Origin of the sequence: Candidatus Manganitrophus noduliformans (assembly GCF_012184425.1) — a bacterium.
Classification (GTDB): Bacteria; Nitrospirota; Nitrospiria; order SBBL01; family Manganitrophaceae; genus Manganitrophus; species Manganitrophus noduliformans.
This window is the reverse complement of record NZ_VTOW01000009.1, coordinates 1-81,724: the sequence shown is the minus strand read 5'-3', so window position 1 is coordinate 81,724 and position 81,724 is coordinate 1. Positions and strand designations below refer to the sequence as shown.

Here is an 81,724-nt window from a genome sequence, read left to right as displayed (position 1 = left end):
CTTACAGGCCTGTGAGACATTCCCTAACTGCTTGGCCAGCTCCAGTAATCCCACCTTCGTCTTGATGATCTTTTGATCCTTACTCATGTCCTTGACTCCTTTCTCCCACTCTCGGGATGAGATCCAAAGACCTTACCATATTGTCAGATTAAATCGTAGTACTTGCAAATTAGGCTTACGATAAAAAGTTTTACCTTAGATTTTGGCGTGTTTCTCTCCAGAATTCATAACTCCTTTCATTGCAGAAGCGGACCGGAGTTCTCCACAGTCATACCAATAGCATTTCCAAGTCCAACCATATGCCGGCGCTTCCCAATGCATTCAGAGCTAATTGTGCGCCGACGTTGGCGGTCAAATTTGATACCGTCGTTGCTAAACCGACCCCGCGGCTCCGGAAAAGTGCGCTGGCCCCAACCGAATTGGGCCACCTTCAATCAGTCTTAAATTGGAGAAGAGTTTCTACTCCTCCTCGAAGTGCGCTCCCACATCCATCGCGGCATGCAGAACACGCACCACGACAATCCCTTTTGGTATTACTTCGTAAAAAATCACATACCGGCCGACCGGGAAGCTTCGCAGCTTTGGGGCCAACTCATCCCGCAGGCGGCCCATCATTGGCTGCTCGGCAAGCATGTTGAATTTGGCCTCGATGAGCTGCAAGAGATCATCGGCCTTGGCTGCATTGTCCTCTGCAATGTAGCTCCAAATTTCGCTCAGGTCAGCGAGGGCGAGGGGAAGCTTGTCGATGACCGGCATCTAGGCCCCAGGTTTCTTGGTTCGCGCGGCGAGTCTCTTCCGCCCCTCCCGCTTCACTTCCTCGATGTCAAAAGGGGTAGCAGGGCCGCTGTTCAACCCCTCTTGGATGGCCTCGCGCAGTTGCTCAAGCTTTGCCGCCCTCAGCCGGTCTTTCTCTTCCATCAGTCGCAGCGCTTCCCGGACAACTTCACTTGCTGAAGTGTAAAGGCCTGAGGCGACCTTTTCCCGGACCATCTGTTCTAATTGCGGCGTGAGATTAATATTCATGCTCATGGCAGACCCCTCTCGATATATTGCTTTTTTCAATTCACTGACTTAATCCTACTATATAGAAAATGGCAGTAATTGTCAAAATCTGACAATCGTCCCTGCTCGCCCCGCGCCGTCGCGCCGGGGTGTGGCGTTCCTCCCGCTGACCAAAGGCCGCCCGAAGGAGCCCGCATACCCCTATCGGCGACGTAATCGACTGGACATACAACGGCAGAAAGCTGCATCCGACGCAGAAGCCCTCCCCGTCCTGCTTCCACCCATAGAAACCTTCTCTGCCCTGCGCGGCCTCGTGATTTCTTCCCATGCGTAGGGGCCATATAGTACGTTCCCGCCAGACAAGCGTCCCGTTTTAGCTCGCTCCCTCCTGCCCTTCCAAAGTCGATCGATAGGCTCCGCCTCCTCGGTGTTCCTACCTTGCACTCTTTTATTGCCTTGCCATTTGCTGAAACAAAGAGGGCTGGCCATTAGCCAGCCCTCCTCTGCTCCCGCCTTTCCCGTGACTACCATCCCCCTCCCCTCGTTTTCGGAATTCTCCCCAGCTCGTGTATGAAGAAGGATGGCTCACGGACCTCATTTTGGACATATCGGGCATGACTGATATAGACCCGCTCTTTCGCCCGCGTGTCGGGTAAGGAGGCAATGTTGCCACCGCCTCCTCCCCTAAGAACCGGACATGAGAGTTTCCCCTCATCCGGCTCAAGCCTTTCAAAGCCCCTTTTGAGGAGCCGGCTTCACCACTTTCAATCCTTGGCTGTGTGCTTGTCTATGGCAATTAGGATGCAACAGGATCATATTGTTGAGTTTATTTAATCCCCCCTTTGCGCGTTCAACCAGATGATGGCAGTTCCATTGAGTTAAGCTTGTAATCTTCTCGTGGCAGATGGGACAGATTCCATCCTGTTCTTTCCAGAGATAAAGCAGCTTCCTTCTCCCTCCTAGGTCTCCCACCATTTTGATATCTAAACGTTTTTCAAAGTAGGTTTCCCATTTTGGATCAAAGGGGTTTGCTTCAGCTCTGACTTTGATATGCCGCGAGATTTTTACACTGGTTGCCTTAAAGAGAAGTCTTACCGGCAGCGTTTCTCCTGTATCCTGTTGAATTCTTTTGAGAGAAAACATCCATTCTCGGTTGCCAACTTTGGTGAAATACTTTTCCTTAATCCAGCGGGCTCCCTTGTTTGGATGTCGGCGCTTTACCCATCGCCATAGAAGTTTGTGAATTTGATGATCCACCGACTGGAAGGTTTTCTTGGCGACGATATGCTTGTGATAGTTCGCCCATCCCCTAATGACCGGGTTTAGGAAATCTATCAAGCCTTCTTGTTTTATCGTCATGTTTCCCTTCACGATTCCTCGGACTTTATCCAAGAATGCCTTGATATTTTTCCTGGATGGCATGATAAGGAGTTTATCCTTGTACTTGCGTACGTTTTGCCCGAGGAAATCAAACCCTTCCTCGATATGTGTAATCCTGGTCTTTTCTTTTGAGAGTTCCAGGCCCCTGGTCATGAGAAATTTTTCCACCAGCGGTTTGACCTCATCCTCTAACAGTTCTTTTGATTTAGCGGTGATGATGAAGTCATCTGCATATCGGACCATGTTCACTTGATGGACGCGTTGCATTCGCTCCGTTCTCTTGAACCGTTTTGCCAGTTCTCTTTCCAGTCCATCCAGTGTCATGTTGGCCAAGACGGGAGAGATAACACCTCCCTGTGGTGTTCCAGCCTCGGTCGGATAAAGGGTTTGCTTGTCGATGAATCCCGCCTTGAGCCATTTCCGGAGGATCACCTTATCCATTGGGATATGGGTAACCAGCCAGTCATGGTTGATATTGTCAAAGCAACCTCGGATATCGCCTTCGAGTATCCACTGTGGGCTTTTCGTTTTACCCAATGCAATGAAACATTGGGCGATGGCGTCCGCCGTGGACCTTTCAGGTCTGAATCCATAGGAGTTCAGATCCGCTGTGGTTTCCGAGACCGGTTCTAGGGCCAGGAGATAAAGCGCTTGCATGGCCCGATCCTTCATCGTCGGAATCCCCAGCGGTCGCATCTTGTTGTTGCTCTTCGGGATGTAAACCCGCCTTAAAGGGAGTGGCTTGTAACCACGCCGACTAAGAGACAATATCGCGGCAGACTTGCTTTCTGGGGTAGACCATGTTTTGCCATCGACCCCAGGGGTATGTTTGCCAGGATTTTCAGTCACTCGTCTGACAGCGATTGCTTTACCGGCGAACGAGCGGGTGAGCAGGCGCTCCAAAGTTTTCGCATCGTGGCGCCTGTTCTCCTGTGTTGCCTTTACAATACGCGCTTGCAGCCTCCTGACCGTTCGGTGACACTTGGCCCAATTGATCTGATGCCAAGTCACCTCCTGGTAAGGAGGCGCAGACACAATTTGAATTGTGCTCATCTTGCTTTCCTCCTTAAAGAAGGTTCGTCAAACTCTCTTGTAAAGAAAGACCATACGGAAGTCTGCCCGCTTTCGCGTGAGATGATGTCGCTTTCGCTCAATCCCTATCTACTCCATTACAGAGTAGCCTTCGCTTCCTCCGCTTTCCTCTACCCGCATCCCCATCGGCTTACCTTGCGGTTTGCTTTCCCTTTCGGGAGGAATACGGGTTTACCGTGTTCCGCTTAAATACCAGAGTGGGTTAGACCCTTCCTATTCACCGGTAGCTTGTCTGTCCACGATATAGGAGGTATGAACCTATATTCCAGCTACATACCATTTTGGTTAGAGCCTATCAGCACCTTTGGCTCCTCGTACGTTACGGCGTTTATCGGAAGTTCACATCTGTTGGTCGTACCACTCAAGCCTAGTTCCCTTCCGCCTTGGCGCTGGCAGAAATGTTCTCCCCTCACGGGTTCAACACCAACCTCGCGGCTGAGGCTACATTGTCTCGGGAGCTTTACACAGCGGCATTGCTACTGCTGCATATCCCGATAGGCTACTGCTGGTGAAACAGCAGGTCTCATCCGATGCTCTGTTGAGACAGATATTTAAGCGACTTCACGTCGCACGATACCGACATACATCAACCGGCGCTCCTCCTCCACCGTTCCTCTGACGTGAGGAAGGGTCCCCTGCAGTACACCGACGACGAAGACGACCCGGAATTCCAACCCTTTTGCCCCATGCAGGGTGATGAGGCGAGCGCCTTCTTTCTCTTTGGGAGATCCTCCCAGAATCGCGGCGATCGCCATCTCGTTGATGAAATTGACCACATTGGGTCCCGCGTTTAACTCAAATTGGTCGGCCATCTGTGCCAGCTCCCTGAGATGACCGATCCGTTTATCGATATCCTCCTTGCTTCGACAGATTTTCTGTAGATATTGTGTATACCGAAATTCGACCGACGCCGCTCGCATCAAATCGGAAATACAAAGATCGGAGATCCTGCTACGGAGCCGGTCCAGGCGCGCCAATAGCCGAAGCAGGGCGTCCCGCGCTTCTCCATCGACATAACCATTGTCGACGGCCATCTCGGCCGCATGATAGAGGCTCACCTCCTCCCGCTCGGCAAGATCCTCCAACACATCGACAAGGCGGGACGTGATCCCTGGCTCCAGTTTCAGAACCCGCTCTAATGCCGGGGTGTTCTCCGGAAGGGCGACCGCCGTCATAAGGGCCAGCATGTCTCGGACCTCCCTGATTTCGTAGAAGGAGCGATCACCCGTCTTTCTGCAGGGTATCTTCAACCGCTTGAGCGCGGTTTCCACCGTCGCAAGCTGGACATGACGGCGGGCGAGAATGGCGATCTGTTCTAACGGGGTATCCGATCGCACAAGCGCCTGAATCTCCCGCGCCACGAAATCGGCCTCTTCCACTTCCGATCCGAATCCCAGCACGGCGAGGGCCCCCTCTACCTTGCGGACGGAATAGATCTCCTTCTGAAAACGGCTCCGATTGTTTTTGATTAAGTTGTTTGCCGCGGCGATGACCGCTTTGGGTAGACGAAAACTCTCCCGCAAGGTGATGACCTCCGGGGAGAAATCATCGACGAAGCGACGCAGCACTTCAGGGGTCGCTGATCGGAAAGAGTAGATCGATTGGTCGTCATCGCCGACCACCGCGATGCCGCGCTCCTTTCCGAGCAGCGAGATCAGCGTATATTGCGCGAAGTCACAATCCTGGATCTCATCCACGATAAGATGACGCCAGAGGCTGCGGACCTCGCTTAATGTTCCTGCATCCTCATTGAAAAGGCGAAGCGTCAGATAGACCAAATCGTTGAAGTCGATGCACCCCAGAGTCCGCATTCGCTCCTGATAGGCGTTAAAGATCCGAACGAAGTCCCCTCCTTCACGAACGAGCGCCTCGCCGGGATTCTCTTGCGCCTTAACGCGAGCGGCCTTGCGGGAGAGATCGGCCAAATCGACGGCTGTTTCGTTGATATTGAGTCCATGGATCGCTTCTTTGAGGATTTTGTTTGCCTGCTCCGTCGAGGCAATTGTAAACCCCTCCGAATACCCTGGCAGTTTATGGATATGGAGGCGCAAGATCTGCGCACAGGTTCCGTGAATCGTGCGAATCCAAGTGAGCCGCTTACCGGTCAATGCGAGAATCCGATCCCGCATCTCCTGGGCGCCTTTATTCGTAAAAGTGATCGCGAGGATCTTTTCCGGGTCCTCGCCTTCATGAATCAGCGCCGCGATACGATTGGCGATCGTGTGTGTCTTTCCTGTTCCGGGTCCCGCAAGAATAAGAAGCGGTCCTCCCCGGAAGAGGACCGCCTCCTTCTGTTCAGGATTGAGTTGCTCCGGATTGAGTGATTCCAAGGTATCCCCCCTTTCGCACATGTTCGTTGATATCGGATCCCACGGGCAGATAGAGTTTCAGAGAGAGGACGTTCCGGCTCCGGAATTCCTCCGAAAGCCATGCGGCCGCTTTCTCTCCCGCCGGATCGGCATCCAGACAGAGAACCACCGTTTTCCCGATGAAGAGATTAAGCCACGCCTCGTTAAAGCCCCAGCTTCCAGGGCTGCCGATCGCCGAGAAGCCGAGCTGAAGCAGGGTCAGTGTGTCTATTTCACCTTCGCAGAGAAAGAGAATGGAAGCCTTCCCGATTTCGTCGTGGTTGTAAAAGAAGGTGGCCCATCCGGTGGCAGCAAAGCGCTTAATCTGACGGGCTTCCGCTTGCGCTTTGGTGAGCAGGCAGCGCGCCTGAATCAGTTGAACCGCTCCTCCGACCCGGTAAGGAAAAAGAAGAATCGGGAGCTTCTGTTTTTCGAAAAGATAGAAATTGGTGAGTCCCGCGGACTTAAGCGAATGAAAGCCATATCGCCGGCTTAACGCCCAGGAGGCGCTCGCGTACTGACCGGGACGAAGATAGCCGATCTTCATCTGTTCGATGATTTCCGTCTTCAAACCCCGGGAACGAAGATAATCCATTCCTTCCTCCTGCATTGGGGCGAACTTCATAAACGCCTCCAGAAGTTCCCCCTTTCTCTCGGCAGAGAGGACCGGTCTCTCCGCTTCCGATCGGCGCGGCCGAGCCGGGGGAAGCGGCTGGCGCTCCCCGCGAAGATAGCTGACGGCTTCTTTGAAATCGCACCCGAGCACCTGCATGACCAGGTCGATCACGGACCCGTAGATGCCGCGGCAGACATAGCAGTGATAACGATTGGTGTTGAGGTTCAACCGAAGGGAGGGATTCCGATCGGGCTTATGCGAGAAGCAGCGCGCGCTCTGGCCGATCACTTCCAATCCCAGGCGGCGCGCCACCTGCTGGATCGGAATCGATTTAACGCTCTCCAATGACTCCTGCATCGATGCCTCCAAAAAAAAGAGGCCCCGGGAAACGCCCCGGAGCCTCTCAAGATGATCTTCCTTTTGCCTAGAAGCCGGCCCCTTGGATCTGTCCGGCCGGCTTTCTCTCCACCGTGAGCATCGGCGGAAGTGTGGAGCGTGAAGATTCGCTTTTCCGGCACTCCCGGCAGAGCGTATTTGGATCATGGCCGATCGCCTCGCTCGCCTCGCTTTTGGCCTCGGGATAAAGCAGCGAAGAACAGCGGCGACAATGTGCCCAGGGGGAGCGTTTATAATCCTCGATCGAGCGGTCGAGCTGCTGCAGCTCTCCGAGGGTCAGTTCGCTGAGGCGGTGTTTCCGAAACCGTTCTGAACAGAGCATGATGACCTCCATCGGAACCGATCCTTTCGGCTCCACCTCCTTCTGGATCTTCTCTCGCAATCCGGTGATGGTGGCCTCCTCTGAAATGGCCGGCGTCGCTCCGTCCGAAACAAGAGAAGGAAGACTCTCTGGCTTTACCGGCTTGGATTCCTGGCTGCGGATTTCCTGCGGCTGCGGATCGAAGCGAGGACGCTCCGCGGCGGATGTCTCAGGCGATGTTTCTGTCTTCGTTTCCTCCTTTGTTTCATTCTGGCTTCCTGTAGGCGCCGCCGCTTTTGGATCGCCGCGATCGGCCGCGGCCGCGCTTGGCAGCATCGGCAGAGCCATACTCTCCGGGACGGTGAAACCAGCGTGTTTTACCAACAGATCGGCCAACGGAAATTCAGGCGCCTCAATTCCGAAAAGCCATTGATCGACGCGGCGACGTCTCCCCTTTTTCGGATCCCAGATCGAAACCGAGGCTTTGTATTTAGAGAGCCAGAAGGGAATACCGGCCAGCTCGCGCCCCCTGCGGGAGAGGGCTTTGTTGAATCGCGTGATCTTCTTCAAAATTCCCCGGACCGAATGCCAGGAATTTGTGGGAACCCGCCAGACGTCTGTTCCGGGGACCCCCACAATGAGAAAATGCAGCAGTCCGGAGAGCTTGCAATAATTCTTCTGATACACTGGACATTCATCCGGAACGCAGGGAAATTGCTTTAACCTTCTGCGGAACGGTCGGCTCGGTCCGCCTTCTGGCGGCCCGTCCATACCGATGTCTCTGGTTGCGATCAGTCGGCCCTCCTTCGGCTCGGAGGAGCAGTACAATCCGCTTTCCCGAAAGGCCATCAATTTGTGGGGGATAATGTCCCACCAATCATTCTCCGGAAAGGTGATCCGAACCCGCCGGATCTCGCCGGTCTCGTCGCCGTAGAGCTTTCGGATACGCGCGGCATGCTCCGGATCGGTCCTGCACTCAGATGAATAGACTGAAAAATAGCCGACGTTTTCAGGCCGAAGCTCCTTTCCGATCGCTTTCTCGATCTCTCTCGGAGAGAGATGCTCTTTCATCATCCGCCGATAAGTCTGCATCTCCGCTGCCGACAGCCGATGCGGGCCGTCATTTTGCGGAACCTTGATCCCCGGCCGCAAGACACCGGCATACGTCGGCGAGGCGCGATCATCTAGGATTGATTCCGGCTCATGCCAGAGATGATCCATTTTCCCATCCGCAATCGCATCGCTGAAGGGGATGAACTTATTCGGATGCTTCGAAGTTGTTTTCACGGCACCTCCTTGTCGTGCTGTAGGGTTAATGCACGGGATTTTTAAAGATCTTTTTGTCCCTCCTTATCTGTATCCGAGGGCCGTATTTTTCGACGAGATTCTTCGGATACGGCCCCTCCGGATCAAGCCCAACACGCTTCAGCAGTCGCGCAAAGGCGATTCGCTCCCGGCGGCGTACCGGACCGGAGAACTCCCTTCTGGCAGCCTGAGTATGTCCTCGGATCCTGTTCTGGATCTTAGGATCGCCCTGCCTTAGAAATCGATTCTGTTCTTTGAGGCGATGCCTATCGCAAAGAATAAAATCTTGCATGCTCTCTCTTTCACCGTTCGGAAGTTGTTTAGGATCGTCTTTGAGTTTCATCGCTTACATCCTCATAGAGGCCGGATGTTGTCTATCAGCCAGCCGGTAAGTGCCAGAGAATACCGGGTGCCCTCTTTCCTCTGAACCAACTCCTTCGGACAAAATAAGAAGGCCCTGGTGGCGTGGACCCCAGGGCCTCTGCGATTTCCGGCTCTTTTCTTTCTACCTGCTAGATTGTATTTTACTTCTAACGGAGATAAACCACGGAAGGACGGTCTTTCAGATCGGCGTCAATCGTAATGAATTGACCGCCCTGCTCTTTGGGAGATGGCATCGCCCGAGATGGATAGGGTATCTCCATCCGGATCTTACTGATGTCGGACATCATCAAATGGTTGCCCGAATTATAGTCTCAATCCTTGTTTTGGTGGAACCTTCTCTTCAACTCGTTTAGCCGGGCGTTGACAAGATCGGAGAGGGAAGTGTTTCAATCCTTGTTTTGGTGGAACCTTCTCTTCAACAATCTGTTCGTTGTATCAGCACTAAATCACCGTTGCGGTTTCAATCCTTGTTTTGGTGGAACCTTCTCTTCAACTTGCTGACAGTTCCCGCTTTGTGCGCTCTAACTCCTGCTGTTTCAATCCTTGTTTTGGTGGAACCTTCTCTTCAACTCAACGGGGTTGATTCGGGCGACATACCGGCAGAGTGTTTCAATCCTTGTTTTGGTGGAACCTTCTCTTCAACGAAAACCCCGTGGCGGTCTATCTCTTGGCCGTCCTTATGTTTCAATCCTTGTTTTGGTGGAACCTTCTCTTCAACAAAAAGCGGAGGAAGCGAGGAAAGAGCAGGAGAGAAAGTTTCAATCCTTGTTTTGGTGGAACCTTCTCTTCAACCCGCCGCCGAGCGGCGCGTCAAAAGGAAAGTCCACCTGTTTCAATCCTTGTTTTGGTGGAACCTTCTCTTCAACTTGTGACTGGCTACCGGATCCACCCGGGCCACCCTGTTTCAATCCTTGTTTTGGTGGAACCTTCTCTTCAACGCAAGGGCCTTGCCGCGCTTCCCTGGTATTATCGCTGTTTCAATCCTTGTTTTGGTGGAACCTTCTCTTCAACTTGTTCTCTCGGCTTTTTTCGATCCCCCCCTCCGCAATGTTTCAATCCTTGTTTTGGTGGAACCTTCTCTTCAACCCCCCTCCGATGGGTCGCCGTGCCTCTTGATCCCGCGGTTTCAATCCTTGTTTTGGTGGAACCTTCTCTTCAACAGTCCGTCAAACACTCGAAATCCGATCATGTCGTAGGTTTCAATCCTTGTTTTGGTGGAACCTTCTCTTCAACTGGTATTGGCCGAATTCGTGTGGAAAGGATTTGATCTGTTTCAATCCTTGTTTTGGTGGAACCTTCTCTTCAACTTCAGCCCGCAGATCTGACAGGCCGGTCCGGATGCCCGTTTCAATCCTTGTTTTGGTGGAACCTTCTCTTCAACCGGAAGAACTCCACAGCACCGGCCCCCAGCTCGTCGAGTTTCAATCCTTGTTTTGGTGGAACCTTCTCTTCAACAGTCTTTCCCCGCCTGCCGGCACCACAGCTCATAAAGTTTCAATCCTTGTTTTGGTGGAACCTTCTCTTCAACCCGTCCCGCTCTTTGAGGGGCGGCCGGCATTTATGCTGTTTCAATCCTTGTTTTGGTGGAACCTTCTCTTCAACCTGAAGAAGTTCCTCTCCGACGACGAGGGCTGGATGGTTTCAATCCTTGTTTTGGTGGAACCTTCTCTTCAACCCGAAGAATCGCCTCTTTTCCATCTTCCCCAATCGGTTTCAATCCTTGTTTTGGTGGAACCTTCTCTTCAACTGGTCGATATCCTGACCATTTTCGAAGGGAGGGTTCGTTTCAATCCTTGTTTTGGTGGAACCTTCTCTTCAACCTCGGATCTTCTTTCGCTTTCTTCCCGCGATACCGGAGTTTCAATCCTTGTTTTGGTGGAACCTTCTCTTCAACTGTGCAAGAGTCATTAGATAGTATTGAGAAGAAGTTAGAGTTTCAATCCTTGTTTTGGTGGAACCTTCTCTTCAACCAGAAATCTCTTGAAGAGATGGCTTTTGACAATTATCGTTTCAATCCTTGTTTTGGTGGAACCTTCTCTTCAACTGGGTCTTCGACGGCTGGAGCGTACACATCGGATCTTGTTTCAATCCTTGTTTTGGTGGAACCTTCTCTTCAACCGGATGCAGCGGGGAGTATGTCCCGCCGTCCACGATGTTTCAATCCTTGTTTTGGTGGAACCTTCTCTTCAACATGAAGGTCGAACACGGTGCAAGGTTTGTCCAGATCGGTTTCAATCCTTGTTTTGGTGGAACCTTCTCTTCAACCTCGACGAGATCGAACGGCGGAACGTCGTCGTTTCGTTTCAATCCTTGTTTTGGTGGAACCTTCTCTTCAACTCTGTTTTCGCTGCACGGGGCAGGTGGATCAGATTCGTTTCAATCCTTGTTTTGGTGGAACCTTCTCTTCAACATTTCATTCGGAGTTGTTACCGTAGGGGTATTAGGTTGTTTCAATCCTTGTTTTGGTGGAACCTTCTCTTCAACACGTTGAACTGATCGTTTGCCCCCACACCGCCGCTGTTTCAATCCTTGTTTTGGTGGAACCTTCTCTTCAACCCGCGCATTCTGATTCACCGGGTGGTGAGCTGCATTGTTTCAATCCTTGTTTTGGTGGAACCTTCTCTTCAACCAATCAGCCTAGAGCATAACGGCGGAAACGCATTCAAGTTTCAATCCTTGTTTTGGTGGAACCTTCTCTTCAACTGGTGGTGGGAGATGGGACGTAAAGGCATTGATCTTGTTTCAATCCTTGTTTTGGTGGAACCTTCTCTTCAACCGGGACCCTCTTCCTCCTCTTCTAGATTTAGCTCGCAGTTTCAATCCTTGTTTTGGTGGAACCTTCTCTTCAACTTCCGGCAGTCCGTCTGACTCTACTAACTCGGAAAGTTTCAATCCTTGTTTTGGTGGAACCTTCTCTTCAACATGTCTACTGCCAAGAGGTAGTCGAAAGCGAGGAAGTTTCAATCCTTGTTTTGGTGGAACCTTCTCTTCAACCGTTAGCGTGCCTTGCTTCCCCTGCCCCTGCTAATAGTTTCAATCCTTGTTTTGGTGGAACCTTCTCTTCAACAAGATAAAGCGTACTGGGAATTGACAGACGAGGAAAAGTTTCAATCCTTGTTTTGGTGGAACCTTCTCTTCAACTTCGGGAGGGGGGCGAGGATGTGGAGCTGGTGGTGACGTTTCAATCCTTGTTTTGGTGGAACCTTCTCTTCAACAGGACGGCACCTGAGATTGAGCGCACCACCAGTTTGGTTTCAATCCTTGTTTTGGTGGAACCTTCTCTTCAACACGCCGCCTCCTTAGATCGTCTGCTTGCCGCCGAGTTTCAATCCTTGTTTTGGTGGAACCTTCTCTTCAACTTGTTCCTCCCAGGTCTCCCCAAGGGAGGTGTTGAGTTTCAATCCTTGTTTTGGTGGAACCTTCTCTTCAACAGGCAGATTGGCCAACGCATCAGATCGCATTTCGCTGTTTCAATCCTTGTTTTGGTGGAACCTTCTCTTCAACTTTTTACCTCCTATTGGTTTTAGGCTTGGGTTGAGTTTCAATCCTTGTTTTGGTGGAACCTTCTCTTCAACCGCACTTTGTCTGAAATCTCTTTTGAAACAATGTTTTTGATTCTTTTGAAAAAGGCCTTTTTATGAAGTTTTCTTTCCCGTTTCATCGTTTTTTCTATTTTGTTTTTTACCTATTACATGGTTCTCAAGACATTTTTCTTAAATTAATCAATAAGTCTGATAAAAAAGCTTATTGAACGCAAATATTTCTGTAGCAACAATCGACGCACCGCACGCGGTGGGGGGTTCTTTTGGGGAAATATCCTCTTTGAGTAATCCGCAAAATTTCCTCGATCGCGGCTTGGGCCGATTGAAAATCTTTTTCCGTATATGGGATTTCCTTGATCAGACTGTTGCTTCGGATATAGCAAACATATCCGCGTTTTACTTCCCGCTGGTAAGTATCTTGAATCAGAAGGGCGTACAGAATCGATTGATACCGGTGGGTCCGGTAGACCCCTTCTTTATATTCCGTATATTTGTAGTCGAGCGGGGCTAAAGTCCCGTCGGATAAATAAAGAACCTCGTCGACTTTTCCTTTGAGGTGATATCGATCGGAGGCCAGGTAAACGTCCATCTCTCTCGATGCGCAGCCGAGCTTCTTCCGAACGTAGTCGGGGTTGTTCCGCTTTCTCTCCTCATGAACCTCGCGTCCCTTTAAGACTTTGTAGCGCTGATCTTCGTGCTGCGAGATCTCAAGGCAGTTCATGAAATAAATGAAGCGGGGACAGTAGAGGTATTCGATCACCTCCGATGGGGTAATATAGACTCCCTGTGTTTCGGCAACGTTCATAAGAAATTGAGTAAAAGGTTTGCGCGTTCCGCAACGCTCCGCTGGTGAACCTCACTAAAAGAACTTCGATAAAATCTCGTCCGTGACCAGCTCTTTGTCGAACGCTTGCCCGACCAGTTTAATTTTCTTGAAGTCGGCATCGCAGAAGGGAAAGAGATAGACTGAGTCGTGCTCCGCGTCGATCAGGTCGTTGCAGCGCATCGCCAGCTCATCCATCTGATTCGGATTGAGTGTCCCCAGGAAGACGCTCTTCTGCACCCGGTAAAGCCCCTGCCCCTTGCACGCCTTCGCCACCCGGCTCCGGCGCGGCGTCGATTGTATGTCGTAGACGACCCAGACCAGCACCTTCTTCTCCTTTGATCAGTTCATTGGCGATATGGTGGCACTCGAACTGGATGATATCCCGATTCTTGATGTTTCTTCCCCGATAACGAACCCCCTTTTCGAAGGTCTCGTTCAACGATTCGATCAGGGCAGCCTTCCCCCCCGGATTGAGCGTGAAGCCTCCTTTGATCGCATCAAAAAACTCCTGTTTTACCTTTCTTTGCGAAAAGAGATAGATCACCGTCTGATCGGCCAGAATTCGAAACATTTCGATCAAATCGAAGACAAGCGATTTTTTATTGTAGTTGTCGGTGTGAATGAAGCCGATATACGGATCGAGCCCCGCAATGATACAGCCCTTTTCGACCATCGAATAGAGGACGCCATAACCATAGTTCAGAAGGCAGTTAAATTCATCTTTGGCCGGCTGGCGCGAGCGGCCGTCGAATTTATATCGGTCCGGCATGACGAAGTTGATTGCATCGAAGTAGACCCGTCCGGCCGAGCCTTCCAGACCCATCAATCTCCCCCGTTTCTCCTCCAGCGTTCCCGCAGTATTTTGAATCTTGATCTTTGCTTCTTCGAGACGACGGATATATTCCGAGAGGAGCGCTTCTTTTTCGGGACGACTGTTTTTAAGGCGGTTTAACAAATCGATCTGGTTTGAAAATTTCACTCCCACCCACTCCGCCGCCAGAGCAAGGCCGCGTTCGTCTTGGGCGAACTCCAATTGCTTCCGGCGGATCAAGGTCGTGCTCCCGAGCTTCGAGTGCCAGACCCGGCCGTAAGGATCTCCGAAATCGTCCAAGAAAATCAGATCGATGTTGTTGTCCATCGCCAGCTTGATCGCATCGGTGGAGAGGGTGGCGCTAGTGGTGATGAGGATCGAATCGACCTTCTTCACCGAGACTTCGAAGCTCTTCTCTTCATTTTTCACGAGAAAATTGCTGTCTTTTCTGCGAAGGTACGATCCGAAAGAGTTGATCACCAGCTGCATTGGCCTCTCACGTTCATGAATGCTCCATCAGGTATGTCAATTCTTCATGAACACCCAAGGAGCGCGCCCAACGATTCAGATACTTCATATTCAACCGCTTTCCCTGCCGAACGATCACAGAGAGGGAATCCTCCAAGTCTCTGGGCCGCCCGGCCTTCAGCTTCTGGAGGATTAAATCTTCCGGACCGGCAACCCAGAGCGGCACAGGTCCTAATGGCACCCGGCGACGCCGCACCAACACGTTTTTGTCATGGTCGTCTCTCGTCGACATCAGATCGACCGGAATTCCACTCCAGAGAAGCCGCACATGTTTGTCGCGGATCATTGGATTGTGATCCGCCCATTCGGTGTCGAGTGAAAAACCGCGGTTCTGAAGAGCCTGCAACAAATGGTCACGCTTTTTTCCCTCCAGAACCATCAACACATCCAGATCTTGCGTCGCGCGGGGCTGCCCCCACGCCCCCAATGCAAGCGCGCCGACGATGCAATAGCGAACACGCTCTTTTTTAAGGCCGACGATGAGTTCGCGCAACGCCTGCTCAATTCGCTCACTCCATTCCGTTGTCACGTCGAGTCTTCCGGTTTTTGAGATTCGCTCTCATCGTTGTCCGCGCTTCATCCCAACGCCACAACAGTTGATGGGCCGCGTCCTCGATCTGGTGCGCCGAGGCCTTGGGGTTTTCTGTTTTGAGACTCGACATCAATTGCCTCCATCCCTGTCCGGATAAGGCCAATACCTGGCAGAGTCCTTCTTCCGCCGTCGCCGGCCAGACCGTTGACCTGAATTCCTCCTTCACAAGATTCAAATGCTTCAACCAAAAGGGAGGAAAAGGCAAACCGTTCTGTTTCTCTAAATCTTTCCGGATCTCTCGTCTCATTCGAAAGCTCTCTCTGAGGCCTGCGCTCGCTTGATTGTCCCAAACCCCCGCGACACCGATTTGCCGAGGCCGATGTAGTCGGGGAGATCGAAGTTCACCGAGAAGGTCCCTTTGAACCCGGTCATCTCCACGCCATGGACCTAATTTAAAAAATAATCTGTGAGGGTGAAGATTGGCTTTGGTTATAGCGAAAGCCTATTCCAGCAGACTCAGCAATATCAAAATCATAAATGTGTCTATTATCGGTAACATCCACATAGGGAAATAATTCTCTTGATGAGTCAACGTAATTGATATCTAATATCCTGAACTGCCATCTGTAAAGCCCCAGTGTATTCTCGGCGAGGCCCCCACGGGCATCCAAGAGTTCCAATTCCCATTGATTGATCTTGAATCTTTCACCCTGAACTGATTCCCATGCTGCCTTTACCCGTTCTAGAAGTTCCATACTGACCTGATTATGGATTAGAAAGATCCTCGTTTTCTCATCTTCGCCACGGAGCATTTGTTTTATCGTTTTTGTTTGCAGATCAAACCTCAGTTTTCTTAACGCTTGCCCAAGAGCCATCGCATCAGTATCCTTCTGCGCTCGTGTATGGAGCCAGTTAAAATAACGTTGCACTAGATTGAGAAACTTCGTTTCTTCAAGCTCATCTGATTTGCACTGACCAAGCATATCGACTGTGACGTCCACTTCCAGAGAATGTCCATCTGAATCTCTTCCATAAATAGCATGAGCATGCAATTTCTCGTTGGATTTAACACAAACCAGATAGACCACCCCTCTTTGAGGATTACCCCAGTTTCTATTGGTACGCCCTGCCGCCTGAATAATAGAATCCAGGGGCGCTATATCACGCACGGTTGCATCAAAATCCAAATCTACGCCAGCTTCTACTGTCTGAGTAGCGATAAGAATGGGTGCTCCTTTATTTTTTATATCCTCCTTAACCTGCGCGATAATTGCAGCCCGGTGAATTGGCAGGAGAGCAGCGGTTAAACTGTAGACACGCCTTCCTAAATAACGCTCGGTTAACTCCTCGTATATTTTTTGAGCGCAGCGGACGGTATTTAGAATCACCAAAAGCGATTGGCCCGTATGACCTACAAGTAAACTGTCCAGGAATTTTAGCAGTTCATCCTCGTCCATAGGCTCCTTAATCTTTTTGATAGAAAGGTTCGTTCGTTTTAGTTTCTTATAGTAACGATTCGGGTTTTCTACCAAATGACCGGTTCCTGGTACTTCAAAGTCAGGACATGTTGCACTGCTGATAATAAAATGGCTTTTACCGATTTTACAGAGAAGGTTCACAAACTCAGCAAAAGTAGTCCACGCTTTATATGGTACTCCTTGAATTTCGTCCAAAAGCACAACCGCATTGAACAGGTTGTGAAATCTGGAAGCAAAGGCCTTCTTCTCACTTAGGAACGCATAGAGCAACTGATCGAATGTAGTCACGATAAAGGGTTTGTTCCAGATGTCGGCATGGAATTTTATCGTATCCCTGTCCGTTCCATCGGCCATGCTCCCTGCACCCAGATCTGAAAGAGAGTGATATTTTAGGATGTTGTCGCTCCCAAGAATTTTTGCATACTCCTCGTACGACTGCTCAATGACCGACAAAAAGGGGAGCGCCACAATAACCTTAGGCCGCATCCCAGCTTTCACCATCAGATTAGCGACTTTTAGTCCAGCATCGGCGAGAATGAGTGTCTTGCCCATACCCGTAGGAAGAGATAAATTCCAGAAGCCTCCTGTTTGAACCTTCTGAGGTGTGATGGCGGAGAGCGTATTGCCTACTTCTTGGTAAGCCATGTTCCTCATATCGTTCAAAACCGTTTTAGGGACGTTTGAAAATTTTTGTGTGCGATATACATCGACCGATCGTTCATCTAGGGTGTAGGGGAGGATGGAACTGTCCTTCTCTCCAGTCACAAGCCAAAACTTGTCCGATTCCAGCAGAATGGAGTAGAGAAACATCGTAAGTATATTGAGTTCAAAAGTTGTACGAGTACTGGCAATCTTTGTAAACGTCTTACGCACTTCTATGGCGACTTTTCTAAAGTCAAGATGCTCACAGACTTGGGCGTTAAATCCCCGACCAGAGCCGGAAACAGAAGGAAAGTTTAGGACGAACATTTGCGGATCTAAAGTTTCATACATTCGTGCGAGATCTTCCAGAGTTGTATTTTCAAAGCCATCAGTCAAGGTCTCACTTACCCATCCCTGACTCTTTAGTGATCCGTGATGACTTGCGCATGTAAGAAAAATAGATGCCGCTAGTTGTTCTCTAATTCCTTTAGATTTATTGGAGAATGACTCACATGCTACCTTGAAAGCACATAAGCCGGATAGTAATGAATGGTCTTTTAGCCTTTCGTTTGCTATTAAACCCGCTTTCACAAAAGCTTTAGATAAATCGTGCCTATGGGCAGTTTTAAGATAAATCTGAAAATACTGGGTGCCTTTTCCGAAATCGTGGAATAGAGCGCATAGGTAAATAGCATCTTCAACGTCTTCTCGTTGAAAACTCGGGAACTCAAATTGTTTTGAGCGAACAATTGCCAAAGCGCGATCTGCTACCCGCTGAGCATGGGCTATCCAAGGGAGAAATTTTCCTGATTCCAGTTTATGAGAATAGATTGGTTTCATATCAACGGAATTGTTAGCCCATCATCAATGACATGATTAAAATCCATAGCTAATCGACCTGGGATCCCGATAGCCCCCATATCCATCAGAAATTCCCCATGGTGGAATGCAAAGCTTTCCGTTACGGCGCTTTGTGCTACCACTTCTGTCAGACGCACGTTATTTCTCCGTAGCTCCTGCACATCCAGTTGCGCTGTTTCTTTTGGAACCAATCCTGCCAATTTGCCTGTTCCTGGGCCAGTCGTTTTGATATCGAAATTTAAGACTTTCTCACGAAAATACGCGATCATGTTTGCTGTTCCAAGATAGGGCCGGAAATGGGGGCGGCTCCCTTGAATTCTTTCGGAGAGTTTATTCAAATCAGAATCTTGAGGAAAATGAACATAAGCACGATACTCCGGTTGGTCAATTACCTCCAGCGGGATGCGAGGAGGGGAGTTGTCTTTGAGCCAGTTAACCTCAACTCGTTTACCCCCTTTCTTTCCAGTCAGGCTAAGGACTGCCGGCCCTCTAAGCCCCTTTACCACCAATATCCTCATTTTGATAGGTTTCAAGGAGCGAACACCAAATCGTATACCGTTACCAACAGCGCACCAAGTTGGCAGGTCCTCCCTCTCTATCCCCATAATAGCGCCTATAATTCCTGCCAATGCGGTTCTTGGAGGCAGCGGATATGTTGTCCGAGAAGTTGTCATATACCATGCCTTGAAATGAGCATAGGTTCCGTAGATATCAAATGCAATCGCTCTCATTGTGCCGGAGTTCCAGGGGGTGGAGTTGAGTCACTATCATTGACAAACTTTCCAGTCAATGAGTCACCTTCTTTTACGATAAGCTTTTTTTCTTTCAACTTGGAAGCGATATTCAGTTTTAATCGATCTGTATCTTCAATAATTCTTACCTCTTTGATCGCTTTTTTGTGCTTAACCAGGACGTCGATAAGTTCTTGCATGTCTATACTGATATCACGATAGTTTTGAGGTTCCTTTTCGGGTTTGTAGCTGGGAAAATCGGATAGCCTTCCGATGCGCCCCTTAATGCCGTCCTCGTATACAACTTCTAAATAGAGAAGTGGCAATTGATTCGTCTTTGATCCGCTAACCCGTGCTTTAATGCCACACCAAAGCGCCTCAACAAAGAGATCTTTATCCTTTCCAGTCATTTTTGTTTTTCCTGCCAGTGTAGCGTCAATTACCGGAGTGAACTGGTAAAGACCATAGTTTACAATCCATTTTTCACCGCGCGTGCCCTGTTCCTGTTCATCTTCACCCTTTACACCTTCTTTTGATCTGAACGTAGATGTGATAGGTATTTTCTGAATTACAATAGGGTGCACCGTCTGGCCCAAAGCACCAAGCTGAATGGGGCCGGTAAGCTGTATACTGTTTTGAGGTAGCTTTACATTTAGCTCATCTAATTTCTTCTTTGTTTCACCTTTATCTTTTACGGTAACAAGCGCCCCAAACAGTCGAACATCAATGTACTTTGCCAAGAACTGCTTCAAAATAAAGTCCGTTCGTTCTCCATTAGGCTTGTTCTTTAAATCTTCCTCCTTCTGAGTAAATCTTTCAAAAACCTCGCCTGAAGTGCCTATTGCGGATTCTCGATCAACAAAAACTCCATAGCTCTTTGATCCATTTTCTTTCAAATTCTTCAAATAACCACGTATCGTTTGCCCCAGGCAGACTCCTGTGATCTCACCCAGGTCTCCTTTTTCAGTGCGGCATCGCCTTGGAATATTCTCATATGGATCCCCATTAGGATTGGTCAATGTGGCGTCCATCAGAAAAAGAACGTCCGAAGAATTCACAAGGATCGGCGATTCGGTAGATTTAGGTTGTTCTATCGGTTTGGAAACTTTAGTGGTCATGATTTTACCCCCTTCTTTTGCTTGGTTTTATCTCCTGGCATGTAATAATAATGATTGGCTCTAAGAACTCCACTGAGAAGCGCAAAGCCGATGATTTGCGGTGTAAAATTCTCGAAACCTCCAATGGTTCTCTCTGTTGAGGCGCTCAAAATGCCCAGTATAATGTCTCCCTTATTTACTTTGAAATCTTTCACATAAAGATAGTCTTTTAGCTTTTCGCCAAAACGCAACATGAATTCTTTGTATTCTGTTTCTCCCAGGCGATAATCACCAGGATAATCGAGAACCCGCATCGTTTTATCATCCTCATCTTGGTAGATAGCAAGGATGCCAAGAGCAATACCAGCAAGAAAAACTCCTTTTTCTGTTCTTGTTTTGTATACCTTTGCCTCGTCTGCTTCTCGAACAGCAGCACTAATTACTTTACGAGGATATTTTTCTTCGAGGGGAAGGTTATTTGTCTCAGAGGAGACCTCGTCAATACTTCCTCCGCTTTCATTTTTCATGATCACATGCTCCATAATTTCGGTCTCCTTTCGCAAGAGATGAACATAGAAAGAAAACTTATGCCAAAGAGACATCCATTCAAAGATCTTAGTCTTTTCTGCTCCCTTTTTGACAAACACTCTTTTTCGTTCTTTCTCTTCTGCGCTACACCAGTAAGCATCAACCCCAATAAAAAAATCAGGAAGATATTCATGAAAAGGTCGTACGCGCTTCTCCAATACTTCGGCCGCTACGAGCCACGGAAGAGTTATCACTTTCAAAGGTTTAGTTTTGGTCTTCTTTGCCTCTTTTCCCTTATTATGTGGTGGAAATAGTGACCAAAAATGTTTTCCTTCCAAAACAAACTTCCTTTCACACAAACCGGCAAAGGCAGACCATTGAGGATTTCTATTTTTGTTGTTTACCAAGTCCGTTATTTCAGCTAAACGAAGAAGCCACGTTGGAACAACATCGTATCCCCTCGCAAGAATAGTTTCAGATGATTTTTCTGCCCTTAACCATATTACGTCAAATGTCAAACATTCTCCTTCAAGCATATCTGCAAGGTCATCTATATTGGTGGAAGCTCCGCGAAGGCTTAATACCTTTTCTCCTCTGCGAGAAAGCTGACTAGCTCCAATCTGTACAAATTTCAAGATATCTTCTCTCAATAGTTTCCAAAACTCTTGAAGATCATCGCGTAAGTTTCGTTGGATACTTCCATGGAGAACACGGGGCGCATGAATTACTCGAACATTTCCCCCAAGAGGGCGGCTCGTGAATTTATCCAGAATCGCCTTCCCCGCCCTGAGACGATCGTGACACCCAGGGCAGATTGGGATCACTTTGTAAGTATCCTCTTTCCGGCCGTAAGGGGCGCTGAAAAGATTGTCCACATTTCCCGGTTTCCAATAATTCATTCGAGAGGATAGGCTACTATTCTTACCACACCACGCACAGCGACCTTGTCCCGCCACCTTTCTCCCGGCGTGTTCCCTGCTCTCTTTCTGATCTGCATTTTGGAGATACGCATCCACTTCCGGAACGTTTTCGGCATGTTTCCCGTCCACGGAGACGCAGAGCAAAAGGCCATTTATACCCTCTGAATTATGGGTGGCTATTCCCTCCGCATATTTGGTAATCGCCTCTGCTATCTTTTTCTTCTCAGTCTCAGCTTTAAAAATTTCCGAGACAGCATTACCAAATTCAATAATACCGTTGGTCTGGCTGTTTCTCATCCTTTCAGCACTTCTATTAAGTTTCTCAAGCTTTCTTAATATGCCTTGGCGAAATTTTTGGATATTCTCCTTCTTTTTTTCATCAGTGTCTTTCTTGTTAAGCCTTAACTTCTCCTTAGCAACCAGACTTGGAAGATAGGGATCAGCTTGTCCTTCAATTCGGGTTGGAAGAACGTCAACTGTCCCAGGGCTCTTCTGCTCTATTCCTATAAATTTAAAAGTATTGTCTATTTTCAGGATAATTATCGGATACTTGTCCCATCCCTTTTGACGGAGGGTTTCTCTTATATCTCCTGTTTTCTCGCCAAGTAAATAAGCGCTTTCAAGCGACATTGTTTTCTCCCTGCGATGCCGGAATAGTGGTTCCCCACCCTGAAGATGAAGACTTTCCGATTCCCCATAAAAAGGGAATTTGAAAATGAGTTTGAAATCGACATCGAATACCCCGCATCAGAACACCTTTGAAGAGAGAGGGAGACTCGGACCAGCGACCTTGAACGGTTGCTCTAACATGTGGAACAAGGAAGAACCCCAAGCCTTTCGCCATTGACAGAAAGTTCCCGGCCAATACCTTGTTCAGCAATTTATGTTTTTCCACTTCATTTGCCGTGGAGTAGATTTTTTCGTTTTCTTGGTTCAACGCAAACCAAGGAGAGGTGAATACATATTCATATTCTTTATCTGTGGGGCCAAATAACACATCCTGAACTTCTATTTTTTTCTCCACAATCCGAATTCTACGCCCACCAAGGACAATTTCAGGAAGGGTGGCAAATACCTCGACCAAAATTCCGGCTTCCTCCCCAAGGGCAGTGATCACTCCCATTCCATCCATCGTCTTAAATTGGATATGAGGGTGGCGATAAATCAATTCTCCCGATAGAGTGCGCTGAGCCAACTGCGGATAATGGGGACAGAGGCGGGCTATTGCAGCACGTAAGCCCTGCCCTGTTACCGGCTTGTTTCCTTCGAGACGAAACGTTAATATGCCGTGCCGTATTTTTATGGTTTCTTTGAGATTTACTAATCGAGCCATTTCAATCTATCGGGGCCTCAACCCGTCCTCATCTTGTTTCACATACCGCGGGCCGATTTTGATGAATCGCTCCATTCAGTCCTACCTTCCAAAAACTTCACGCGCCCGTCGAACGGCTTAAAAGATTTAAACGGCTTCAACGGTTTAAACTCTTTCCCTCTCCAACCCCAACTCCCTCCAAAGCCACCCAAAATCATACGGCGTCTTTCCACGCTCGGCAGCATGGGCCTCCATGTTTTCCATTTGTTTGAGAAGTTCAATCACTTTGGGTCGAAAGGTCTTCAGCGTCACGGCATGGCGCGGGGTCTTATGCGAGAGGGCGGGGAGCGCTTCGTCGAGCCACTTCCGGTAATGGTCGTCCAGGAACTTTTTGATCAGAGGCGCTTGAATCTCTTCGGGGATAGGACCTTGAATCCCGACTTCCCAGCCTTCCCGCGCTTTGATCGCCTGCGCCGGGTCTTGATATTCCGTGAGACGATAGCGGGCCGCCGTTCCGGCGGTCTCTTCCAGCAACCTTCGTCCTCGCTCGCCCCTCTCTTTCGAAACCGTCTCCAGAATCAACCGGGTTTCTTTGACGGCAAAGGTCCCCAGGCTGCGATGGAATTCAGGAGTCTCCTCTCCCCACGCGTAGGTTCCCGGTTCGATCTTCTCCAAATCGGGATGCCGTTCCAAAGACGCGATCAATCGGGGGGCGTCTTCGATGTCGAAGAGCGCTTTGGTGAAGACCGTCTCGTCCCCCTCCGGCGTGACCATTTTCGGAAAGGGGGGAAAGACGACCCAATCGAGCCACCAATGATTGAATAGAATGCCGATCCGCTTGAAGAAGACGGTGTCGGCCCGGCCGGGGAGGTTTTTTCGAAACCGCTTGTGCTCGGCTCGAAGCGCTTTCAAAAGCGGCTCTTTGGCGCGGGAAGGATAATTATAAATGCCGCCGTCGCTCACCCAGCCGTCCGCGCCGAGGTTCATCAGGCGGGTCGCCATCAGGTCCCACTGAACGAAAGAGTGCGTGGCGGCGCGCTCCGAAACTTGAAAGGATTCCCCCGACCAGAGGTCCTTCAGCCGAAATCCCCGGTCGATCTCGACCTGCTCGACTTCATAAAGACGAAAGTGGGTTTTCGCCGCCGCTTTGAGATAGGCCGCCTCGCCGGGGGTGAGGCGGTTTCCTTTTTGGGCCAAGAAGAAGTCGGCGACGGTCCGCTCATCTTCCAGATCCATGTCATAAAGAAACCAGGTATTGAAATTAATTTCGGTTTGCGGCAGTTCCTCAACCATCCGGATCTCTTCATCGGTTCGATCTTCGAGGTGACCGCCCCAGAAGAGGCTCGCGGCGATGTCGCGGTCCGTGTCAAATTCCGGACCGGAGGCGAACTTCAGGAGCTTTTGGATGGCCGAGGCCCGCGCTTCGGGCGTGAAAGCGCCGGCCCCATGGATCTCCGCCGCTGGGAGCGCTCCTGTTCTTTCAAGGCAGCATCTCTTGTATTTCTTTCCGCTCCCGCAAGGGCAGGGATCGTTTCGTCCGATCTGGCCCATTGCTACTCCTGCTTAGGATATTGCGGGTAAGATAGATGAACACGGAAAAAAAGGCAAGTCCCAAACGACCTCAGGTCATTTTAAGATTACATTTAAAAAATCCCCCGCCCCCCAAAACCGCCGTCGCCTCCGGCGTTTGCCTTCAGCGACCGCGAAGAGCCCCATCCGCCCCCAGGGGCTCCCCCCGCACGACATCCAGCAGAGCCAAGGGCGCTCTGCAGCATGTCCAATACGCGCCTCCTCCCAAACCAGATCGGCCCGATTACAAAGGCAAATCCATTACCCATTGACTCCATACCTATGTGGCGACCAACTCAAAGTGAATTCCGGGGTGGTCGACTATGAGTCGTCTTTTGGTAACAGCGGCAATCTCGGCTAAAAGTTCCAAGCTGGGTAGACGTTTATCCCTCAAACTCTCAAGACGGCCGATCTGTGCCTGCGTTTTACCGAGCTTCTTCGCGAGTTCTGCCTGGGTCAATCCTGCTTTCTCCCGAGCGGTTTTAATAACACGGGCAATTTCAATCCGAAGGCCAGCCCGATCCATCAGAACTTTCATCTCAGGATCTTTTTCCTGTTCACGGATGAATGGACCGATGGATGGAAGGTCCTTTACATTTCGTTTTTTTATTTTCTTCATCTCCTCTCCTAATCTAAATAAATTCAGCCATACGCTGAAGAGCCGTTTCTATTTCCCGGTCCGGCGCCTTTTGTCCCTGCTTTTTATAGGCGTGAAGGAGAACCATGGTGTCGGACTCGACGATGACGTAAAAAATGCGGCTCTGTGAAATCCGAAGCTCCCAAAGTTTTCCTCTAATCTGGCGCATGGAAACAGGCGCGGAGAAGCCGTTTTTCTCGATCGCCTTAAAAGTCCCAAGAACATCTGCCCGATCCGGCTTAGATAAGCGTAAGAGATAATCCTCAACAGGGCTCCTGCCGCTTACCGTCCTGTAGACTTTGATAATGATATTATAACCATTAGGTTATTATTTCGCAAGGATAATGGGAAGAAAATAAAAATAGTGGGATCAATAAGGTTTTTTCCCATACTGATAACGCCCACCGGGATGCCTCCCAGCGCAACGTCATTTTCCTCTGAATCTCTGCATCGGGAAAGAATTAAAAGGCCCAGGCGGCGTGAATCCAGGGCCTCTGTGATTCCGGCGTCTTTTTCTCTACCGCTAAAGATTACAAGAAGATTTACTCGCGGGCAGCCTGTCGATAAAATGTAAAACAGAGGACTCGATCTTTCAGACGCCGTCGGAATTAATTTCACCTACCTATACTCAAACACAAACTGTTGAAATTTGAGGATTACCAAAAGTATTAAGCGAAAAAAATCTGTTCCCTCATTCCCATCAGTTACGCTACACGAGTCGAACCGCTGCCCATCTCTCATAAGCCGATCGGTCTTGAAAGCAAGGCATTCTAAATTATATTTTCTATAGTCGTTACCATCATAATGATGTTCGGGTTATCCGCTCAACCCTCTTTCAGATAACCCTATGCATAGAGTAACATTATACAGAGGAGCCATGACTTTGTGGACCTGCTTCTCCAGGAATTAATACCGTGTCCTCTAGCAAAGGATAAATGGGAATGGACAAACGAAAAACTTCATACTCAACACGGGAACAAGCTGCGCGTGCTGAAGTCGACATTGCACAGCAGCGCTACCGGGATCTGGCCGAAGGGATCGATCATGGCATTGTCTGGGAAGCGGATGAGAGCTTTCGGTTCTGCATGGTCAGCAGGCGGGCGGAGCAGATGCTCGGCTACTCTATTGAGCAGTGGTGTCAGGAGCCGGGTTTCTGGATAAACCATGTCTATCCGGATGACCGTGGCCGTGTTCTCGCTGTTTTCAAGAAGGCGCTGACAGGAGAGGACCAGGCCTGTGATCATCGGTTTATTACCGCTGATGGTCGTGTAGTCTGGTTTCATACCGGCGTACATGCCTCACGGATGGAAGATCAAATTGTCTACCGGGGCCTCTCGGTCGAGATTACTTATTTGAAAGAAGTAGAAGAAAAGCTCAAACAGAAGACGGAAGAGGCAGAGGAGGCGAACCGAACCAAATCCCACTTTCTATCAATTGCATCTCATGAAATCCGAAACGGACTCAATGCGATCATCGGATATGCCCATCTTTTAGCAGACGGGACGATGCCGCAAGAAAAACGGGCCGAGATGTATAAGCACATTTTACGCTGCGCCCACGATCTAAACGATTTGGTCAATCGCATTCTGGACGTTGAGAAGATCGAAACAGGCCGAATGCAGCTTCAAGCGAATATCAGTGAGGTCTTCCTTCCAGAAATATTAAGACAGATCTTGGAGGACTTACGCTTTATCTGGATCGAAAAGGGGCTCACTGTAGAATTTCACGATGATCTCACCGCGCCCAGCATTCGGTCCGATCCGGGAAAACTGCGTCAGATCTTTACCAATCTGATTGTCAATGCCATTAAGTTTACCGAGAAAGGGGCGATCTCAGTTCAAATCCTCCATCACAGTCAGGCAAAAGAGATTTCAGTCCAGATCCAGGACACTGGAATCGGAATCCCTGAGGAGGATCTTCCCCATCTCTTTAAGCCGTTCTACCAGTCGGGAGGGGTCGTTGCGCCGGTCGGAACGGGGTTAGGATTGTCGATCGTGAAAAAGTTGGTGGATCTTTTAAAAGGACGCATCGAAGTGAAAAGGCAGCAGGGCACTGGCTCCATCTTTACGGTGACCTTGCCGTACGATGCTTGCTAAGCTGTTTCCGCTTCCCCCTTCACTAAACCGATCCCTCAAAATTAAAAACCCCCTGAAGAAGGGATCGAAGATCCAACGCATGAAGGCGGGGGAAGCAGCCGATCGGTTTCCAGACAAGAGAATTAAGAGCAGAGGCGGAGAATGATTCAATACAACAAGGAGGAAACCCCCGGGCGGAGAGCCCGGGGGACGGGTTTAACTTTTATGTGCGTCTTTGACGCGGCCTTGCTCATCGACGATCAGCGTGATGTGAGCTCCCTGCGTAACTCCGTTTAATTTCGTCAACACAGGGACCTTTACCTCAAATGATTGGGTTTCACCGCTGCCAAGACGGATAGATACCTTTCTGTCGAGCGGATCAAAGGAGTCGAGTGCTCCTTTAATCGTCTGAGGATGCCCAATCGTTCCACTCTCGGGGGATCGGGCCGCTTTCGCAGCGGCCTCTTGCTTTTGCATATCGATGATGAGGTTTCCTTCATCGATTTCTAAGAGCAAGCGATCTCCCTTTTGCAGCGAAGAGATGCCCTCTTTCTTTGCCTCCTCGATCGAGAAGTTTCGGAGGGTTCCCTCCTGCGTCTTCACGAAGACGACTCCCCGGTTCATTCTCTGAACCTCCGCCGCGATGACTCGATGATGTGGCGTCGGCGCGCTAGACGGCAGCCGGAAGCCGCTCTTTAAGCTATCCGCCCCTTTCGCCGAAGAGACCGGCATCAGGATCAACAGCAATAAAAAGAGAGAAATTGAAATCGCTTTCAGCCATTTCATAGACACCACCTCCTTAATCATATTACTCATATTGATTGATGGTATACCCTGGCGCATTGCATGGCCTACCAGGTAAAAGCGCCGGGCAGGAGAGAAACGGTGCGCCAGCCGTTCTAGAGCGGAGATAACCATTGCATTTCGTTTCGTCAAGGGGGATCAATCTGATCCAGGCGAACAAACCCTGAGCGTTCCTCTGAATTAGAGATAAAATTTAGACACCATTCTCTGATCTATTGTTTGGTTCGGGCCGGAGCTTTGTCGTTGCTTCAATCGGAGGCGTTCGATTTCAAGGAAGAAATATCAAGAAGGAGAAGAAGATATTGTTGCGCCGTAAAAACCATCTTCATTTTCGGCTTCGGATTCAAAACGTGCTTCTATCCCTTCTGTGTCTTCTCGGTCAGCAGCTGCATCAGCTCAGCGCCGTCGAGCGTCTCACGTTCTTTTAGACGATGAGCGAGCTGCTCAAGGGCCTCTTTATTCTTCGTCAACGTCTCCGTGACCTGCTGATGCACCTTCCCTAAAATCTTCAAAACTTCGTCATCAATTAATTGCGCGGTCCGCTCACTGTACTCCATACGATGGTTGATCGAAGGGGCTCCCTCTTTTAGGTAGACACTTCCTTGCGGGTCGGCAAACGCTTGCGGGCCGAGCTGGTGACTCATTCCGTAGACACAGACCATGTGGCGGGCGAGCCGAGTGGCTTTTTGCAGATCGTCCTGGGCGCCGGTGGACGCCTCTCTAAAAATAATCTCTTCGGCGACCCGGCCTCCGAGAAGGACGGCGATTTTATCCTCCAACTCGGAACGGGTCATCAGATAGCGATCCTCGGTCGGAAGCTGCATCGTGAACCCCAATGCTCCGATGCTGCGCGGAATGATGGAGACTTTGTGAACCGGATCGGCATGCTTTGACAGCATCGCCACCAGCGCATGTCCGATCTCGTGGATTGCAACGATATCCCGATCTCGTGGACTTAAAACCCGGCTTTTGCGTTCCAGCCCGGCCATCAGGCGGTCCGCAGCCCGATCGAGGGACGTCTGATCAACCCCCTCCTTCCCTTCCCGGACCGCAAGAAGGGCCGCCTCATTCATTAGGTTGACGAGGTCGGCCCCGGAGAAACCGGGTGTCCGCGCGGAGAGCGTCCGAAGATCAACATCCGGCGCGAGACGAACCCGCCGCGCATGCACCTGCAGAATCTGAAGGCGCCCCGCCACGTCCGGAAGATCAACGACCACCCGCCGGTCGAACCGGCCGGCCCGAAGCAGCGCCGGATCGAGCACCTCCGGGCGGTTGGTGGCGGCGAGGAGGATCACCCCTTTCGAGGGATCGAAGCCGTCCATTTCGACCAGCAGCTGGTTGAGGGTCTGCTCCTGCTCGTCGTGCCGTCCAAAGGGAGCGGCCGACGAGAGGCGCGACTTTCCGACCGCATCGAGCTCATCGATGAAGATGATGCAGGGGGCTTTCTGCTTTGCCTGCTCAAATAGATCGCGGACCCGAGCGGCGCCCACCCCGACGAACATCTCAATGAATTCCGATCCGCTGATCGAGAAGAAAGGGACCTTCGCTTCGCCGGCGATCGCTCGCGCCAGCAGTGTTTTCCCCGTTCCCGGAGGGCCGACCAGCAAAACCCCCTTCGGAATTCTCCCGCCCAAGGCTTGATAGCGTGCCGGCTGCTTTAAGAAATCGACGATTTCTCGCAGTTCCGCCTTCGCCTCTTCAACCCCGGCGACATCATCGAAGGTGACCTGAATGTCCTTTTCGCTGTAGATCTTCGCGCGGTTCTTTCCCAAGGTGAGCGGCGAGGTGAAACTGCTGTTCTGCGAAACGCGGCGCATCAGAAGCTGCCAGAAGAGCATCATCGCCGCAATCGGGAGGATCCAGCCGAAGAGAAGATTATTCCAGAACGTATTTTCGACATCCCCGCTGATCGTGACCCCGGCATCGAGCATCTGTTGAACCAATGCCGTCTTTTCTACTCCCGGGAGGTGAGACACTTTGAAGGTGACCGGCTCTAACCCCTCCATCCGATAGAGGGGGAAGAGCGGCTGTTGCTGTTCGGCGAGTTTTTTCAGATCCTCATCAATTTCAATCCTCGACTTTAAGGTGACGTGGATTTCGTCGGCGCCGATCACCGTACTCTCGACCTTCCCCTCCTTCACCAGTTGAATTAAGCGGCTGTAGGGGATCTCGACCGCTCCGGGCACCATGACGAGCGCTTGAAGAAAGCTTAAGAAAAATAAACCAACCATTAGATAAACTAAAAACATCTCTGTTTTATGGCGGGCCGGAAGCTGCATTGCGGACTCCTGAATTTAGGATCGATTCCTACCTGTACTTTAAATAACTGCGCGGCTTTTAAGATTCAAGTGGGATTGGGGCGGCTCCGGACAGCAGAAGGATTCGATATGGAGAGTTCGGAGGGGTTTACTATGATCGAATTGGAATTATCTTTAAATTGGTCATCTTTCAGAGGGAAGTGATGAAACGACCAATCGATCTCAAATCCATCAGCAAAATCATCTTTTGGATTCCATTCGCGCTGCCGCTGATCGCACTCCTAAAAGCGGTCCTGACGTGGGTAGAGGCCTCGGCGAAAATTCAGACGGCAGCCGACACTCTCTTTATCATTTTCGTATTTGCACTGATTGCCTTCAATATTTATGCTTGGGCTCAGAGAAAGAAAATGGAGCCCCCGAAAACCCGATCGTAAAGCGATTAAATACCGTCGACATCCCCCCAGGAACGTCCCCTCTTGACACCAAACCGGCGCGATTTATATCAGATGTGAGGGATGGAAGGGGGGCTGCCCCTTCCAGAGAGGATCGTTTCGATCCGTTCAATTCCTAACCTCGATCCCTCCTCTGCCTGATATTCGGTTTGCTTTTAAGCGGCCGACATTGGAAAGGCAGGCGTGGGGTGCGGATTGAGCGGGATCTACCCCTGCTGCTCGAAACCTTCCCCTGTATAGCCCCCTCTCCTCCCTCTGCTTGAAAATATCTTAAAAATACATTGACTTCGGCTCCCTCGCCTCATGACGGCAGGGTGCCGGCATTCTCATCAGAAGGAGGTGAATGGCTATGACTTCTCTGATCATGAAACCGTTTTCGGATTTAGCAGAAATCACCAACAGCCTCTTTCAGTCCGTACAGGATGAGCAGGCGGCTGTCACTTGGAGCCCCCCGGTCGATGTATATGAAGATGAGAACCAGCTGACGATCGTCGCCGATCTTCCGGGCGTCGACTCTAAATCGATCGAGATGAGGATCCAGGGGGACATGCTCTGGTTCCGGTGCGAGCGCAAACCGAGCTACGACGAGAAAGCCCAACTCTTCTGTGCGGAGCGGGCCAGCGGTCCGTTCCTCCGAACGATCGTGCTGCCGGCCTACGTGAACACAGAAGCGGTCAAAGCACACTGTGAGAATGGGGTGCTGACGATCACACTGCCGAAGAAAGCGGAAGCGAAGCCACGGCAGATCGCCATTGAAGGATAAATTGCATCCGTGTCCTCCGGAAGGCAGGGGGAGCACTCCTGCCTTCCTTGTTTAAAGAGGTTGGCTTGTGATTCCATTAGAAGATACCGCTCCGAGGCGAAATCGTCCGCTTATCACCGTGGGATTGATCTTCGTCAATGGGATGATCTTTCTTTATGAACTGCTGCTCCCGAGATCCCTGAAGGAGGAATTCTTTTATCTCCTCGGGATCGTCCCGGCCCGATTTGCCTATCCCGAGTGGGCGGCCTGGGTCGGATTTCCGGTCGGTGATTACTGGCCTTTTATCACCCATCAGTTTCTGCACAGCGGGTGGATCCATTTCCTCGGCAATATGTGGACGCTCTGGATCTTCGGGGATAACGTGGAAGATCGGATGGGATCGATCCGCTTCTTACTCTTTTATCTTCTGTCTGGTCTGCTCGCCGGGATTGTCCACTTGGTTTCGAATCCGGCCTCAGGGCTTCCCGCGGTCGGGGCTTCAGGCGCCATAGCCGGTGTGATGGGGGCCTACCTCTTCCTTTTTCCCAACGCTCGCGTGAGGGTCTTCTTCCCGCTCTTTCTTCTTCCGCTCTTTTTCGAAGTTCATACGGTGACTTTTTTCGGTACCTGGTTTCTCATGCAGATTCTAGGGGGTGTTTTGGCCGATGCATCGCAGGCCGGCGGGGTGGCCTGGTGGGGACATCTCGGCGGATTCGCGGCGGGTGTTTTGTTCTATCGATTTTTCTTAAAACCGATTCAAGATGAAGGAGGGAGCAGGATAAAATTTGGGATCGAGAGGCTTCCGCTGTGAGATGGCGTCAAAATAAGTTCCTTGACACGGCCTGTTTCCGAATTAATTATCCAATGAGATACCTCTTGGGAGAAATGCTTTATGTCACGCTTGTTGGAACTGCTTCAAAATATCATTATTGTTGCTGGGCTGTTCTGGGCGCTCTCGTTAACACTCTGGGCAGTCGGGGTCCTGCTCTATGATACAGTGCAGCGTCGCACCCGCCGGATGAATTGGAGATTCCCGCTTCCACCGCTCTCAAACCAGCCGAAACAAGCAGGAGAATAAGTGCGGACGCCTGCGCTCCGGATGCTGCTTCCGATCTTATGAAGAGAGGTTCCTGGAGTAAGGGGTGAAGTGGTCTAATGTGGACGGACACCGAAATAAGCGCGATAATGCGCTCAAGGAGGTGTTCCATGACGAGGAAGAAGAGAAAGCAGTATCCAGCGGAATATAAACGAGAAGCCGTTCGGTTGGTGACCGAACAGGGATATAAGATCTCGGAGGCGGCTCGCAATTTAGGGATTCACGGAGGGATGCTAGGCCGTTGGGTTCGGCGAGCGCAGCAAAACGGAAAAGGGGTGATTTTCAGTAAAGGGCCGTTGAGCTCAGAGCAAGAGGAGCTTCATCGGCTGCGAGCCGAGAATAAGCGTCTTCTGATGGAGCGGGAGATCTTAAAAAAGGCGGCAGCCTTCTTTGCCAAAGAATCGAGTTGAGGTATCGATTTGTTGCGGTGGAGAAGGCGAATTTTCCGGTCGTGGTATTGTGTCAGGTTTTGCAGGTGAGCCGAAGCGGGTATTACGATTATCAGAATCGGAAAGCCCGGCCGGATGGTCCCGATCGGCAGAGGCGGATTCTCAAAGTGCGAGCCATTCATTTTTCCAACCGGCAGACGTATGGGAGCCGTCGGATGTCAAAAGCGCTAAAAGAGGATGCAGAGGCCGTGGGCCGCTATCAGGCCCGAACGCTCATGCGGCAGGCGGCAGTTGCGGTCAGAAGGAAGAAGCACTTTAAAGTCACCACCGACAGCCGCCACGATGATCCTGTGGCATTGAATCTTCTTGACCGGAAATTCGAGGTCAGTGCGCCCAATCGGGTCTGGGCGGCCGATATCACCTATCTTTGGACAGAGCAGGGGTGGCTGTATTTGGCCGTGGTGCTGGATTTGTTCTCGCGCAAGGTGGTGGGATGGTCGATGTCGAGTCAGATGAAAGCGGGGCTCGTCGGCGATGCCTTACGCATGGCCCTCTTGATCCGAAAGCCGGACAGAGGACTGATCCACCATTCGGATCGAGGCAGTCAATACGCCAGCCAGGACTATCAGGCTTTGTTGTCTGAACACGGGATGATCTGCAGCATGAGCCGCAAAGGCAACTGCTGGGACAATGCGGTCGCCGAGCGCTTCTTTAGAAGTCTGAAGAGCGATCAAACCGAGCATCGTCGCTATGCCACATGGGAGGAAGCAAAAAAGGATGTGGTCGATTATATCGAAATGTTCTACAACAGCCGGCGGTATCATTCCTATCTCGGCTACGTCTCTCCGGCTGAGTATGAAACTTTAGCCGATGTATCTTAACCCAGTGTCCGTTTTTACTGGACCATTACAGGGGGTGATTGCGGGTAGCATCTCGGCTGAGATACGGATGATATTGGATGCTCAGCTTGCCGAAGCAAGCAGAGTTTGTGTATTCGCATCAACTTAAAACTTAAAACGAACAAAGGAGGTGTATGATGGCTTTTGGACAATTGCTGCCGCGACGGCGCTCGCGGGTTACAGATGTCGTGAATCCGCGCCGGGAGATGGAGAAGATGTTTGATCATTTCTTTAAAAATTTTCGGGATCTGACGGACTGGGAGCCGCAATCTCTCTTCAGAGGGGCCACTTTTCCTTCTATCGATATGTACGAGGAGAAGGACAAGTATGTGATGAAAGCGGAAGTCCCAGGTTTTGAGAAGGAGAACATTAAAATCTCCATGACCGATCAGACCCTACAGCTTCGGGGTGAGATTAAGCAGGAAGAGGAGAAGCAAGAGCGGAACTATCATTATAATGAGCGCTACTATGGAAGCTTCGTACGTGAGATTGCGCTCCCTTCCGCGGTGAACGCCGACCAGATCCGGGCCGCTTTTAAAAACGGCATCTTGACGGTTGAGCTTCCAAAATCAAAAGAGGCGTTGCCGAAAGAAATCAAAATCGAAGAGAAATAAAACGGCGCGGAGGAAGTGACCGTCTGGCAGCCGGAACACTCCTCCGTGACCCCTGCCCCCCGCAATCCACATTCTGTAATGTTAATCTGGGTCCATTTCCCTATCGTCTCTATTTTTATCCAACAGTCCAGGCCTGTCGGTTTGAAGTTAACATGAAATCACTCCAGGCGACTTCCTTTTAACTCCTGTGAGGGATACACTTCCCCTTGAAAATGGGGTCTCCATGGTTTATCTCTTCGATTGAGAAAGGAGGTGAGTGTCTATGATGACAGTAAGAACGGCACCTAATCTCTTGAAGCGATTTCCGACCTCTCCCTTCCGCTTCCGCGATTTTATTGGAAAGCAAGGGAGCAAGATTAATGCATTGAAAGAGGTCGTCGCTAAACGGTGGTCTGAGTCGGTAGCTGCCCCCGGATTCGATCTGCTCTATGAGGCGTTGTACCGGTATGGACTCTATTTCGCCCTCTACGGTTCTCTTGTTTACTTCGCCTGGGTGCTCTGGACCATGGACGGCAGCGGCGGCCAAGCGGTTATCCAGTAATCTACTTTCGAGGCGGGTCGGCGAAGAGCCGGCCCGCCAAAGAATACGCCCGCTTCTCGGTAATATTTTTATTAAGTTCATCCTGTGGAAGAGATCATTCCATAGGTGAGGTTATTTCGGAGGACACCATGGATATCAAGATCTTTTTCGAGTGGACCTTGATTCTGGCGGTTGTACTCTGGCCGCTTTGGGCGATACTCTATGCCTCATCGTACGAAATTTATAAATGGGTCAAACCTGTACTCGTGAACGCTCCTTTAAAATTAAAAGTTCACCTGCGGAAGCTGCGGCCTCGATTCGTTTGGGAGGCCGATTACCTCCGTCGCCTGCATACTCGTGACTCTTAAAGGAACAAGCGAACTGTTCAATTTGTGGAAAGTACAGATTATCCCGAGTATTAGCCGGCCGACCCATTCTACGACAGTGCGAGCTGCGGGAGCTTTATTAAAAAACTCAAGTAGGTATCACCCTTCAGAAGAGTTCGAGCAAACCGCATTCTCTGAAGCGCTCCGCCAGAATGCAATTCTTTTGAATCCATGAAGCGGGAGAGAATGAAGGATTTCATCCAACAACTGTGCTAAATTAATCAGGCTCATGAGACGTAATCTCATTTAGGTCATTTTTTAAAGTACTATCGATAATTTGAGCTCTGATGAAATGTACTGAGTGTAGCTGAATTTGTGCCGGGTGTACCAAAGGTGAGAAATTCGGTCAGAACAAGTATTTCAACTTGAACTATTGCACATGGGAAGATCTGGATGCTGCTTAGTTCAGGAAGTACGGGTTGGCCTTACAATGTCTGAAAAGTAAAGTTATGACTTTTACAGATAAAATATTCGATCCATCCGCGCGAGCCGATCAGAGCTCACACTGCCGCCGGCTTTTTATCTCTAGGGAGGGGCCGCAATAATACTAGCGCGGGACTTACGGTCGTTTTTTTACCTCCTCAAAGCGAACCCTTCTTGTACTCCCCACCCTCGGCCTGGTGTTCAACTGTTTTATTTCCGCAGTTGATCATTTTGTCCTCGAGAACCTCATGAATCATCTCCCCGGGCAAGACAATCTGAAAGACGCGTAAGACATCCAAAAACGGTTTCAGAGACTTCGGATGCGAATCCTCCTCGTTTAGGTTACTGTATAGATATCGCTCGTCATCATCTTTACGCTGCGGCTTCTCGATCACCATAAAAAAACCCTGAAGCGGACGATCCCATCCCATCAGAATCGTGACCGGCTCACCCTGATAAGTCGTCTTGAAGTAATGTTGCGACATCGTCAGAATCCTCCGACTCCGGTTAGCGGACAGGAGCCGGTGAGCGATGATGCGGCCTCACCGGCCCCGGCCGTTCAGAAGATCACTTTGATCCCGTCAGAATCTTTTCCCCCTCTTCCGACAGCAGAGGGATCTCGTTGACCTTATCCAGATACGCCTTTAGTTTTGGATCGTCCTCCTTCTCCTTGAGGAGCTTCTTCATCACCGAAAGATTGATCATTGCGGCGATGACGGCATAGTCCTGCCCGTCCACCTGCTCGTCCCTGAGAACCGCTCCATCGCTCGCGTTAATCACGCTCGCCGTTCCGGTCAGGCGGTCGCCGGCGAGCACCTTTGTGATCATCCCCGGTCGCTCCTTCTCACGGAAATGAAGGATCGTCATCTTCCCTTCGGCCGGACACGCTTCGGTGCAAACAACCGTTTCGGAGCGGCCGATCGCCCCCAGAACCTCCTTCGCCTCACGCACCAGCTCCGCGGTGAACGCGGCTTTAATCGCCTCCTCCCGGTCTCGCATTCTCGGAGAGAGATCGGCTCGGATCTTGATGATCTCCGCATCCGCGAACAACGGCTGGGTATCCTTTAAATCTTTAGCCGTGGCGGCGGCGTTATACGCGGTATAACCGGCACGGGCGTTCTGATAGAGGCCGGTCGCCGTGTTCATCGCCTGAAGCGCACCCAAACACCCGGAGAGGGTCATCGATAAAAAGATGATCAAAAACCCGCTTTCTCGATTCATCAGCATCTCCTCCTGATTAAGATCACCGGTTGGCTTCCACACCTTTTTTTATTGACCGATATTCAAACAGCCCTCAGCAGTCTCTCTGTTTTCCTCTCAGTAGGTCTTACCCTGAGCCACGGTCGAGCCGGCTCGGTTTTGCCGTCGCCGACATATCCGCACACGACGCAATGCCATTCGAGAAAAAGAGCGGACCAAACGAGCGAGACGATGACGCCCCCCTTCTCGCAGCGACCTCCTGTGTGGCAATGCGGACAGCCGGCGGCCATTTCTCCCATACTCCCTCCGCAAAGAAAGACGGACTCAAACGGAGAGTCCGATATCTTCCAACCGACGGATCCCGAAGAGAGGGGGGGGATTTTCACCCCTCTCTTCACCGGACCGGATGCGCCTAACAGCGGCTGAATCCGCAGTCGTGACATTTCATGCAGCCTTCAACCATCCGCATCTGGCGACGACACTCCGGACAGCTCTCCGTGATCGACACGTGTTGACCGAGATCTTCCATGACCCGCTGAAAACCCCGATTCAAGGCCAGAAGCGGGATTCTTACATCTCCATACTCCCGGTGGACCTTGTTGAGCTGATCCATGATCATCTCAACCGTTCCGCCGAGTCTTAAGACGGTCGAGCCCAATCGGCAAACCAGGGCGACGGTGCTTTGATAGGCGCCGAGAGCAGGATTTCCAAAAATCTCTCTCGGCTGACCGTCGACCAGTCCGACGTGGAGGTAGGCGTTGCCGTCGGCGGTTTTTACCCGGATCCGCTTTTCATCGACAATGTCGGCGAGTTCGACAAGTTTCCCCCACGCCAAGTCCTCGGGAGCGGGGCCGTGCGATCCGTCTCCGTTTCTCCGAAAAGAGCCCACATTCATCACCTGGTCGGGCCGCGCGCCGTCCCGGTAGACGGTGATCCCTTTGCAACCGAGCTCGTAGGCAAGCAGGTAGGCTTTCGTGACCTCCTCCACGCCGGCATCCGATGGAAGATTGATCGTCTTGCTGACGGCGGAGTCGGAATACTCCTGAAAGGCCGCCTGCATGCGAACATGCCACTCCGGCGAGATCTCATGCGCGGTGACGAAAACCCTCTGCCATTCCGGGGGGACTTGATCGATTCCATTGACCGATCCCTTGTTTTTCACGATCCGCTCGAGCAGATCCTCACTCCAGAAGCCCTCCCGCTTTGCCGCTTCGATCAGATAGTCGAGGATGTAGGGGAGTTTCTCTCCGTCCATGACGTTCTTGTACCAGATGAGACTAAACTCCGGCTCACATCCTCCGGAGGTGTCGGCGATCATCGAGACGGTCCCGGTGGGGGCGATCGTCGTGATGTAGGCGTTGCGAACCCGCTGACCCCGTTTTTCATGAAGAGAGCCTCTCCAGTTCGGGTAGACCCCCCGCAGCTCCGCGAGCTGGCCGGACTGCTCATATCCCACCCGACGCACAAAGGCCATCACCTGTTGCGCCACCCGCAGTCCATCGAGGCAGTTGTACGGAACGCCCAGCTTAAAGAGCATCCTGGCGAATCCCATCACACCCAGGCCGATCTTCCGGTTCGCTTTGGTGATCTCCTCGATCTGCCGGATCGGATAACGGTTCACGTCGATGACGTTGTCGAGAAAATGCACCGATGTACGGATCGTTCCCTCGAGCGCTTCCCAGTCGATCTCGTACCGATCGTCGATCCGCTTCAGGTGGCGCTCCAGGTTGATGCTTCCCAGATTGCAGCTCTCATAGGGAAGCAGCGGCTGCTCCCCGCAGGGGTTGGTCGCCTCGATCTCACCGACGTGGGGGGTGGGATTGGTCCGATTGGTGACATCGACGAAGAAAAGACCCGGCTCGCCTGTGGCATGCGCCTCTTTGGCGATTTCATCGAGAACCATTCGGGCGGAGAGCCGCTTGACGGTTTCGCGCGTCCGCGGGTTGATGAGGGGGTAGTCTTTATCCTCCCTGGCCGCCCGCATGAATTCGTCGGTGATCGCCACGGAGATGTTGAAATTGATGATCTTGCCGGTATCGGCTTTACAGTGGATAAAATCGAGGATATCGGGGTGGTCCACCCTCAGAATCCCCATGTTGGCGCCCCGGCGAGTGCCTCCTTGTTTGATCGCCTCGGTGGTGTGGTTGAAGACGCTCATAAAGGAGACCGGACCGGAGGAAACCCCTCCGGTCGTTCGGACCAGATCGTCTTTCGGGCGAAGCCGGGAGAAAGAGAATCCCGTTCCGCCGCCGCTCTTATGGATGATCGCGGTCTGTTTGACCGCGTCGAAGATCTCGCAGATGGAGTCTCCCACCGGAAGGACAAAACAGGCGGAGAGCTGCTGCAGCTCCCGGCCGGCGTTCATCAGCGTGGGTGAATTCGGAAGAAAACGTCCCGAGACCATCAACGCGTAGAACGCATCCTCGGTCTTCGCCGGATCTTCGGTAGCATTGTAGTGCGGATCTGCTTCCGCGATATTCTTCGCCACCCGCCGAAAGAGCTCCTCGGCGGTCTCGATCACCTCCCCTTTTGCGCTCTTAGCGAGATACCGCTTCTCTAAAACCCGTATTGCATTTGGGGACAAGGTTACTGTCTGCATAGAACACCTCTTTGTTGTGTGAATTGCGAGTCTCCTACAGCGCAACTTATGTGCCAGGCGCCCCCGCCTAAACTGCGGACTCGCCCGGCCGACAAGATTCCCCGATTTATCGCCGACTTAAACCGGGTTGGAATATCGAGGGTCGCGTTTATTAAAAGACCGATCGCCGTCAAGATTTTTGACGCTGCTCACAAATTTGCGGTCAAGCCGAACCCGAGCCTTCATTCCGACTCTCCCGCCGATCGCGCTGAAATCGCCGATCGACATACCGGATGATTTCGCTGCGAACCCGTCTGCAGCAACGCTCCGGTCGATTCGGATCGATCCGGCAGACCGCCAGGATCATGAGATCGTCCAGGACGGACCGAATGCTCCCTTTCGTGAGCGCGATCTCTCTGACCCACCGCTCCACGCGCGATAGAAAGTACCGGTCTTCCTCCGCCATGAACAGGTAGAGAAAATGGGTGAGTCGATCTGCCTCCTTGAATTTCAGCCCGAAGCGGCCGATGTAATATCCCACCGACATTCGCGGGCTGATATTCTCCTGGGTCCGATTTTGGTTCGGGGCGAGCGGCGCGAGCGCCTGAAACCCATTGACCAGATTGGCAATACGATTCTGATTCCGTTCCATTGGCGTCTCTCCTATTCGGTTTTAGAGTTTGATGGTTTTAGAGGTTTCGGATCTCGTCTCGACAACGATTCTCTCGACGATTTCCTCCTCTGCGGGTTGGATGGTTTATCCGGAGATCGGTGACCTTACAGGATCGAAAGCACTTTTTCCCTCAGCCGTGCTTCCTCTTGAAAGCTGCGGTGCGGAGATCGTGTCGGCCTCCAGCCGCATTGAATGCAATACGGGGAGAGACATTTCCCCTCGTAGGTGGCTACAAATTCCTCTCTTACCATTCCCTGACACTTCGGACAATGCATCGAGCACCTCCTTTGGACAATAAAAAAAGCCCTCGGGAGAATTGCTTCTCCGAAGGGCTATGATGGTTGACCCGGCATTCGGGCCTATTTACGAACGGATTCCATTAAGGCGGATCAGATAGTCCCACCGGCAGCGTTTCCCCTTGCCGAATCCGAAAACAAAAAAGCCTGAAGGAAATATCTCTTCAGGCATAGATTTATCATCCCACTATTTCTTGGAGGCTTCATCTCTAGGAGATGGAGGAAGCGAAATCCAAACCCAACCACCCCGCGTCACTGGGGATAGAAGCGCAGGAGGTCAACTGGCTATGCGGGTTCAAAAACGCTCTCAAGGGAAAGTTCAAACCCCGGCAGGAGCGGGGAGGTGAGGCGATCATCGATTAAAAAGATTCCGTACAGAACAAACGCATGGCTTTTCAGAAGAAGGACCTCGATCTGTTTCCCTACCGGATTGACGATCCAGTATTCGGAAACCCCATGCTCGGCATACAGATTGCGTTTGACGAGTTTATCCCGCTCCATTGAGGAGGGGGAGAGGATCTCGATGATCAAATCAGGCGCACCGGAGAGATACTTCTCGGTAATGATGCTGCGCCGTTCGTTGGAGATAAACAGAATATCGGGTTGAACCACATCTTCCTGGGTGAGGACCACATCCACCGGGGCATCTAGCACCACTCCCAAGCGGTGGGACTTCACAATATCCCAAAGGGCCATTTCAATATTTCGAGAAACAACCTGGTGATAGAACCCGGGCGCTGGAACCATATAAAGATCCCCCTCGATCAATTCGTAGCGCTTCTCATCGGGCAGGGCGACATAATCGGCATAGGTTAATTTGATCTTCGTCTTCAACATCTTCTCTCTCCGAGAACTGCCTTAAGTGTAACAATTTTCGATCACAAGATCAAATCCAAAGCGCAGATGCAGAACATGATCCAAAGGAATCTCATCGCTCCCTTCATCCTCAGCCGCCTCTTGGCCTGCAGGATCCTCCGGACCACTCTGACGTGTCGGCAGAAACCGGATTACCTGCGCTAAAACCTCATGTTTGCTCCGCAGGACTATGATGGTTGACCCCGACTTCGGGCTATTTCGTCAGGATTCAATTAAGGCGGATTCGATACCTCTGCCGGCAGCGCTCCCCGAGCCGACTCCGGCGCAGACAGCGAGCCGGTCTTTGGTCGATCTTTAATCATGGAGTGATACCGCTTTTATTATTTCGTCGGCTTGTGGAGTCTCTCATCATAGATAAAGCTCTCCACATCGACGATTTTGACGGATTTCATGTCGGGGTGAGCCGGGTTAATTAGGATGTTAAACTCATGCAGGACAACGGCGGATGGAACGCGCAATAAAAGGCTATCCATACCCGATACCCACTTCGCACCGATGTCTCCCAACAAGAAAGGGGCGGGACTTTTACGCCAATCTTTGGGTAGATCGGATGGATCGATTTCTTTCGGAATGATCGTTTCAGAGATGCCGATCGAGGTTATTTTTATTTCGGGTGGGATGTCAGTCAGCGACACATGGACCAGGTATTCCATTGCCGCGAGCGATCTACTCTCAGAGGTGTAGATGACCGCCGTATCTTTGGTGTTCCATCGGCCCCCCGTGAGTCTCGCCCCCTTTCCTGAGAGGTCGCGCGCATGTTTTGCGAGGGCGATCCGATAGACCTCCCTCATGCATACACACCATACTCAATTCGACCGAGTTCGTCCATGACCATTTGGGTCCCGGTTTTAAGACTGACCAAATCGCTCGGGACCCTCCCGCCTAAGGCCTTGCTCGGTGTATTAAACCAGCCCATAAACTTCTCGAGTGATCCGAACACCTCGATGCCTTTTCCCACGAGAAAGACCAACTGGATAATGTGCTCGGAGATGGTGGGGCTAAATTTCTGCTTGCTGGAGTATCTCTGAATCGTGCGAAGCGTGATGGGAAGCAAATGTGCAAACTGATCGGGCGAGAAGTTTAAAAAATGAATAAACTCCATGAGGGAGGCTTTGGTGATCCCCTCTTTGCTCATTTCGATGACGTCCATGTAGGATTTTAATTGCTTATGGAAGATCTTTTTGAAGATCGCATCCGCTTGTTTGTCGCTCTCTTTTATTGTAAGCGTATCCATGAAATCCTCTCTTTGCATGTACTATGACATTTGTCATTATTTTAACGAAATATGTCCTATTTGTCAAGCAAGGGAACCTGACGAAAGTATCTTTCCAGCCAGAGGAAGATCGTCCAGTATTCTAAGAAATCAGATTATTTTCCCTAACAGTTTCGGATAGCAAAAGTATTGAGAAGATCAAGTGAGATAGTCATCGACAAAAGGACGTGGCTTCATTACTTTAATGCCCCTGAAACCAGACACCTTTAGCAAATGCCGGTCTCCACTGATAACGATTTTACTGTTCGCTGAAATCGCGCAGGCAAGAAATTTATCATCGTCAGGATCGTCGCTGACACGCTCAGATAACCGTTCAGCAGAAATTATCTCCGCCTTGATTGTAACAAAATCGAGGATTGGCTGAAGGTTGATGGATGGGAATTCCTCAGCAAGGATTTTGCCGACTCGCTCGTACTCCTCGAGTATTTCCGGGGAGACGATCAATCTTACTCTTCCCTCTCTCCACGCTTTGAGGATCTGATAAGGAGGACCGGTAAAGAACACCCCTGAGACAAAAAACATGCGTGTCGAGAATAATTCTCAATTCCGGCCCCGGGCCTTCGCAACTGCAGCAGCGATATCCGCCTTCTTCAAACCGGCTTCTCTGGCTTGTTTACGGGCCTCTGCGATCAAGGTGTCAAACTCTTCCATAGACGGAGCCGAAATGGCTTTGAGGATCACCACATCTTCGTCCCCTACCACTACGAACTGAGAGCCGGCTTTTAATTTCAGTCGCTTACGAATATTCTCCGGAATGACGACCTGCCCTTTGGAGGACATTTTTGTTGTCGCTAAATCAGACATTGGATCACTCCCAAATAGATTATCTTACTAGTAAGATTATAATACAAAGAGACGATTACAGCAAGAGATAAAACAAACATTTCGGCTGAAGGTGCTCGCGATGGATCGGACGATGCGGCTTCCGTTTAAGGTCTCCACGACCACCAGCAATTTTATGATCGGGGTGACCGCAGCGGCCAGTGCGGGGATTTACTTCAGTCGGGGTTATATCGATCCCGGTCTTTCGATGCCGGTGATGTTGGGGTTCTCCCGGGCGCCTTGTTGGGAGCGCGTCAATTGGTCTTCGCGCGGCCGCGGCACTTACGGCTCATGTTCACCGGCGTGATCCTGATATTGGCGGTTGAAATGATTTATAAAGGATGGACCGGCCGCCTCTAAAAGGGGGAACGTTCATGAAGATGAAGATCGCGGTTTCGGAAAAGGTCTGGAGCGATCATCGGGTCGAACAGATCGTCGGGAATCTGCTCCGCTTCGGCGTGACGGTTGCTGCGATGATCGTCCTGATCGGCGGGTCGCTTTACCTGATTCGATACGGCGCAGCCCTTCCCCCCTACCGCGGTTTTCAGGGGGAGCCCGACGACCTGCGGAGCGTTTCGGGCGTCGTGGCCGATGCCCTGTCTTTCCGCAGCCGCGGTTTGATTCAGTTGGGACTCCTCTTACTAATCGCGACGCCGGTGGCTCGGGTGGCCTTCTTGGCCTTCGCGTTTGTACGCCAGCGTGATCGTTTTTACGCCGCCATGGCGATTATCATTCTGGCCCTGCTTCTTTACGGCTTGATTTTGGCCCCATGATATCTGCCGCGTGCGGCCGGACCCCGATGAACCACTTGGGCTGCATCGCCTCGAAGTCGGTTCTTCGAGAGATATTTCGCCGGGTCGAGAACGACCGGCTCTCCCCCTTCTCGAACGAACACCACCCAGTGCCAAAAGGGCCAGTCATTTTCGATGTGATATTTGATCGCAAGGAGCGCCTGATCCGGTAACTCCTTCCAAGACGTAAAGGGCGTCTCTTCTTCGGATTGCTGAAGGCCGTATTCTTTCAGAAGGCGCCGGACGTAGCCGGTCTCCGAATAAAGCCGGATATCTTCTGCAAAGATGCCGAGGCGGTTCGCCAGCGCTTTGACCGCGGCATACTTCTGTCCGGACAACATCGCCACACTCGCCAGGCCGCAGCCGGTCGGCTCTTCTTGGAGAACAACTTTCATCGTTCCCTATTTCCCCTTGCGGTTTAGCGTGTGCATCTTCGCAAGCCATTTTTCTCGACCGGCCGGGGATCCCTCCCTCGGGCCAATCAGGCGAGAGGCCTTACTCCTTCAGTGGATGAATCCCCTTCGATGAAAGAGCGGGCTTTTGTAAGGGCTTCTTGATTCCCTAAAATCAATAAAATATCTTCCGGTTCAAGAACCGTTGCTCCGGTGGAGACAAGGAATTCATCCTTTCTCCTGATCAAGACGATCAGGGCTTCCCGGGGAAAGCCGACATCCACGATCTGTTTTCCGACCACGGGAGAGCGGCTCGGGATTTCTATCTCAATCAGCTCCCCCTTGACCCTTTCATTGGGCCCATAGGTGATCGGATAGGGAGACCGGTCGGGAAGGGGGGCTTCGACCCCGAGTTTTCTTGCGACCCAGGGGATCGACGATCCTTGCAAAAGGGCGGAGGTCAGGACGATAAAAAAGACGAGGTTGAAGAGGGTATCGGCCTGGGGAACACCGGCCAGCAGCGGGAAGGTCGCTAAAACGATCGGAACCGCGCCGCGCAGTCCCACCCAGGCCAACAAAAGTTTCTCTTTAATGTCCATCTTGAATGGAAAGAGGGTTAAAAAGACGGCGAGGGGACGGGCGACGAAAATCAGAAAGGCCGAAATGAAGAGGCCGGCCCCGATGACCGGAACGAGCTGCGATGGAAAGACCAGCAGCCCCAGGGTCAGGAACATCGTAATCTGCATCAGCCAAGCCACCCCGTCCTGAAAGCGCATCAAGCTCTTCTTATGAATGAAGTCGCTGTTCCCCATCATCAGACCGGCGACATAAACCGCCAAGAACCCATTCCCTCCAAGCGAGGCGGTCGCCCCATACGTGAGGAGAACCAAAGAGAGGGTCAGCACCGGATAGAGCCCTTCATACTCCAGCCGCATCCGGTTGACCAGGTGGGTCATCCCTCTCCCCATCGCGTATCCGAGGAGGGCGCCGACCGCCATCTGCTGAACGAACATCGGGATCAGATCGAGCATGGAAGCGCCCGGATCGGACAAGAGACCGATCATGCCGATCGTGAGGAAGACCGCCATCGGGTCGTTGCTTCCCGATTCGAGCTCCAGCAACGGCTTTAAATTTCCCCGCAAGCTGACATTCTTCGACCGAAGGACCGCGAAAACCGCCGCCGCATCGGTGGAGGAGACGATCGCCCCGAGAAGCATCCCTTGAATAAATGAGAGATCGAGAATCAGCATGGCAAAGAGGCCGACCAGCACCGCCGTGATCAGGACACCGAGCGTGGAGAGGGCAAGGCCTTTTCCGAGGACGGGACGAACCCTTCTCCAATCGGTGTCGAGGCCGCCGGAAAAAAGAATAAAGGAGAGAGCGATGACCCCGAGCGACTGGGCCAGCCGGAAATCGGCAAATTCGATCCCCCCGGGTCCGTCCGATCCGGCGAGCATGCCGATGAGGATGAAGAGGAGAAGCGAGGGAACCCCCAATCTCCCCGAGGCTTTGCTGGCGAAGACGCTGATCAGAATGAGAATAGAAGCGCCGACGAGAATGTATTCAATGTGGAAATCAGAGATCATTGCGCAAACGGCTCTCTTTTATGGCTTCGGCGGGAAAGCGCCGGCCTTCCATAAGGAATGATCGAAGAAGTGAGAGGGAAAGGAAAACTCAGGAAATCTCTTTAAAATGTTAAGGTATGACGCCGAAAAAGGCAAGGGCGAACTCCTTTTTTGAGACGCAAGATTCAATCCGGGCCTGCGCGTCTTCTCTTTTTTATTGCCGCGCGGGTCTTGGGCCTGACGACATACACCGGGCAGGGGGCCTTTTGCGCCACCCGCTCGGCCACGCTCCCCATCATGAAGCGGTCGAGACCGGTCCGGCCCTGCGTGCCGAGCACGATCAGATCCGCCGAGGTTTCTTCGGCGGATTTGAGAATTTCGTAGAACGGAATCCCTTCTTTCAAAATCGGATGAACCTTGATCCCTTTGCGACCGACCTCTTTGGCAAGGGTCATCAGTCGACCGCGCTCCTTTTCCCTCACGTTATTAATCCATTCAAGGACCGCGATGCTCCCTGCGCCGATACGGCTCGACGCGGCCGGATTGTAGACCGGTTGCTCGAACACATGGAACAGGTACAGCTCCGCCTTGACGTTTTTTGCCAAATAAACGGCATGGTCGAGGGCCTCTTTTGAATAATTCGAAAAGTCGGTTGCCATTAAAATCCGACGCAGGATCGCCATGATTTATTCTCCTTTTTCAGCAGGGGTTCGATCAGACGCGTGTCTTCTTCCTTTCATCATTCAACGTTCCGCTGACTGCGTTTTAATGAAAATAGTTATAAAACGGGAGGCCGCTTTTTACGCTCGGTCCCCGCCTTGGAAGGAAGGCCAAAGACCTCGATAAACCACCTTGGCTGCATCTTCTTGTAGTCGGTTCTTCGGTTGTTCGAGAGATATTTCGCCGGGTCCAGAACCACCGGCGTTCCGCTTTCCCGGACAAAGACCACCCAGTGCCAAAAGGGCTGCCCGTCCTCAACGGGGTATTTGATTGAAAGAAGCGCCCTCTCCGGGAGGCTCTCCCAGGAAGTGAACGGCGTTTCTTGCTCAGAGACCCGGATGCCGTATTCCGCAAGAAGGCGCCTCACGTAGGTCGTGTCGGAGTAAAGCCGGGGATCCGCCGCAAAGATGCCGATGCTGTTTGCAAGCGCCTTTACTTCAGCATAACGCCGTTTTGCCAACATCGCCACGTTCGCAAAGCCGCAGCCGGTCGGCTCTTCTTGGATAACAACTTCCATGTGTCTCTCTTATCTCAGATAATTGCCGAACTCACCGCGACATGACCGGCGTGCGCTCCCACCGGAACTTGCGGTCGGACTCTTTGATCGGAACATCATTGATGCTCGCTTCACGTCTTCTCATCAAGCCATTTTCGGCGAATTCCCACTGCTCATTTCCATGAGAGCGATACCAGAATCCGGCGTCGTCATGCCATTCATACTCAAAACGAACCGAAATTCGATTATCGGTAAAGCTCCAAAGTTCTTTCTTGAGGCGATAATCGAGCTCCTTTTCCCATTTCCGTTTGAGAAATTCTTTGATCTTGTCTCGACCGCTGAAAAATTCCGATCGATTCCGCCACTGTGAGTCTTCGGTGTAAGCACCAGCGACCCGTTCCGGATCACGGCTGTTCCAGGCATCTTCGGCCGCCTGGACTTTTTCTTTGGACGTCTCAAAGGTAAACGGAGGAAGCGGGGGTCGTGTTTCCATGATTTGGAAATCCTTTTTTTCGGTTTAGCGGTGAAAGACGCTTATGTGTTCTTCCCGGTTCGTTTGACGGCCACCTCTTTTCCCTCCTTATGAAGAAGTGCATTGGAATGGGAGAATTCTCCAGGATCGATCGAGTCGTCGCTTGGTTCTGTATAATTCAACCTTCCACACCGAGTCAAATCACTGAAACGAATGAGTGAGAGAGATGACATTTCAGTCTGTCTTCATTTCCTAAGGAATAAAAGCCTGAGGATGAACACTATCGGCGGTTTTTCAATCGATCGGTCAGACGGCCGGACCCGGACTGGGCCGCAAGGTGGCGGCGAATTGAAAAATAAATGGATTGAGGATGATCGAAAGCAGCGCGCCGGCCAGGATCAGGTTGTACCCCTCGGACGGCAGCAGGCCCAGGCTGACGCCGAGCCCGCCCAGGATAAATGAGAACTCGCCGATCTGCGCCAGCGCGGCCGACACCATCAGCGCCGTATCGAGCGGACGCCCCAGCGCCAATACGATGACCGCCGCCGCGACCGACTTGCCGACCAGGATGATTCCAACCGCCGCCAACACTTGAAAAGGCTGCCGCACAAGGATGCCGGGGTCGAAGAGCATCCCGACCGACACAAAGAAGAGCACCGCGAAAATGTCCTCCAACGGTTTCAGATCGGTCGCCGCCCGGTGGCTCACGTCGGACGCGTTGATCACGACCCCGCCGAAGAACGCCCCAAGAGCGAAGGATACGTCGAAGAGCTTGGCCGAGCCGAAAGCGACACCCAGGGCGATCGCTACCACGGCGAGGGTGAACAGCTCGCGCGAGCCGGTGCTTTCCACCCGCTTCAGCAGCCAGGGGAACAGGCGGCGCCCGAACAGCAACATGAAACCGATGAACGTCGCCACCTTGAAGAGGGTCACGCCGAGCGCGACCGCGACATTCGACGATTCGGCGCCGCCGGACGGCTTTCCGTCGAGCAACCCCGCCAGGGCCGGCAGCAAGACGAGGGTGAGCACCATGACCAGGTCTTCGACGATGAGCCAGCCGACGGCGATCCGGCCGTTGTCCGAGTGGAGAACGTTTCCCGCCTCCAGCGCGCGGAGCAAGACCACGGTGCTGGCGACCGATAATGCCAGTCCGAAAACCAATCCCGCGCCGAGCGACCAGCCCCACCAGGAGGCGAGGCCGGCGCCCAGCGCGGTGGCCGCCGCGATCTGAACGACGGCGCCGGGCAGCGCGATGCTGCGAACCGCCATCAGGTCCCCCACCGAAAAGTGCATGCCGACGCCGAACATCAGGAGGATGACGCCGATTTCAGCAAGTTGCGGCGTCAGCGCGCCGTCGGCGACGAACCCCGGCGTGAACGGTCCCACGGCCATCCCGGCCAGCAGGTAGCCGACCAGCGGTGACAAGCCGAGGCGGAGCGCGATAAACCCCAAAAAAAATGCGAAGGCAAGCCCCATCGCAAGGGTGGAAATCAGAGAGATTTCGTGAGGCATTCTGAGACTCCAAAATGGTCCGGTTAGGTGAAATCACAACACGCGAACGATGGGCCGCAGACCGATAAGAATCTGCGCGATCGGCCACGACTTCTGGGCGAATTTCCAAAATCTCGGAGCGGTTGAAGCGCCTTCGTTGTCGGGAAAGGTCAGTGTAATGGATCTGGAATTGGAAGGATGAGTGTCATTGCCCGGGCAATGACACTCGCCAAGCGTGCCCTGATACGAAGGATATCTGAAAATCCTTTGCTTCTTCTCTATATATGATACTTTTTTCTTTGAGTCAAGAAATTAAACGGGCTGCGAGGAACCGGGCCTTTCGATTTTTCTCAGGGATGACCCGGCCCCTCCGTCCGTAAGACGCGGGGCGGAATTCCATTTGCGATCTAATCCCGCGGGTTCGGGTTCAGGGCGTAGGTCCCGATCAGCGTCGCTTTATCGAGGATATGCCCCTGCATCGCCTTGAGCGCGTCGGGCCCGTTGAACCGCTCCGGCATCTTGAGCGACGGGACGTCGAGCGCATAGACGGTGAAGTGGTAGTGGTGGAGCCGCTCGTCGTTGAAGGGGGGCCACGGCCCGTCGTAGCCGCCATAGTCACCCCCCATCTGAGGGTCGTTGCCGAACCATTCCTTGTAGTTGTTGATCCCGCGCACGCCGTAGGTGACCTTCCCCGGCTTCTTTCCTTTGGGGGTGAAGCCGTCCGAGTCTTGCCCTTCGGCCAGCGCGGTCATGTTCGCCGGAATGTCGACGAGGACCCAGTGATAGAAATCGACGCGCGGCAGGTTGTACGGAACGGTTCGATCCGATTTGTTGACGTCGTCTGGCTTCGACGGCACGTCGGGGTCGTGGACGATGATTGCGAATGACTTGGTATTCGCCGGGAAGTCGGACCAAGAGATATGCGGGCTCTTGTTCTGTCCCGGAACGGGACCGCTCGGCCCCGGAACGCCCGCGGCGTTCACTTCGGGAATACGTTTGTTGTTCTGAATGGAGCGGCTGGTCACTTTCATCGGTTCTCCTCCTGAACGAATGGGTTATGCAGCGTTAATTGTCTGGAAGCATTCTCCATCAAACATCTCTTTCAAGGATTTTAGATCGCGCTCGACCAAAGCGGCATCCTTATCATACTTCTCATCGGACATCTCAGGCCAACGAAAATAAGTGAAGATCGCTTTCGAAAAGGGGACAGATCTATTTATAGTCGATACGTTTTACCAACTCAAACGATCCCAGCAGGTTCACCGCACCATTCAACATGACCTCCACCCGGTGCGTTCCGGGATAGTGCTTCCGCGTCGTCATCTCCGTCAATGAGATCGTCTTTCGAAGGGGGATGGTTTCTTTCGGGGCGAGCTCGATTGTTTTGAGTTTAAACGCCTTCGGACTGGTTTTGCCGTTGGCCTTCACGAAGTGGACACGAAAATCAACCAGCACCCGTTGCCGACGCGAGCCCTTGTTCACCACTTCAAAACCGATCGCAACCGAGCCGCCTGTTCGGGGACGTTTCGGTGTGATGGTGGCGTTACGAATCGCCACGTTGACCTTCTTGCCGAAGCCCAGAACGCCGAGCGCGCCCGGCTCGCCCCGTTTGATCGCCGAACGGAGCGCGTGACGAATGAGCCGGCGACGCTCTTCCGTTGCATCGGTCGTCCAGCGCCGGGCCGTTTCCACAAGCAGGTCAGGATGATCCTTCCCAATGTCGTTGAGATTGTTCGCTACGCTTCTTGGGGTCGCGTCTTGAATCTTGATGATCTGGGCCGTCGCAAATCAAGATTCCCAACGGCGTTGTTGACTCTAAGTGTAATTCATCCCATTCATCGATTTTTTTCAACCATTGGCTTCGGGCGGACTTTCCGGTCGGAAGAATGTAATCTGGGAGGAACGGTTTTTTAGAGAGCTTACGTTTTGCGATTCTTCAAAATATTTGTGATGTGATAAATTTATCTGCTTCTGCCAGAAACGGTCCTCTTTTTGATATCAGTCATGGGGTAATGTTTAATATTTTCTGTGGCAAGAATCGCTCCGATTGACTTGGCCGACGCGGCGATCAAGCAATCATCCAGTTCGAGGGTCTGACTCTTGATCCTGTTTTTGTAATTTCCCGCTTTTTCAGCGATCTCTTTCGTGATTTCGATGAGATTGAAACTATCCAGAAGTTCCTCTGTTTTCTTTCTCTCGTGCTCTCTCATCCGCGCAAAGATCTCCGCAACTGTGATAACGGAGCAATAGAGGGTTGCTTCATCGATGAGCGAAGAGAGAAAATCTCTCGCGGTCTCCTGGCCTCTCAAGAAGTTGATGAGGATATCCGTATCCAATACAATATTTTTCATTGCGAACGGGTCAGCCGTGTCGACTTTCTGAGTCTGCGGACGAATCCTTCCGTCCCTTCCTTCAATTCAGGATGATCCTTCTCCTTCCAGGCTCCAAAAGAGTCCTGAAGGGATTTCTTCAGTTTAAGCCGTTTCAGCTCCTTTCGAAGGGCTTCGGCTACCACCTTACTCTGCTGACGCCCCGGAACGGCTTTCCTGAACTCGTCGAGCAAATCTTCCGGCAAAAGAAAATTAGCCTGCTTTGAAGTCGCCATAAATCCTCCTTTTACAACTATATAGAGAAGTATATAGACTCTTTCCTACAGCGTCATTTTGAAAATAAATGTGAACTTGCGGAGGTCTCGTTTGACGAGAGTACAAATAGTGATTTTGTTCTAGATTTTTCATTTAAAATCTGGAATAGATCAGAAATGGCTCACACGAGGGCTTCAGTCAGACAGGAATTCCAATTGAAATATGCGATGCAGGGTGGGTCTTGCTGCTCGTTTGTTTCAGGAAGGATGTCTTGCAGGAATGTTCACCTACAAACACTCAAGATTTAACACCTTAAGATTGGAGTATTACGGCTAAAACTATGCACCTTAAATGATTTTGACAAATGATGCTATTATGACTAAAATGATCATATAGGTCATTATTCATAGATTGGAGGACAGCTTGGAGCGGACAGTCAATATCGCAGAAGCCAAGGCGCATTTCTCGTCCTTGATTGAAAGTGTAGCCCATGAAGGAGAGCGGATTCTCCTTCTATCCCATGGAAAACCCAAAGCAGCATTGGTCGGCGTCGAAGACCTAAAACGGCTCCAGGGTGGTCTGATGACAACAACGACGAGAACAGTGTTAACACACGCCGCCGAATTAAGGCGGAAAATTGCATCACGTGGTAAAAAGCACGATGCAATCGAGGATGATCTTGAAGCGATCAGAGGAAGCAAACGTTGAATGCGGTTTGCGTTGATGCTTCTTTTGCGCTGAAGCTTGTAATCCCTGAGCCAGAGAGCGAAGATGTGGCAGCAATGTGGGAGGAGTGGCAAACCACTGGAAGAAACGTGGTGTCACCTTGGTTGTTTGCATTCGAAGTCCTCGCTGTTTTGAGAAGGAAGGTCTTCCGAAAAGAGCTTTCATCTACAGAAGGTCGTCGCGCGTGGGAGATTCTCTCGGATCTGGCAATTGAGCTGCGTCATCACGACGCACTCTGGATAAAAGCATGGGAACTCGCATCGAAGTACGATCGGCCCACCACCTACGATACAGCCTATCTTGCCTTGGCTCATCTGGTCAAATGTGAATTGTGGACGGCTGATCGTAGGCTTGTGAACGCGGTCGGTAGGAAAGACACCAGGATTCGATTGATCGAATCTCGGTGAGGCGAAAATACCTTCCGAATATTATCTGCGATCGTTTGAGCGAATCTATTGAGTATCGGCTACAAGAGGATTTTCTTACCATCAGCAGTTAAATTGTGGGATATGATCATTGGCAAACGCACAGGGAGTGGGAGAGCGAGAAAGTTCAGTCGCCAGAAGGCTGCAGTGCCGGCCATCAATTTGTTGCTCCGGATACTGTGCTTTTTTTCATCTCGTATATTTAGGATCTTTGCAATTATTACTTTCGCTTAATTCAGCCCTTGAAATTTCCTTGCCCCATAGCTTATTCCCTGCCCTTCTTGGATTTTCCTTGAAATATTGATTCCGCTCGGTAAAATCACGGTCAATCGCAACCATGCAATCTTCAACAGAATAATAATTGCTGTTGTGAATAATCGTCTTTGCCATACCGCTGAAAATCGATTCAATAACGTTGAGAAATCGAGCGCAAGAGGGCAATGGCGCGCGCTTAACTATGGGAGTTTTATTGATCTCTCGACAACCGGGTGAATTAACTTCATTCACCTTCTCATAAAGTTTCTTTGATGCATGCCAAGATGCCGCATCCCATGAAAAGAAAATTCGATCTTCGTTCTTGTACTGTTTTAGTAGGACTTCAAGCAGCTTTATCATTTCATCAGTGTTCTTTTTTGGGGAATAAAAATGTGTCACTTGATTAGATAATAATTCAAGTGCAGCTGTTAATATTAATCTCCCTCTGCTTTTTTGCCATACCGGAAGCTCTATCAGATTGAAGATAACCTTCGGGCGCAACGGGTGACCGTCGAAGAGCGGCTGGACGGATCGATGCGGATCACCCATCAGGAGCGGCGGCTTCGGTATCGGCAGATTACCACCCGGCCGCTCAAAGCCCACGAAACACCGAAATCACCCCTCGCAGAGGCCCAGGACCAAACCATCACCGCAGCATCCTTGGAAAAAACATCCCTGGCTGCGAAAGAAAAAAGAGCCCTGCGCTCCGTTATCCTAAAACCGGACATTTCTATCTTGGTAGGATTAGGACATTTCTACTTTGGCTTGACATAACAATCTCGCCTGATTGACATTTCTCTGGATTCGGACTAAGCTTAGTCTAACTTTTACTGGAGACTTCAGATATGGAACAAGTTAATATTCATAACGCAAAGACCCATCTCTCCCAGCTATTGGAGCGGGCTGGTTCGGGTGAGGAGATCGTCATCGCCAAAGCAGGAAAGCCTGTAGCCAAATTGGTATCGGTGCAACCATCGCGAAAAAGACGTAAGAAGGGGCTGATGAAAGGGAAGCTTAAGATCAGCAAGGCCTTCGATAAACCGCTGCCAGAGGAAATTCGGGCCGCATTTGAGAGAGAAACAGAATGAGGTTGCTCCTGGATACTCACTTAATGCTCTGGTGGTTAACCGGTGATCGGCGGCTTCCCAAGCAAGCCGATCAGCTTATTGCGGACTCCGATAATGAAGTATATGTCAGCGCCGCCTCTATTTGGGAAGTCGCGATTAAATCTGCGCTTGGAAGAATTGAAGGAGACGTTACAGAGATCGAGGCTGCGCTGGGACCGAGTGGGTTTCTTCAACTGCCAATCAATGGTAAACATGCAGCTCAGGTTTCAAAGCTTCCTCCTCATCATCAGGACCCATTCGACCGAATGCTCGTGGCTCAAAGTCTTATTGAACCGATGCGTCTTCTGACTCACGATAGAACGCTGGCAAAATATGGAGAAATGGTCATCCTGACCTGAGGATTTCCACTCGTATCTATATAGGTATATCAAAGGTCGATGTTGCGGATTGCAGGAAGAATATCCCAATAATGGGCTGACCCTCAGCCCAGCTATGAGCTGTTCGCCAACCAATCCTTTTCCTGGCTGATTTTACACGACAGAAGGCTGAATAAGAGCATAGGCCGTCATGAGAAAATCAGTCTCATAAAAGGAGAATGCTTTCATGCTTGGACCTCACAAAGATGGAGTTCCGAGAGCTACAGTATTAGGCGTCCTAAAAGAGGTCTCTTTTACATCTGGCTTTTCTGTATAAGCCAGTTTGCACTTAATGTCAATATATTGCCAAGGGGGATGAAATGAAGTCTTTAAATGCGCCTCTGATCCCTTCCAACAAACCGAAACTCCCCGATCAGCTCAGAGCCGCCATACGCCTCCGCCATGATAGCATTCACCCAGAAGAGGCCTCTGTCCAATGGGCGCACCGGTTTATTTTATTCCTTGGAAAGAGGCATCCGGAAGAGATGGGTCGCCCGTATTCGAATGGTACAAAAGCTGCTGGGGCTCAAGGATGCCGGCACCACGATGGTTTATACGCATGTGCCGAAGCAGGGAGGAAGCGGGGTTCGCAGCCCCTTAGACGTTATTTGATCTCTCCATGGCCCTGTTCAATCCGGAGAGGAGAACTTCAAGCCGGGAACGTGAGCGGCGATTCCTTCGAACTCTTTTAGACTCCTCGTGATCACGGTGGCGCCGATTCCCCTCGCGGTCAAGGCGATCAGGAGATCATTCATCGGTCCAAGCCGGTCTTTTAAACCGCTTCCGTTTCCATGAATACGTCGGAAGAGGCTGCCGGCCCAATCATAGCTCTCCGCGTCGGGCGAGATCAGCCGGCTCGCCGGAAAGGCCGCCTTGATGCGGTCCACGGCCCGCTTACGTCGCGGGGTATCCGCGCCGAACCGAAGTTCCATCAGGACAACGGATGGAAGAAAACGAATCACATTCCCCACGTTTCCGAAGACCCAGTCCGAATGAAGCTGAAGCCTCAGATAATCGACAAAGACATTTGTATCATGAACGACCTTCCCTTTTACAGATACGGCCATTTTCGATCGTCTCCTTTGAGGCGGCCTTTCAGCGGTTTCATCGTTCGAATGATCTCCTCTTCCTCAACGAGCAATGAAAGCGCTTTATCGATCGCTTCCTGTTCGGACTTTACGCCGAAATAACGCTTGGCGATATCGATCTTCTTCTGATCCAATTTAAGATGCTTATGCCTCATCACGGGGGAACTCATGCGACGCCTCCTTTATGTACATTCGATGTACATATTTTATCAATTTCATCAAAATCCCGCAACTTCCTATATCGGATTAAAAAAACCACGTCGATCAAACAGCAGTTCCTGATTGCCTTGTTTTATTTCTCAAAATAAGAAAACCCGAGGCAGAATCACTCCGGCTCGCGTACCGACTGTGGGCTCGCGTCTTGAATCTTGATGATCTGACCTGATCAAGATGCAGAATTCTCTTTTTGATGAATCATTGATTGCATTCTGCGTCAGCTTACCAGTAGGACTATCATATAAAAAATGATTACAGCGAGAGCCAAGAAGCGATCATTTCCGATTAAAGTGTCTATGCCTGGAGGTTTTCCAGCCTATTTGCTTTCAGGGAAGAGGAAGGGTGGAGACCTCCACCCGTCAAGCGTTCACGAGGGATCCGGAGCGCAAGATGATCCGCTATCTATGGGAAGCCGATCCGGGCCATCGGAAAGAGAGACCCGGCTGAATTCTCCAACCGGGTCTCTCCCCTATCGTTTACAGGTCTCGGTTAGAAGCTCCAGGTGCGAGCGCCATCCTTCGGATCGACGAAGGAGGTCAGGAACCGGTCCTGCTCGATCTGCCCTTTCTGATGTCGAAGCGGGCTGCTGTAGTGGCTCGAGTACCGCGGGCCGCCGTTCCAGGTTGCGATAAACTTTCCGCCTTTTTTCTGCGCGCTGCTTTTAGCCATGTGGGTATCCTCCCTGTTTTTGAATGAAGTTGATTTCGTTTTTTCTTGACAGGAAGACCCCTAAACAGTAGACTTATCTTTGAGTGTAAAAAGAGTCGTCTCCTGAAAAGGGGCCCTCTCGAAGGGGTCAATCAGCTCCAACTGGTTGATCCCTTTTTTATTACCGCCTCCATGGAAGCCGGCCGAATTCAAAGCGAAGCTTCTCCCACCGCGACTCCGCGAACGAAGCGCTCACCTGACAGCGCAACCGCTCCTGATCGTTATAAATCTCGAAGCAGAGTCTCTTTCCCAAGAGGCGCCCTACCCATCCCGGCCGTCGGATGACAAAGGTGATCTTTTCCGACTCGTACCGAAACGCCGCCCCTACTTGGGCAAGCGCGACGGCATCCGAAAACGAGAACGACTCCTCGGCCGCTTTTTCTCCCAGCGTCGCCATTTTCTCCAGCTGCGCGATCTCCGTGTTCTCTCGCATCGACTCCTCCTATGATTTGACGGTTTACTGAAAGCACTCTCCTCTCTGTGGCGTAATCCTCTTTTATCGGGTCAAATAGAGCCTTGCCAGTCGGATCTCCCTCATATAGTCCTTCGCCTCCGGAAAGTGACCCTCAGCCTCCCTCCGAACTAAGCGAAGTGCCGGCCGGCCTGTATAAACGCGGGCCTTCATTGCTTCCTGAAATAATTCCGCCTCTTTTGCCTCGTCCACGCAAATGGGTGCCATGATTCGTCTCCTTTTTATGATGGTTGTCGGTTTGGATAAATCGTAGAAACTTTCGACGGGATAAGCTCGAGCGTGGTGAATCGCTCGTGGGATTGGTTTTCTGCCTTCTTTCTTGTTACCTGAAAATCATCTGCCGGAGGCGGTTTGCTCTCAGCACCTCCTTGACACCGCCGCGCCTTCCGAAACGAACGAGATCCTCTCCGGTCTGAGGACGAACCAAAACGACACGGACGTTACCCTGCTGCATACGATCCTCCTTTGTTGGTTGTAGAATCCTCACGTCACTTCCGAAGCGACCATGAGAATCCGTCGGGTTTTACGGTGAACGAACGAAGAGAGATTTCCACGAATGCTCTGTCTCCCGGGAACAGAAAGGCCGCAATGAAACTGTCGTAAGAGATGACTCCCCTACCGTGTTATTGCGATTGATCCGCTTTAATGCGGATCACACGTTAAGATGGATCGCTGCCGATTGGCGCTCGGGTTTGATTCACATTCCGATTTAGTTTCAGGCGATCCATACAGGAGAGGCGGCCCGTTGTCCTGTCGGCGCCGACATGGTAGAAAGCGAAAATGTCAAACCGGCCGCTGAAAGGGTGTCAAAACGCGCCCAACCATCTGTTCGATAAAGAAGATCAAAGATCGACCTTCCTGCGATGCCGACGGCCCCTGAAACACCCTCGTAACCGAAATCGTGCCGATCTGTTCCGGGTAAAGATCACATTCTCAAATGCCGGCCGGTGAAGAGCGGGTAGATTAACCAAAGCAATCTGCACACCGCTACAAGCTGGAATAAAAAGGCCGAATAAACCGAGTGACCCGATTTATCCGGCCTTCCAATGCGAACATCGGCTCAGGTTAATTCAGACAAACGTAAACGAGCGATCCAAATCTACTGCCCAATCTGACCCGTTGGTAAGAGGGAGAGCCGATCGGCCTGGACCGAGGCAATGGTGGATTGCATCGCCGGCAAACCTCAAAGAGATCCATCACCGCGGGCGGCGCGTCGGACGTCGACCGCCTCAGACGCGGACCCTTCGAAATAAATCTGCTTGCTTGGTGGCACCGGACACACCAGTATCGATGGACAACGTGTTTCATAATCAGCCTCCAATCTGCACGCGCCAAACGTCATTGTGACGGTCGAAATGATTCGTTCAAGTAACGCCAGGATCATCCCGGTCCGAAGATAATGCAGCCATGATGGAGATCGTGAACATAAGAAAGCGATCGATCGAAGAGCTTCTGATGCGACACGCGTTCAAAGCTGACGCGAGCGATCCTTACAGAGATCGTGCGAGACGAGACGCTAATGATTCCGAGGGAAGACATCGGCGAACGCACCTGACGGAGAGGATCCCAGTCGATGACGAAGGAGATCGTCTGACCCGTGAAAATCGATACGGCCGGTGCAAGGGAGACCTTCAAGACGTTATTCGAGCGATAAAGCGAAAACACTCATCGAACCGCCATAGGGTGAATTAGGTCACTGATGTTGAGGAAGGACAATACGGGGCAAAAACGCTAAGAGATGAAAATCTCGGGGAATTTGACGTGCATTGAAAGTTAGCGGAGCGAGGACATAAAAAAGCCCTTCCGCCGGATCCAGATGTCGTTAAAAGGGCAGAAAGGAAATAGTGGTGATATTTTGGGCTGTTATGCCCGACACTCCCTCGATGAGGGGCCTACTACATTGATTACAAAATCAGAAATACCATGCTCGGCTATCGCTGTCAAGAAAAAAATCATCGGCCTACGATATAAAGCGCGCGATATACCTTAGATGTATCGAGATATCGTTACTGAGACATCTTAGGACAGAACAGACAATCATAACGTAAGTAGCTCGTCCCGCGTAAAACATTCGTGATTGTAATACGTTGTGCTACATCGGGGGAGGACGTCAGGAGGTGGATTGGGAGGAGGGTACGGAGAGGTAACAGGAGGAGTCCGCGGAGGATAGGCCCGACGAATTTAAAAATTATTTTCGTTTTTGTCGAAAAAAGAAATTTTTAGAATGGTCAGACAGGTGGGGGGGCAGCGACAGAGCGATTATCGAAATGACTCATCACACGTGATTGGATCTTTTGATCGAAACTGTCGGGACCGGATCTGAGAATATAAGCGTCGATAAGAAGGGGTAATGAGGGCAAGAATATGGAGTTATGCGTTAGCGTGGAGGTGCTTTTCGGCATTAGTACGGGACTTCCGCTGTTTCCCGCTATCGCAACTGGTGAACTGATGTGTGAATTTGAGAGGAGAATTGAGCGGTGAACGCCCGATCTTGGGTCGGCTTGGGCTGTCGAATTCTATCTCTCGTGTCCGGATCTCTCGCGCCATTTTCACACAGCTCGGTTTTTGGCAATGCCTTACCTGAAGGTCCGACGTGATACACAGCTGGTCACAAATGCGACACGAAATCCACCTCCACACTTCTGGATTTCTTTCAACGAAAGACAGAATATCGCTCGGGCTGCGTCCGATTGTACGCGCGACTTCAAAGAGATCGCATCCAATAAGAAGCAATGTGACAACTAAATGTTTGTTCTCGACTGACAGTTGAACATTGCGTGACGCGGTTTTAGGGTATGTTGTCACCTTAATCTGCTTCCATATTTTGGATACCCGCAATAGGCTAGAACCGCATAAGGGGGCCGCCTGCTTTGCCGTAAATCCGGCCGCCTTTGCCAGGCACAAGAAAGAATAACGGTCTTTTCCAGATAAAGGTTTAGGATAATTCATTCTGTTTTTGGGCCATGGATGCTATCACAGATGTCAGGTGATGGAGTTTCTCTTCCAACTCTCGAATTCTTCGCTTTAGTTTCTTCCTTGATCGTAAAGTACTCGAAAGAAGTGTCAAATCGCGTTTTCGATCTTTAGCTGTATATCCATTTGGGGTAAGTAAATGGCGAAGATAGCGATACCACACGACCACGTAATCGGCTTCCAGCGCTTCACCGGAGAGGAAGAGGTGCTGGCTGATTTCAGCCAAATGCTTTATTTTTTCGACAGGAAAGCCGGTCTTCAAATGAATTTCTTCCAGTGGAAGAGATTGCTCACAGAAAGCCCCGCAAATACGTATCAATTCCAGATCTTTCTCGATGCAGTGGTATAGGGCAATGAAAAACCGCACCCTGAGATTATTCACAGCACCACTTTCGTCAATCGGATCGAAACGATCATTTGACGCCGAACGCTTCAGGAGCCCCTCTCCCAGCAGCTTCTCAAGCTCTTTACCATTGACGGGACGATGCGAGTTCATCTCAGTTCCTCTGAAACAGTAGATCACTGTCCATCGGATTTCTTTTTTTAGAGTCATGCTATTTAATCAATGGATCTCGAGAGGCAATGTTGATGCGCTTAACGATGCCATCATATTTTTCTAAACAGAATGAATCTTCAAGCTGCCATTTTCTGGGCCTGCCGAGATCGTCACCGACGGTGACACACTCTCAGCTGAATCTTTAGACTTCAAGCCGTTGGTCCCAATAGAATGGCCATTCCTTGATCCAGGCATCTCCTGAATCGCAAATTTTCTAATGAAATGGAACAAACTGCCGCGTGCAATTCCGAGTTCCCTCGCTGCTTGGTTGCGGTTGCCATTACAGGCATTCAGCGTGTTCACGATGAGCTGTTTTTGGAATTCCGTAACGCTCTCCCGGAAAGACTTCGGCGTTGATGTCATAACCGGAAAACTTCGATTGTTACGGGTTAGGAGTGCAAAGTGGCGCGGCACTAAGTAGTGCGATTGGGACGTAGTCAGTGTACCCCATAGGGTCTGCGCAAGCTCTCTGATATTTCCAGGCCAGTTGTGCGCAGTGAGCATCTCAATCGCTTCGGGGACAATTTCAAAGTACTCACCCGATTGTTTTTCGTGTTGCTCGAGGAAATGCTGGATCAGCAACGGGATGTCTTCCCGTCGCTTGCGAAGCGGTGGGAGAGTAAATCTAAGTGTGTTTAGCCGAAAATAAAGATCTTCACGGAATCGCCCCCTTCTGATTAATTCCTCCAATTCGATGTTTGTTGAGGCGATCACCTGCGCTTGAAGCGGCATTGGCTTTTCAAATCCTAATGGACGGAATTCCCTTTCCCAGAGTACCCGTAGAAGGGCCGGCTGGATATCGGCCGGCATATTTCCGATTTCATCTAGTAGAAGAGTTCCCCTGCCTGCCGCTTCGAATTTCCCAACGAGGCGATCGGCATTATGAAATCCGGGGTACTTCGCGCGCACACCGAATAATTCCGATTCCAAGAGAGACTTGGTCATACAGCCGCAATCAATTGGAATAAAAGGCGCCTGAATACCCTTCTGAGCATGGATCGCGCGGGCGATCAGCTCCTTCCCTGTGCCGCTTTCTCCACAAATGAGTACCGAAGCTCGGGTTTCCGCCACTCTTGGAATCAGCTTATAGATCTGCCGCATGAGGGGGGACGTTCCAACAATTATTTGGTCGGTATTGATTCTAAAGCCGCCATCCTTATCTACCCTTCGGTTATTTTGAACTTCTATATCGACTTTCATCACGATTTGTTCGATCTGCTTGGATAGCCGATCGCGCTTGGATTTATCGATGTAATCGATGACACCTCGGCCGAGAGCTTTATCAATAATTTTGGGATCGGTCGTGTAACTAACGATGGCAATAGAGACATCTGGCTTAAGTTGCAGTGCTCTCTCAATAAAGAGAAGCCCTTTTTGTGGATCTCCATGGATTCCGATTTCCAGGAAGATGAGCACCGGTTCCTCCTTTTTCAGAATTTTCCAGGCGGTCTCAAAATTTTGGGTGATAGCGGTTTCGTACCGCGCAGCGTCTGCAACGGACTTGTAAAGAACCAGGAGATCAGGATTCTTTTCGACGAGCAAGATAATGTCGCTTTTTGTTCTCACAGAATCCATAAAGAATTACTCCTCATAATACCTATATTATTTAGGAGCATTATTTTGAACCGTCCCTAAACACAAAAGCTAAACCCGAAACAAACACCGGTTTTTGACGCAGGTTTCTCTGCTCCAATTAATTCAGCGCAGTACATTAGGAAGAAGCCGTTCACTCTGGGTTCTGTAAATGTCCCGCGATTACAGTGGGCATCGAACTTTAAGCGACGGGCCCGGGCGTTCTTGAACAAAGACCTCTCGTCAGCATTTTCGCTTTATGCACAGCGGTGAGCTTAATGGCTGTTCGCTACCATCAAAAAAGGTTCAGGAGGATCTGTTTTAATTCTTTCCGTCTTATAGGCTTACGGAAGATACCCTCGAGTCCAGCTTCCGCACCAAGAATGCGAACCTGAAGCGAGGGTGGAGTTTCGCTTAGAAGGATTTTCTTCGTCGACACCCGATCGCTGATCTGCTGGATGAGCTCCAAACCGTTAAGACCAGGTAACTCATAATCGGTAATCAAAAGCGCTATGTCCTCACTTGTAAGTATTCCGATTGCTTCTTCCGCTGAACCGGCAAACCGTATGTCGACCGGAAGATGCGGTCGATTGGCGAGAACGATTTTAATAAGATCCTCAATCTCATGTCGCTTTGCGCGATCATCATCCACAACCAGGATACCAATCATTCGGTCCTCCAGTTAAGCGTTCATGAGGCTTCCTCCTAAAAGAGGCTGTCAACCGACTCAAACCCTACGCAGCCTTTCCCTGTTCGGTGTGTATGGTTTCCGAAATTAGATTGCCTCCGCTCGTAAAAGAACTTTGCGCAAAACTTGTTTGAGCTCATCTCTATTAAGAGGCCTTTCAAGCGCCGAATGAATTCCTACCCGAATCAATTGCTCCATTTCATCCAAGGTAAGGCGAACCTTTGCGACCAATACAACTCTCTTTATCGAGGACCTATTCGGAATCGATTGAACGAAGTGGAATCCGTTGATTCGTAGTGCTGTATGCTCGATCAAAAGTAGATCAGTTCGGTGACGTTGAATGAATCCTAATGCCTGGGTTCTAGATGATGTGCCGATCACCTTTGCGGGGACAAACCGAATCTCGTTCAACAGCGTTTCAACAAGGCGTCGAAGCGGATTCAGAATTTCTCTGTCTCCGGGGATGACGATTAATACATTTTTCAATCCGAAAACCCCGCGGAAAGATACCATACAAGAATCAATACGCCGATACCTATCGCAAATCGTGTGCCCAATTTGGATTTTATTTTTCGCCTCGGGGTGAGTTGCCGTTTTCGTGAGAAATTATTTTAAAAATAGATGCTTAGAAGATAAGACCGCTCTGCGGAAGACCGCCAAAGGGAGGGCATTAAAGTAGGGGGGTGTCGCTGATTCGCTACAAATTGTAGCACTCTCACTCACAGCATGTCGCGAATGCGCTACAATTTCAATCACCGCTTATCACATTTCCTCCGTTTTATTAAGTCCATGAAAATTGATCAGGCGAATGAAATGAGTCCTGTGAAGCCCGAGGAGCTTGGCCGCTTCCGATTGATTACCCTTTGTCCGATCAAGGGCCAATCGCAACAGTTTTTTCTGATATTCCTGAACCATTTTCTTATAGTTGCCGACGATGGGCGGGCTGGGTTTTTCCGGCTCATTCGCTGCTCCGGACTCCGCCCGCGATCTCGTAGCGCCTGAGCCAGAGAGCTCGATATGCTTGGGCGTCAAATACTGGGACTGAGTTCCTATCAGAGCACGATGAACGGTTTTGACCAGTTCCCGAACGTTGCCGGGCCAGTCATATTCAATCAGTTTCTCCAATGTCTGCGGCAATACTTCTACAGTTCTATCGGTCTGGAACCGGTACTGATCCAGAATGTAGCTAACGACAAGCGGAATATCCTCCTTGCGCTCCCGCAGAGGTGGCAGGAGAATGGGTACATCGTTGAGACGGTAATAGAGATCTTCCCGAAATCTTTTGGACTCAATTGCGAGTTTAAAATCAATATTGGTCGACGCGATAATTTGCGCGAGAAACTGGATCTTCTCGGAACCTAGCGGACTAAACCTCCTCTCCTCCAAAACTCGGAGGAGCTTAGCCTGGAGCCCTATACCCATGTTTCCGATCTCATCCAGAAGGAGCGTTCCTTCCCCGACCACCTCCATTTTTCCGATCAGCGGCTCTGTGTTATGGAATCCCGGATAACGCGCCTTCACACCGAAGAGCTCACTCTCCAGAACTGACTCAGGAACAGCCCCACAATCAATGGAGATATACGGGGCTGCTGATTCCTTCCTGTCGTGAATCGCCTCGGCAACCAGCTCTTTTCCCGTCCCGCTTTCCCCAAGAATTAGCGCAGTGGATCGGCTCCGAGCTACCTTCTCGATCAAAGCGTAGACCTCAAGCATCTTGGGGGATTGTCCGATGATGATCTTTCCAGGGCCGAAGATAAATCCGTTATGAAGCTCGATCTGCGTTTTTCTTCGCTTCTCAAAGAGTGTCCTCTTCAGAGTATGATGGACTCTAATAGGAAGGAGCTCATGGAGAGAGTGATCTTTTACGATGTAATCGACCGCACCGAGGTCGAGGGCCTTATTGATTATTGCGCTGTCACTGTGAGCACTGATGATGATAATCGGAAGATCGGCCTGATTTTCCAGCGCAGCGGAAATAAACGTGAGCCCTCCCTCCGGCGTCCCATCGAAGGACAGATCAAGGAGAACAAGATCCGGAACGTTTTTTTGGACAGCCTGCAGACCCGCCGACAGCTCTCGCTCGACATCCAGTGTGTATCGATGTGTCTCCAGGGCATCACTGTAAAGCTTAATATACCTAGGATCGTCTTCAACAATCAGAATGTGGCTGTTTTCCATCGATTGTAACCTCTTCCGGCTGCCTGATCTGGAGCCCTCCAGTTGGGATCCACGCCTTGACTGTTGTGCCCCTTCCGGGAGTGGAATCCAGAGTTAAACTGCCGCCATGGTGGGTCTCAATAATTCTCTTTGCAGTCCAAAGACCCAGGCCGGTCCCATCAATCTTGGTCGTGATAAAAGGCTTGAAGAGATTCTTCATTATCGGATCGGGAATGCCGACGCCGGAATCCCTGATCTCAATCATCACGCCTCCCGGATGAGGCACGAAAATCCCGATCTCTAGGATCCCGCTCATCCGCATCGCATCAAGGGCATTTGAAATGAGGTTCGAAAACGCCATTTCGAGCTGGTGTACATCTCCTTCCACATAGGGAATCTCCTCCCCATACTTCCGTTTCACCTCATATTTCGTACAACTTTCTTCCCATATCAGTCTAGAAAGACAAGCATCTAAAACTTTCGGCAGATGAATCCTGGCCATTTTCGGAGAATCAAGATGGGCCCTCCTGAGACCCTGCAGAATTCTGGAGATTGCTCGGGCAGCGTCTTCAATTTGGAAGAGGCTCTCATCAACCTTCTGACGGTTGGAGCGATCCAGCGCGATTCGGGCAATCCTGACGTAATTCTCAATCAAAGCGAGTGGAGTCTTGATGGCATGTACAAAGGTTCCGGAAGAGCTTGCAATTAACTCCATCTCAATCAGGCTCGATCTGGCAAGGTCCAGATCATTGCGTATTTGGTGCATCCGCAGGAGTGCAGCCATTCGTAACGAGAGTTCTTGAAGGTTACACGGCTTACCTATATAGTCGTCCGCACCCATTTGAATTCCAAACTCCATATCACCGAAGTTATTCCTTCCCGTGAGCATGATGATCGGTGTGGAGGCAAAGCTTGGATTAGCTTTTAAGATGCGACAGAGCTCCGGTCCATTTAGGATTGGCATTAATAAATCTGTGATGATAATATCTGGTTTTGTCGCCCGAACTAATTCTAGAGCCTGAAAACCATTGCTCGCTGTTTCGATGAGATAGCCATTTGCCTCAAGATATGTACAAACCACATTACGCTCAGTTTCAAGGTCGTCAACAACAAGAACCTTCTCACCATTGCCTCTGAAAACCTCTGATGCTGTATTATCAGCGTTAATGTTGGCGGGCGGCTGGGAATTTTTATAATAAATCTGGGGACTCCCGGACCGGGGTGGAGTATGAAGCTCCACTTTTTGGAGATCAAAAGGAAGATAAATTGAAAAAACACTACCTACACCGATTGTCGAATCCACATCAATAGTACCACCGAGACTCTCTATAATGCCTTTTGTCACCGTCAATCCGAGACCGCTCCCCTCAATGCTATCCACCTTCTTACCTCTACGGTAACGATCAAATATGGTGTCTTTTTCGTCAGGAGTCATTCCTCGACCGGTATCCCAAACGGAAATCTTTATCCGGTCATCATCTTTCTTGCAACAGATCCCGATCTGGCCTCGCTCAGTGTACTTGATGGCGTTGGAAAGAAGATTCGATACACATTGACGGATTCGCGCTTTATCGCCTTTGATCATGGGTAGATCATCATCAATATCCAATTGAATATTCAGACCTTTCAAATTAATTTCACTGAGTGCCAAATCAAGAGCTAGACGTACACATGAGGCAACTTCCACCGGTTGGAAATCATAGTGCATTACGCCCATTTCAATCTTGCTCAGATCTAGCAGGTAGTCGACGAGTTTTTTTATTTCGACCGCAGTGATACGAATGTTCTCGACCATACGTCTCTGATCCTCACTGATTTGATCAGGACTCCGCATCAGAACGCCTTCGGCGATTCTAGCTATACCCGAGAGAGGTCCCCCCAGCTCATGAGCCACTTCAGAAAGAAATTCCGTTTTTAAACGATCAAGTTCACGTTCCCGCTCCAGGAGTAGTGAATTTGAAAAGGCGATCGTCACTGCAGTGGAAAGTTTTGCGAGAAAAGCTTTTTCCCGTTGAGAAAACCTTCCGAGATTCCGTTTCCTCCCGAATACCAGAATTCCAAGAAGTTCGTCTTTCTGGACCAAGGGAAGACAAAGCGCAAAGGAGTGATTCCGAAGCCACGCAGAATGAGTACTATCTTTAGCTTCTCCACCTTGGGCCGGATCAAGCTCCTCCATTGATCCCATTTCAAATGTCTGCAATATTGATTCTCCAAGAGGGATGGTGTCGTTCATGTCCAAATCTTTCCGGGCAACTACGACAAGATGCTTCTTCTGAGGATCAAGAATCATGGCGCCGCCGCCATTAACGGTCAGGACTTGACAGACGCGATTGAGGATTCTGACAGCCATCGGTTGCAACTCCTGGAGAACGGCCAAGTCGCTGATTACTTCGTCCAGTGTCTTTGCCAAATCGTATTTTCTGCGATCAAAGAGTTGATCAACATAAGGCTGAGCGAAATAAAGATAGAGCCCCGCGATACAGCTAATTCCGCTGACTGCTACCGCCCACTGCCAGTTAGGCACATTCTGCAGGTGCGGCCTGAGCCATATAGCCGAAGTAAAGATGACTGCAATAGGCCCCAAAGAAACGATAAGCCAACTTAGCGTCTTATGCAGGACAGTTTCAATGTCGAAAGCGTTATATTTAACGATGCTATAAAAAGTTGCAACCGTATAGATCAAAAAACCGCCAGTTTGTAGGTAAAAGTGCTTCATACTCTTGAGAATAACAACTTCGACTAATGAGAACTGGAGCCCAAATATTATTGAGAGAGAGAACCACATCACAATCACTTTCAGCGCCATTTGAGCTGGTCTGTCACATTGGGCATACCGAAGCATTCTGTATTTATAGAGGAGAACTCCAATCATTGTGCCGAGACTAGCAATAGCATATAGGATATAGATTCTAAAAAAGAGCGTTGGTTCAAACGTATGAATATCGCCGAGAACATTGTGCTGAGAGAAATTACCTCCGACAAGAGATCCCCCGGTAATACCTGCAGCGCATATCGTAAACGGAGCCAAAATCCTGCCGGCGTGTGGAGTCGGTTTTGGAAACATTAACGAAAAAAAAACTGTCGACAATAAAAACACCGCCAACGTTGCATCGTAGAGACTGTGCCATGGGAGTGGGACTTCGCCACGTGCCACACTCCACTCCATTTTCAATAGAAAGAATGAGACAAGCCCCGCGGAGAGACACATAAAAAAGAAAGCGACATTCGGACGTGTTCGACGCTGCCTAATAACGAAAAAACCCATAAAGGTGGTCAATACAATCGTTACTAGAGGCAGGAGAATTGGTAGGAAATTCATCGGTTTTTTAGCTTTTTTCGGCAGCTAAAACAGAGGCTCCCGGTCCGACTCTCAGGTTCTTGAGTCGGATATTTTTGAAACCGGCTTCTGTCAGCCAGTCCTGAACAGTATCGAATCTATAGCTTCTTCCACTCGTCATTACGAGAAAAAGCAGTTCTGCCATAGAGGCGAGATAAGATGTAGATTTATTTACGTTATTAAGCTGATCTAAGATCAGAAGCACTCCCCCTGAATTTATAGTTCCCATTATTTTTCCAAAAATCTGTCTGATCTGTTCCGGCTCAAAATGATGAATTACATTCATTAGAAGGACAACGTCGTAACCGGTTCCCCAAGAATCTTTCGTAATATCTCCTTCTTTGAATTCGATTCTATCTGTCACATCACCATAATGCTTTCTTATGATCTCATTTCCAATTTCAATAGCTTGAGGTAAGTCAAAGATGACGGACTTCAAATGAGGATACGCTCGGCAGAACGCTGCTGAGTACCCGCCGTGACCTCCACCTATATCCAGGAGGAGTTTCGGAGAAGACCTTACCAACCTTCTTAGAACTATTTCTTTGGCGGCCATTCTCGAAAGATCATGAAGACCATAAAGATACCGCCTCCATTGAGTAATATCTAGAAGTTGCGCATGTAGATCCAAGGACTTTCCGGTTTTTACGGATTCCTCGAGATTACCCATTCTTTCCCAGTTGTCGTAATTAAACTCAATAAACCAGTTGACTGACTCGGAACTATCCGGTGTAACCCACTTGCGGGCTCTGGGAGAAAGAGAGTACCTTCCTTTCTGTTCTACAACGTAACCGGCGTTCTTGACGGCTTCTAAAAGGGCTTCAAGCCCTCTTATCTGGCAGGAAAGATCTCGGGCAAGCTCAGCGGAAGAAGCAGGACCCTTTGCCAAAGATGTAAAAATACCCAAACGATTAGCAGCCATAATAGCCCGCGTTTGCATCATCGCGACGAACGTATCCTCGGCGGGAAATGGAATCACGTTCATCTTCGAAAGAAACCACTCCAATACCGTTTGTGGAATCATACCAATACGCATAGGCGTTCTTCCTATCTAGGAAATCACCCGCAATTTAGCACAGCCATAATGGATTCTCAAGATTAGAATGCATATGTAACTGAAAACCCAACGGCGTCTGCATTGGCTTCGTATTTACCTTGATGTGTTGGAAATCCAGGTAAGGCATTGTCAACACGGCGTTCCTTGCTGTAAATCCGAGCAAGGTAGAGATCCGCGCTCCATTGATTCCGTCGAAATCCTAGACCGGCCGTAACAATATGTTTATCGAGTTCAGGAAAAATAGGATTTATTGTCGATTGAGGCACTGCTGAAGGGTCATGAATATATCCCAGACGGAGAGCGAATGATTCATGAAAATCATATTGAGCCCCCAGACGGAGTGTCCAAGTGTCATGCCAGTCGAAAGGAACGCTGATATTCTGTACGGCAAGCGTTTGGATTTCAAAATCGATCTCCTGGTCATTAAATGAATTCCAATTCGTCCACTGGAGGTCGGCCTCAAGTGTTACGTTTTGCAATGATCGGTTGGCAACTCCAATTGTGACGATCTGGGGAAATTTTTGCTTTGTGCTAATGTCTCCATTCGGGAAGAAGGGACTCAGGGTTTCTGGGATCTTAAAATCAGCTTTTCCCTCTAATCTGACGGAGGTCGGACTCTTATACACTACTCCTAAAAGCCACCGGTCAAAGATGGCTTTAATCCCGACTGTACCACCGATCCCAAATCCATCAGCCTCCAAATTAGCCGAGCCATCTGCTGGGAATCCCAACGTCATGAGGTTAATTTGGTTGGCTTGTTGTATTTTGACATATGATCCCACGACACTTATACCGGCAAAGACATTGTCACGAATTCTAAAGGAAATAGCAGGCGCTAGGTTTAACTGTAGGAGGTCTGACGAGACTACAAAGTACCTTCCTTCCCAGTTTCTCGGATACTCTATTTTATTACCGTTCGCAGAGTAAAATCCAATACCAATTCCGCCGAACGCTACTTCCTTCGTTGCAAAAAAATGAGTCGGATAGATCGGCCCAGTGTCTGCTTCTGTTTTCCTTCCGCTTAATTCGCCAGCGAACGTTACATCGGCAAAAAGAAAGGATGATCCGACTCTGATCTGAGTACCTGGAATGTTCGCTGTCCCCGCAGGATTATAAAAAATGGCGGACGGAGAATCTACCTGCGCCGCGACAGCACTTCCTTGCGCCTGTTCCTCGGCACCGTACTCATAAACAGTAAAACCAGATGCAAGTATCTGATTTGGAAAAACGAAACTCGACCAAAATAACATGCATAGTCCGGTAATAAATCCAAACTTCCGAGTTGCAACAGATATGGATATAATCCTTCCACTGATGTCAAAGATCGCTGATTTAAAACCTCTTATTCCCTCCAGAACACTTCGGAAGATCCACAACTCGACTATTGTGCAGTAAGATCGGAATATCATGTCATTCCTCCTTTTGGTATCTGGCTCTTGCTTTACAGATGTACCCACCAGTAGCCACGGCATTGTCATTAATATATTTCAGCAGCAAGGATTGTACCAACTCGGTATGGCAAAGTCACGGACTTTGGAAACCTTCGAGATCATTAAATATATCAATTGGTTCTCATTAGTCAGCCGTAAACCCAACAAATAATAATGACGCAAGCCGATTGAAGACCACTGTCGTCGAAGCGCGACATGTTGTAGCGGAATAGCGACAATGTGTCGCAGATCTGCGACAGTTCGCTGTCTCAGAAGATTATCTCTTTGCTGGTATGGCATAAGTTTGATAAATGAAGCCCAACCGGCTCAGAAGGTAGAAGATCTCAAGATACTGACACGCTGTCCATTAGCATGGTAAGAAGGCAAGACGCTACAGTTAGGAAAAGCTGAGCTGATGATATTTGGGGGAACTGAACTGATCCATACTCATGGCAGTGGGAGGGATCGATCCTCGGTGAAAGTAATCCGGGAAGACGGGAAATTAATCAACGGTAAAATCGGGGGGACAGTCAATCATAGATTGGTATATCGGCTTCATCCGCAAATCTTTTTATCTTCGTCGTGAATAAAGCGATTTTCGATTGAACCTGACCGTGTTGTTCTTCCTCCCGAACTTCGGAAAGGGCTCTATAAATAATATTGCGTGGCAATTTCTCACATATGCGGCGATAGAATTTTTCTGAGCGATGCTCCACACCAATATTTCTGACGATGTCTTCGAAGATCGATTCAGCCAACGCCTTAACTTCCGGATCAATGTCTTCCTTGCCCTTGACGCGAACGATCAGCGCCTCGCCCTTGCTCCCGACCGATTTTCGAAATGAATAGTCGACTAAGTATCCTCTCTCTTTAAGGAGATTGAGGCCTGGAAGAATACACTGCCGAATTTTTGAAGGAGGGCGCTTGGTGAGTGGAATTATTTTACCCAGTTCGATCAGGTCAAATGTTACGGTCGGCGATGTGTAGCTTCTCTTATCAAAGAGGGAATACAGGCGCTTCGGAATGGGATCACCCAGGGACCAGTAAAAACCAAAATCGAACGGCTTGATGTAATGTCCCTTTAAGCTTTCAATGTAATATTTGGAGAATTTGACCTGGCAGGTGCAATTATTTGTCCGGCTCTCATCGCCGAGTTGATAGAATCGGACGTTGTCGATGTATGAGAAGACATCATCGACATAAACATTTTTCCCCTTCAGATAGAAAGACTGCTTCGAGTGAATGTTAGTTGTTTTCATCCGCTCGAGGGCTTTGCGAATACGCTGCCAGGTCCAGCCGCCATGGCCAAGTCCGAGGATCTCTGCGATCTGGTAAAGCGAGAATTTAATGATCCCCGTCTCAATCACGGTTTGAAAACCGATGTCGTAGACGATCTTATCGAGGGCCCTTTTGACATCGGCTTCGAACGATCCGGGAAGGTGGTCGCCGTGCTCAGCTCGAACGATCCACTCCTGCCGGAAAGTCTCCCCTTGCCTGTTCTGGACCGTCCGGACGAAGATAATCTCGTGTTGATCTTTGAGGTTCTTCGTTGAGGGAATGAAATACGGGAATTCTTCGAGGTTACACTCGACCTTTCCCTTTTCTTCCTTCGGGTTTATCAAATCCATATTCGCTCGTGTCCTAATTATAAAAAGCTATTAGATTATGTATATTATCTAATTATAGGAGCGAGAACATTTGTAATAACAATAAGTTACGAGACCGTTCTTCCTTTCAACTACCGGGGACCTTCCTCTGCGCTACCCTACCCTTTCCTTCCGACTACCCGATTTCTTCCTTTCAACCACGCTTCCTCTTCCTTTCGACTCCTGTAGCATTCCTTTCAGCTACCCCATCATTTTATATACGGCATAATGCCCAAAAAACCGGCTTCTAACCCGACCAAACGATCCGATTCCATGGCAAAACTGATCAAATGGGGCGAAAAGCTTCCTTTCAGCTACCCTGTTCTTCCTTCTTACTACCCTACTTTTATCTTGCAACCTTGCTGTGCTTCCTCTGAACTACCCTTCGATGCTCTTCGACAAGGTCGAAGGTAGCGGCGCAGCCTACGCCTCCGTCTTGTTCTTCGCGAGCGCCTCCAATTTGTGAATCGTCTGTTTCAGTGTCCCGATCAAAGCTTGAAGCTCCGGCTTTCTCATGGTGGGGCGGACACGGACCTCCAGATCAAACCAGTCGGACTGCTTCTCTTTTAAAGCGATATTGTTTGACCTCTGTGTGGGGAAGAAATTCGTCGTTACGAAATGGCGCGTCTGCTGAACCGACCAACTCTCCGCCTTTACTCGTTCGAGAATTGTTCGTTGTTCGACGATTGGAGCCCTCATGACCGCGTGTAGATGCCCCTCGGTCAGATGGTCGTAATGATCCAGATAATACCCGATGGCTTCCTCATGAAGACGTTCGAGAAGTCGAAGGGTCTTAACGATGTTTGTACGGTGAAGACCCAATTCACTTGCCATCGCCGATTGACTTGGATAGATTTTCTGCTTGAGGAGCTCTTTGAAGCCGAGAGCCTTCTCAACGATGTTCAATTGTTCCCGGATTAGATTCTCGATAATAGATAGTTTGAAAGCTTCCGTAGGAGTCGTCTCCCGAACGATCGCTTTAATCGATTCGTGGTTCAGACTTTTACATGCGCGCCATCGACGCTCGCCGGCGATGATGCAGAATCCGCCTGCTTCATCCGGTCGCACGAGTATTGGCTCCAGAAGGTCGACTTCGGCGATTGAGCGGGCGAGATCCGAGATCGCCTTCTGACTAAAGGTGCGTCTGGGTTGTTTGGGATCCGGCCGGATTTGATCGATCTTGATAACCTGAACGAAGGAGTTGGCGGTTCCCGTTTGGGAAGAAGATCCTGCTTTCTGATCCGCAGGCGGATCAACGCCTACTGTCCAGGGCCGGACGGGCTGTTTTTTTCTTTCGAGGCTTTGCCATCCAGGACCTTCAGCCGTTTTCGTTTTAAAATCTGGTGGGTCTTTGGAATTACGCTTCATTGACGCCCTCCGTCCCCTTCTCGCCTGTCAGCTCGCGGGATAATGCCAATATATCTCTTGCGCCATTGCTCTGCGGCGCAAAAGTAAATACAGGTTTCATGTTCTTTGCTGACTCGGCCAAAGCGGTGCTCAGACGGATAACAGTCTTGAAGAGTTGAGAGGCAAACTCGCCGGTCTTGAGCTTGCCCAGCGATTCTTGGCAGAGGTTGTTCCGGATATCGAAATGGTTGGCCAAGAGCCGGATCGTCGGAAGTTTAAACCCGGTATCGCGGAATGTTTCAGTTAGTGAGTCGAACGTATCGTAAAGGAGCGAGAGGGAATGGTGCGAGAGAAAGTCCGTAAGCATCGGGGCGACTATCTCGTCAGCGGCAAAGATCGCGTTGAGATTGAGGAAGTTGATATTCGGGGGAGCGTCTAAAATGATGAAATCGTACTTCGCCCGAAGCGGCATAATGAGGTTCCGCAGGCGGTGGAGTTTCCTTTCGGGATCTTTCTCGGCGATTAAGAAAAGATCGATCGCAGCGGTATCAAGGGAGGAGGGTATCAGATGAAGCGTTGGAGAGAGCTCAACGAGGATGTCATCGAGGGTCGCGGCGTCGTCCCCTTCCCCGTACAGCAGGTTGTAAAGGGTCTTTAGATTTTCTTGATCGGCGAATGGGATCCCGAAGCATGTCGTCAGGTGGGACTGCCCATCAAGGTCAATTGCCAAAACACGATAACCTGCCCGGGAGAGCGCTCCGCACAAATTGAAGCTAACGGTTGTCTTGCCGACCCCGCCTTTGAGAAGCCAGAAGAGGATGGTTGTCGGCTCACGCTTCGGAAGCGGTCTAAACTTTTTCCTCGCCTCCAGTATGTGATCGATGTTGTATCTTCGTCGGGTTGAGTTGCCCCATTGGATTGTGTTCGGACTGAGGCCGGCCTTTTCCCATTTGATAGCGGTACTTTGCGATACGCCCAACACTTCGGAAAATTCCGGGCGGGACATAACGTAATTATGACTCTCTTTTCGATCGATCATGGCAGTTACCCTGTGTGTAGGTAAAAGAATTGTATAACACGTTCTACCTACATATCAGAAGATCAGGCATTAGTCAACGGAATTAATATAGACATGGGATAATCATATATGTGCAATTACATCTGCTGTGATGGCAATAACTGTACGGGAAGGTGTTCTAGGTGTAAACAAGATCGGTTTACATTCTTTTCTGTTAGAGGAAGGAGTGTGGGACGTTCCACAGGTATTCTCAAGCCGACACTATCCAAGGTGTCCACGTGTGCTCCAAGACTGTGTTCCTCAGAACAACGGTGTGGGACGTCCCACACCTTCGCGCTTTATTCTAATATCAAGTCACTGATGACAAGATTCGAGGATCTTTACGAGGCCCGGAATGCGGCGCCCGTGTCCCGGCAGCGGTTCAAATAACCGGCGGGTGTGGGACGTCCCACAGGTATTGAAGCAGCTGTGATGAAGAGGAGGGAATGTTCTGTTCGATCGGGGGAAATTGAGAGCAACCTCTAAAGAACACCATCTGTCCAGTGCAGAAAAAAACACCGCCGGGCATTTCGCTTATTATCGTTATGAACCTTCCAAACGGGGTTGGCTTTCTGCGCCGATCTATTTGGAACGGGCGCACGGCCGGTTTTACTGACGGCCCTGACTCATTCTCTAACATTTATTAATCAGGCCGTCTCGAGTAGATCATTTGTTTCGAATGCGAGGGTCGGCTCACTAACAGGATCAAGGCGTCCAAAATACTGAGGACGATAGTAGTCGAATGCTGGGTGTGGGACGTCCCACACCTCGGTTGCTGAATCGGGAACGTGGAACCCGGGATGGGGAATAGCGGCGAGACGCTTCAGGATGTTATAACTCCTGAAGTGGTCAGCTTCGGCATTCTTCCTTGCGATGCCAACTTTATCAGGGTACGGATATTTTAGTGTGTCTTTGTCCAGAAGAGTTGGTGGTCTGAGAGAATCAGTATCCCAGTCCATAAATAATTGGGTGCGCGTCTTACTCTGAATTACTATGACGGGTTAGAGTTAATATTCGGAAGATCGCTCATCGGTGATTGGGTCCTTTTTGTCGGGATCCACGAGATGTTGGAATAACGGAACCATCAAAGTGTCGGGCTGATCTGCAACTTATACAGTAAAAAATAAATCTCCCCAGGCTAGAACAACGAATCGAGTTCTGTCCCCCTGCTTGTCTTGTAGGAGCTGCTCGCGAGAAGGGCAGGGTGTGGGACGTCCCACACCCTGCCGGCTACAAAAGTATTTGCGATTGAGTCGAGCAAGATAATCCAAATCTCTCTGACTAATCTTCTGAGATATTATCTGTGTAGTGCCGGAATGAGATGATCCGTCCGAAAAATTCTCTTAATATTTCTGAAACTCACTTGAAGTTATCGATGATGTCTAGCATGATCCGTCCTGATGGGATAGGGGAGTTCGTCAGATCCTTTTCAGGATACGGATCGATCTCTCATATTAGGGTCCGTCACCAGAGAGGCTATTGATGGGAAGTACTTCGGACCTCCCGGAAGGGTAAAGAGTAAGAGCCTCTGGACTGCAATTTTAATTACTGTGTCCAAGCACTATCACATAGATGAGTCTATGTACTTACATTATATTTCTGTGATGACTTCTCATACTATTTTTGTTCGAGTTTGATACTCGTGGATTAAAAATTTTGATTGAGCAAGACATAGCCAAGATCGACAACAAAGGCAATTTTTTCCGGAGAGAGAGGCAATCTGGTACTCACCTGAAGCAGGAGTTTCTGAAGTGTTCGATCGAAGAGAATTCCCCCCGACGAAAAACTCATCCCAGGAGAATTAAAATCGGTTTTTTTGATGGGTAATAGCAGGAAGGTCGCCCAGGTTCTTTAGGTGAAGTAGCTGGAGAAATCGATCAGTCGTGCACCAAAGAAAAGCGCCTGAGATATCACCGACGATATGAATCAAATTATACGACCGGAGCGTCTCCAAGACGCTCTCGCAGTCGACACCACGGATCTCTTCGATCGCCGTTCGGGTGATGGGCTGCCTGTAAGCGATAATTGCCAGAGTCAGTCGAGCCTCTTCGGACAGCCGTATCGGCGTCATTTTTCGAAGGCGCTGGATCCACTTCGAATAAGGGGCTTGTGTCATCACTTGATAGCCGCCGGCAACCTCCACCAGTTGCAGCCCGCGGTTCTCATATTCTTTCGTGAGTCTCGCAATCGTCGCATCAAGGTCTTCGACCTCCTGCGCAGTCTCCAGCTGCAGGATTTCGATCATCTGCGCCTTTGAGATCGGCTCAGACGAGATAAAAAGGAGATTCTCGAGAATCTTATCCATTCAACCTACCCGGACCAAAGTATCTCTTAACGATCACGTCGTCTTCGGATTCTTTGGTGAGCGAGGCCTCTCGCCGGACCAAACTCCATGCGGCCGGAGGGAGCGATCGCTTAATCGCCGCAAGCAGGAGTTGGTTCTCGGCCGTCAAACTGATTGTGGGCACCGTTGAAGGCGGGGAGTGAACGGCACCCTTCCCAACGATTAAGATTCGGTATACAGATGGCGATCCCTCCTGACCTGGTTTCACGACTTTGATCCATCCTTTATCGAGAAGTTCCCTCACGGCAGAACGGATTGTGTTTCGGCTTTTAATTCCGGTCCAAGCAGCAAGGTCGGCGTGGGAAGCGATCACCTCATCATCAACTGTGTGTACCCAAAGCTGGATGAGGGTACTTTGAGCGGTCGGTTTGAGGGTTGAGAGTAGGGGAGAGATCTGGTCGATGGAAGGCATTGGCGGCTCCGAACGGAATCTTTTCAGATTTCCTTTTCGATCGGTCAAAATTTGACCCACTCACTCTATCCCGGTTCCGGATGAAAATCAAGGCTTTATTGCCTATAAGAAGCCTTCCACGCAATAAAACTTCTTGACCTATAGGGCGCACTGATATATCGTAACCCGGAGAATTGAGCTCTCTTCGGGGGTTAAAAACTTGAAAGAGGATCAAAAGAGCCCGAACGGAAGCCTTGCGACGGCCGATGGGTCCGATTCCGAGCCGGAAAACTTATCCTCCGGCCGACGCCTTCCTCTCAAGGGACAGGATTTGAGCTCCTATATTAATGTGTGGCTCATCGAAAAAGAGGGACAGTTCTTCAAATCGACCCTCATCACCTACCGAAACGCCATCTCTGACTTTCTCTCCTATTGGAACCAGCAAAAACGGCCAGGATTTGATTCCCTCTTTATCCGGCAGTATGAACGGGAACTGACCCGCTTTCGCAAACTCGCACCGGCCACCGTTCAGAGAAACCTCTCGGCACTTCGATCGTTCTGCTCCTGGGCGGTGGAAGGGGGGATGCTTCTGGCCAACCCCGCTCTCCAGGTGAAGCTGCCGAAACTCTCCAGACAATATAGAAGAGATACTCTGAGCGATGAGGAGACGGATCGGCTGCTCGAGACGGTGAGGATGGTGAAGGACCTGGGGGAGCTTCGGGATCATCTGTTAGTGTCGCTCGCGGTCCGGGTGGGGGTGCGGGAGATTGAGATGCACCGGGCTGATGTCGGGGATTACTCCAGAGGCGGCAAGATCGGGATTCTCTATCTTCAGCGCAAAGGGCGAAAAGCAAAAGATCGAACGGTGGTGCTGGTGGAGGACCTGGCGGATACGATGGATCTTTATCTTCAACTTTCTGGGAAGAAGAAGGCGGTTGATCCTCTCTTTTTCTCCGAGCGGCCCGATCGGAAGGGGAGCCGGCTTTCCGTACGGGGGATACAATCGATTCTCACGTCATATATGAGGGAGGCGGGGATTAATCGGCCCCGGGTCAGCCCTCATTCGATGAGGCATTTCGCGGCGACAAATGCTTTACAAAACGGGGCACATCTGAAGGATGTTCAGGACATGATGGGGCATTCGACGATTGCAACAACTGAGAATTATATTCATCTGAGCCGGAGGCTCACTGATGGAGCGGAGCATCGGGTGCAGGTCGAAAGAAGGGCGAATCTGTCTGCCCTGCTAAATGGAGCCCGGCAAGAATGAATCCGATTGATCCAGCCCTTCAGAAAAACGTCATGGAAAATATGTTAAAGATGCCGAATCTTGTCGTCTTCGAATTGAAAGTAAATAACGAATTTTTGGCAAACGGGTATCGGGGGAGTGATCCGTGCCCCCTGGGGTAAAGGAGGCTGAAGCGTGACTACTGCCGGCCTGAAAAGTAGGTCTTAATCTATGGGTGTTTAGCAGGGAAATTGACTCTGTACGGTTCAGTCATGCCGGCCATGACTTTCATTTTCTTTGGTCTGCCCGGCGAGTTTTGAGAATCTTAATCCTAAAAGTGATTTGACTGCCATAGCGATTGAGGGTATCTCACCATTTGAGAGCGGAGATGGTCCACCAGGCAAGGAAGGCCTGCTAGTAATCGACACCGCAGAATAATACGGTGGCGAGAAATTTGAAAATGCCAATCGTATTAATTACTGTCAGCTTAAACACTCTATAACTTCCTGGGATAAGCCATGGACTGCTTCCGATTTAATGCCGATAGACCGCAAAGGAAAATACACCGGAACTATACAAAGATTTGCACAGTGGTATTTTTGTCCATGGCTGTTTCTGGCATTTGCACCGTGGGTGCCGGGACGAAACAGTACCTAAAACAAGAATGTCCTACTGGCAAGAAAAGCTCTACAAGAACAGGGAGCGGGATGCTCGCCATTTCCGTTCAATACGCCGCAGGGGGTGGAAAGTGCTGAGGCTGTGGGAATGCGACGTTGAGTTGAGACCAGAGAAGGTCAGATTTAAATTACAAAGGCTGCTTGAAATCTAGAATGGGATTGTAAGCAATTCTTATGTATTCCGAAAAGGTATTTCATAACAATATCTTTATATATCCATATGGCAGGAATCATTGTGTGGGAAATTGAGTGAAAGCAATGAAAGAGAATATCTACTGTGCCCACTGGGAAGGGCCCTATGAATGGGATTCCTACAGGGAACATCAGGTAACCGAGCACGTTCTCTACGCGATTTACGGTTCTCACCACCTTTACGGCCGGGATGTGCTGCTCTATATAGGGAAAACATCCTCAGGGATTAAAAGCAGGATGAGAGAACATGACCGATGGGTTGCCGATGAATATGACACCATGAAGGTGAGGTTCGCGTCGGTCGGTATATTCATCGATTGGGACGATTGGAATGACGGAGAACGCTATCCTAAAGCCAGCCCCCCTATCGTAAATGCAATCGAAGCCCTTCTTATTTATGCGCATCAACCTGCCTACAATTCTCAAAGTTTGAGCAGTTTTCCTACGGCAAGGGGCTTCCGGATTTTGAACACCGGCCGGTTGGGGCATTTACTTCCTGAAGTTAGTTATCTTTATTACGAACTTTAGTTATCCTGATTTTAAAGAGTTGCTTAATTGATCTTAAAAAGGCATCAAGCGATGATGCCTTTCCCGCAACTGCCCTATGACAAAGTACTCGAATGTGTATTCAAAAAGGAAATTCTTAGGTTCCCGGTTGAGAAGAAAACACCTATTATCTGGGGATTAAAGCCAGTTAACAGGCAAACGTTCTTAATGAAGGAAGCGGCTCGTGATCTCCGAATGTATTGATCATGCAGCTTATCATAGCATCCAGGTGCAATCGTACGCCTGTCACACCAGCTACTGACCATGTAAGATCATATAATTATAAGGGACGACCTAATCTGACCATACTTTAACCTCCTAACACTTCATACAGACCGGAAATAAACTGTGAGCCAACCTGTAACTACATTTCGGATTTTCATTGCATCGCCCAGCGACTGCAACGTTGAACGAAAAACCGTGCGCCAAATTATTAATCAAGACCCGACTATCCGCACTCTCAAAAGAGAGTTAAACATTGCCCTTGATGATTTGGGTTGCGAGGACTTGTTGTCGGATTTAGGACGTCCTCAATCAATTATCAATGCGGCCATTGAAAAATTCGACCCGCATTGGATTGTGTTTATTTTCTGGCACCGCTTCGGCACAGATGCTGGAATGGGTATGACAGGAACCGAAGAGGAGTGGAACCTCGCAAGAAAGATGAATGAGCAAAAGAGCGGGCGTCCCACTGTAAGCCTCTACTTTAATAGGGCAACACCCGCCACCTATATCGTTGATCCTGATCAACAAAGTGCATTAGCGAACTTCCGGAGTCGAATTTTTTCTGAATATCAAGCCCTGGCTTCAGAGTTTAACGGAACCTCGGAATTTGAACAGCTTTTTAGGGCGCATCTTACTAAAAGAGTCTTTGCTTTGACAAATGGTCAGCTGGCCTTACCCAAGCATCTGACAGAGAGATTCCTAACTGCCTCACGGGGTCTTCTTACTTGGCAGAGAGCTCTTGGAAGTGGACATGAGATTGCGCGGCCAGAGTTAGATGAATTGTTAGAACGTATTTCCGGTTCGGAACAGTCCAGCACACTCATATTAGGAGGTCCTGGGGCAGGAAAATCCTCTCTACTGTCTGCCGGGGCGCATGCCCTTATAGAGAAGGGAATGTCGGTGTTGGCGATTAAAGCCGATATGTTAGGAGCGGGGATCAATACATTCGAGGATTTGAGTAAATGGCTTCATATCAATGTCGATTTGCGAGATGCCATCCGGATCTTGGCGTCGGAGGAAAAGGTAGTCATCATTTGCAAGTACTACGATTTAATCTGACAATATGGTAAGGTCTTTGGATCTCATCCCGAGAGTGGGAGAAAGGAGTCAAGGACATGAGTAAGGATCAAAAGATCATCAAGACGAAGGTGGGATTACTGGAGCTGGCCAAGCAGTTAGGGAATGTCTCACAGGCCTGTAAG

General features: G+C 50.2%; 74 protein-coding genes, 3 pseudogenes and 1 CRISPR repeat array. Of the genes and pseudogenes, 16 read left to right on the top strand and 61 right to left on the bottom strand.

Features of this window, described 5'->3' with window-relative positions; translation table 11 throughout:
* Positions 1-459: 459 nt before the first annotated feature.
* The 21 genes and pseudogenes from MNODULE_RS23500 to MNODULE_RS25595 all read right to left on the bottom strand — a co-directional run bounded on the left by MNODULE_RS23500 (position 460) and on the right by MNODULE_RS25595 (position 25,142).
* Positions 460-756, bottom strand: a complete 297-nt coding sequence (locus MNODULE_RS23500) for a type II toxin-antitoxin system RelE/ParE family toxin (RefSeq protein ID WP_168063637.1) — start codon at positions 754-756, stop codon at positions 460-462.
* A complete protein-coding gene (locus tag MNODULE_RS23495; protein ID WP_168063636.1) occupies positions 757-1,029 on the bottom strand; it encodes a type II toxin-antitoxin system ParD family antitoxin in 273 nt (90 codons plus the stop codon).
* 702 nt (positions 1,030-1,731) lie between these two features.
* Complete coding sequence (gene ltrA / locus MNODULE_RS23490; protein WP_168063635.1) at positions 1,732-3,435, bottom strand: group II intron reverse transcriptase/maturase; 1,704 nt, start codon at positions 3,433-3,435, stop codon at positions 1,732-1,734.
* Positions 3,436-4,025: 590 nt separating this feature from the next.
* Positions 4,026-5,804 (bottom strand): ATP-dependent helicase, encoded by a 1,779-nt coding sequence (locus MNODULE_RS23480; RefSeq protein ID WP_168063634.1) that lies wholly within the window; start codon positions 5,802-5,804, stop codon positions 4,026-4,028.
* Entirely contained in the window at positions 5,770-6,795 is a 1,026-nt protein-coding gene (locus tag MNODULE_RS23475) for a toprim domain-containing protein (RefSeq protein ID WP_168063633.1), read from the bottom strand. Before MNODULE_RS23475 ends, MNODULE_RS23480 begins: the two co-directional genes overlap by 35 nt.
* 67 nt (positions 6,796-6,862) lie before the next feature.
* Positions 6,863-8,422 carry a recombination directionality factor gene (locus tag MNODULE_RS23470; protein ID WP_168063632.1) on the bottom strand — a complete coding sequence of 520 codons (1,560 nt, stop codon included), beginning with the start codon at positions 8,420-8,422 and terminating at the stop codon, positions 6,863-6,865.
* A gap of 25 nt (positions 8,423-8,447) precedes the next feature.
* Positions 8,448-8,783, bottom strand: a complete 336-nt coding sequence (locus MNODULE_RS23465) for a hypothetical protein (RefSeq protein WP_168063631.1) — start codon at positions 8,781-8,783, stop codon at positions 8,448-8,450.
* Between the two features lie 349 nt (positions 8,784-9,132).
* Positions 9,133-12,399: a CRISPR direct-repeat array (repeat unit 37 nt; unit sequence GTTTCAATCCTTGTTTTGGTGGAACCTTCTCTTCAAC).
* Between the two features lie 169 nt (positions 12,400-12,568).
* Complete coding sequence (gene cas4 / locus MNODULE_RS23460) at positions 12,569-13,171, bottom strand: CRISPR-associated protein Cas4 (protein WP_168063630.1); 603 nt, start codon at positions 13,169-13,171, stop codon at positions 12,569-12,571.
* Positions 13,172-13,225: 54 nt separating this feature from the next.
* A complete protein-coding gene (gene cas2 / locus MNODULE_RS23455) occupies positions 13,226-13,492 on the bottom strand; it encodes a CRISPR-associated endonuclease Cas2 (protein ID WP_422666775.1) in 267 nt (88 codons plus the stop codon).
* The gene (gene cas1 / locus MNODULE_RS23450) at positions 13,380-14,492 is read right to left on the bottom strand and encodes a CRISPR-associated endonuclease Cas1 (RefSeq protein ID WP_202882335.1); all 1,113 of its coding nucleotides are present in this window, start codon (positions 14,490-14,492) and stop codon (positions 13,380-13,382) included. The genes cas2 and cas1 overlap by 113 nt, the downstream gene beginning before the upstream one ends.
* A gap of 13 nt (positions 14,493-14,505) precedes the next feature.
* Positions 14,506-15,060, bottom strand: coding sequence for a DUF6036 family nucleotidyltransferase (locus tag MNODULE_RS23445; protein WP_168063628.1), 555 nt, complete (start codon positions 15,058-15,060; stop codon positions 14,506-14,508).
* The gene (locus tag MNODULE_RS23440) at positions 15,041-15,193 is read right to left on the bottom strand and encodes a hypothetical protein (protein ID WP_168063627.1); all 153 of its coding nucleotides are present in this window, start codon (positions 15,191-15,193) and stop codon (positions 15,041-15,043) included. Before MNODULE_RS23440 ends, MNODULE_RS23445 begins: the two co-directional genes overlap by 20 nt.
* Before the next feature lie 173 nt (positions 15,194-15,366).
* Positions 15,367-15,501 (bottom strand): annotated as a pseudogene (locus tag MNODULE_RS25600) (CRISPR-associated endonuclease Cas6); the annotation flags it as partial.
* Positions 15,502-15,515: 14 nt separating this feature from the next.
* Positions 15,516-18,023, bottom strand: a complete 2,508-nt coding sequence (cas3, locus tag MNODULE_RS23430) for a CRISPR-associated helicase Cas3' (protein ID WP_168063625.1) — start codon at positions 18,021-18,023, stop codon at positions 15,516-15,518.
* Positions 18,020-18,775, bottom strand: coding sequence for a CRISPR-associated protein Cas5 (cas5, locus tag MNODULE_RS23425; protein WP_168063624.1), 756 nt, complete (start codon positions 18,773-18,775; stop codon positions 18,020-18,022). Before cas5 ends, cas3 begins: the two co-directional genes overlap by 4 nt.
* Complete coding sequence (locus MNODULE_RS23420) at positions 18,772-19,893, bottom strand: CRISPR-associated protein (protein ID WP_168063623.1); 1,122 nt, start codon at positions 19,891-19,893, stop codon at positions 18,772-18,774. Before MNODULE_RS23420 ends, cas5 begins: the two co-directional genes overlap by 4 nt.
* Positions 19,890-21,950, bottom strand: a complete 2,061-nt coding sequence (locus MNODULE_RS23415; RefSeq protein ID WP_168063622.1) for a TM1802 family CRISPR-associated protein — start codon at positions 21,948-21,950, stop codon at positions 19,890-19,892. The genes MNODULE_RS23420 and MNODULE_RS23415 overlap by 4 nt, the downstream gene beginning before the upstream one ends.
* Complete coding sequence (locus MNODULE_RS23410; protein ID WP_168063621.1) at positions 21,940-22,653, bottom strand: CRISPR-associated endonuclease Cas6; 714 nt, start codon at positions 22,651-22,653, stop codon at positions 21,940-21,942. Before MNODULE_RS23410 ends, MNODULE_RS23415 begins: the two co-directional genes overlap by 11 nt.
* 144 nt (positions 22,654-22,797) lie before the next feature.
* A complete protein-coding gene (locus MNODULE_RS23405; RefSeq protein ID WP_168063620.1) occupies positions 22,798-24,183 on the bottom strand; it encodes a YecA family protein in 1,386 nt (461 codons plus the stop codon).
* A gap of 298 nt (positions 24,184-24,481) precedes the next feature.
* Positions 24,482-24,820, bottom strand: coding sequence for a helix-turn-helix domain-containing protein (locus tag MNODULE_RS23400; RefSeq protein WP_168063619.1), 339 nt, complete (start codon positions 24,818-24,820; stop codon positions 24,482-24,484).
* A gap of 13 nt (positions 24,821-24,833) precedes the next feature.
* On the bottom strand, positions 24,834-25,142 hold the full coding sequence (locus tag MNODULE_RS25595) for a type II toxin-antitoxin system RelE/ParE family toxin (protein WP_168063641.1): 309 nt from the start codon (positions 25,140-25,142) through the stop codon (positions 24,834-24,836).
* A gap of 637 nt (positions 25,143-25,779) precedes the next feature.
* On the opposite strand from MNODULE_RS25595, the gene MNODULE_RS23390 reads away from it, so the two are divergent.
* Positions 25,780-26,934, top strand: a complete 1,155-nt coding sequence (locus tag MNODULE_RS23390) for a PAS domain-containing sensor histidine kinase (RefSeq protein ID WP_168063618.1) — start codon at positions 25,780-25,782, stop codon at positions 26,932-26,934.
* A 195-nt stretch (positions 26,935-27,129) separates the two neighbouring features.
* Here MNODULE_RS23390 and MNODULE_RS23385 read toward each other — a convergent pair whose 3' ends face one another.
* Entirely contained in the window at positions 27,130-27,831 is a 702-nt protein-coding gene (locus MNODULE_RS23385; protein ID WP_168063617.1) for a hypothetical protein, read from the bottom strand.
* A gap of 242 nt (positions 27,832-28,073) precedes the next feature.
* On the bottom strand, positions 28,074-29,996 hold the full coding sequence (gene ftsH / locus MNODULE_RS23380) for an ATP-dependent zinc metalloprotease FtsH (protein ID WP_202882334.1): 1,923 nt from the start codon (positions 29,994-29,996) through the stop codon (positions 28,074-28,076).
* 182 nt (positions 29,997-30,178) lie between these two features.
* Between ftsH and MNODULE_RS23375 the strand changes: the two genes are divergently transcribed.
* The 6 genes from MNODULE_RS23375 (at position 30,179) to MNODULE_RS23350 (ending at position 34,708) form a co-directional block, all read left to right on the top strand.
* Positions 30,179-30,409 carry a hypothetical protein gene (locus MNODULE_RS23375; protein ID WP_168063616.1) on the top strand — a complete coding sequence of 77 codons (231 nt, stop codon included), beginning with the start codon at positions 30,179-30,181 and terminating at the stop codon, positions 30,407-30,409.
* A 361-nt stretch (positions 30,410-30,770) separates the two neighbouring features.
* The gene (locus MNODULE_RS23370; RefSeq protein WP_168063615.1) at positions 30,771-31,190 is read left to right on the top strand and encodes an Hsp20/alpha crystallin family protein; all 420 of its coding nucleotides are present in this window, start codon (positions 30,771-30,773) and stop codon (positions 31,188-31,190) included.
* A 67-nt stretch (positions 31,191-31,257) separates the two neighbouring features.
* On the top strand, positions 31,258-31,980 hold the full coding sequence (locus MNODULE_RS23365; RefSeq protein ID WP_168063614.1) for a rhomboid family intramembrane serine protease: 723 nt from the start codon (positions 31,258-31,260) through the stop codon (positions 31,978-31,980).
* Between the two features lie 395 nt (positions 31,981-32,375).
* A protein-coding gene (locus MNODULE_RS23360) for an IS3 family transposase (protein ID WP_422666774.1) occupies positions 32,376-33,535 on the top strand; the annotation gives its coding sequence in 2 pieces (ribosomal slippage) (positions 32,376-32,658 and positions 32,658-33,535; 1,161 coding nt in all).
* A 152-nt stretch (positions 33,536-33,687) separates the two neighbouring features.
* Complete coding sequence (locus MNODULE_RS23355) at positions 33,688-34,167, top strand: Hsp20/alpha crystallin family protein (RefSeq protein WP_168063612.1); 480 nt, start codon at positions 33,688-33,690, stop codon at positions 34,165-34,167.
* A 262-nt stretch (positions 34,168-34,429) separates the two neighbouring features.
* Positions 34,430-34,708 carry a hypothetical protein gene (locus MNODULE_RS23350; protein WP_168063611.1) on the top strand — a complete coding sequence of 93 codons (279 nt, stop codon included), beginning with the start codon at positions 34,430-34,432 and terminating at the stop codon, positions 34,706-34,708.
* Positions 34,709-35,654: 946 nt separating this feature from the next.
* Here the strand turns inward: MNODULE_RS23350 and MNODULE_RS23345 are convergent.
* The 9 genes from MNODULE_RS23345 to MNODULE_RS23305 all read right to left on the bottom strand — a co-directional run bounded on the left by MNODULE_RS23345 (position 35,655) and on the right by MNODULE_RS23305 (position 43,196).
* Positions 35,655-35,981, bottom strand: a complete 327-nt coding sequence (locus MNODULE_RS23345) for a hypothetical protein (RefSeq protein WP_168063610.1) — start codon at positions 35,979-35,981, stop codon at positions 35,655-35,657.
* 82 nt (positions 35,982-36,063) lie between these two features.
* Positions 36,064-36,717: a hypothetical protein gene (locus MNODULE_RS23340; RefSeq protein ID WP_168063609.1), complete on the bottom strand. Its 654-nt coding sequence runs from the start codon at positions 36,715-36,717 to the stop codon at positions 36,064-36,066.
* A gap of 391 nt (positions 36,718-37,108) precedes the next feature.
* Positions 37,109-39,295, bottom strand: coding sequence for a vitamin B12-dependent ribonucleotide reductase (locus MNODULE_RS23335; RefSeq protein ID WP_168063608.1), 2,187 nt, complete (start codon positions 39,293-39,295; stop codon positions 37,109-37,111).
* A 202-nt stretch (positions 39,296-39,497) separates the two neighbouring features.
* Entirely contained in the window at positions 39,498-39,926 is a 429-nt protein-coding gene (locus MNODULE_RS23330; protein WP_168063607.1) for a hypothetical protein, read from the bottom strand.
* A 602-nt stretch (positions 39,927-40,528) separates the two neighbouring features.
* Positions 40,529-41,080, bottom strand: a complete 552-nt coding sequence (locus MNODULE_RS23325; RefSeq protein WP_168063606.1) for a Uma2 family endonuclease — start codon at positions 41,078-41,080, stop codon at positions 40,529-40,531.
* 359 nt (positions 41,081-41,439) lie between these two features.
* A complete protein-coding gene (locus MNODULE_RS23320; protein ID WP_168063605.1) occupies positions 41,440-41,910 on the bottom strand; it encodes an RES family NAD+ phosphorylase in 471 nt (156 codons plus the stop codon).
* Positions 41,907-42,353 carry a type II RES/Xre toxin-antitoxin system antitoxin gene (parS, locus tag MNODULE_RS23315; RefSeq protein ID WP_168063604.1) on the bottom strand — a complete coding sequence of 149 codons (447 nt, stop codon included), beginning with the start codon at positions 42,351-42,353 and terminating at the stop codon, positions 41,907-41,909. The genes MNODULE_RS23320 and parS overlap by 4 nt, the downstream gene beginning before the upstream one ends.
* Before the next feature lie 177 nt (positions 42,354-42,530).
* Positions 42,531-42,914 (bottom strand): putative toxin-antitoxin system toxin component, PIN family, encoded by a 384-nt coding sequence (locus tag MNODULE_RS23310; RefSeq protein WP_168063603.1) that lies wholly within the window; start codon positions 42,912-42,914, stop codon positions 42,531-42,533.
* A gap of 18 nt (positions 42,915-42,932) precedes the next feature.
* Positions 42,933-43,196 carry an AbrB/MazE/SpoVT family DNA-binding domain-containing protein gene (locus MNODULE_RS23305; RefSeq protein WP_168063602.1) on the bottom strand — a complete coding sequence of 88 codons (264 nt, stop codon included), beginning with the start codon at positions 43,194-43,196 and terminating at the stop codon, positions 42,933-42,935.
* Positions 43,197-43,284: 88 nt separating this feature from the next.
* On the opposite strand from MNODULE_RS23305, the pseudogene MNODULE_RS23300 reads away from it, so the two are divergent.
* A pseudogene (locus MNODULE_RS23300) lies at positions 43,285-43,574 on the top strand (sulfite exporter TauE/SafE family protein); the annotation flags it as partial.
* A 14-nt stretch (positions 43,575-43,588) separates the two neighbouring features.
* A complete protein-coding gene (locus MNODULE_RS23295; RefSeq protein ID WP_202882332.1) occupies positions 43,589-43,987 on the top strand; it encodes a DUF1634 domain-containing protein in 399 nt (132 codons plus the stop codon).
* Here the strand turns inward: MNODULE_RS23295 and MNODULE_RS23290 are convergent.
* The 10 genes and pseudogenes from MNODULE_RS23290 to MNODULE_RS23245 all read right to left on the bottom strand — a co-directional run bounded on the left by MNODULE_RS23290 (position 43,963) and on the right by MNODULE_RS23245 (position 51,746).
* Entirely contained in the window at positions 43,963-44,400 is a 438-nt protein-coding gene (locus tag MNODULE_RS23290) for a hypothetical protein (RefSeq protein WP_202882331.1), read from the bottom strand. The two genes, MNODULE_RS23295 and MNODULE_RS23290, sit on opposite strands and share 25 nt — an antisense overlap.
* A gap of 86 nt (positions 44,401-44,486) precedes the next feature.
* Positions 44,487-45,983, bottom strand: coding sequence for a potassium/proton antiporter (locus MNODULE_RS23285; protein WP_181071188.1), 1,497 nt, complete (start codon positions 45,981-45,983; stop codon positions 44,487-44,489).
* Between the two features lie 164 nt (positions 45,984-46,147).
* Positions 46,148-46,645: a universal stress protein gene (locus MNODULE_RS23280; RefSeq protein ID WP_168063601.1), complete on the bottom strand. Its 498-nt coding sequence runs from the start codon at positions 46,643-46,645 to the stop codon at positions 46,148-46,150.
* Between the two features lie 95 nt (positions 46,646-46,740).
* Complete coding sequence (locus MNODULE_RS23275; RefSeq protein WP_168063600.1) at positions 46,741-47,199, bottom strand: hypothetical protein; 459 nt, start codon at positions 47,197-47,199, stop codon at positions 46,741-46,743.
* Between the two features lie 31 nt (positions 47,200-47,230).
* The gene (locus MNODULE_RS23270) at positions 47,231-47,671 is read right to left on the bottom strand and encodes a nuclear transport factor 2 family protein (protein ID WP_168063599.1); all 441 of its coding nucleotides are present in this window, start codon (positions 47,669-47,671) and stop codon (positions 47,231-47,233) included.
* Positions 47,672-47,983: 312 nt separating this feature from the next.
* Positions 47,984-49,162: pseudogene (locus MNODULE_RS23265) on the bottom strand (cation:proton antiporter domain-containing protein); the annotation flags it as partial.
* A gap of 386 nt (positions 49,163-49,548) precedes the next feature.
* Complete coding sequence (locus MNODULE_RS23260) at positions 49,549-50,172, bottom strand: YbhB/YbcL family Raf kinase inhibitor-like protein (protein WP_168063597.1); 624 nt, start codon at positions 50,170-50,172, stop codon at positions 49,549-49,551.
* Positions 50,173-50,353: 181 nt separating this feature from the next.
* Complete coding sequence (locus MNODULE_RS23255) at positions 50,354-50,833, bottom strand: hypothetical protein (RefSeq protein ID WP_168063596.1); 480 nt, start codon at positions 50,831-50,833, stop codon at positions 50,354-50,356.
* Between the two features lie 269 nt (positions 50,834-51,102).
* Entirely contained in the window at positions 51,103-51,492 is a 390-nt protein-coding gene (locus MNODULE_RS23250) for a type II toxin-antitoxin system VapC family toxin (RefSeq protein WP_168063595.1), read from the bottom strand.
* Positions 51,489-51,746: a hypothetical protein gene (locus MNODULE_RS23245; protein WP_168063594.1), complete on the bottom strand. Its 258-nt coding sequence runs from the start codon at positions 51,744-51,746 to the stop codon at positions 51,489-51,491. Before MNODULE_RS23245 ends, MNODULE_RS23250 begins: the two co-directional genes overlap by 4 nt.
* Positions 51,747-52,149: 403 nt before the next feature.
* Here MNODULE_RS23245 and MNODULE_RS23240 point away from each other — a divergent pair, with 403 nt between their 5' ends.
* Together MNODULE_RS23240 and MNODULE_RS23235 are read left to right on the top strand one after the other, a co-directional pair.
* A complete protein-coding gene (locus tag MNODULE_RS23240; protein WP_168063593.1) occupies positions 52,150-52,434 on the top strand; it encodes a type II toxin-antitoxin system Phd/YefM family antitoxin in 285 nt (94 codons plus the stop codon).
* On the top strand, positions 52,431-52,859 hold the full coding sequence (locus MNODULE_RS23235; protein WP_168063592.1) for a type II toxin-antitoxin system VapC family toxin: 429 nt from the start codon (positions 52,431-52,433) through the stop codon (positions 52,857-52,859). The genes MNODULE_RS23240 and MNODULE_RS23235 overlap by 4 nt, the downstream gene beginning before the upstream one ends.
* 207 nt (positions 52,860-53,066) lie before the next feature.
* Here the strand turns inward: MNODULE_RS23235 and MNODULE_RS23230 are convergent, their stop codons facing one another.
* A complete protein-coding gene (locus MNODULE_RS23230; RefSeq protein WP_168063591.1) occupies positions 53,067-53,735 on the bottom strand; it encodes a transposase in 669 nt (222 codons plus the stop codon).
* Positions 53,736-53,977: 242 nt separating this feature from the next.
* Between MNODULE_RS23230 and MNODULE_RS23225 the strand changes: the two genes are divergently transcribed.
* Positions 53,978-54,220: a type II toxin-antitoxin system Phd/YefM family antitoxin gene (locus tag MNODULE_RS23225; protein ID WP_168063590.1), complete on the top strand. Its 243-nt coding sequence runs from the start codon at positions 53,978-53,980 to the stop codon at positions 54,218-54,220.
* The gene (locus MNODULE_RS23220) at positions 54,217-54,597 is read left to right on the top strand and encodes a type II toxin-antitoxin system VapC family toxin (RefSeq protein WP_168063589.1); all 381 of its coding nucleotides are present in this window, start codon (positions 54,217-54,219) and stop codon (positions 54,595-54,597) included. Before MNODULE_RS23225 ends, MNODULE_RS23220 begins: the two co-directional genes overlap by 4 nt.
* A gap of 647 nt (positions 54,598-55,244) precedes the next feature.
* Here MNODULE_RS23220 and MNODULE_RS23215 read toward each other — a convergent pair.
* The 18 genes from MNODULE_RS23215 to scpB form a co-directional block, all read right to left on the bottom strand.
* Positions 55,245-55,682 carry a type II toxin-antitoxin system VapC family toxin gene (locus tag MNODULE_RS23215; protein ID WP_168063588.1) on the bottom strand — a complete coding sequence of 146 codons (438 nt, stop codon included), beginning with the start codon at positions 55,680-55,682 and terminating at the stop codon, positions 55,245-55,247.
* The gene (locus tag MNODULE_RS23210) at positions 55,667-55,873 is read right to left on the bottom strand and encodes a hypothetical protein (protein WP_168063587.1); all 207 of its coding nucleotides are present in this window, start codon (positions 55,871-55,873) and stop codon (positions 55,667-55,669) included. The genes MNODULE_RS23215 and MNODULE_RS23210 overlap by 16 nt, the downstream gene beginning before the upstream one ends.
* A gap of 535 nt (positions 55,874-56,408) precedes the next feature.
* Positions 56,409-56,588 carry a hypothetical protein gene (locus MNODULE_RS23205; protein ID WP_168063586.1) on the bottom strand — a complete coding sequence of 60 codons (180 nt, stop codon included), beginning with the start codon at positions 56,586-56,588 and terminating at the stop codon, positions 56,409-56,411.
* A 160-nt stretch (positions 56,589-56,748) separates the two neighbouring features.
* Positions 56,749-57,060, bottom strand: coding sequence for a hypothetical protein (locus MNODULE_RS23200; protein ID WP_168063585.1), 312 nt, complete (start codon positions 57,058-57,060; stop codon positions 56,749-56,751).
* 63 nt (positions 57,061-57,123) lie between these two features.
* A complete protein-coding gene (locus MNODULE_RS23195) occupies positions 57,124-57,306 on the bottom strand; it encodes a hypothetical protein (RefSeq protein WP_168063584.1) in 183 nt (60 codons plus the stop codon).
* 115 nt (positions 57,307-57,421) lie between these two features.
* Complete coding sequence (locus MNODULE_RS25180) at positions 57,422-57,553, bottom strand: hypothetical protein (protein WP_272953326.1); 132 nt, start codon at positions 57,551-57,553, stop codon at positions 57,422-57,424.
* Positions 57,554-60,034: 2,481 nt separating this feature from the next.
* The gene (locus tag MNODULE_RS23190) at positions 60,035-60,568 is read right to left on the bottom strand and encodes a hypothetical protein (protein ID WP_168063583.1); all 534 of its coding nucleotides are present in this window, start codon (positions 60,566-60,568) and stop codon (positions 60,035-60,037) included.
* 120 nt (positions 60,569-60,688) lie between these two features.
* Positions 60,689-62,203: a sigma-54-dependent transcriptional regulator gene (locus tag MNODULE_RS23185; RefSeq protein WP_168063582.1), complete on the bottom strand. Its 1,515-nt coding sequence runs from the start codon at positions 62,201-62,203 to the stop codon at positions 60,689-60,691.
* Positions 62,204-62,495: 292 nt separating this feature from the next.
* A complete protein-coding gene (locus MNODULE_RS23180) occupies positions 62,496-62,870 on the bottom strand; it encodes a response regulator (protein WP_168063581.1) in 375 nt (124 codons plus the stop codon).
* A gap of 105 nt (positions 62,871-62,975) precedes the next feature.
* Positions 62,976-63,401 (bottom strand): response regulator, encoded by a 426-nt coding sequence (locus tag MNODULE_RS25590; RefSeq protein ID WP_422666773.1) that lies wholly within the window; start codon positions 63,399-63,401, stop codon positions 62,976-62,978.
* 249 nt (positions 63,402-63,650) lie between these two features.
* Positions 63,651-65,066, bottom strand: coding sequence for a sigma-54-dependent transcriptional regulator (locus MNODULE_RS23170; protein WP_168063579.1), 1,416 nt, complete (start codon positions 65,064-65,066; stop codon positions 63,651-63,653).
* Entirely contained in the window at positions 65,038-68,199 is a 3,162-nt protein-coding gene (locus tag MNODULE_RS23165; protein ID WP_168063578.1) for an ATP-binding protein, read from the bottom strand. Before MNODULE_RS23165 ends, MNODULE_RS23170 begins: the two co-directional genes overlap by 29 nt.
* Positions 68,200-68,371: 172 nt before the next feature.
* Positions 68,372-69,418 carry a methyltransferase gene (locus MNODULE_RS23160; RefSeq protein ID WP_168063577.1) on the bottom strand — a complete coding sequence of 349 codons (1,047 nt, stop codon included), beginning with the start codon at positions 69,416-69,418 and terminating at the stop codon, positions 68,372-68,374.
* 62 nt (positions 69,419-69,480) lie between these two features.
* Positions 69,481-70,689 carry an OmpP1/FadL family transporter gene (locus MNODULE_RS23155; RefSeq protein ID WP_168063576.1) on the bottom strand — a complete coding sequence of 403 codons (1,209 nt, stop codon included), beginning with the start codon at positions 70,687-70,689 and terminating at the stop codon, positions 69,481-69,483.
* 710 nt (positions 70,690-71,399) lie between these two features.
* Positions 71,400-72,236, bottom strand: coding sequence for a replication initiator protein A (locus tag MNODULE_RS23150; protein WP_168063575.1), 837 nt, complete (start codon positions 72,234-72,236; stop codon positions 71,400-71,402).
* Positions 72,237-72,938: 702 nt separating this feature from the next.
* Positions 72,939-73,883 (bottom strand): ParB/RepB/Spo0J family partition protein, encoded by a 945-nt coding sequence (locus tag MNODULE_RS23145; RefSeq protein WP_168063574.1) that lies wholly within the window; start codon positions 73,881-73,883, stop codon positions 72,939-72,941.
* A complete protein-coding gene (locus MNODULE_RS23140; RefSeq protein ID WP_168063573.1) occupies positions 73,873-74,901 on the bottom strand; it encodes an AAA family ATPase in 1,029 nt (342 codons plus the stop codon). The genes MNODULE_RS23145 and MNODULE_RS23140 overlap by 11 nt, the downstream gene beginning before the upstream one ends.
* A 1,819-nt stretch (positions 74,902-76,720) precedes the next feature.
* Positions 76,721-77,224 (bottom strand): SMC-Scp complex subunit ScpB, encoded by a 504-nt coding sequence (gene scpB / locus MNODULE_RS23135; RefSeq protein WP_168063572.1) that lies wholly within the window; start codon positions 77,222-77,224, stop codon positions 76,721-76,723.
* Between the two features lie 650 nt (positions 77,225-77,874).
* On the opposite strand from scpB, the gene MNODULE_RS23125 reads away from it, so the two are divergent.
* The 3 genes from MNODULE_RS23125 (at position 77,875) to MNODULE_RS23115 (ending at position 81,581) form a co-directional block, all read left to right on the top strand.
* Positions 77,875-78,924, top strand: coding sequence for a tyrosine-type recombinase/integrase (locus MNODULE_RS23125; protein ID WP_168063570.1), 1,050 nt, complete (start codon positions 77,875-77,877; stop codon positions 78,922-78,924).
* Between the two features lie 884 nt (positions 78,925-79,808).
* Positions 79,809-80,279, top strand: a complete 471-nt coding sequence (locus MNODULE_RS23120) for a hypothetical protein (protein WP_168063569.1) — start codon at positions 79,809-79,811, stop codon at positions 80,277-80,279.
* Between the two features lie 366 nt (positions 80,280-80,645).
* Positions 80,646-81,581, top strand: coding sequence for a P-loop NTPase family protein (locus tag MNODULE_RS23115; protein WP_168063568.1), 936 nt, complete (start codon positions 80,646-80,648; stop codon positions 81,579-81,581).
* Positions 81,582-81,724: the final 143 nt, after the last annotated feature.

Excerpts from the sequence above, each read along its gene's own strand:
- MNODULE_RS23205 (WP_168063586.1), bottom strand. The coding sequence starts at position 56,588 with ATGGCTAAAAGCAGCGCGCAGAAAAAAGGCGGAAAGTTTATCGCAACC.
- MNODULE_RS23415 (WP_168063622.1), bottom strand. The coding sequence starts at position 21,950 with ATGTCGCTTGAAAGCGCTTATTTACTTGGCGAGAAAACAGGAGATATA.
- MNODULE_RS23180 (WP_168063581.1), bottom strand. The coding sequence starts at position 62,870 with ATGATTGGTATCCTGGTTGTGGATGATGATCGCGCAAAGCGACATGAG.
- MNODULE_RS23370 (WP_168063615.1), top strand. The coding sequence starts at position 30,771 with ATGGCTATGACTTCTCTGATCATGAAACCGTTTTCGGATTTAGCAGAA.
- MNODULE_RS23305 (WP_168063602.1), bottom strand. The coding sequence starts at position 43,196 with ATGTCTGATTTAGCGACAACAAAAATGTCCTCCAAAGGGCAGGTCGTC.
- MNODULE_RS23280 (WP_168063601.1), bottom strand. The coding sequence starts at position 46,645 with ATGGCGATCCTGCGTCGGATTTTAATGGCAACCGACTTTTCGAATTAT.
- MNODULE_RS23160 (WP_168063577.1), bottom strand. The coding sequence starts at position 69,418 with ATGCGTATTGGTATGATTCCACAAACGGTATTGGAGTGGTTTCTTTCG.
- MNODULE_RS23310 (WP_168063603.1), bottom strand. The coding sequence starts at position 42,914 with ATGTTTTTTGTCTCAGGGGTGTTCTTTACCGGTCCTCCTTATCAGATC.
- MNODULE_RS23195 (WP_168063584.1), bottom strand. The coding sequence starts at position 57,306 with ATGGCACCCATTTGCGTGGACGAGGCAAAAGAGGCGGAATTATTTCAG.
- scpB (WP_168063572.1), bottom strand. The coding sequence starts at position 77,224 with ATGGATAAGATTCTCGAGAATCTCCTTTTTATCTCGTCTGAGCCGATC.
- MNODULE_RS23405 (WP_168063620.1), bottom strand. The coding sequence starts at position 24,183 with ATGGGCCAGATCGGACGAAACGATCCCTGCCCTTGCGGGAGCGGAAAG.
- MNODULE_RS23190 (WP_168063583.1), bottom strand. The coding sequence starts at position 60,568 with ATGAACTCGCATCGTCCCGTCAATGGTAAAGAGCTTGAGAAGCTGCTG.
- MNODULE_RS23210 (WP_168063587.1), bottom strand. The coding sequence starts at position 55,873 with ATGAGTTCCCCCGTGATGAGGCATAAGCATCTTAAATTGGATCAGAAG.
- MNODULE_RS23410 (WP_168063621.1), bottom strand. The coding sequence starts at position 22,653 with ATGGCTCGATTAGTAAATCTCAAAGAAACCATAAAAATACGGCACGGC.
- MNODULE_RS23440 (WP_168063627.1), bottom strand. The coding sequence starts at position 15,193 with ATGTCGAGTCTCAAAACAGAAAACCCCAAGGCCTCGGCGCACCAGATC.
- MNODULE_RS23275 (WP_168063600.1), bottom strand. The coding sequence starts at position 47,199 with ATGGAAGTTGTTATCCAAGAAGAGCCGACCGGCTGCGGCTTTGCGAAC.
- MNODULE_RS23170 (WP_168063579.1), bottom strand. The coding sequence starts at position 65,066 with ATGGAAAACAGCCACATTCTGATTGTTGAAGACGATCCTAGGTATATT.
- ltrA (WP_168063635.1), bottom strand. The coding sequence starts at position 3,435 with ATGAGCACAATTCAAATTGTGTCTGCGCCTCCTTACCAGGAGGTGACT.
- MNODULE_RS23270 (WP_168063599.1), bottom strand. The coding sequence starts at position 47,671 with ATGGAAACACGACCCCCGCTTCCTCCGTTTACCTTTGAGACGTCCAAA.
- MNODULE_RS23185 (WP_168063582.1), bottom strand. The coding sequence starts at position 62,203 with ATGGATTCTGTGAGAACAAAAAGCGACATTATCTTGCTCGTCGAAAAG.
- MNODULE_RS23290 (WP_202882331.1), bottom strand. The coding sequence starts at position 44,400 with ATGAAAGTTGTTCTCCAAGAAGAGCCGACCGGCTGCGGCCTGGCGAGT.
- cas5 (WP_168063624.1), bottom strand. The coding sequence starts at position 18,775 with ATGAGAGCGATTGCATTTGATATCTACGGAACCTATGCTCATTTCAAG.
- parS (WP_168063604.1), bottom strand. The coding sequence starts at position 42,353 with ATGGATACGCTTACAATAAAAGAGAGCGACAAACAAGCGGATGCGATC.
- MNODULE_RS23375 (WP_168063616.1), top strand. The coding sequence starts at position 30,179 with ATGAAACGACCAATCGATCTCAAATCCATCAGCAAAATCATCTTTTGG.
- MNODULE_RS23350 (WP_168063611.1), top strand. The coding sequence starts at position 34,430 with ATGATGACAGTAAGAACGGCACCTAATCTCTTGAAGCGATTTCCGACC.
- MNODULE_RS23225 (WP_168063590.1), top strand. The coding sequence starts at position 53,978 with ATGGAACAAGTTAATATTCATAACGCAAAGACCCATCTCTCCCAGCTA.
- MNODULE_RS23390 (WP_168063618.1), top strand. The coding sequence starts at position 25,780 with ATGGACAAACGAAAAACTTCATACTCAACACGGGAACAAGCTGCGCGT.
- MNODULE_RS23245 (WP_168063594.1), bottom strand. The coding sequence starts at position 51,746 with ATGGCGACTTCAAAGCAGGCTAATTTTCTTTTGCCGGAAGATTTGCTC.
- MNODULE_RS23250 (WP_168063595.1), bottom strand. The coding sequence starts at position 51,492 with ATGAAAAATATTGTATTGGATACGGATATCCTCATCAACTTCTTGAGA.
- MNODULE_RS23145 (WP_168063574.1), bottom strand. The coding sequence starts at position 73,883 with ATGAAGCGTAATTCCAAAGACCCACCAGATTTTAAAACGAAAACGGCT.
- MNODULE_RS23285 (WP_181071188.1), bottom strand. The coding sequence starts at position 45,983 with ATGATCTCTGATTTCCACATTGAATACATTCTCGTCGGCGCTTCTATT.
- MNODULE_RS23345 (WP_168063610.1), bottom strand. The coding sequence starts at position 35,981 with ATGTCGCAACATTACTTCAAGACGACTTATCAGGGTGAGCCGGTCACG.
- MNODULE_RS23475 (WP_168063633.1), bottom strand. The coding sequence starts at position 6,795 with ATGCAGGAGTCATTGGAGAGCGTTAAATCGATTCCGATCCAGCAGGTG.
- MNODULE_RS23260 (WP_168063597.1), bottom strand. The coding sequence starts at position 50,172 with ATGAAAGTGACCAGCCGCTCCATTCAGAACAACAAACGTATTCCCGAA.
- MNODULE_RS23200 (WP_168063585.1), bottom strand. The coding sequence starts at position 57,060 with ATGCGAGAGAACACGGAGATCGCGCAGCTGGAGAAAATGGCGACGCTG.
- MNODULE_RS23330 (WP_168063607.1), bottom strand. The coding sequence starts at position 39,926 with ATGGAACGGAATCAGAATCGTATTGCCAATCTGGTCAATGGGTTTCAG.
- MNODULE_RS23325 (WP_168063606.1), bottom strand. The coding sequence starts at position 41,080 with ATGTTGAAGACGAAGATCAAATTAACCTATGCCGATTATGTCGCCCTG.
- MNODULE_RS23335 (WP_168063608.1), bottom strand. The coding sequence starts at position 39,295 with ATGCAGACAGTAACCTTGTCCCCAAATGCAATACGGGTTTTAGAGAAG.
- MNODULE_RS25590 (WP_422666773.1), bottom strand. The coding sequence starts at position 63,401 with ATGGTATCTTTCCGCGGGGTTTTCGGATTGAAAAATGTATTAATCGTC.
- MNODULE_RS23215 (WP_168063588.1), bottom strand. The coding sequence starts at position 55,682 with ATGGCCGTATCTGTAAAAGGGAAGGTCGTTCATGATACAAATGTCTTT.
- MNODULE_RS23155 (WP_168063576.1), bottom strand. The coding sequence starts at position 70,689 with ATGTTATTTTGGTCGAGTTTCGTTTTTCCAAATCAGATACTTGCATCT.
- MNODULE_RS25180 (WP_272953326.1), bottom strand. The coding sequence starts at position 57,553 with ATGCAGCAGGGTAACGTCCGTGTCGTTTTGGTTCGTCCTCAGACCGGA.
- MNODULE_RS23495 (WP_168063636.1), bottom strand. The coding sequence starts at position 1,029 with ATGAGCATGAATATTAATCTCACGCCGCAATTAGAACAGATGGTCCGG.
- MNODULE_RS23400 (WP_168063619.1), bottom strand. The coding sequence starts at position 24,820 with ATGAAGAAAATAAAAAAACGAAATGTAAAGGACCTTCCATCCATCGGT.
- MNODULE_RS23340 (WP_168063609.1), bottom strand. The coding sequence starts at position 36,717 with ATGAATCGAGAAAGCGGGTTTTTGATCATCTTTTTATCGATGACCCTC.
- cas1 (WP_202882335.1), bottom strand. The coding sequence starts at position 14,492 with ATGCAGCTGGTGATCAACTCTTTCGGATCGTACCTTCGCAGAAAAGAC.
- ftsH (WP_202882334.1), bottom strand. The coding sequence starts at position 29,996 with ATGCAGCTTCCGGCCCGCCATAAAACAGAGATGTTTTTAGTTTATCTA.
- MNODULE_RS23420 (WP_168063623.1), bottom strand. The coding sequence starts at position 19,893 with ATGACCACTAAAGTTTCCAAACCGATAGAACAACCTAAATCTACCGAA.
- MNODULE_RS23295 (WP_202882332.1), top strand. The coding sequence starts at position 43,589 with ATGAAGATGAAGATCGCGGTTTCGGAAAAGGTCTGGAGCGATCATCGG.
- MNODULE_RS23385 (WP_168063617.1), bottom strand. The coding sequence starts at position 27,831 with ATGGTTATCTCCGCTCTAGAACGGCTGGCGCACCGTTTCTCTCCTGCC.
- MNODULE_RS23355 (WP_168063612.1), top strand. The coding sequence starts at position 33,688 with ATGATGGCTTTTGGACAATTGCTGCCGCGACGGCGCTCGCGGGTTACA.
- MNODULE_RS23140 (WP_168063573.1), bottom strand. The coding sequence starts at position 74,901 with ATGATCGATCGAAAAGAGAGTCATAATTACGTTATGTCCCGCCCGGAA.
- MNODULE_RS23320 (WP_168063605.1), bottom strand. The coding sequence starts at position 41,910 with ATGAGGGAGGTCTATCGGATCGCCCTCGCAAAACATGCGCGCGACCTC.
- MNODULE_RS23465 (WP_168063631.1), bottom strand. The coding sequence starts at position 8,783 with ATGAAACTCAAAGACGATCCTAAACAACTTCCGAACGGTGAAAGAGAG.
- cas3 (WP_168063625.1), bottom strand. The coding sequence starts at position 18,023 with ATGAAACCAATCTATTCTCATAAACTGGAATCAGGAAAATTTCTCCCT.
- cas4 (WP_168063630.1), bottom strand. The coding sequence starts at position 13,171 with ATGAACGTTGCCGAAACACAGGGAGTCTATATTACCCCATCGGAGGTG.
- MNODULE_RS23220 (WP_168063589.1), top strand. The coding sequence starts at position 54,217 with ATGAGGTTGCTCCTGGATACTCACTTAATGCTCTGGTGGTTAACCGGT.
- MNODULE_RS23500 (WP_168063637.1), bottom strand. The coding sequence starts at position 756 with ATGCCGGTCATCGACAAGCTTCCCCTCGCCCTCGCTGACCTGAGCGAA.